Here is a 115,343-nt window from a genome sequence, read left to right as displayed (position 1 = left end):
GCCCATCGCCGTGGCGCTCTGCCTGGTGGCGGGCGCGGCGGCGGGCGCGCTCCAAGGGTTCTTCATCGCCTATCTCGGCATACCGTCGTTCATCGTCACCCTCTCCGGCATGCTGACCTTCCGCGGTGTGACGGAGATCCTGCTGGAGGGCCAGACCCTCGGTCCCTTCCCGGAGGGCCTGCAGAAGATCGGCAACGGCTTCCTTCCGGAGACCGGCCCGGAGACCAACTACCACAACCTCACGCTGCTCCTCGGCATCGTCCTGATCGCCTTCGTGGTCCTTCAGGAGGTCCGGGACAGGAAGCGTCAGCAGGAGTTCTCGCTCGACACGCTGCCGACCAACATCTTCCTGCTGAAGCTCGTCGCGATCGTCTCCGCGCTGCTCGTCGTCACCATGCTGCTCGCCAGCTACAAGGGTGCGCCGATCGTGCTGATCATCCTCGGCGTGCTGGTGGTCGGCTACGGCTACGTCATGCGCAACTCCATCTTCGGCCGCCACATCTACGCCATCGGCGGCAACCTGCCGGCGGCCAAGCTGTCCGGCGTGAAGGACAAGAAGGTCACCTTCTACGTCTTCCTGAACATGGGCGTGCTCGCGGCCCTGGCGGGTCTGGTGATCGCCGCCCGCCTCAACGCGGCGAACCCGAAGGCGGGCCTGAGCTACGAACTCGAGGCGATCGCCTCGGCGTTCATCGGCGGCGCGTCCATGAGCGGCGGTGTCGGTACCGTCCTCGGCGCGATCATCGGCGGTGTCGTCCTCGGTGTGCTGAACAACGGCATGAACCTCCTCAGTGTCGGCTCCGACTGGCAGCAGGTCATCAAGGGCCTGGCCCTGCTGGCGGCGGTCGGGTTCGACGTGTGGAACAAGCGCAAGTCCGGTTCGTAAGCAGGTATTTCGAGCAAGTCGTCGGGTCCCGCGTGCCACGAGCGCGCGGGACCCCTCGGCTGTTCCACGAGAGGCAGGAAGCCGGTGAAGGAACTCTTCGGCAAGCTCGCCGACGGCACCGAGATCCACCGCTGGTCGCTGGAGAACGGCGGCACACGCCTGAAGGTCCTGTCGTACGGCGGGATCGTGCAGTCCCTGGAGATCCCGGACCGCGAGGGCGGGTACGCCAATGTGTCCCTGGGCTTCGACACGATCGAGCCCTACGTCACCGAGTCCCCGTACTTCGGGGCCCTGATCGGCCGGTACGGCAACCGCGTCGGCCAGGGCCGGTTCACGCTGGACGGCTCGGCGTACCGGCTGTCGGTCAACGACGGCGGGAACAGTCTGCACGGCGGCGACCAGGGCTTCGACAAGGTCGTCTGGGACGTCGAGCCGTTCGAGGCCGGCCCGGACGTGGGCCTGCGACTGTCGTACACCAGCGCCGACGGCGAACAGGGCTACCCCGGCACGCTCGACGTGCGGGTCACCTACACGCTCACCGAGCGGGGCGAGTGGCGCATCGACTACGAGGCCACCACCGACAAGGCCACCGTCGTCAACCTCACCAACCACGTCTACTGGAACCTCGCGGGCGAGGGCAGCGGCTCGGTCCACGACCACGAACTGGAGATCGCCGCCGCCCGATACACCCCCGTCGACGCGGGCCTCATCCCCGCCGGTGCGCCGGCCGAGGTCGCGGGCACGCCCTTCGACTTCCGCCGCGCCAAGACGGTCGGCGAGGACCTCCGCGCGGCCGACCGGCAGTTGCTGTACGCCAAGGGCTTCGACCACAACTGGGTGCTCGACAAGGGCAGGACCGACACCCCAGAGTGGATCGCCACGCTCCGGGACCCCTCGTCCGGCCGTACGCTCAAGGTCGCGACGACCGAACCCGGGCTGCAGTTCTACTCCGGGAACTTCCTGGACGGCACGCTCGTCGGCCCCACCGGGAGGATCTACCGGCAGGGGGACGCGCTGTGCCTGGAGACACAGCACTTCCCCGACTCGCCGAACCGGCCGGACTTCCCGTCGACGGTGCTGCGACCGGGTGAGACATACCGGTCGACGACGGTCCACGCGTTCGAGTAGTCCGACTCGTTCGACGCGTGCGGATCGGTACCGGAAAACGCCGGTGACCAGGGTGAACGCCGGGCGGCACGGCCACGTATTCACAGTTGGCACACAACTTCCCAGCGAATTCTCAGAGGTTGAACAGTGCCGCCCCGGTCTCCGTATGTAAGGGCGGCCCGCGCTCCCCCGCGCGGGCCGCCCTTAGTCGTCGGGCCCGGTCGTCCCCACGGGCCCGCCCCCTACGGAGGTTCCATGGCCGACAACGTCACCTCGCTGTTCCGCAGCACCTCAGCGCACAGCCCCTCGATGGCGGCGCTGACGCGTGAGGGCGGCGACGGGGCGGGCCCGGTGGACTTCTGTATCCCGTGCAACCCCTATTTCCCCACCCCGGCCATGTTCGACGAGATGGCGAGCAAGCTGCGGGACATCATCACGTACTACCCGAGCAGCGCGGACACCATCACGGCCGAGCTGTGCAATCTGCTCCAACTTCCGCCGCAGTGCGTGGCGATGGGCAACGGCTCGACCGAACTCATCACCTGGCTCGACCATCTGATGGTCCGTGAGTCCCTCGCCGTCCCCGTCCCCACCTTCGGCCGCTGGACCGACCAGCCCATGGAGACCGGCAAGCGGGTCGACATGTTCCCGTTGCAGGAGTCCAGCGGCTTCGCCCTGGACCTCGCGCAGTACGCCGAGTTCATCCGGGCCCGCGGCACCCGCGTGGCCGTCATCTGCAACCCGAACAACCCCGACGGCGGCTTTCTGCACCGGCACGCGCTGGTGCAGTTCATGGACGCGATGGCGGACCTGGACCTGATCGTCATCGACGAGTCGTTCCTGGAGTTCGCCGACGCCGAGTCCGAGCCGAGCACGGTCGCGGACGCCGTGATGCGGCCCAACGTCGTGGTCCTGCGCAGCCTCGGCAAGAACTTCGGTCTGCACGGCATCCGCTTCGGCTACCTGGTCGCCAACCCGGCACTGGCCGGGAAGGTCCGCTCCATGCTGCCGAAGTGGAACCTCAACTCCTTTGCCGAGCACGTGGTGTTCATGCTCAAGGAGCACGGCGCCGAGTACATGGAGAGCCTGCACATGGTCCGCCGGGACCGCCTGGACATGGCCCGCCAGCTCTCCGCCCTCCCCGGGCTGACGGTGTACCCGTCGCAGGGGAACTTCCTCTTCGTGCGCCTTCCCGTCGGCGCCGAGGGCACCGTGGTCCGGGACCGGCTGCTCACCGAGCACCGGATCCTGGTCCGCGAGTGCGGCAACAAGGTCGGCTCGTCCAGTCGCTTCCTGCGACTCGTGGTGCGGCCCCAGGTCGACGTGCGTCGCCTGGTGTCCGGCCTGGAGTCGGTTCTCTACGGGTCCAGGAGGGGATCCGCCGTACCTGAGCTGGGCACCGGGACCAGCTACAGCTCGGGTACGGCGGCCGTGGACCGGCTGATGAGCGAGACCAACGGCGCGGGTATGCCGGGCCTGGCCGCGCAGGCGACCGGGATGGGGATGCCGGGCATGGCCCCGGCCCCGGCCCCCGCCCCGATGCCGATGCCCGCGCCTGCTCCGGCCCCGATGCCGGCTGCGGCCGCCGCGGCGATGCCCCAGACACCTTCGATGCCTTCCATGCCCTCGATGCCGTCGATGCCTTCCATGCCCTCGACGCCGTCCATGCCGTCCATGCCGTCCATACCCTCGACGCCGTCCATGCCTTCGATGCCGAACGTGGCTTCCATGCCGAACGTGGCTTCCATGCCCGGTATGGCGCCCGCTGCGGCCACCGGGCTGCAGCCGGTCGCGCAGACGGGCATGCCGGGTATGGCCGCCGCCGCCAACCGCCGTGCGATGGGCGCCGCCCAGGGCCTCACGGCCGCCCAGGTCCGCGGCCGCACGGCCCCGGAGGAGGGCCAGCCGGAGCCGCTGGGCTGGCCGGCGGCCGGGGCGGTTTTCAACCAGGTGGGGTGAGCCCGCCCTCGTAGAACACGAACTCGAAGCGCCCCCGAACAGGTCCAGTACTGCTGGCTGTCGGGGGCGCTCGTTGTTGTCGTCGGCGTGCCGCCGCTACGGCTCGTCGTCCCGGTCGGGCACGATGGCCGTACCGGCGAGCCGGTCCCGCCGCAGGATCGCGTATCCGACCGCGTCATGGACCGTCCTCCCGTCCTCCCGTCCTCCCCGGGTCACGCGTCGCGGTAGTGGGCCTCCTTGACATACCCGTGCCGCTGAAGGGCAGGCGCATCGCCGCGTTGTCCTGACGCGTGGTGGCCTCGATACGCCGGATCCCCGGGAGCTCCTCGAACAGATACGCCGTCAGCCAGACCACGGCCCGGCCACCGAAGCCGCGCCCCCGGTACGGCGACCGGATCCGTAGATCGAAGAGCGGTGTGTCGCCCCTCGGAGATCCACCCCCGGGCCTGGTCCGGCCCGACCACGACGGAACTGTGGAACGGCCATCGGTCGCCGCCGAGGAAAGAGGACAGCCACCGCCGGCGTGAGGAGCAGGGACGCCAGGAGGTGGTTTTCATGAAGGCACCGACAGTGGGACCGGGCACCAAGCAGCCCCACAGCGATCGCGGAGGCCCAGGAGCCGGTGTCCGCCCGGGAGTTGCTGGAGGCCGCGGACCGCACCATCGAGGTCCTCCACAAGAGTGTGCAGCGGCGTGAACCACGAGCCTGTCCGATCCGTACCTCCTGTCGTACACAGACCTCCCCCGGTCACTTCCGTCACAGCCTTGGAATGAAAACGCAACGCCCATGGCCTCGCTCGCACAAGTGACCGGCCTACGATCAAGCTCTTCGCATACGCGCGGTGACGCCTGTGCTCCCGTGTGTCGGGTTCGGCTGGAAGTGGGTGGACCGTGCGCCATAGGGCCCGGACGGTGGTGGCGGTCGCGGCCGCGTGGGGGATGGTCGGGCTTGCCGGGTGTGGTGAGACCACGGATTCGGGGGCGGGGGACGTCACCCTGACCGTCGTCGCGACGAACTACGGCGACAGCGTGCACAAGAACTCCGAGGGGTTCTGGGACCGGGTCGTCCTCGCCTTCGGCACCGACAACCCGGGCATCGACGTGGATGTGAAGGTCTACGACCCGGACGAGATCGACGAGAAGGTCGCCGAGCTGGTCGAGAAGGGCGACGCGCCGGACATCGTGCAGTCGGACGGCTACTCCGAGTACGCCGCGAAGGGCCTCCTCTACAGCGCGGAGGACATCCTGTCGATCCCGGTCCAGGCGTCCTTCATACCGAGCCTCGCGGAGGCCGGGGAGATGGACCGGGAGGAGTACGGGCTGCCGTTCACCGCGAGTACCCGGCTGATGTACTACAACAAGGATCTCTTTGCCCGGGCCGGTCTGAAGCCCCCGAAGTCCTGGGCGGAACTCCTCGTCGCCGCACGGGTGTTGAAGGCCCAGGGCGTGAAGTATCCGATCGCGCTGCCGCTCGGCCCGGAGGAGGCGGAGGCCGAGACGCTGATGTGGCTGCTGGCCGGCGAGGGCGGTTACACCGACTCCACGAACTCGTACGACCTCGCCTCCGCCGCCAATGTGAGGACGCTGACCTGGCTGAAGGAGAACCTGGTCGGGGAGGGGCTCACGGGCCCGGTGGCGCCCGGCGAGCTCAACCGGAGCGACGCGGTCAAGGCCTTTCTCGACGGTGACGCGGCCATGGTGAACGGCCCGCTCTCACTGATCCGGCAGATCGACGACTCCTCCGAGTCCGTGCCCTACGGCTCGATCCCGCTGCCCAGCCGCACCGGCCAGGAGACCCCGACCATGGGCACCGCCGACTGGGTCGTCGCCTTCAAGAACGACGACCACCGCAAGGCGATCGGCCAGTTCCTGAACTTCCTCTACGGCGACAAGTACGTGACCGAGCAGGCCAACGAGTACGAACTGCTCCCCGTCACCACCCCGGTCGCCGACCAGATGCGCGCCGACAAGGACCAACGCTCCCAGTGGAGCGGCCTGGACACCCTGCAGAATCTGCAGCTCTACCCGGTGGCCGAGACCAACTGGTCCGAGGTCGCCGCGGCGATCCGCAAGCAGATCGGCAAGGCGGTCGCCCCGAACGGCAACCCGAAGACGGTTCTCGAGTCGATCGCCCAGGCGACCCAGTGACCACCACCCCTCAACGGGTGGTTCAACGCTGCTTCAACTTGCCTGTCTCGCAAGAGACTTGACGTTCCGTCACTTTACGTCTCTGACAGCCGATCAACAGATTCCGCTTCTAGCATGCCATGCTCATGACAGACAACACGGAAGCTCAAGAAGGCAGTTCGATAGGGCGTCGCACGGTGCTGATCGCCACCGGCGCCACCGCAGCCACCCTGGCCGTGGGGGCCGCCGCCACGACCGAGGCCCCGACTGCCGACGCGACGGCCCCCGTGGCCGCCGCGGCCGTCTGCACTCTCACCAAGGAGATGACCGAAGGCCCCTACTACCTCGACGGACAGCTCGTCCGCACCAACATCGCCGAGGACAAGACCGGCTTCCCGCTCCGGCTCGCCCTCACCGTCGTCGACGACGACACCTGCGCCCCGATCCCGAACGCCCTGGTGGAGATCTGGCACGCCGACGCGCTCGGCGAGTACTCCGGGTTCGTCGGCAACAACGGCCACAGCGAACCCGACAACGGCACCTTCCTGCGCGGCGGCGTCCTCACCAACTCCAGCGGCGTCGCGAACATCACCTCGGTCTACCCAGGCTGGTACCGGGGCCGCTGCGTGCACATCCACGTCAAGGTGCACACCGGCGTCACACTCACCTCCGACGGCTCGTTCACCGGCGGCCAGGAGCTCCACACCGGCCAGCTGTTCTTCAACGAGACGATCACGGCGAGGGTCGGCGCCCTGTCCCCGTACTCGGCGAACACGGTCACCCGCACCACCCTCGCCCAGGACTCCATCTACGACGAGGGAGGCGCCGCGTCCGGCCTCCTGACGCTCACCGCGCTGGGCAGTTCCCCCTCCGCGGGCTACACCGGAACGCTGACGCTCGGCATCGAGCAGGGCTGACGACTCCCGGGAAACCCCTCTGAGCGTTTCCTGGGCACTGCCGAGCACCTCCCGGCACCGCCCGGCACGTCCAGGCACCTCCGGCCCGGCTGATCGGAGCACGAAAACCGATCAGCCGAGGTCGGCCGGAAACGGTCACCATTCGGTCGGCTTCATACGGTTTCGACCAGGTGCGATGTCCTCTCGATCGCGCGGGTACACATGCGGCGAGCACGGCTAGCGTGGACGATGTGCGGCAGTTCGCCTTTGACGCCCAGCGCCCCGCGCCCGGGCCCATCGACCCCGAGCGAGAGGAGGCGACTGCGATGCCGGGCGGGGAGACGGACGGCAGGAGCGGCGGGACAATCCTGCTGCAACGGCACTTCACCAGAGAGAACCTGCCCCAGCTGCGCGCCCAGGTCGAGGACACCGCGGCCTCGGCGGGACTGGGCGGGGTCCGGCTGGGCGAGTTCACGCTCGCCGTCAGCGAGATCGCCGCCAACGCCGTGGAGCACGCCGGCGGCCACGGCCGGCTGGAGCTGCGGCAGCTCCAGGACGAGCTGGAGTGCCGTATCACCGACAAGGGCCCCGGCTTCGTCCCCGCCATCCCCGAACTCCTCCCCGGCCTCACGGAGGACTGCCCCGGCCGCGGCCTGTGGCTCGCCCGGCTGGTCACCGACCGACTGACCGTCACCACGCACGACGCGGGCGCGGGGGCCGAGGTGACCCTGGCGATGCGACTGCACTGAGACGCCCCGGCGAACGCGTCCCGTGCCCGGCGACACACGGAGTGTGTCCCAACTCGCGTGTAATCAGCGCCAGTTGATACCTACATCAGCAGTGTCTGCGTCCTGAACGCCGAGGTCACCGAAGGCCCGTACTCCCTCGAAGGCGCCCTCGTCCGCGAGGACATCCGGGAGGACCGGTGGAGCTGGAGGAACCGGAGTCGGAGGAGGCGGACCCGGTCTCGTCGGTGGTGGTGTCGGCGGAGGCGAGCCCGGCGGCCACCAGGCCGCCCGCCGCGGCGACACCGGCTCCGCCGATCAGGACTCGGCGGCGCTGGACGGCCTTGCTCCGGCGGTGTTTGCCACCGGTCTCGCCGTCGTTGTCGTCGGCTGCCTGCTGGGGCGTGGTGTTCTCTGTCATGACGGAGAAGTTAGAAACGCATCTGAAGAAATCCTTGATGCGGCGCTGTGAACGCGCTGGGGTCACACGGCGACCGCGACGAGGAAGTCGCCGTGACCTACGGGTTCTCCCAGGCCGCCGGCTCCGCCGCCAGTTCCTTCACCGGCTCGGGGAGGGCGCCGGCCGCGATGTCCGCGATCGTGACGCCCTCCAGGATGCGACGGACGTTGGCGCGCAGGGCGATCCACAGCGGCAGCAGCGGCTCGGCGGAGCCGGAGTAGGTCAGGCCGGTGGGGCGCTCTCCGCGCACCGACACGATGGGCCCGTCGACCGCCCGGATGACATCGGCGACGGAGATCGCGCCAGGGTCCCGGGCGAGCTGGTAGCCACCGCTGCCGCCCCGTCGGCTGGTGACGAGCCCGCCACGCCTGAGGTCGCCGAGGATCCCCTCCAAAAACTTGTGCGGAATCTCCTGCTCAGCCGCGATGGCCTCCGCCTTCACCGGCCCACTGCCCTGCCGTACGGCCAGCTCAAGCACTGCCCGCACGGCGTAATCCGCCCGCGCCGAGATCCTCATGACAAACATTGTCGACCACCCGCGCCCCGTCAGGGGCGCGGGGCTGTGTCGATACGCGGCTCCGCCGCCCGGGCGCGAGCAACCCGCACACGGCTGCCGACAGCCGAACCCGAGCTCTCAGCCGAGCCGGATCACGTTCCAGGACAGCGGCTCCAGTACGGCGGTCAGGACGCCGTCCCGGAGCGCGGTGCCCTCGGCCGCGTGCGGGGCGACCCGCTCGGGCTCGTCGAGGGTGTTGCGGGCGTCCGGGTCGGCGTCCGCCAGCACGCAGTGCTCGACGACCGACGTCAGGTCCAGCCCGCCGAGGGCGACTTCGAGCGGCAGTGCCTCGGTCCGGCTTCGGTTGACCGCGAAGACGGTGACCGAGCCGTCCTCGGCGCGCACGGCGGTGGCGTGCAGCAGGTCCGCCTCGCCGTACTTCTTCGTCTCGTACGTCGGCGAGTCGACCCGGACGTCGAGGACCTGGCCGCGGCCGTAGCGGGAGGCCTGGGCGAACGGGAAGAACGTCGTCTGGCGCCACGCCGGGCCGCCCGGCTCGGTCATGATCGGGGCGATCACGTTGACCAACTGGGCGAGACAGGCGACGGTGACGCGGTCGGCGTGCCGCAGCAGGGCGATGAGGAGCGAGCCGAAGACGACGGCGTCGGTGACGCTGTAATTGTCCTCCAGCAGGCGGGGGGCCTCCGCCCAGTCCCGCGCGCCGGAGTTCTCGATCGCGTGCCACTCCGAGATGTACCAGACGTTCCACTCGTCGAAGGAGAGGTTGATCTTCTTCTTGGACTTCAGCCTGGCGCCCACGTGATCACAGGTGGCGACCACGTTCTCGATGAAGGACTCCATGTCGACGGCGGAGGCCAGGAAGGAGTCGACGTCGCCGTCCTCGGGCTGGTAGTAGGCGTGCAGGGAGATGTAGTCGACGAGGTCGTACGTCTCCGCCAGGACCGTCGCCTCCCACTCGGCGAAGGTCGGCATGGACTGGCTGGAGGAGCCGCAGGCGACGAGTTCGATGCCCGGGTCGATCTGGCGCATCGCGCGGGCCGTCTCGGCGGCGATCCGGCCGTACTCCTGGGCGGTCTTGTGCCCCGTCTGCCAGGGGCCGTCCATCTCGTTGCCCAGGCACCAGAGGTTGATGCCGAAGGGGTCCTTGTCGCCGCGGGCGGCACGGAGGTCGGACAGGGCGGTGCCGGCGGGGTGGTTGGCGTACTCCTGGAGTTCGAGGGCCTCGGCGACGCCCCGGGTGCCGAGGTTGAGGGCCATCATGGGCTCGGCCTGGGGGCCGATCTTCTTCAGGAAGGCGATGTACTCGGAGAGGCCGAAGCGGTTGGTCTCGGTGGAGCGCCAGGCGAGGTCGAGGCGGCGGGGGCGGTCCTCGACGGGGCCGACGGAGTCCTCCCACTTGTAGCCGGAGACGAAGTTGCCGCCTGGGTAGCGGATCGTGGTGACGCCCAGTTCGCGGACGAGGTCCAGCACATCGGTGCGCAGGCCCGCCTCGTCGGCCGTGGGATGGCCAGGCTCGAACACCCCCGTGTAGACACAGCGTCCGAGGTGCTCGACGAAGGAGCCGAAGAGTCGGGGGTTGACCTCGCCGATGGTGAAGGCAGGGTCGAGCGTGAACCTGGCGGTGCGGGACATGGGGCCCTTTCGTGCGTTCGAGATACCGGATACCGATCGCATAATCGAACGAAACGCTATGGTCGTCGCACCTGCCCGTCAAGGCGACCGGCGTTCGCTCGTGGGGGCCTCCAGCTCGCTCGCGGGGCCCCTCCGTCCGTCCGCCGGGGCCCCTCCGTCCGTCCGCCCGGGGGGCCGGCGATCGTGCGCCGGGGCCGACGAGCAGCGGTTCTCTTTGGCGTGGATTCCCTTGGTGCGGGCGCGATCCGCCCCGTAAAGTCGGCCCGTGCCGCCGCTCCCGGACCCCCTCGCCGAGACCGTCGAAGACCGCCCGGAACGGACCGGCCGGCTGCCGTTCGCCCGCGTACGGCGGGCCGTGGGGCGCGCCCGGCGGCTGTGGTCGCCCCTGTTGCCCTCGCGGGCCGACGGCGAGATGCGCAGACTGACCGGTGCGCTGGTGAAGGCGTTACGGGCGACGGTCGACGCGCCCGTGGACGTACGGGAGTTGGGGACGGCGTTGTGCGCGCAGATGAGTGCGCGGCGGGGCGGGCGCCCCGTGGAGCTGCGGTTCGAGCGGTTTCCCGACGGTGTCGACGTGACGGGTCTGTGGATGGAGTTCCAGGACTTCGACCTCGTCGTGGTGGAGGAGCGGGCCGAGGCCGTACAGCAACTGGTCATCCTGGGCCACGAGTTGTGGCACATGCACGCCGGGCACTGTCACCACCAGCTGCCGGACGCGGCGGCCGCCGCGCGCGCCCTGTCCGGTGATCCGGGCCTGCGCGGGTCGGCGCTCGCGGTGTCCGCGCGCAACGGCTCGCACGCGCTGGACGAGCGGGAGGCCGAGGACTTCGGGCATCGCCTCGCCACCGCCCTGCGTTCCTGGGTGGAGGGCGGACAGGACGGTCCCGCCGACCCGGTCGGGAAGGCCATCCAGGCATCGCTGGGATACCGCAGGTCGCAGGGATGAGGACGGCCATGAGCCTCGCCGACTTCTTCGGCGGTCTGTACATCTCGTTATGGATCCCGGCGGCCGTGCTGACCGCCGCCCTGGTGATCAAACTGCCCAGCATCGTCATGCTGTGGAAGGACGCGCTGCTGCGCGCGGTCGGCGGTCTGCTGCTGCTCGCCTGCTGTGTGTTCGTCTGCGCGGAACCGTCGTCCATCGCGTGGATCAACCGGGTCACGGGTGTGCCGAACATCGCCGCGCCCTGGGTGTACTCGCTGCTCACCGCGTTCTGCGCGTCCTGCCTGCTGATGATCATCGCCTGGCGGGGCGGCCCGTCGGACCGCTCGGCCGCGACCCGGCGGGCCATGCGCCGGGTCGTCTCGGTCTACTCGGGGGTGATCGTCGCCCTGTGGGTGCTGTTCGCGCTGGCGGACGTGCCCGAGGAGCGGCCGCGGGACCTGGACACGTACTACGCCACGACGCCCTTCATGCGCGAGGAGATCGTCCTCTATCTCGGCGCGCACACGGTGGCCTGTCTGATCACCTACCGGCTGATCCGGAACTGGGTCCGCACGGACGGCCTCGACGCCTGGCTGCGCGGTGGTCTGAAGGCCCTGGGGGTCGGCTACGCGCTCAATCTGGTGTACGACGCCTCGAAGCTCGGGGCCGTCGCGGCCCGCTGGGCCGGGCGCGATCTGGACTGGCTGAGCACGGACGTGGCGCCGCCGGTCGCCTCCGTCTCGGCGATCCTCATCGCGGTCGGCTTCATCCTTCCGCACGCCGGCCAGTATCTGCACGACCGCTGGCGGACACGGCTCGGCCACTGGCGGCTGCGGCCCCTGTATCTGCTGGCCCGGAGCGCGGGCGACGGCCCCGGCAGCCGCTTCGTGCTGCGGGCCTCGCCCGAACTGCGGCTCACCCGCCGCGAGACGTTCATCCGCGACGTCCTGCTGCAACTGGTCCGCCACTTCGACGAGGACCTGCGCCGACGCGCGTACGACGCCGCCCTCGGCCTCGGTCACGCGCCGGGCCGGGCGAAGGCGCTCGCCGCCGCCGTGACCATCCAGGAGGCGGTCACGGCCCGGCGGGCGGCGGCGGGCCCTTCGGCCGAGGGTCCCGGTGCGAAGGAGGGCGGGGAGGACGGCGGGGAGGCTCCCCCGGCCTTCCCCGACCCCACGGACCTCCTCCAGGACATCGAGACCGTCTCCCGGGTCCTGCGCCGCACCGCCGAGATCGAGGCGGTACGCGCCCGGGCGGCCGCCGTGTCGCCCGCCGACCGACAGCCGTGACGTGGTGCGGTGTGGTCCGGCGCGCTGTGGTTCAGCCCGCGAAGGCGGGCTGAACGAGTCCCTTACCGGCGCCCGGCACCACCAGCAGGGAACCCGACAGGGGGTGCGGGGAGTCCGTGCCGATGCGGGCCGTGCTGATGTAGAGGTCGGTGAGGTCGGCACCGCCGAAGGCACAGGCCGTGGGGCGGGGCGTCGGCAGTTCGATCACCCGGTCCAGCTCGCCGGAGGGGGTGTAGCGGCGGACGGCGCCGCCCTCCCACAGGGCGACCCAGACACAGCCCTCGGCGTCGACGGTGAGCCCGTCGGGGAAGCCGGCGCCCTCCTCGATGGTGGCGAACGGCCGCCGTTCGGTGGGCAGTTCACCGGTCTCGTGGTCGAAGACGTCGATCCGGCGCGTCGGGCTGTCGATGTAGTACATCAGGCGGCCGTCGGGGCTCCAGCCCGTGCCGTTGCTGACGGCCACGTCGTCGAGGACGGTCTCCACGGTGCCGTCGGCGGTGAAGCGGGCGAGGGTGCCGCCGCCCGGGGCCTCGTCGTAGCGCATGGTGCCGGCGTAGAGGGAGCCGTCGGCGGCCACGGCGGCGTCGTTGGCGCGGCGGCCGGGGACCGGCTCGTGGTGCAGCCAGCGGAATGTGCCGTCGGGGTCGCGCAGGCCGACGCCGTCGCGGAGGTTGAGGACGAGTCCGCCGCCGACGCGGGGCTTGGCGGCGCCGACGTGCTGCTCGGTGACGAGGGCCGTGCGGCGGCCGGAGGCCGGGTCGAAGGTGAAGACCCTCGATCCGAGGATGTCGATCCAGATCAGCCGCTGGGCGTCGGCGTCCCAGGTGGGGCCCTCGCCGAGCGTCGCGTACTCGCGGACGGCCACTTCGTAGGTGCTCATGCCACGCTCCGGTGACCGAGGCGCTCGGACAGCTCCGCCGCGCCCTTGACGGCGAGCTGCTCCAGCTCGACGCGGCGCTCGTCGCTCCAGCGGATCATGGGGACGGAGATGGAGAGCGCGGCGACGACCTGGCCCGTGCGGTCACGGACCGGGGCGGCGACGCAGGACACGTCCGGGTTGGACTCGCGGCTCTCCACGGCGAGACCCCGCTCACGAATCCTGGCCAGGGCCTCGCGCAGGGCGGCCGGGTCGGTGATGCTGTTGGGCGTCATCCTGATCAGGTTCGCGTCGTCCGGCACCCGGGCGCTGAGCTCGTGCTCGGGAAGGGAGGCGAGGAGCATCTTGCCGACGGAGGTGCAGTGCGCGGGCAGCCTGCGCCCGGCGGCGGAGACCATGCGGACGGCGTGCGTGGAGTCCACCTTGGCGATGTAGATGACGTCCGTGTACTCCAGGATCGCCACGTGCACCGTCTCGTCGCAGGTCTCGGCGACGGTACGGGCGACCTGCTGGCCCTCGGCGGCCAGATCCAGCTGCTCGGCGTAGCGGCTGCCGAGCTGGTACGGGCGTACGCCGAGGCGGTACCGTCCCGGCTGGCCCTGGACCGCCACGATGTATCCCCGGGCGGCGAGCGTGGTGACCAGCTCGTGCACGGTGGTGCGGGGCAGCTGGAGCTTGCGCACGATGTCGGGGGCGGAGAGCGTGCCGTCCCCATCGAGGAAGAGCTCCAATATGTCGAGCGCCCGGGTCACGGCAGGTACGAGGCGTCCCACGGTCGGCCCCCTCCCTTTAGGTCTGTGGTGACTGTGTTCGAAATTTCAACAGTCGATCGGCATAACGAACACAGGCTAGTCATAGTGCCCCTGAGCGGGCAATGGCCGGGAACACCCTGTGTTTCCGGCGGCCGGTGCACGGGCAGTGCCCTTCCACGTGGTGAGGGGAACGGGGGCGTACGGTGACGGAAGCTACCAGAGGGACGCAACTCGGTCTCGTCGGGCTGGCCGGTCTGCTGGTGGGGGCGGCCCTGATCGGCGGGGCCTGGCTGCTGACCGGGGACGAGGAGAAGACAGCCTCCCCGGGCGCGCCGGGGGCGGCCGCCCCCGGCGGGGACCTCTCGGCGCCGGAGCGGCTCGGCGGGTTCGTCCACCAGGACAAGGTCGCGCTGGACCTGGACGACGGCGGCAAGAGCGGGCAGGAGACGGCGGAGCGGGTCCGCACCTGGGACAGCAAGAGCGGCAAGCGGCTGTCCGACGCGTACGACGGCGCACCGGCCGTCGTCCGGTCCTTCGCCAATTCCTCCTTCGACTCCCTCTTCCAGCTGGCGATCGTGCGCGGGTCCTCCCCGCGACCGTATGTGCCGTACGAGGACCCCGTGGCCCTGGGCCTTGAGGTGGCCACCAACCAGATGGTGAACTTCAAAGAGGTGGACTGCGTCCTCTACAACCAGCCCACCAACGCCGGCAACGAACCGGACTCCGACGCCGTGTCGGTGGTGTCCTGCCAGCGTGCGGACGCCGGGCTGACCGTGCAGATCCGGAATCTGTCGGGCGACATCGCCCATGAGCCGAGCCAGGTGGCGCGGCTGGTGGACGAGGTCTGGGCCGAGCTGACGTAGGCGGTCGACGGCGACTGTGTCACCAAGGCCGCAGGTGGAGGCGGTCCTGTTCCTCCCGGATCCCGGACGGGCGCCGCCGCGCCCCCGCCGGGGACCGGGACCGTGTACGACCATGGGCGCCATGTCCTCCGCGAAGCACCCCGGTCCCTCTGGCCCCTTCCGCCCCTTCACTCCCCTGGACTTCCAGCTCGTCCTGCTGCGGCGGATGGCCGACCACAACCCCGACCTCGTCGACGACGCCCGGCGCACGCTGGGCGTCTCGCTGGCGGAGATGCGGGAGGCCAACAAGCGCTGGCAGGCGATGGTCCGCTCACCCCGGGCACGCGGGGCGGCCTCCCGGTACCGCTCGGTCCTCGGCGAGCCCGAGTCCGTCACCCCCCGCAGGATCGGCGACCTGGACTGCGAGGCCCTGCTCTGGCCGGTCCCCCTCTGGCCCGACCTCCGCTTCGAGGTGCTCCGGGCGGCGAACGGGGCGGTGTGGAACGAGTGGCTCGTACGGGCCCCGGGCGCCTCCGGCCCCGAGCCGACGACACTGGCGGACCTGACGCCCTGGTCCTGCACGGTCGACGAGGTGGCGCGGGCGTTCGCACCGGCACGGCCGCTGGAGGGGACGGCGCCCACGCGGTGGGGGTTGGCGTTCGTCGCGTCCGACGCGGAGGGGCTGCGGCGGGAGTGTGTCGCGGAGTTCACGTGGGGGTTGTTGCAGCGGGTGAGTGCCTGAGCCGGTCACGCCGAATGTCCGTGGTCGTACGCAGTCGAGTTACCGATCCGATCAATCACCCTTGGTCAATTTGCGACCACTCGCCATATCTCCCTCCCTATAGCCTTACCGTCCGCTTATGACCGACACGACCGAGCACCCAGCGGAGCGAACCGTGGCTGCCGAGCGGCTGCGGCTGGGGGATCATGCCTGTCTGGGGCCGGGGGGTACGGGTGACGGGGATTCGCCGTGGCGGGTGTTCACCGCCTACACCCGGACCAGTCTGGCCCGGCGGGAGAAGGTCCTGCTGGTCATGGACCCGGACGATCTGAGCAACGACGAGGTGGTCGCCCTGCTCGACCAGGGCAGCGGCCAGGCGGTACGGGCCCGGCAGAGCGGCCAGCTCTCGCTCAGGCGGAACACGGAGATGTACGTACCGGACGGCCGGTTCCACGAAGAGCGCACGATCGAGGCGTACACCGACGAGGTCAACCGCGCCTACGACGAGGGCTGGTCGGGGCTGAGCATCACCGCCGACATGGGCTGGGCGCCACGGGTGAACCTCGACCAGGACCGGCTGCTGGAGTACGAGGCGTCGGTGGCGCCACTCTTCGCGGACCCGCTGTTCACCGCGATCTGCTGGTACGACCGCAAGCGGTTCGGCGACGAGTTCCTGGCCGGGATGGGCCGGGTCCATCCGCTTCGGGTGAAGGCCCGGACGGACGAGGTGGACGTCCGCGAGGGCCCCGAAGGCGAAGTGGTCGCCGACGTCGCCGAGTCGGGTCCGCGTACGGAGTTCGAGGTGCTGCGCGAGGCGCTGGCCCGCCGCGAGAGCGCCGGCCCCAGCCGCCTCGTCCTCGACCTGCGGGACCTGTGCTTCATGGAGGCACACTGCGCCTGGCAACTGATCAGCCTCGCCGCGTCCCTCCCCCCGGGCAGCCAGGTCACCGTCCGCTGCGGGGAACTGCTCGGCCTGGTCCTACGGCAGCTGGGCGCCGACGAGGTGCCGCAGCTGGCACTCAGCGTGGAGGACGAGCCGGGGGTGTCGGAGGGGGCCGAGCACTGAGATCCGGTCCTCGTCCCTACCGTCCGCCTTCAGCGGCCGGTAGGCGTCGTGCGGGCGGATCCGCAGCCCGGTTCCGCGACAGGGTCCGGAGCCCGCAGGCGCCTTGAGCCGTCCCGCCCCTGCGCCCGAACCCCGGTGGATCACCGCTCGTCGTCCGGGGAAGCGTGCGTGCCAGGCGGCGAGTGCCCGGCCTGCGTTCGGGCACCGGCGCTGAACCAGGCCGCCACCTGGCTCCGGCTGTGGAAGCCCAGCTTGGCGAGGATGCGTTCGACATGGCCCTCGGCGGTTCGCTGGGCGATGACGAGGGTGTCGGCGATCTGTCGGTTGGTGCGGCCCTCGGCGACGAGGGCGGCGACCTGCGCCTCGCGTGGTGTCAACGCCACCTCCTCGAGGACAGGTGCGGGTACGGGGGCGGGGGCGGGGGTGGGTTCCGGGGGGTTGGGGGTGCTCTCCGGTGTCTCTCCTGCTGCCTCCCCGCTTGTCTCCCCGCTTGTCTCCCTCAGGGCGTACGCGACGGCCTCGTCCGGGGTGAGTGCCGCGCCTCGGCGGTGGGCCCGCTCGTAGGCGTGGTCGCCGAGGGCGAGCCTGGCGTGGCGTTCGGGGGCCCGTAGGCGTCCCGGCCGCCGGTACTCCATCGGGTTGCCGCCGATGTCGTGCCAGATCCGGTCGACGGCTCCGCGCAGTACGCCGGCCCGCTCGGCCTCACCCGCCAGGGCCTCGGCGGCGCCGAGCAGGTCCAGGGTGCGGGCGAGGCTCTGCCGCTGGCGCCCGGTGTACGGCAGCCGCAGACAGGCACGGGCCTGCTCGGCGGCCGGCGCGTACTCCCCCATCGCCCAGTGCGCGAGGGCCAGCGTGCGCAAGGCCCAGGAGCGCGCCCACTGCTCGCCGTGCGCCTCGCACAGCGCGACGGCCTCGGCGCACAACGGCACCGCCTCCGCCGCCCGGCCCCGGCAGACGAGCGTGCAGGCCAGTTCGACCCGGGTGAGGACGACGAAGCAGGCCGTGGGCGTCCGCCCCTGGACCAGGGGGCCGGGCGGTACGCGTGGCGGCGCGGGGACCGGCAGTTCCGCGTCGGCGTCCCTGTAGGCCTGTCCGTGGCCCACACCTTCGTCCGCTTCGTCGGCCTCCGTGCCGGCGTTCGTCGCGCTGTGCGCGGGGTCGAGGGCGGCCAGGACCGCTGCGGAGCGGCTGTGCACCAGGGACATCAGCGCGCCCGCCCATAACGCCCGGGTCAGCGCCACGTCCGGACCCGCTCCGGCCCGCAGCGCGCCGTCCATCCAGTGCCGACCCTCGCCCCACATACCGGACGCGACCCAGTGGAACCACAGCCGGGAGGCGAGCCGCAGCCCGTGCCTGGCCTCGCCGGGGGTGGTGAGACAGAAGTGCAGCGCGGCCCGGAAGTCGTTCAGGTCCATACGGAGCCGGTCGGTGATCTCCGCCTGGTCGGGCCCGAACCACGCCCGCTCGTACTCGGCGGCCAGCCGCGCGAAGTGATCCCGGTGCCGCCGCCGCGCCCCGACGACCTCACCCAGGTCCTGCAGCCTCTCCAGCCCGTACTCGCGCAACGAGACCAACAGCCGGTAACGCACCTGCCCGCCGTACTCCTCCCGCACGAGCACGGACTTGTCCACGAGCCCGGCGACGGCGTCGAGGACGTCCGCGGAGTCGAGACCATCGGCAGTGCCGAGGGAGTCCGCGGAGGCGGGGGCGTCGGAGGAGCCTCGTGCTCCGGAAGAGCCGGGGGCAGCGGAGGCGTCGCCGCTCGCTCCGGACGAGCCGACGGGATCAGTGGCGCCCCGTTCGTCGGAAGGGCCGACGACACCGGAGGGGCCGTCGTCGGCAGAGGGGCCGTCGTCGGCGGAGGAACCTCGTGAGCCGGAGACGTCGGCCGCGTCCGAGGAGCCACCGCCGAGCGAAGACCCACGCACACCGGCAGAGCCGGCGGCACCGGACAGGCCACGCGCTGGCTGGGCACCGACGACATCGGAGGAGCCGAGCGGGCCGAGCGGGTGGCCCACGGATTCGGCAGAGTCTGCAGAGCCGCCGGCCCCTGCAGACTCAGGTAGCACGGCGGACTCAGACAGCCCGGTGGACCCGGTGGATCCGGCGGATCCACCGGATCCGGCGGACTCAGACAGCCCGGCAGCCTCGGCAGACCCCACAGCCTCAAGTCCCCTGGCGGTATCAGCCGCCCCGGCACCCCCGCCCCCGCACACCGCCTCCGCCGCCGCCAAGTCGAAGCCGCCCACGAACACCGACAGCCTCGCCCACACCAACTGTTCCTGTGCGGTGCACAGTTCATGGCTCCAGTCGACCGCCGAGCGGAGCGTCCGGTGGCGGGGGGCCGAAGCGGGGCTGCCGCCGGTGAGCAGGCGGTATCGGTCGTCGAGGCGTTCGACCAGCTGGTCCACGCCCAGCGCGCGCACCCGGACCGCCGCCAGTTCGATGGCGAGCGGCAGCCCGTCGAGGCGGTGGCACAGCCGGGCCACGGCCTGCTGGTTGCCCTCGCCGAGCGTGAAGCCGGGGACCACGGCCGCCGCCCGGTCGGCGAAGAGCCTCAGCGCGGGGTACGTCTCGGCGGCGGCCGTGCTCAGCTCCTCCGGCGCGGGCGCGGACAGCGGCGGCACCTCGAAGAGCCGCTCCCCGGCCAGCCCGAGCCGGTGCCTACTGGTGGCGAGGATCCGTACACCCTCGGTCCCGGCCAGCACCGCGCCCGCGAGCACGGCACAACTGCCCAGTACGTGCTCGCAGTTGTCGAGCAGGAGCAGCAGTCGCCGTCCCCTGAGATGCTCGACCAGGACGTCCAGCGGCGGCCGTACCGTCTCGGTGCGCACGCCGAGCGTGTCGATCACGGCGTGCGGGACGAACGCCTCGTCCCGCAGCGCGGCCAGCGGCACCAGCCACACGCCGTCCGGGAAGGACCGCGCGACCTGCCCGGCCACATGCCCGGCGAGCCGGGTCTTGCCCACTCCGCCGGGCCCGGTCAGAGTCAGCAGTCTGCCCGTCGTCAGCAACCTTCTGACGTCCGCCGCCTCGTCCCGGCGCCCCACGAAGCTCGTCGGCTCCGCCGGGAAACCGGAAGTGCCCCGCGCCGCCCATTCGCCCACGATCCCCGTCACGCCCTTAACTAGGGTTCCCGTACGCGCTGTTGTAACCCCGAAGGGTGGGCAGCGGGCACGGGTGGACGTCCGGTTCGTGGATTTGCCGCCTCTTCGGGTGAGAGGCGGCAGCACGCGCGACCTCAGGCGGGGTCCCCGTCGGTGGCCGCCTCCAGGATCGCCTGGACCACGCGCGGCAGCGAAACCGTGTGCAGCCACAGGAACAGGTTGGGCTCGACGAGTTCCAGCTCCATGACGCACGGGTGTCCGTCGTCCCCGTCGACGAGGTCGACCCGCGCGTACAGCAACTCCGGCACCCCCGGTACGGCGGCCAACGCCCGCTCGGCGACGGCGAGTTCGGCCTCGGTCGGGGTCCAGGGCTCCAGGTCGGGGTGGGCGACCTTCTCCGCGTCGTACGGGGTGCCGGGCGCGAGCACGGCCCCCTTGCGGCTGGCGTGCAGCAGCCGTCCGCCGAAGAACTGCAGGGCCCGCTCCCCGGCGGTGTCGATGCTCGCCACGAAAGGCTGCACCATCGCGGTGAGCCCCTCGGCGTGCATCCGCTCGATGTGCCGTACGGCGGTCTCCCGCCGGTCCGGGGTGTAGCGGGCGGCGAACCGGGCGCCCGCGCCGGAGGTGGGCTTCACGACGTACTCGTGCGTGTCGGGCACCTCGACGGGGTCACCGGGGGCGAGATAGCTCGTCGGCACGACGGGCACGCCGGCCCGGGCGAGATCGCCGATGTACCGCTTGTCGGTGTTCCAGCGCACGACGTCCGCCGGGTTGGCGATCCTCGTCACCTTCCCGCACTTCTCCGCCCAGGCCACGAACTCGGCCGCCCGCCAGCTGTAGTCCCAGGTGGAGCGGATCACGACGAGGTCGAACGCCGCCCAGTCGGCTCCGGGGTCGTCCCAGTACACGGACTCCGCATCGGCCCCGGCCTCCCGCAGCGCCGTCACCAGCACCGGCAGATCGCGGTCCAGGCTCTCCTCCGGCCGGGGGTCGTAGGTGGCGATGGCTATACGGGGGGTCTGCGCCACGGGTGCTCCATACTCGTGCGGGTGATTTCGTAAGGGGGAGGCAGGCCCAAGGGCCCTAGGCGGGCGAGTCGTCCGGCTCCCAGTCCAGCAGGCGGACCTTCGCGACCGTACGGACGTGGCGGCGCATGGCCGTGGCCGCCTGCCTCGGGCGGCCTGCGGCGATCGCGTCGAGGATGGCCTGGTGCTGGGCGAGGGAGCGGGTGGGGCGGCCGGGCTGGCGGAGGGACTCGGTGCGGCTCTCGGCGATCTGGTCGGCGATGGAGCGCATGAACTCGGCGAGCAGGCTGCTGTGGGCTGCCGCGGTCACCGCCGAGTGGAAGAGCCGGTCGCCCTCGATGCCGTGGCCGTCCCGCTCGATCTCCTCGGCCATGTGGGTGAGCGCCGACCGCATCGCGGCCAGGTCGTCCTCCGTACGGCGCTCGGCGGCCAGTTCGGCGAGCTTCGTCTCCAGGGCCTCGCGGGCCTCCAGGACGTCGGGCAGACGCCGGCGGCGCTCGACCATCCTCTCGACCGGTTCGACGTCGAGGCTGTCGCGGACCAGGTACGTGCCGCCGCCGTGCCGTGCCTCCACCAGGCCCTGGACCTCCAGGACCACGATCGCCTGCTTCACGGAGGCGCGGCTGACGCCGAGCCGCTGGGCCAGATCGCGTTCGGGCGGCAGCCGGTCGCCGGCGCGCAGGCCGCCCTCGGCGACGTACTGGCGCAGCCGGTCGAGCACCTGTTCGTAGAGGCGCTGTTTCGTCATGGGGCGCAGGGCGTCGGTCACGGGGTCCCCCTCTCCTCGGGAGCGTAACCCACCGTCCGCCGGGCGGGCAGGTGGCCGAGTGGCTGAGCCAATTCTCGCGCGACCTCTTGACGCGACGGGCGTACGCGCTCAGGCTGACCACCCGTAAGTGGCTGAGCCACTCGGCCATTCCCGGTCACCCTTCCGGCCTCCCCCCACCCCCACCCCCACTCCCACTCCCAGCCGCTCCGGGACCCAACGACGGGAGCCCGTATGTCCCCCGAACTCGTCTCGATCCTCGTCCTCGCCGTGGTGTTCGTCATCGCCACCACCCGCTCCGTCAACATGGGCGCGCTCGCCTTCGCGGCCGCCTTCGGGGTCGGCACGCTCGTCGCCGACCTCGACGCGGACGGCATCTTCGCCGGCTTCCCCGGCGACCTGTTCGTCGTCCTCGTCGGCGTCACGTATCTCTTCGCGATCGCCCGGGCCAACGGCACCACCGACTGGCTGGTGCACGCCTCGATCCGGCTCGTCCGCGGGCGGGTGGCGCTGATCCCCTGGGTGATGTTCGCGATCACCGGCGCGCTCACGGCGATCGGCGCGGTCAGCCCGGCCGCCGTCGCGATCGTCGCGCCGATCGCGCTCAGCTTCGCCGCCCGCTACGGGATCAGTCCGCTGCTGATGGGCGCGATGGTCGTGCACGGCGCCCAGGGCGGCGGTTTCTCGCCGATCAGCATCTACGGTTCGATCGTCAACGGCATCGTGGAGCGCGAGAAGCTGCCGGGGAACGAGATCGCGCTGTTCCTCGCGTCGCTGATCGTGAACGTCGTCATCGCCGGGGTCGTGTTCGTGCTCTTCGGCGGGCTGAAGCTGTGGGCTCAGGGGTCGGTGGAGACCGGTGACGGGAAGGGCAAGGAACTGCCGCCGGAGGGCGGGACAGCCACCGGTACCGACACAGGCACAGTTACTGGCACCGGCACCGGCACCGGGGGTTCCGGGGGTGTCGCGACCACCGTCGCCACCCGCACCGACGCCCCCGACACCACCCGTCTCACCCCCGCCCGCGTCGCCACCCTCACCGCCCTGGTCGCGCTCGTCGTCGCCGTACTCGCCCTCGACCTCGACGCGGGCCTGACCGCGATCACCCTCGCCGTCGTACTGAGCACCGTGTGGCCGACGGACAGCCGCAAGGCGGTCGGGGAGATCGCCTGGTCGACGGTTCTGCTGATCTGCGGTGTCCTCACCTATGTCGGCGTGCTGGACGAGATGGGCACCATCACCTGGGCGGGCGAGGGCGTCGGCGGCATCGGCGTACCGCTGCTGGCGGCCGTACTGCTCTGCTACATCGGCGCGATCGTGTCGGCCTTCGCCTCCTCGGTGGGGATCATGGGCGCGCTGATCCCGCTTGCGGTGCCGTTCCTGGCGCAGGGCGAGATCGGGGCCGTGGGGATGGTGGCGGCCCTGGCCGTGTCGGCGACGGTCGTGGACGTGAGCCCGTTCTCCACGAACGGCGCGCTGGTGCTGGCCGCGGCACCGGACGTCGACCGTGAGCGCTTCTTCCGGCAGCTGATGATGTACGGAGGGATCGTGGTGGCGGCGGTACCGGCGGTGGTGTGGCTGGTACTGGTCGTGCCGGGCTGGGGGTAGACACCCGGGCGAACATGGCAGCAGCGGTAGAACAGCAGAACGACGGCAACAGCTAAGGAGTACGACCGTGTCCCCTCTCTTCCCGGCCCTGACCGGCGACGCCCCGGCGGACCGGCCCGCCCTGCGGTTCGGTGACCGTGCCTTGACGTACGCGGAGCTGGCCGCCGCGACCGGCGCTCTGGCGGACCGGATCAGAGGGGGCGGCCGGGTGGCCGTGTGGGCGACCCCGGCGCTGGAGACCGCCGTGGCCGTCGTCGCGGCACTCCGGGCGGGCGTGGCGGCCGTACCGCTGAACCCGAAGTCCGGGGAGAAGGAGCTGGGCCACATCCTGGCCGACAGCGCGCCGACGCTGGTGCTGGCCGCGCCGGGTGACGAACTCCCTTCCCCGTTGGGTGACTTGGCGCGCGTGGACGTCGACGTGTACGCCACCGGGGACCCGGCTCCCGCAGAGGACGCGGGCGACGAGGACCCCGCCCTCGTCGTCTACACCTCCGGCACCACCGGCCCGCCCAAGGGTGCCGTCATCCCCCGCCGGGCCCTCGCCACCACCCTGGACGCGCTCGCCGACGCATGGCAGTGGACGGGGGACGACGTACTGGTCCACGGTCTGCCGCTGTTCCATGTGCACGGGCTGGTGCTGGGCATCCTGGGCCCGCTGCGGCGCGGCGGCTCCGTACGCCATCTGGGCCGGTTCTCGACGGAGGGCGTGGCGCGCGAACTGGCGGGCGGCGCGACGATGCTGTTCGGGGTGCCGACGATGTACCACCGGATCGCCGAGTCCCTGCCCGAGGACCCGGAGCTGGCGAAGGCGCTGGGCCGGGCGCGGCTGCTGGTCTCGGGGTCGGCCGCGCTGCCGGTGCACGACCACGAGCGGATCGCGGCGGCGACCGGGCGGCGGGTCATCGAGCGGTACGGCATGACGGAGACGCTGATGAACACGAGCGTCCGAGCGGACGGCGAACCACGCGCCGGAACGGTCGGCGTACCGCTGCCGGGCGTGGAGCTGCGGCTGGTCGAGGAGGACGGGACGCCGGTGGCGTCGTACGACGGCGAGACGGTCGGCGAGATCCAGGTGCGCGGCCCGAACCTGTTCTCCGAGTATCTGAACCGCCCGGACGCGACGGCGGCCGCGTTCACGGCGGACGGCTGGTTCCGCACCGGCGACATGGCGGTCCGCGACCCCGACGGCTATGTCCGCATCGTCGGCCGCAAGGCCACCGACCTGATCAAGAGCGGCGGCTACAAGATCGGGGCGGGCGAGATCGAGAACGCGCTGCTCGAACACCCGGGGGTGCGCGAGGCGGCGGTCACCGGGGAACCGGACGCCGACCTGGGCGAACGCGTGGTGGCCTGGATCGTGCCGAGCGACCCTCAATCACCGCCGGACACCGAGGAGTTGGCCGACCACGTGGCCGCCCGTCTGGCCCCGCACAAGCGCCCCCGGACCGTACGCTTCCTCGACGCGCTCCCCCGCAACGACATGGGGAAGATCATGAAGCGGGCTCTGAAGCATGACTGACCCGGCGGGGCGACGGCTCTCGGCCCGCGAGGCCGTGGCGGTGGTGACGGCGGGTGAGGGATTCACCGAACTCTCGGTCCCCGCACGGGAGTACGCGCCCGACGGCCCCCTCGCCTGGCCCGGCTACGACGACTCCCGCGCACGTGCCGCCGAGCGCACCGGCGAGGAGGAGTCGGTGGTGTGCGGCACCGCTCGGGTCGAGGGTACGCAGGCGGTGCTGATCGCCTTCGAGTTCGGCTTCCTCGGCGGCTCGCTCGGCGAACGCACCGGTGACCGCCTGGAGTCGGCGTACGCGTACGCGCGCGAGCACCGGCTGCCCGTCGTCTCGCTCGTCGCGACGGGCGGCAGCCGGATGCAGGAGGGTATGCGCGCCCTCACCCAACTCCAGCGGGTGGCCCGGCAGTCGGCGCTGACGAGGGAGGCGGGGCTGCCCCAGATCGCGGTCCTGCGCGACCCGACCACGGGCGGCGGCTGGGCGACGCTGGGCGCGGGCGCCGACGTCGTCCTCGCCCTCCCCGCCGCCCAGGTCGGCTTCGCCGGCTCCCGGGTCCGCCCGTCCGACGCGGACCCGACGGCGTACACGGCGGAGTCACAGGTGGCGGCGGGCGCGGCGGACGCGGTGGTTCCGCCGGCGGAGCTGCGGCCGGTCCTGGGCCGGTGGCTTCGCCTCCTGACGAACCCGTCGAAGGAACCGGCCCCGACACCGGCCCACCTGCCCACGCCCCACGCACCCGAAGCGGCGCGAGCGACCACGAACGACCCCCAGCCGCTCCCCACCACCGGCTGGGAGGCGGTGGAACGCGCCCGCTCCCCCCGACGCCCCCGCGCCGAGGCCTACCTGGACACCTACTTCACCCACCGCACACCCATCCGCGGGGACCGCTCCGGCGGAACCGACCCCGGCATGCTCTGCGGCTTCGGCGAGCGCGCCGGACGGACGGTCGCCTACGCGGCGCAGTGCGGCACGGCCACCCGCCCCGCCGGCTACCGCACCGCCACCCGTCTGATCCGCCTCGCCGACCGCCTCGGCATCCCCGTACTCACCCTGGTGGACACCCCCGGCGCCGCGAACGACGCGGAGGCGGAGCGGCAGGGTGCGGGCGCGGCCATCGCGGACCTGTTCACCACGGTCGCCACCGCCCGCACCCCGATCACCACCCTCCTCATCGGCGAGGGCGGCTCGGGCGGCGCCCTCGCGCTGGCCGCCCCCGGCAACACCTGGGCCACCCCCGACAGCTACTTCTCGGTGATCGCCCCGGAACTGGCGGCGGCGATCCTGAAGCGCCCGGAGGAGCGGGTGCGGGCCACGGCCGACGATCTGCGGGTGCGGCCGCAGGATCTGGTGGAGCTGGGGGTCGTACGAGGCATCGTGCGGGCCGCCACCGGCACGTAGGAGGTCCTCCGCCCCCGTCCTGACCCCCCATCAAAGTTCCACCCGTCCAGCCGCACCCCGCCCGGCCCAGCCGAACAGGCACCCCGTCGTCTCTCCCCGCACGATGCAAGGGGACCACCGAACCGACGGCGGCCCCCACGCAAGGAACCGCCGACGACCAACGGCGGCCCCACGGTCTGTGCTCTCGGGAGGATCTGCCATGGCCGTCAACAACGCCAGTACCCCCAGCCTGGAGCAGCTGCGGCGCTGCCACTTCGGGGTCGATCTGGGCGCGGCCCGGACCCGCGTGTATGTGAAGGGCGCGGGGCTGGTCGTGGACCAGCCGAGCGTGGCCGCCGTGAACACGCGGACGGGCGCGCTGATCGCGGTCGGGGAGTTCGCGGAGAAGATGACGGGCCGTACGCCCGACTACATCCGGGTCGTGCGGCCGGTCTCCGGCGGCACGGTCGTCGACATCGAGATGGCCCAGCGCATGCTGCACCACCTGCTGGGCGACAAGATCCGCCGTACGCTGCGCCGCAAGCCGGTGCTCCGCGCCGCCGCCTGCACCCCGCACGACGCCGACCCGCTCGCCCAGCGCGCCACCATCGAGACCCTCGTCGGCCTCGGCGCCCGCCGGGTGGAGCTGGTCGACACGCTGATCGCGGCGGCGGTCGGCTGCGGGCTGCCCGTCGAGCAGCCGGAAGCGACCATGATCATGGTGTGCGGCGCCGCCGCCACCCAGCTCGCCGTGCTCTCCCTCGGCTCGATCGTCACCGCCGACCGCGTGCCCGTCGGCGGCGAGGCCATCGACCACGCGATCGTGCAGCATCTGCGGCTGCGGCACGAGCTGACCCTGCCCAGCCAGTCCGTACGGCCGCTCCAGCTCGCCCTGTCCGGCAACGGCCTCACCCCGCACGGCCCGGCCTCCACCGAGATCCACGGTCTGGACGTGGCGACGGGGCTCGCCCGTTCCGTGCAGGTGGACACGGCCGCCGTGCGCGACGCCATCCAGACCCCGCTCACCGCGGTCGTCGACGGCATCGGCAACGTGCTGCGCGACTGCCCGCCGGACCTCGTGGCCGACCTCGCCGACCGGGGGATCATGATGGTCGGCGGCAGCGCCCTGCTGCCCGGCTTCGACCAGATGCTCCGCCACGCGACCGGCATGCCCGTCCACATCGCCGAACGGCCCGATGTCTGCGCGGCCCTCGGCGTGGGCGCCATGCTGGAGGGCCGCATCGAGCCGCTCGCCCTCGACCCGGTGGGCGACTGAGCCGGTGGGCGACTGGCCCGGGGGGCGACTGAGCCGGTGAGCGGCTGAACCAGCACTGAGCCGTACCGCCCTGCCATCGGGCCGAAAACGCCACCGTACCGGCCCTCGGAACGGCCCGATCGGCCCGAACGCCCACGCGTCATTTCCGTGCAAGTCCCCCGGCGATAGGGTGAGTTAGACGACCGCGGCCACGGAGGTGAGCGCACGGATGCCAGGGCCCGTGACCCGGATCGGTATCACCGGACACCGACAGATTCCCGATGCCGCCCTGTCCGTGGTCCGCTCGGGCATCCGCGCGGAGCTGCTGGCCGCCGTGTCGCCGTGGGCGCTGAGCAGTCTCGCCGCCGGCGCCGATCAGGTGTTCGCGGAGATCGCCCTGGAGTGCGGCGCTCCGCTGACCGCCGTGATCCCCGGCATGGACTACGAGACCCATCTCGGCGACGACGACGTACGGACGTCGTACCGCCGCATCCTCAAGTGCTGCGCCGAGCGGGTGGAACTGCCGTACGAGCGCACGCACGAGGAGGCGTACGACGCGGCCGGCCGGTACATCGTCGACCGGGCCGACCGCATGATCGCCGTGTGGGACGGCGCCCCGTCCCGGGGCCTCGGCGGCACGGCCGACATCGTGGCGTACGCGCGCCGCGCGGGGGTGCCGGTGACGGTCCTGTGGAACCCGGGCGTACGGCGCCCCTGAGGCTCCCCTCACACTTCGCGCGTCGTCAGGATCCGAACCGTACGAGCCAGTCCGTGTGCTGCGGTGAGACCAGCCGCTCCGCCTCCGCGACCGTGTCCGGCCAGGCCTCCTCGGTGACGGTGGTGCTCATGGCGATGCGCAGGGTGTCGAGGTCCTGTTCGACGAGTTTGTGGGCGTAGGTGAGCGGGCGGTGGCGGCGGACCTCCTGCCAGGCCACACCGGCCGCGGCGGCGGCACTGAGGAGGCCGGTCGGGTCCCAGCCGTCGATGACGCCGAAGGCGCGCAGTACGGCGGCGAGCAGGGCCAGCGAGGTCAGCGCGGCCGTCAGGCCGGACCAGCGGGCGGAGGCCTCGTGGGCCTGCCCGGCACTGTTGCCGTACCAGATGAGCTGTTCCAGCACGCGGTCGCGGAGGTAGATCTCCCGGCGGGCCGCGAACGGCTTGGCTCGTACGGCCCGCATGGCGGGGGTGATCTGGGCGACGCCCATGTCGGCGGGGTCCTCGCGCACGTCCTCCCAGCCGACCTTGCGCAGTTCGCTGAGGCGTTCCTCCAGGCGTTGGGCGAACAGGGCGTCGGGGTGGGCGAGCCGGGAGTGGAAGGGGCCGCCGTGGGCCATGTACTGCCAGGCCAGGGACTTGACGACCTCGGCGGCGGCGCGGTGGGCCTGCCAGTGGACGCGGGCGCGGCGGCGGGAGACGCGGACGCCGATCCCGATGGTCAGGGCGTAGAGGACGGCGGCGACCGTCGAGGGGATGTGGCTGTCGACGCGCTCGGCCAGGGAGGCGGTGCCGGTGGCGAGCAGCAGGACGACCAGTTGGGTGCGGACGACCCGGAAGGACTCGCCCTGATGGGCCAGCGCCTGCTCGTCGCAGAGGCGGAACAGCGGAGGCAGGTCACGGTCACTCACCGTGGTGCTCGGGCCGGGCGTCGCAGCCATGGAGACCTCGCACGGGCACTGGAAGCCGAGGGGAACAGGACGGTCATGCTCTCGTCAATCATGGAAAAGTGCCACCCCGCCTCCGCGGGGGAGCGGATGGGGGTGCGTTGTCGGGTGCGGGTGGGTGGGGGGTGGTCACGCGGTTCCCCGCGCCCTTGAGAAGCCGGGGCTGCGCCCCTGATCTTTCAGGTCCGCAGGGCCTGTGCCTTCAAGGGGCGCGGGGAACCACGCGAGCAACCACGACGACCCGTACCCGACCCGCCCACGGCCGGCGGCACCGCATGGCTCGAAGTCGACCCGCGCTCAGCCCTGGTACGCATTGCCCACCCCGGCGGGGGCCTGCGAAAATGAGCGTGCGGCCTTGCTCTTGTCGCACTTCGTCCTGCGCCACCCCTGACTCCAGTGCCGGAGTTTTCGCCGCCCCGCGGTCGAGGCCCGGCCCCCGAATCCAAGGTGAAGCAAACAAACATGGACTCGCCGAGCAAGAAAAACACCAGCCACCCGGTCACCACCCGCCCGGGACGCCCCACGGCGATCGGCGCGCGCGGCACCGGAAGCGCCCGGTCCACCGATCGCGTCACCGCCGTCCGCGGACGGCGCACGCTGCCGGTCTCCTTCAACTCGTCCCTCTGACCCCAGGTGCGCGAGCACTCCAACTCTTGTGCGCCATCCGGAGGTTCGGTGGCCCTCGACAGGGGACCCGCCGCAGCCGGGAGGCGCGAGCCGCAAGGAGTGGGGGTGACGCACATGCCGATCCAGCAACTGGTCCTCAAGGTGCACAGCAGATGCGACCTCGCCTGCGACCACTGTTACGTGTACGAACACGCGGACCAGAGCTGGCGGAACCGGCCCGTCCTCATCTCCGAGGAGACGCTCCGTCAGGTGGCCCGCCGGCTCGCCCAGTACGCCCGAGCGCAGCGGCTCGACTCGGTCGCCGTCGTCCTGCACGGCGGTGAACCCCTCCTCGCCGGCCCGGCCCGGCTGCGCCGTATCTGTGCGGAACTGACCCGGGCCATGCCCCCGTCCACCACCCTCGACCTCCACATCCACACCAACGGCGTGCGCCTGACCCGAGCGCATCTGGAGGTCTTCAAGGAGTTCGACGTCAAGGTCGGCGTCTCCCTCGACGGCGACCGCGTCGCCAACGACCGCCATCGGCGCGACCACCGCGGCCGCAGCAGCCACGACCGGGTCCTGCGCGGGCTGGAACTCCTGCGCCTCCCGGAGTACCGGCACCTCTACCAGGGGCTGCTGTGCACCGTCGACGTGGCCAACGACCCGGTGGCGGTGCACGACGCGCTGAGCGCCCTCGACCCGCCCCGCATCGACTACCTCCTGCCGCACGCCACCTGGGAGACCCCGCCGCCGGGCCGCTCGAACCCGGGCACCCCGTACGCGGACTGGCTGCTCGCCGTCTTCGACCGCTGGGAGCGACAGGGCCGCCCCATGCCGGTGCGGGTCTTCGCCTCGGTGCTCAGCACCCTGCGCGGCGGCCCCTCCCTGACCGAGGCGATGGGGCTCGCCCCGGCGGACCTCGCGGTCGTGGAGACCGACGGCATGTTCGAACAGGCCGACTCGCTGAAGACGGCGTACGAGGGCGCCCCGGCCACCGGCTACGACGTCTTCCGGCACGGCTTCGAGGAGTTCGCCGCGCATCCCGGGGTCCGGGCCCGCCGGTCGGGCATCGGCGGCGTCAGCGAGACCTGCCGACGCTGTCCCGTCGTCGAGTCCTGCGGCGGAGGGCTGTACGCCCACCGGTACAGCTCCCGCAACGGCTTCGACAACCCGTCCGTCTACTGCGTGGACCTGCGGGCGTTCGTCGAGGGGGTCGCCGAGCGGATCACCGAGCGCCCGCTGGCTCCGGCGGTCACCGGCGCCGACGAACTGTGGCTCGCCCAGCGGGAGTTGGACCGCGACCTGCTGGCCGAGCTGAACGACCGCCACGCCGGGTCCCCCGACTGGGACGCGGTCTGGCGACTGCTGGTCCGCCTGGACTCCGACGACACGACCGGCCCGCACCTCGACGCGGTCCTCGCCCATCCGTATCTCCGGCCGGCCCTGCTCCGCTCCCGTGAGGACCGCTTGGACCTCCCCCGCTTCATGGCGATCGCGACGGCCGCCGCGGTATGCGCCCGGGTGACGGCGACCCTCGCCTGGGAACAGCCGGTTCCGGACATATATCTGCCGACGCTGGGGACCGTACGACTGTCACGGCCCGGCCGCGTCGAGATCACGGTGGACGGCGACGGCTTCCGGGTGAACGGCACCGATCCCCTGCGGGACGAGACGCGGTGGCGGCCGCTCACGCACCTGGACCTCCCGCACGGTCCGGTCGTCCTGCTCGACGACGCCGACCCGTACCGCGACTGCTACCCGGAGCCCGCCGCCGAGCCCCTGGGCGCCTTCGCCCTCGGCGCCTTCCGGGAGCGACTGAGGACGGCGTACGCGCTCCTGGACTCGCGCGACCCCGCCTGGTGGCAGGGCGTCAACGCGCCCGCCACCACCACGATCACCCCGCTCGCGGCCGGTTCCGGGCTGCGGCTGGGGGCCGGTGGCCTCGGCGCGCTCGGCGTGGCCGTCGACTTCACACCGGAGGCGTTCGCCCGCCGGCTGCCGCCGCTGGCCCGCCGGGCGCGGCTGACCGCGCTGCGCCAGGTCGCCGATCTGAACGTGCCGGGCACCCGGGCCGGTCAACTCCTGGAGATCGCCAGTGAACACATCGGCAGAGCGGTAGCGTCGTCGTCCCGGGCCCCCGAGGCCCGGGCCCGCGCAGGTCTCGCACTGGCCGAACTGGCCGCCCGCCCGGAGTCCGAACTCACCGAGAGCGGCGCCCACTTGGCCAACGAACTACGGATGGAGTGGTCGGCTCTCCATGTCTGAACCCACCCTGCTCCGCCCCGGTCTGGAACGACTGGGCGTCAGACGCGGCGGCGTCCTCATGGTGCACGCCTCACTCAGCGGCAGCGGCCTCGCCCCCGCCGCCGTGTGCGACACCCTGCTGGACGTCCTCGGCCCCGACGGCACCCTCGTCGTGCCCGCCTTCACCCCGGAGAACTCCGACTCCTCCCGCGCCTACCGCGACCACACCGCCGGCATGACCGAGGCGGAGAAGGCGGTGTTCCGCGCTTCCATGCCGCCGTTCGAGCCGGACGCCACGCCCTGCAGCCCGACCGTGGGCGCGCTCGCCGAACACGTACGCACGACCCCCGGCGCGGTCCGCAGCCTCCACCCGCAGACCTCGTTCGCCGCGCTCGGGCCCCGGGCCGCCGAACTGCTCGCCGACCACGACCCGCACTGCCACCTCGGCGAACGCTCCCCCCTGGCCCGGCTGTACGCGGCGGACGCCCAGATCCTCCTCCTCCGCGTGGGCTTCGACGTGTGCACCGCGTTCCACCTCGCCGAGTACCGGACGACACCGCCACCGGCGCTGCGGACGTACCGCTGTGTGGTGGGCACGAAGGGCAACTGGATCTCGTACGAGGACGCCGTGCTGGACGACAGCGACTTCGCCGCGCTCGGGGCGCGGCTGCCCGACTCTCACGTGTCGACCGGAGAATTCGCGGGAAGGCCGTTGATTCTCTGCGCGATGCGAGAGACTGTGGACATCATCCAAGTCGAGATGTCCAGGAATCGCCGGAGTTGAGGACGTCAGCGGACAGGGGGACAACGGGTGACTCCTGAGCGGGGATGGGCCGCGGCCGACCAGCGGCCCTATTTCTATCTGAGTTACGCCCGCTCGCCTGCCTCGGAGCCGGGCGCCGGCGACCCGGACCACTGGGTGCACACCCTCTTCAAGGACCTCTGCGAGCATGTCCAGGCGCTGACGGACTGCGACGGCGCCACCGCCGGCTTCATGGACCGCGCGTCACCCACCGGCGAGGGCCAAAAGCAGCGGATCGCCACCAACCTGGCGCACTGCCGGGTGTTCGTGCCGCTGTACTCCCCGCGCTACTTCGCCAGCGAGACCTGCGGCCGCGAGTGGTTCGCCTTCAACGCGCGCGTACTCCGGGCCAGTGCCGCCGGCGCCGGGCACATACGGCCCGTCGTCCCCGTGCTGTGGAGCCGGGTCGACCTCGACCGGCTGCCCGACCCCTTACGGCACGTCCCGGTCGAGCCGACGACCGGGGAGCGCTATCGGACCCAGGGCATCTACGGGTTGATCAAGCTCAGGCGATTACGGGACGAGTACGAGGAGACCGTGTTCGCGCTGGCCCAGCGGATCGTGCGGACCGCCCGGGAGACGCCGCTGCCGCCCGGCGAACCCCGGCCCCTCGCCGCCACCCCGAGCGCCTTCCGGACACCGGGCGACGGACCGCGCCGCGTCCACCTCAGCGTGGCCGCGCCCACCCGCCGCACCGTCGACGGACATCGCGGCACCCAGCCGTACGGCGAGAGCGCCCTCACGTGGAACCCGTACCACAACGAGACGACGCGCCCGCTGCCCGAGCTGGCCGAGGAGTTGATCCGGTCGTTGGACTACCGGATCACGGTGTCGGACTTCGACGACGACCTCGCCATGGGCGAGGCCGACACCCGTACGGACAAGCCCTCGTCCGGCCACCCGGCTCTCCTGCTCGTCGACTGCTGGGCGGTCCTCGACGAGGAACGTCGGCGCAGGCTCAAGGCGTTCGACGCGAACTCCCGGCCCTGGGTCGCCGCCGTGATCCCCTGGAACCGCGCGGACGTGCTCTGCGAAGGCGAGGAGGGACGCCGGATCAAGGCAGAATTGGAGCGCACCCTCCCCCTGATCCTGGAGCGCGGCCGCCGCACCGACTCCCGGATCGCGGTCAACGGCGTACCCACGCTGAAGGCGTTCACCGATGTGCTGCCGGCGGTCATGGCGCACCTGACCCAGCAGTACCTCAAGCACGCCGACGCACATCCACCCGAAGGCCTGCGGCACGAGAGGCCCCGTCTCAGGGGCCCCATCCACCCGCACCATCCCGACCACCGAGGAGAAGCATGACGACCGGGCGCGACGGACGGATCATCACCTTCTACTCGTACAAGGGCGGTACGGGTCGCACGATGGCCCTGGCCAACACGGCCTGGATCCTCGCCGCCAACGGCAAACGGGTGCTGGCCGTCGACTGGGACCTGGAGGCGCCGGGTCTGCACCGCTTCTTCGAGCCGTTCCTCGACCTCGGCGCGCTCGCCGCCACCTCGGGCGTGATCGACGTGATCACCGAATACTGCTGGGCAGCGACCTCGGACCGCCCCCGCTCCGGTCCGTGGCACCGGGACTACGCCCACGTCGAGGCGCACGCCATCTCGCTCGACCCCGAACCGTTCGGCCTGTCCTTCCCGGAGGGCGGCTCACTCGACTTCCTGTCCGCGGGAAGGCAGAACCGCGAGTACTCGGCGACGGTGTCGACCTTCGAGTGGGACAACTTCTACGAGCGGCTGGGCGGCGGCCTGTTCCTGGACGCGCTGCGCGACGACATGAAGGCGTCGTACGACTACGTCCTCATCGACAGCCGGACAGGCCTGTCCGACAACGCGGACATCTGCACGCTCCACCTGCCCGACCTCCTCGTCGCCTGCTTCACCCTCAGCGGCCAGGCACTGGACGGCGCCGCCGCCGTGGCGCACCAGGTGGGCGACGGGTACCGCAGACGGCAGATCAGGGTGCTGCCGGTGCCGATGCGCATCGACGAGGGCGAGAAGGAGAAGGCCGACGCGGGGCGGGCGCTGGCCCGGCTGAAGTTCGACGGACTGCCCAAGGGGCCCGGCGGGGAGGAGCTGAGCCCCGAGGAGCTGGCCAGGTACTGGGGCGCGGTCGAGATCCCGTACAAGCCGTACTACGCGTACGAGGAGACCCTCGCGACCGTCGGCGACCAGAGCGGCAACGCGAACACCCTGCTGTCCGCCTTCGAACGGCTCACGGCGAGACTCTCCGACGGCGAGGTCACCCAGCTGCCGCCGGTGCCCGAGCCGGTGCGGCTGCGCTGTCTGGAGGCGTTCACCCGGCAGCCTCCGGCGAAGACCGTGGTGGACGTCCTGGTGTTGTACGCGGCGGAGAACCGCATGTGGGCGGAGTGGGCCGAGGACGTGCTGAAGCGCTCCGGCGGCCGGGTCACCCTGCACGACGTGGCCGCCGGGCCGCCGGAGCGGCCCGCCCCGGAGACCCGCGTCCTCTCCCTGGTGTCGCAGGCCTTCCTGAAGTCACGCAACGCGGAGGCGGTCCGCCAGGTCCTCGCCGAGGCCGTCAAGAACGCGCCGACCGCCGTGTGGGCCCAGGCACGGGTCGAGGAGGTCCGGCCGACCGGCCGCGCCACCGATCTGCTGGACCTGCACCGGCTGGACGAGGCGGGGGGTATCAGCGGTCTCCTCGACGCCCTGCGGCTGCCGGCCCAGACCGTGGCCCCCAGCACGTCGGCCCTCCGCTTCCCGGGCCGGACACCGGACATCTGGAACGCGCCCCAGCGCAACATGACCTTCACCGGCCGGGGCGTGATCCTCGACCAGCTGCGCGAGCAGCTCCGCAGCGGTGTGTCCGTCGTGCTGCCGCGTCCGCAGGCCCTGTTCGGGCTCGGTGGCGTCGGCAAGACGCAGGTGGCCCTGGAGTACGTGCACCGGTTCGTCGCCGACTACGACCTGGTGTGGTGGATCGACGCCGAGCGCATCGAGAACGTCATGGCCACGCTCGCCGAGCTCGGCTCCAGGATCGGTGTGCCCGGCGGCGACGACATGGCTCTGGCCAGCGACGAGACCGTGCGGATGCTCGCCCGGGGAACGCCGACCACCCGATGGCTCCTGATCTTCGACAACGCCGACGACCCCAAGAGGTTGACCCGTTTCTTCCCGCAGAGCGGCGGCGGGCACATCCTGGTCACCTCTCGCAACCAGACCTGGACGCAGCACGGTGCCTCACTGCCCGTCGACGTGTTCCTGCGCCAGGAGAGCGTCGAACACCTCTCGCTGCGGGCGCCCGGCCTGACCCCGGAGGAGGCCGACAAGGTCGCGGAGGCCGTGGGCGATCTGCCGCTGGCCGTGGAGCAGGCGGCGGCCTGGCTCGCGGAGACCGCCACCCCGGTCGAGGAGTACCTGGATCTGCTCGCCGAGCAGACCACCCAGGTACTGGCCCTCAACACACCCCCCGGATATCCGGAGACGGTGGCCGCGACCTGGAACATCTCCATCGCCCAGCTGAAAGAGCGGTCTCCGGCTTCGGTACGGCTGCTCCAACTGTGCGCGTTCATGGCGGCCGAGCCGATCTCCTCGCGTCTGCTCTACAGCAAGGAGATGCGCGACGAGCTGCGGAAGGTGGACCCGAAGCTTCAGGACAGCCTGATGCTGGGCCGGGTCATCCGTGAGATCGCCAACTTCGCGCTGGCCAATGTCGACCAGGTCGGCAAGAGCATGCAGATCCACCGGCTGGTCCAGGCCGTGATCCGCTCCCAGCTCAGCGAGGAGGAGCAGGAGCACGCCCGGCACGTCGTCCACTCCGTCCTCGCGGCCGCCCGGCCCGACGACGACGAACCCACCGACGACCCCTACACCTGGCCGATTTTCGCGGCCATCTGGCCTCACCTGGGAGCCTCGCTCATCCGCGACTGCGCGGAGAGCGAACCCCGCCGCCTGCTCATCGACCGGGTCCGCTACCTGTGGAAGCGGGGAGCCTTCCCGGACGCACAGCGTCTGGCCGAGAGCCTGCTGGAGCACTGGAAGCCCGTGCTCGGCGAGGACGACCGGCAGTACCTGTATCTGCGCTGCCAGCTCGCCAACGTGCTGCGCTCCCAAGGACGTTATGTGGAGGCCAGGGCGGTCGACCAGGAGCTGTTGGACCGTCAGCGGCGGGTCTTCGGCCTCTACGACGCCCACACCTTGATCACCACGTCCTCCCTCGCCGCCGACTGCGCGGCCCTCGGCGATTACAACAGCGCGGTCGAGCTGGCCCAGGAGGCGTATCAGGGGCTCAGCCGGACCTTCCACGAGTCGCACCCGCGGACGCTCAACGCGGCGAACAACCTGGCGTTGGCCCTGCGCATGCTCGGCCGCTACGGCGACGCCGTGGACGTCGACCAGGAAACCTACAACCGCCGCGTGGAAGTGCTCGGCCCCGACCACCCCTACACCCTGTCCTCGATCACGAGCCTCGGCCGCGACCTGCGCGAGGTGGGCCGGTACACCGAGTCGGTGGCGCTGCTGTCGGATGCGTACGAGACCCACAAGCGGGTGCTCGGCAAGGACTTCCCCGGCACACTCAGCTGCGCGAAGTCGCTGGCCGTGTCGCTGCGCCGGGCGGGCAGGTTCGAGGACGCGCACCGCCTGACGGCGGCGACCCGTGAGCAGTACCGCGCCCAGTACGACGCGAACAACCCCGATCTGCTCGCCTGCAACCTGAACCTGGCGGCCGACCTGTACGCCGCCGACCAGCGGGAGGAGGCCCGGCAGCTGGCTCAGGAGGTGCTGGCCGAGTACATGAGGGTGCCGGGACAGGACCACCCGTACACCCAGGCCGCGCTCAACAACCTGGGCATCTACCACTGGGCCTGCGAGGACGTCGACAAGGCGGAGGCGGCGTTCCGGCAGGTGATGACCCGTATGGCGCAACAGCTGAGCGACAAGCATCCCCAGGCGCTCTTCTGCCGTGCCAACTACGCGAACGTCCTGGCCGAACAGGGCCGGCTGGAGGAGGCCTGGGCCCTGGAGAAGCTCGCCCGGGACACCCTTGAGGAGGTGCTCGGCTCGACGCATCCCGAGTACCTGGCTGTGGCCGCCAACTCCACTCTGACGCTGCGCGCGCTCGGACAGGCCGAGGAGGCGGACCGGCTGCGCGCGAAGGTCGTCGGCGAACTCTCCCGACAGGCGAGGCAGTTGGGCGAGGCGAACGGCATCTCGAATCTGGTGGGCCAGGAACGCCGGGTGTACCGGGATCTGGAGCCGCTGGCCATCTGAGAGGGAGACGGGGGTGGTGCGAGCACCGGCGAACGGCGTGTCCGGCGTCCGCCGGGGGTGGTGCGGGTCAGGCGAACGGCGTGTCCGGCGTCCGCCTGTCGGCCAGCAGCCAGTCCAGCACCCCCGGCAGCGCGCGCAACGCGGCGAAGTGGGCCGCGCCCGGTTCCACCACAGAAATGGCTTGAGGAATGCGATCGGCGAGCCAGTTCGAGTGGGAGACCGGGGAGAAGACGTCCTCCTTGCCGTGCCACAGCATCACCGGCACCTTGATCCCGGCCGGGTCGAACCCCCAGGGGCCGGTCAGCGCGATCGCGTCGTCGATCCAGCCGTACGGTGAGGTGCGCAGCGCCTCGTAGTAGTTGCGCATCAGCATGGAGCGGATGCCGTCGTCGGAGACGATCCGGCGGTCGTCGGGGGTCAGGTCCCGCCGCAGTTCCTCCAGCAGCTGGGCCGGGGCGGAGCGGATCGCGGCGGAGCGCGGGATCAGCCGGGAGGCGAAGAGCTGGGGGTTGTGGAGCGCCGTCTCGAACTCCTCTACGTTGGAGGGCGCCATCCCCTTGAACCAGTCGAGGCCCTGCGCGTCGCGGGGCGCGAGGGTGACGAGGGCGGCCGCGCGGGTGACCCGGCCGGGCAGCAGAGCCGCGCAGGCCAGGGCGTGCGGGGCGCCGCCGGAGCGGCCGACGACGGCGAACCGGCCCACCCCCAGGGCGTCGGCGACCGCGGTCACGTCCTCCACGCCGTCCACGACGCGGCGGCCGGGGTTGCGGTCGGAGCCGCCGTACCCGGGGCGGTCGAAGCTGATCAGGCGCACGCCTCTGTGGTACAGGACCATGGGGCGGGGTCTGGGGCCCACCCGGCTGCCGGGCATGCCGTGCAGCAGGAAGACGGGGCGCCCGTGGGGGTCTCCCGAGCACTCGACGCGCAGTTGCCGCCCGTCCGCCGCCCGGACGCGGTCCCGCGTCGGCACCAGGTCCTGCACAGCGCTTCCCCTCTCCTGGCCCGCGGACCGGGACCCTCGCTGCCGGAACACGTCCCCTGCGGCCGGACAACGCCACCTTTCCCTGCCAACCTAGCTCAAGATCAAGTGAGTTGGGCGTTCATCGGACATCGAGGCCCCGCTGACGCGAGGCCCTGCGCGACGAAGGCGTTGGATGGGGCGACAGGGGGCGGGGGACCCAGAACGCCCAACGAAACGCGACGACGGTGATGTCATACCCCGAGCGCCGCCACATGCCCAACGAGCCGCGCCGGGAGCCGTACGGCCGCGCGTGTCGATGCCCAGCTGTATCGACGAGCAGCTGTATCGACGACCAGCACGGCGCATACGGGGCACGCCATGGGAGTGGCGGGAGAGGCGAGCGTCTTGGTCCGGACCGCCCACACGTCTTGACTTCACCTTTTCTTCACGCCACATTCGAGACTCCGCACCGCACATCGCACCACATCGCACCACAACCCGGGACGCGAGCCCCCGCCTCCCGGGGAACAGCACGCCTTCCACTCCTTCACCAGGCTGGAGCGACCTGCGATGCCCGAGAGCGCGGAACCTGTCAGACGTACGTCCTGGGTGGCGGGCCCTTCTCGCCGTCGGGTCATCGGCAGCACGGCCGGAGCCGGTCTCGGCCTCGCCGCCGGCGCGTTGCCCCAGGTCGCCCATGCCGCCGCTCCGCCCCTCCTCGGCACGTACGACATCGTCGTCATCGGGTCCGGGGCCGCCGGTATGACCGCCGCGCTGACCGCCGCCAAGCAGGGGCTGAGCTGTGTCGTCGTGGAGAAGGCGGGGACCTTCGGGGGGTCGGCGGCGCGGTCGGGGGCGGGGATCTGGATACCCAACAACTCCGTGATCCTCGCGGCGGGCGTGCCCGACACCCCGGCCAAGGCGGCCGCCTATCTCGCGGCGGTGGTGGGGAACGACGTGCCCGCCGACCGGCAGAAGGCGTTCCTGGACCACGGGCCCGCCATGCTGTCGTTCGTCATGGCCAACAGTCCGCTGCGGTTCCGGTGGATGGAGGGGTACAGCGACTACTACCCCGACCTGCCCGGCGGTCTGCCGGGCGGCCGGTCCATCGAGCCCGACCAGCTCGACGGGAACATCCTGGGCGCGGAACTGGCCCGGCTCAACCCCGCGTATCTGTCGACCCCCGCCGGGATGGTCGTCTTCAGCGCCGACTACAAGTGGCTCGCGCTGACGGCCGTGAGCGCGAAGGGGCTCGCCGTGGCCACCGAATGTCTCGCGCGGGGCACGAAGGCCGCGCTGCTCGGGCAGAAGCCGCTCACCATGGGGCAGTCGCTGGCGGCCGGGCTGCGCGCCGGGCTCCTCGCCGCGGACGTGCCCGTGTGGCTCGGCACCCCCTTGACCGAGCTGTACGTGGAGGGCGGGGCCGTCACCGGGGCGGTGGTCACGAAGAACGGCTCTCCCGGTCTCGTCCGCGCCCGGCGCGGTGTGATCGTCGGCTCCGGCGGCTTCGAGCACAACGCGGCGATGCGGGGGCAGTACCAGGAGGCGCCGATCGGGACCGCGTGGACCGTGGGAGCGAAGGAGAACACGGGGGACGGGATACGGGCCGGTCAAGTCGTCGGCGGTGCGCTGGGGCTGATGGACGACGCCTGGTGGGGGCCCGCGATTCCGCTGCCCGACCAGCCGTGGTTCTGTCTCGCCGAACGCACCCTGCCCGGCGGCCTGTTCGTCAACGCGGCGGGGGCGCGGTTCGTGAACGAGGCGGCGCCCTACAGCGATGTCGTCCACACGATGTACGAGCGGGACACCCCGGGTGCCTCGCACATCCCGGCCTGGCTGATCGTCGACCAGAACTATCGCAACCGGTATCTCTTCAAGGATGTCGCGCCGACGTTGCCCTTCCCGCAGGCGTGGTACGACTCCGGGGCCGTTCACAAGGCGTGGACGCTGGATGCCCTCGCCGGGTCGATCGGTGTGCCGGCGGGGGCGCTGCGCACGACCGTCGATCGTTTCAACTCCCTTGCGCGGCAGGGGGACGACGTCGATTTCGGGCGTGGGGACAGTGCGTACGACCACTACTACACGGATCCGTCGATCCAGCCGAACTCCTGTCTGGCTCCGTTGTGGCTGCCTCCGTACTACGCGTTCCGGATCGTGCCGGGGGATCTCGGTACGAAGGGCGGGCTGGTCACCGATGCGAAGGGGAGGGTGTTGCGGGGGGACGGCTCGGTGATCCGGGGGTTGTACGCGGCGGGGAACGCGAGTGCGGCGGTGATGGGGCGGAGTTACGCGGGCGCCGGGTCGACGATCGGGCCTGCGATGACGTTCGGGTATGTGGCGGCGATGCATGTGGCGGGGCGCCTTTGACCGTCCACCTTGGAGCTCGGTGGGTGGGGTTGTGTGGCGGGTGGGGTTGTGTGGCGGGTGGGGTTGCGTGGGGGGGTGGGGTTGTGTGGGGGGTGCGGGAGCGTCGTGGTTGCTCGGGCCGTTGCTTTTGGGGGCGCGGGGAACTGCGCGAGCAACCCCCCACCCGCCCGCAGCCGACAAACGGCCCAGCCACCCGGGCTCGTGGCCATCCCCACCCGCCCCGGGAACTTGTCGGGGCCACAGGGGCGGAGCCCCTGGGGATGGGACGGGTAGGGGCGGCGGGGGCGGAGAGCGCGGGCCCGCGCTCAGTCGCACAGGCTCGCCACCACCAGGCTGTCGAACGCCAGGCGCCCGGACTGCCAGGCGGTGACCCGGACGGCGGCGTCCTCGCTCGCGTCCTGCGCGGGGAGCCGCGTGGCGGAGATGTGGCAGGGGGCGGACAGGGTGAGGGGGAAGTGGAAGGCGCTGCGCAGTTCCACGGGGAGTACGCGGTACGGGGCGCAGGCCGCCTGGACGGCCTGGCGGGCGGCCTCCACCAGGACCATGCCGGGGATCTCGTCGGTGGGGTGGTCGAAGAGCACCGGGTGACCGGGGTCGATCCGCAGGTCCCAGACCAGCCCCCGGCGGGCACCGGCGGAGGCGGGGACACCGAGGACGACATCGCGTTCGTCGAGACGGCCCACGATCGCCGGCGGGACAGGGTCGGGCAGGGGCGGGTACCCGCCGCCCTCCCCTGCGGCGGGGTCGCGGGGAGGCGTCGCGTGCAGGGTCAGCCGTCCGGCACCGGCGAAGTCGCCGCCGCGCAGGAGGTCGGCCTCCAGAGTGAGCGCGGTCGGGGTGCCGTGCCGACGCCGTACGTCCGTGGCGGCGACCTCGAGGCGCACCTCGGCGGGGCGGGTGCCGAGCAGGATGGCACCCGGCACGACCTCGAACTCCAGTTCGGCTATGGTGAAGTGATGTTCCGCCGGGACCCCGTAGTACGTCTGCCCGACCAGGACGGACGCCTGCCGCAGTGACTCCGCGGCGAGCAGGGGGTCGTACCAGGCGCCGGCGATGGGCGCGTAGAAGTGGTGCCCCCGCGGCCACTGCGCGCCCAGCCGGAACGTGTCGGGGCCCAGCCGCCGCCAGTCCGTGATCAGTACCTCGGCCACCGCGCTGCGGTCGACGAGATGGCGTGGGGCGGTCCGCACGAAGTGGAGGTCGGCCTCGTCCCTGGCATCCGGCGGCAGGGGCATGGTGAGTGTGGGATCGGTGAGGGACACGCAGGTTGCCTTTCTCGTGGGCGTCGACGCGGGGCACGAACCGGATCCGGTGCGGGTGCCGGTGCCCTGCCGGGCGGGCCGGTCCAGTCCGGTGCGGGCCGGTCCAGTCCGGTGCGGGCCGGTCCGGTGCGGTCCGGGCTGGTCCGGTCCGGTCCGGTGCGGGCCGAGGACGCCGGTGGCCTCGGCCCGGCGGACGGGAGGAGTCGGGCGATGCCGGGCGGCCACCGGCTGGGCCGGCACCGAACCCGATCGCCGGACACCGCTGGACTGCTGGACCGTCGGCCCGAGACCGGGGCCGCACGGGACCGTCGGGCCGCACCGGACCGTCGGGCCGGGGGGGGCCGGGGAGCCGATGCCCGAGCTGGGCCCCGGGCCTGAGCCGGGAGAGCCGGGCCTCGGTCGGGGGCCGACACCAGGACAGGGGCCGAGGCAGACCGAGGCCGGAGCCGCCGCCCCACCGGACCGGGAGCCGAACCGACCCGGGCCGGGCCGGGAGCCGACCAACCCAGGTAGGGAGCCGGACCGATCGAGCCACCGAACCGGAACCCGGAGTCCGGAGTCCGGAGTCCGGAGTCCGAGCTGGACCAGGACCTGAGCCACGTCCAGGGCCGACCGCCAGGCCACCGAACCGGGAGCCGGACGGAACCAGGCCGCCGAACCGGAAGCCAGGAGTCGGGAGCCGGAACCGACCGGGGCGCCAAGCCCGGAGCCGGAAACCGGAACTGGAGCCGGAATCGGAACCAGAGCCGGAACTGGAACTGGAACTGGAGCCGGAACTGGAGCCGGACCAGGGTGCCGAGCCGAGGCCCTGGGCCCGGCCGGGCCACGTCGGGGTCCGGCTCAGGCCGCCGCCAGCGCCGTGAAGCGGCCGGCGTGGAACACCAGGGGGTCCGCCTGTTCGGTCAGGGCACCCCCCAGGGCTTCGGCGATGACCAACTCGTGGTCGCCCGCCGGATGGACCGTGGTGATGCGGCAGTCCAGCCAGCCGAGGCCGTCGGCGGGGATGGGGTGGCCGGCGCGGGTGGTCGACCAGTCACCGGCGGCGAAGCGGTCGGCGCCCTTCGTGCTGAACAGGCGGCAGAGTTCCGCGTGCCGGTCGCCGAGGATCGTGACCGCGAAGGAGCCGGCGGCGCGGATGGCCGGCCAGGTCGAGGAGGTGTCCGCGGCGCACAGGGCGACCAGCGGCGGGGTCAGCGAGACGGAGGTGAAGGAGTTGACCGCCATGCCCTTGGGGCCCTCGGCCGTGTCTGCGGTGACCAGTACCACTCCCGTGGTGAACCGGCCGAGTATGTCGCGGAACGAGCGTTGCTCCAGCATGAGTTCTTTCCGATCGCGTGGGTCGGGTGGGACGCCCTGCCGGGCCGACGAACGGCCCGGCGTGGCGAGAAGGCCTCTTCGGGGCTCCGCCTACTTCTTGCGGCTCGCGATCGCGAAGTCCACCGCCTCCTGCGGGCGCGCCGCCGAGCCGGTGATGCGCGGCGCGACGTAGCGAGCCAGCAGTTCCATGCTGCGGTTGGTCTTCTCCCAGGACGTCCAGTCGGCGACGTAGACGAGGAGCGTGCCGAAGCCGCCGGTGATCTCGTGGAGCCGTTCGATGCCGGCGACCACGTCGTCCACCGAGCCGACGAGCGCGCCGCCCGCCTCGACCCGGGCCTCCAGCGCCTTCTCGCGCGGCACGTCGGGGCTGAGGACGTCACGCCCGGCCGCCTTGCCGAAGTACTCGAACAGCCAGCGGTCGTAGCCCTCGCGGACGTCCGCGTACGCCTCCTCGCGGGTCTCCGCCACATGCACCGGCAGCGCGATCCGCCACTTGTCGCGGTCCAGGGTCTGGCCGTGCTCGGCGGCGGACTCCTCCGCGTACTTCCACTGGTGGGCGAGGTTGATGTGCGCGGGCGCGCCCGGTGTGAGGAGGGCGAAGGGGAGCGCGAACGACGTCATGCTCAGGCCGTACTGGCCGATCAGGCGCGGGCTGGACTGCGAGGTTCCGGACGTGGCGACGGCGACCTCGATGCCCTGCGGGCTGAAGCGGGGCAGCTGGAGCTTGGCGTCGCGCAGGTCGAACCAGTCCGTCTGCTGGGTGATCCGCTCGTCGCCGTTGACGAGTTCGAGGACCGTCGGCAGGGCCTCCTCCAGGCGGCGGCGCTGCACCGGCTGCTCCAGGCCGAACATCTTCGCGTCGAAGGGCACGCCCGGGCCGACGCCCAGGATGTAACGGCCGCGCGTGAGGTGGTCGAGGTGGACGGCCCGGCTCGCCACGTGGAAGGGGTGGTGGCCGGAGAGCGGTACGACACCGTGGGCCAGCTTGATCTGGGTCGTGCGCTGCGAAGCGGCGGCTATCAGCGTCTCGGGCGCCCCGACCAGACCCCAGCCCAGCGTGTGGTGCTCACCGAACCACGCCTCGTCGAAGTTGAGGTCGTCGACGTACTCGACGAGGTCCAGGTTCCGGCGGATCGCCAGGTGCGGGTCCTGGCCGGTCTCGTGGACGGGGGACAGGAAGAGACCGATACGGCTGTGCATGACAGATGCCTCCGAGGATGTAAGTACCGAAAGAAGAAGGGAAGTTGATGGAGGGTCAGGCGACGCGGTACACCGCGTCCTTCAGGGAGCGGACCTTCTCGTAGTCGGCCGTCAGGGTCGTGTCGTCCGGTGCGGTGAGGAACACGCGCAGGGAGCTGGTCAGCAGGTCGACCGTGGGCTTGATGCGGGCGCCGGGGCCGAACTTGACCGCCGCGAAGAACACGCTCTCCAGACCGCGGATCTCCGCGACGGCCGTCTCGTCGACGGACTCCACCACGCCGTCCAGCTCGGTCGGGGTGTTGTAGACGACGGCCGGTTGCAGCCGGGCGTACGTCCGGCCGGCGTACTCGGCGCGGAACTCCTCGGGCCGGGTGTACGCCCGCGCGGTGAGCGCCGCCTGGTTGTGGCCGAGGCACACGTCGTGGAAGGGCGCGTTGATGTTGCCGTTGAGGCGGGTGCCGATCTCGACCAGGACGGGGCCCTCGTCGGTGACGATGACCTCGGCGTGGGCCGGTCCCCAGGCGACGCCGAGCGCGGCGAGGACCTCGTCGACGTACGAGGTGAGCGCGGCGACCACGGGGTTGTCGTCCGGGTCGGCGAGGAGGTCGCGGTTGTAGATGTTCTTGCCGGACGGCAGCAGCGTCTTCTCGTACTCCCAGACCCCGCAGACGTACCGCTCGCCGCCGCAGCTGACGGTGTCGACGATGTACTCGGTGCCCTTGAGGTAGGACTGCACGAGGATCTCGGTGTTGGCGAGGCCGAACATGTTCGGGGCGTCGAGGACGGTCCGGGCGGCGGCGCGCACCGCGTCGGGGCCGTCGCAGACGAAGACGCCGTCGGAGGCCGCCGAGCTGAGCGGCTTGACGACGACCGGGTAACTGCCGTGGTCGTCGGCCCAGTCGACCGCCGCGTCCGGGTCGTCGGTCTTGAACTGCCGTGCGCAGCGCACCCCGGCCCGGCGCAGCGTCTCGATCATCTCGTACTTGTCGCGGCGGGCCGACGACAGCGCGGAACCGTTCGAGGGGACGCCGACCGCCTCGCTCAGCCGGTCGGCGAGCGGCACGGACGACTCCTGCCCGGCGATCACGCACACGGGCCCGAGGGCGCGCAACCGCTCGACCAGGGCGGCCTCGTCGCCGTGGCCGACGATGTTCTCCCGGTATGCGGTGAGGTCCGGCGGCGCCATCGCCGGGATCAGCTCCGGGGTGGACTGGACGTGGACGACGTCCGTGCCGTAGGCGGCGAAGGCGGCGGGGTAGAAGTTGCCGGCGGAGTAGCCGTCGACGACGACGGCGACGGGGCGGGTGGGGTTGTTGCTCATGATGTGGCCTCCGGGGTGGACGTGGACTCGTCCTCGATGAAGCGGGCCAGGCGGGCGATGCCCTCGCGGATCGCGGCGGGGGTGAGGTTGCTGAAGCCGAGGCGCAGGGCGCGTTCGCCGCCGCCTTCGAGGTGGAACATGCTCATCGGCGCCCAGCTGACGGCGTAGTCGCGGGCGGAGCGTTCCATGGCGACGAGGTCGGCCTCGAAGGGCACCTCGACGACCAGGAAGAAGCCGCCGCGCGGCCGGTTCCAGCGCACGCCGTGCTCGGCGTACCGCTCGGGCGGGAAGTGCTCGGCGAGGGCGTCGAGGGTGGCGGCGAGCCGTTCCTGGTAGACGGCGGCCAGATCGCGGGTGGCGGAGCGCAGGTCGTGGCCGGCGTCGACGAGGATGCCGCCGATCGCCGCCTGGGAGAGCGAGGACGAGCCGACCGTGAACATCGCCTTGGCCTTGGAGAGCTCCTGCGCGAGGGTGCGCCGCGCCCCGTCCTCGCCGACCACCTCACGGTCACCGACCAGATAGCCGAGCCGGGCACCGGGGAACGCGGACTTGGCGAAGGAACCGAGGTAGACGACGTCACCCCGCGTGTCCAGCGACTTCAGCGTCGGCAGCCGCTCCTCGTCGCTCGCGAACAGCCCGTACGGGTTGTCCTCCAGGATGGTGAACCCCTCCTCGGCGGCCAGCGCGAGCAGCCGGCGCCGGGCCTCGAGCGGTACGACCGTGCCGGACGGGTTGGAGAAGTCGGGGACCAGGTAGAGCGCGGCGGGCCGCTTGCCCTCGGCACGTACGGCACGCACGGCGGCGGCCACGGCCTCCGGTTCGAGCCCGGCCGGCCCCTCGGTGATGCCCTTGACGGGGATGTCCAGCATGCGCGCGGCCCCACGGATACCGACATACGCCGGGGACACGGACAGCAACACGTCGTCGGGCGAGCGGAACAGCCCTCGCAGGGCGACGAGCGCAGCCTCCTGGAAGCCGTGCGTGATCATGATCGCCTCGGGCGCGACATCGATGTCCTCGTCCTTGGCGAGCATCCGCGCCACTTCCTCCTGGATGAACCCGTTGACGGGTCCGTACTGGAAGTGCAGCCGGGTGATGCGCTGTTCGGGCACCCCCTTCTCCCGCAGATGCGCGATGTACCGGTCGACGTGGTACGAGAGCTTCGCGAGGTCGTGGGTGCCGTCGTGGGGCGCCCCCGACGAGAACGACAACGCTTCGGGAAACCTCATCGCGGTCTCGCTGAGCAGGCGCATCGAGTCCATACCCGGATCGACGATGCCGGCGTGCAGCGCTTCGCGGCGCAGGGGGTTGGCGGTGGTCTGCTGAACTGGCGTCAGGAGCACGTCAGTCGGTCCTTTCGGGAGGCTTGCTCGAGGCTTGCTTGGTCAGCCCGTCCGGCGCTTGAGTACGAGGCCGTTCGGGCCGAGAGCAGGGGGCTGGGGCGAGGGGGCTGGGGCGGGAGGGCTGAGGGCGGGGGCTGAGGGCCGGGGGGCTGAGAGCGAGGGCTGGGAGCGCAGCCCCCAGGGATGGGACGGGTTGGGGGGCGGCGGAGAGGGCGGCGGAGGGGGCGGCGGGGGCGAGAAACCCGTCGGGCTCAGGCCACTGCCTGACGTCGCGCCGCAACCCACGTCCCCTTGCCGGGCGCCCACTGCCGGATACGGATGTGGCAGACGATGCCGCCCGTGACGTAGGGCTCGGCGTCCAGGATCCGCTGCAACGCGTCGCCGTCCTCGGCCTCGTAGACCAGCAGACCCCCGTTGGTGTCCACCAGCGGCCCGGCGAGCAGCAGTACACCGCTCTCGGTGAGGGCCCGCAGATAGTCGGTGTGGGCGGGGTGCAGATGCTCCCGGCCCGCACGGTCGACGTTGTACTCGAACTCGACGACGAACTTCGCCATGGAAATCTCCGGTGTCACGATGTGGGGGCGGGCGGGGGCGGGACTCACATGTAGAGGCCGCCGTTGATGTCGATGACGGACCCGGTCGAGTAGCCGGCGCTCTCGGAGCAGAGGTGGAGCACGCTGCCGACCGCCTCGGCGACGGTGCCGTAGCGGCCCGTCGGCAGCTTGGCCAGGACGGCCGCCCGCTGTGCCGGATCACGCCGCTCGAACGCGCCGGCGACCCGCTCGGTGGCGATGGGCCCGTGGGCGACGACGTTGACGACGACCCCGGTCGGGGCGAGCTCGTAGGCCATCTGCTTGGTCATACCGATGACGGCGGCCTTGGCCCCGACGTAGGCGGCGTTGTTGAAGTGGCTGTACGTACGGCCGCCCGCCGAGGCGAAGTTGACGATGCGGCCGTAGCCGTCGGCGGCCATGCGCGGGGCGCACACCTTGATCGCGATCCAGCTGCTGACCACGTTCTCCAGGAACGACTGGTCGAAGTGGTCGGTGGTGAGGTCGGCGTAGCCGATGACCCGGGTGTCGCCGCCGACACCGTTGACGAGGATCGACGGGGCGAACCGGTCGACGATGTCGGCGAGTTGGCGTTCCGCCGCCGGGATGTCGGTGATGTCACCGACGACGGCCTCGACCTTCGTGAGCTGCCCCAGCTCCTCGGCGAGCCGGCCCACGGCCTCCGCGTCCCGGTCGAACAGGACGAGCGTGTGGCCCTCCTCGGCGAGCTTGCGCGAGACCTCCTTGAGAATGCCGCCGGCGGCTCCGACGAGGAGTGCGGTGCGGGGGGTGGGTGCGGACATGTGGGATCACCTTGTCTCTGTGGTCAGGGTTTCTTCGGGGGTGGTCGCCCGGGGGACGGCTTGGGGCTCGGGGACCGCGTCGGGCCCGAGGCCGGGCTCTGAGCCGGGCTCTGAGCCGGGCTCGGAGCCGGGCTCGGAGCCGGGCTCGGAGCCGGGCTCGGAGCCGGGCTCGGAGCCGGGCTCGGAGCCGGGCTTCGTCGCGAACCCGGTCAGCCTCGGCAGCAGGGCGAAGCCGAGCGTCACGACCAGGCCGAGGCCCAGGACCGACAGCCACAGCGATCCGTAGCCGTGGGCGTGGGCGAGGGCGAGGCCGGCGGGGCTGCCGACGACGAACGCGGCGTTCCAGGCGAAGAAGTACGAGCCCTGGTAGGTACTGCTGCGTCCGGCGGGGGCGCGGTCGGCGATGAACGTCGCGGACATCGGGGCCCACAGCACCTCGCCGAGCGTCCAGACGACGGTGGCGAGCGTGAAGGTGACCATGTCGTCGGCGAGGGCGTTGCCGCCGAAGCCGAGGGCCATGAACCCGGCGGCCAGGATCAGCGGGACGTGGGCACGCATCCCCCCGACGAGGCGGGGCACGAGCGGCAGCAGCAGCACGGACAGTACGGCGTTGACGGCGAGCACGAACCCGATGTCCCCGGCGGACAGCCCGCTGCCCCGCATGTCCAGCGGCAGCGCGGAGTTGACCTGGAGGTAGATGCAGGCCAACAGGAAGGTCAGCAGGAGGAAGGCGACCAGGACGGGGGTGCGGAAGGGTTCGGCGATACCGCGCGCGGCCGACTTGAGTGCGGCCGAGGCCCCGGCGGGCCGGTCGGCGTCCCGCACGGGCGGCGGATCGGCGGGCACCGCGAACACCAGGGCCGCGTAGAGGAGGCTGGAGACCGCCCAGACCACGAACAGGGCGCCGGGGCTGACTTCGAGCAGGAACCCGGAGAGGACCGGGCTCAGCGACATGCCGATGTTGAAGCCGACGAGGAAGAGGCTGTACGCCTTCGAGAACTGCTCCTGCGGAACGATCGCGGAGATCAGCCCGGCCCCGGCCGGCCGGTCCACGGCCGACAGGAACCCGGTGATCAGTGCCAGCGCGCAGAGGGCGACGACATGGTCGGCGACGGCGAACAGCAGGGCCATCGCGGCGGTCACCGGCTGGGCGGCGACGATGGTCCGGCGCGGCCCGATCAGATCGGCGACCGCCCCTCCCACCAGCCCGGACAACACGACACCGGCGCCGAAGAGTCCGACGACGAGCGGGGTGGTGCCGGGGGCGACGAGGCCGTCCTGCTCCAGGTAGAGGACGAGGAAGGCGGGGGCGAGCGTCCCGAGCCGGCTGACGGTCTGCCCGAACCACAGCAGCCAGAACGCTTTGGGAAGGGCCATCAGGAACATCCCGTTCGTGTCGGAGAGGTGAGGGGTCGCGAGGGTGGGGTCGCGGGGGTTGGTGAGGAGGGTGGGGAGGAGGGGGAGGACAGCCAGGATTTGGGTGTGGAGTACCGGGCCGGGGGTGCCGGGTGGGTGGCCGGGGGTGCCTGGTGCCCGGCCGGGGAAACCGAAGGCTGCGGGGATGGCGTCGAGGGCTGCGGAGGCCGCGTCGAAGCCGCCGGGATGCGCGCCGAGGCTGCGGGAGGCCGCGTCGAGGACTGCGGAGGCCGCGTCGAAGCCGCCGGGAAGCGCGCCGAGGCTGCGGGAGGCCGCGTCGAGGACTGCGGAGGCCGCGTCGAGACCACGGGAGGCCGTGTCGGGGACGTGGACGCCCGCGCAGGAGTCGTCGAGCCCCGCCCCGGAGCTCCGGCACTCCGCGTCGGTGCCGCGACGCCTCGCGCCCCGCGCGGGGGTCGGCCCGCCCTCGGTCCCCGTGAGGCCCGGGCCGGGTTGCCCGGCCCGGTGGCGGAGCCGAGGGTGCCGTAGGCGAAGGCGGCGGAGACCAGTGTCATGTGGTGGTGCCAGCCGGGGTACGAACGCCCCTCGAAGGCACGCAGCCCGAAGTCCTCGGCCAGCCGCTCCACCGTGTCGGCGGCCCCCGTGTACAGCCGGGCCAGCGCCAGGACCTCACGCGCCGGCCGGTCCACCAGATCGGTGAGCCACACCCGCACGCCGCCGGAGCCACCGGCACCGGCGCCCCCCTCCCCCCACCGTTCGCAGACCAGCCGGAGGGCGACGGGGTTGCCGGGGAGGCGGACCACCCCCGTCGCCACGGCCACCGGTCCCGGCGGGAGTGCCGGGTCCGGCTCGGCCGCCGCCGGGGGGTGGAGTGGCGGCCGGGCGTGCTGGGCTGCGAGAAGGTTCCCGGCGGTCACGGCACCGGCACCGGCGCCGGCCCGCGCCACGGCCGTACCGGCCCCGGCACGGCCGTACGCACCGAGCACGACGCGCCCGGCCACACCACCCGCCGCCCGGTCCGGAAGCACGACGAGATCCCCGGGCACCGCCACCACGAACCGCCGTCGCCGGGCGATCAGCCCGCCCACCAGCGCACCGGCGTCCGCGAAGCCGACCAGGTCGGCCACGACCGGAACGCCGTGCGGGTCCGGGTCCGGCAGGCCCCGGCCGACCGCGTCGACCAGGTCCAACGCCTGCGCCTCGGCCGAGCCCCGGTCGCCGGAGACGGTCTCGGGGACGCGGGCCCGGCCGCGTATCTCCGGGTCCTCGGACCAGGCGCCGGGCAGCAGCAGACGCCAGTCGACGGGGACCGTCGCGTCGTCCGTGGCAAGGAAGGCGCCCAGGCCGACCTGGCAGTTGACGGTACGTCCGTCCTGCGGGACGAAGCGGCGGTGCACTCCGCAGGAGCGGTCGCCGCGCTTGGGCAGCACCGCCGAGCCGAGGAGCAGGGCGCGGGGCCGGGACCGCCGTACGACCCAGTCGGCCAGGCGGGCGCGGACCGGCGACCAGTCCCAGGGGCTGGCGTTGACGAACTGGTGCAGGGCCTGGGCGGCCGTGGTCGAGTCGGACACGGAGGCCGCGAGCCGCCGAACCGTCTTGCGACCCGGCGTCACCAGCAGGCCACGTGTGTAGACATGGGCCCATCTGCGCTGGTCGGCGCGGGGCAACCGTTCGAAGATCTCCGCGACGAATGCGTCGAGGGCGGGGCGGTTCGCCAACGTCGTCCCCATCACGCGTCCCCTTCCTCTCGACTGCTCGATCGCTCGGCTGTTCGCACTGGGCGGGCCTCGCCGGTTCGAGGCCCGCACTAAAAAAATAGAGAACGAACTCTTTGTTTTCAATCGAGAGGACCACCCCCGGCTACGACTTTGAGGAGTCCGCACCTCCACAAGGCTCCTACCTGCGCTTTTACACAGGCAGCAGAGCGGAACGCAGCAGCGCCGCCTCGGTCAGCTCCCGCTCGGCGACCGCCGCCCAGGGCCCGGCAACGGCGAGAGCCACCGTCAACGCCCCCTTGAACGACGACAGATGCAGGGTGCCGCCGAGCCGCGTCCCCCCGTGTGCCGCGACGGTCCGGAACCCCGTGACCCTTCCGGCATGCGGGCCGAGCGCGGTGTCCACCGAACCGGCGTCGACGACCCGCAGCTCCGCCGCGCCCTCCTCCGCCGCCGCCCGCTCCACGGCCCGGCGGACAGCGGCGTGCGCCCGCCGCTCCGGACGCCACGCACGCCCCGCCGCGCACAGCGCCGCCGCGTTCGCCCGGGCCCCGCCCACCGGATCGCCGGCCGGGCCCGCCCGCAACGCCGCCCGCACCACGCCCAGCACACAGCCCGGTTCGGTGATCAACGCCCGCTCGGCGTAGCTCCGCCGCAGGGACACCGCCGTGGCGACCGTGACCTCGGTGCGTCCGCTCTCCCGGGCGAGCGCGTCGGCCAGCACGGTCGCCAGGAGCCCGCGCACCGTCAACTGCCGCGCCCCGCACCAGTCGCGCAGCCGCCTGCTCGCGTACGGGCTCAGGGCGAGGGTCACGGCATCGCCCGTACGGCCCCGCTCCTCGACCTCCCCGTCAGGGCCTCCCCCGTACGACGTCACGGCCCGCCTGACCCGCCGCGGCGACCCGGAAGGCATGCACACCCCGCACACGCACGCGCCCCCGCCCTCATAGGTGAGCCCGTCGATGTCGGGAGGCAGCTCCTGCTCCCCGGAACGGGCACCCGGCGCGGCGAACAGGGCGTCCAGCAACGGCCGTACGAGGCGGCCGACGGAGAAACCGTCACAGATCGCGGGGTGGAGGGTGAGGGAGAAACGGGTCGCACCCGCCGGGGTCCGCCCGACGCTCAGCTCCCACAGCCGCTCCCCGTCCGCCTCCCTCCAGGCGCCCCGCGTCCCCTTCCGGAACCACAGCCCGTCGCCCCCGGTGTCCTCGATCCGCAGCGACAGCAGGGGCAGCCCTCGTACCCACTGCTCCACGGCCTGCTCCACCCGCTCCGGGGCGAGGACGCCGTTGACCGTGAAGGTGGTGGTGAGCCGGCCGCTGCCGTGCGGGAGCGCGTGGGCGTAGGCGAACGCGGCCTCCGTGTCGCTGAGCCTGCGCACCCTCTCGCCCCGGCTCACGAGACCTCGTGCGCGGCGGCCACGAGCGCCGGCGACGCACACCGCACGGTGTTGGAGAGGGTGACGCCGTGGCTCGTGAAGTCCAGCGTGACGCGGTCGCCGTCGGCCATGCGGTGGCCGTCGTGGAAGCTGCTGCGGTCGGCGCCGATGTAGACGTAGTGGACGCGGCCGGGGGTGAGCAGGGCGTCGTAGGAGAACAGTTCGGACATGATGTCGTCGAGCCCGTAGTGCAGGGCCTTGGTGCCGGTGGTGAACTCGCCCCGCCAGCACGGCTCGCCGTCCCGTTCGATCGTGACGTGCCCGGTGACGTGGCGCGGCGGCTCGTCGAGGAACAGCCAGGGTGCCACGGCCGCGTCGCACAGCTTCGCGTAGGAGAGGTGGCCGCGGTGGCGGCGGAAGCGGCCGATGTCGGTGAGGTCGTTGCCGAAGGTGTGGCCGACGTAGCGGGGCCGGTGGTCGTCGTCGGTGACGTAGACGAGGACGATCTCCGCCTCCTCGGTGAGGGCGACCGACCCGACGGGTGCGCGCAGGTCCTCCCCGGAGGTCTTCAGTACCTCGCCGAGCCCCTTGAGGAACCAGTTCGGCTGGCTCGGGGTGTCCGCGTCCACCTTGACGTTGTGGGTCTGCATGAAGCCGCCGACCATGGCGTCACCGGGGTGGTCGGGCAGCAGGGGCGGCCGGAAGGACACGGCGTCGTGTTCGCTCGCGGGAACGGTCACCGTCTCGGCGGCGGCGAGCAGCACGGCGACGTCACCGCCCTCGACGAGGAGCTTGCCCAGGTCCAGGTTCCCGAGCGGGGTGAGACGCAACGGCTCCCCGTCCTCGGGCAGTCCGAGGCCGAAGTAGCGGTCGCCCCGGTAGGTGCATTCGAACAGTACGGTCATGATGGCTCCGCCTTTCGGGCATGGGTGTGCGGTGTGTGTGATGTGCGAGTGGGAAGAGATGGCAGGCCCAGGAGCGAGGGGCGTGCTCAGAGATCCCGTACCGCCCAGCGCTCCGCGCTCGCGGCGAGGTCCATGCCCCAGCCGGTGCCGCCGGCCGGTGACAGGGTGTTGGTGTCGCGGTCGACGGCCGGGGGCGGGGCGACGATCATCTCCGGGAAGAAACGGTCGGACTGTCCGGCCTCGACGGTGAGCGCGTCGGGGTGGCCGAAGGCCAGCGCCCGGCCCGAGTTGATGAGCGGGCCGACCTCGGCGACCTGGACCCCGAACTGGAAGCGGACCCCGTTCTCCCGGGCGTATTCGACGAGCCCGGCGGCCGGCAGCGGCCCTCCGTTCTTCGACACCCGGATGTTGAACGCGTCGCAGGCCTCGGACTCCACCGCCGTGCGGGCGTCCCGGGCCGTGCACACCGACTCGTCCAGCATGATCCGCACCCCGCCGTCGCGCCGCAACACGCGCAGGGCTTCCCAGGAGCCCTTGGGCAGCGGTTCCTCCACGTAGTCGACGCCGGCCTCGCGCAGCCGACGCGCGTGGTCGACCGCGTTCGCGGGTGTCCAGCACATATTGGCGTCGACCATGACCGGTACGTCGTCGCCGAGCTTGTCGCGGATCGTGCGGACGGTACGGGCGTCGTGCTCGATGTCGTCCGACGCCTTGATCTTGACGAAGTGGAAGGGCCCCCGGGTGGCGAGGAACTCCTCGGCGTCCAGGCTGAGATCGAGCACCTGGGAGACGGGCAAGGAGTCGGGCGTCCGGGAGACGGGCAAGGACGGTGACGTTCCGCCTTCTCCCCCTGGCAGCAGCTCGCGCGCGCCCCGCCCCAGCCGCCGCCCCAGCCAGTCGAGCACGGCCGTCTCCAGTAGGCAGAGCAGATTGTTGCCGCCGTCGATCCCGAAGGTCCGCGCGAAGCCGTCCCGGTGCAGCAGGCCGAGCAGTTCCTCCGGATCGCGGCCGGTCAGCAGCGCGAACAGCGCGGCGAAGTCGACCTGTTCGAGCGCGGTGCGCACACTCGCGGTGGTCTCGCCGGTGACGTACGAGCGGGGCGCGCACTCCCCGATGCCGTCCACGCCGTCGGCCGAGAGCTTCAGGACCAGGCTGTCGGACGTACGGCGCCGGGCGGCGGGATGGTCGAACGGCGTCCGCATGGGCAGCTCTACGTGGTACAGCCGGGCCCGTCCTCCGGATCTCCCGGGCTCAGGCGCCACGGTTCACCCCTTGGAGCAGGGTGTACGTCGACGTCCAGTCGACCAGGTCGCCGCTGACGTCGGTGTAGAAGAGATAGTGCTTGTCCGTGGGGAACTTCATGATCGAGCCGCGCCCGGAGACCAGGTCCTGGAAGACGGAGTGAGCCGCGTCGAGGTCGACGATCGGGTCGGTCATCCCGGAGACGAAGGTGGCGGCGGGCACCCGGGCCGTCGTACGCCCGCGCGTCAGATACAGCCGCTCCAGCTCCAGCAGCACGGCCCGCGACCGCCGTGTCAACTGCCGTACGGCCAGGTCGTCGTGGTCGATGAAGTGCTGGTACTTGATCTCGTCGGTGAAGTCGGCGGCCCGCAGCCCCGCGTCCCACGGCTCCTCGCTCGTGTCCGCCGCGATGGCCTCGCGCGTGTCCGCGTCGAGCGTGGCGTGCATCCGGCCGAGCCAGGACGAGCAGAACACGGCCGCGTCGTACGAGGTGGTGAACCCCTCGTAGCTCATCAGGGCCGCCATGAAGGAGCCGCCGAGGCAGTGCCCGAACAGGGACAGGGGTACGGTGTCGCCGATCATCCCCCGGACGAACGCGACGGCCTTCGCGTAGTCGCCGAGGACGGTGTCGACGTCCGGTATCTCGCTCCGCTCCCCCGGGCTGATACCGCTGCCGCGCCGGTCCAGGACGAAGAACGCGATGTCGTTGTCGGCGAACTGCGGGCCCACTTCCCACAGCCACCCGGCGTGGCTCTGCAGTCCGTGGAAGTAGAAGACGGCTCCCTTGATCTGCTCCGGCCGCCATACGTGCAGGGCGAGCCGGGTGCCGTCGTCGCACCGGACGTCGACGATCTCTCGGCGGGTGTTCTGCGGGGGCCTGAGGGTTTCCAGCATGGTCAGCTCTCCTTGTTCGGTAACCGGTTAAAGCGGTTAGGTCAGTGGGGGACGACGGCGTCGACGAAGTCGATGTCCTTCTGGAACGGCTTGTACTTGTACTGAGTGGCGTTGCCCTGCTGCCGCCGCGACTCGACGTACGCGGCGATCGCGCCCTGCGCCACGGTCCGCACCCGGAGGCCGGCGAGCCGGCCGCTGTCCCGCTTCGAGGCGTACTCGATGTTGATGACGGACAGCTCGCGGTCGATGGCGGCGGACAGTTCCCGGTCCAACTCGGCGCCGGGGGCCGGGACTTCGACGACGACGGTGTAGGACGGCGGCTCGTCCCAGCGCGGCCCGCACATGTAGAGGCCGGTGTCGAGGCCGCTGCCTTCGAGGCCCTGCCGGATGGCCTGGGTGACCTGGCCCTCGGTGATCTTCTCGCCGGTGAAGGAGTGGTAGACGCCGTCGCGATGGGTGAAGTGGACCCAGGGCGTGCCGTCGACGATCCGGTCGACGCGGTAGATGTCGCCGGTCCACAGTCGGTACAGGCCGTTCCCCTGGGACATGATCAGGTGGTAGTCGCGGCCCGCCTCGACCTCGTCGTACAGCAGGGTCTCGACCGTCTCGCCGGCGTCGAGGAGCCGGCCGAGCGGTACGTCGGCGGGGACGAACTCGAAGTACGCCTGGCTGATGGCGAGCGGCTGGCTCTCCAGGGTGTCGTCCACGGGGATGGTGGTGACGCCCTCGGTGCCGCAGCTCATGAACGGCAGCTTGGCGACACCGGGCAGTACGGCGTCCAGGCGCGGCCGGTACAGCTCGGCGGAGGCGGACAGCCAGCAGCTGTAGAGGGTGAGTGACGGCCAGACGTCGACGAGGCTGAACTCGCCCTTGGCCAGGGCATGTTCGAGGTGCAGCGCGGCCTTCTCGTCGGGCTCGGTCCATGGCCTGCCTCGGAGGGTGCCCTCGCGCAGGTCGCGCACCAGCTCGGCACCGTGCTCGGCGATCAGGTCGCGCAGTGAGACGAGGGTGCTGGGGTTGATCGCCGAGATGTAGTGCAGGTCCTTGCCGACGAGGTGCCGTACGCGGTGGTACATCCGCCCGGCGTGGCTGGTGGGCGTGTCGGGGCCGAACCACGGGGACTCGTACCACGGCGGGTTCCAGTCCCGGCTGTTGATCTGCGGATGCCGGTTGCTGATCGCCTGGTGCTCGACACCGTGCACGAAGTCGTACACGTCCTCGCGGACGGTCTGGGTGTCGAGCGTGGCCCAGGGGTGGGCGAGGATCTCCGGGTGGTGCTCCAGGTAGGTGCCCCACATGGCCTTCATCGCCGGGATCCGGTACTTCAGCAGCCAGTGCAGCGTGTACGGGACGCGCTTGGGGGTGCCCGTCGTCCCGCTGGTCTTGAGCCAGCGCAGTACGGGGCTGCACGAGAGGATGCCGCCCTTGGTGCGGGTCTCCCGGTCGATCTGCTCGACGAAGTCGTTGTAGCGCATGATCGGCAGCACGGAACGGAAGGTGCCCGGGTCGGCGGCGATGACGTCGTACCCCTCCTCCTTCCAGTGCAGCGAGCTGGCGCCGATGTCGATGAGGTCGTCCAGGACGCGGGCCTGTGCGGCGGCCGGGTCCTTCAGATCGGCGAGCAGGCTCTCGCGGGCCCGGAAGCACTCCTCGACGAAGGGGTCGCGGCGGGCCTGCCAGTGCTGCTGCCACTGGGCTGCCTCGGGTGCGTCCTGGGCGGTCGCGCGGGGTGTCTGGGGTGTCTGGGGTGTCTCCACTGTGGTCTCTCCTCAGGTGCCGCCCGTGTTCGGGCATGCGAAAGCACCGCGCGGCGGGGCCGAACGGTGCTGTGGGTGTGGGGTGTTACGGGATGCCGGGTGCTGTTACGTCGTGCCGGACGCTGTTACGTGGCGCTCTCGCCGGCCGCGAGCGCGGTCAGCTCGTTCAGGTCGTACAGGGCCTGGCGCTTGGTGCCGTACCGGGTGATCTTGCCTCGGCGGGCCCACTGGCGGATCGTGCCCTCGCGGACGCCGAGGGCGAGGGCGGCGAGCGAGGTGGGGACGCGCTTGCCGCGCGGGGTGTGCACGTCGTTGTTCATGCCGACTCCTGGATTGTCGCTGCTGATTGACGCTGGTTCAGAAGAAGCCACTGGCGTGGCGTGAGTACGTGTCCCGCGCCGCACATCGGTCCGCGCAGCACCAGGTCGTCGCCGCCGCGCCCGGGCAGCGACACCTCGGCGTCGCAGCCGGGCTCCACGCACCGGCCGAGCGGTACCAGTTCGGGCTTGGGCGGCGACACGACGAGCCGCAGGGCGGTGGCCACCTGGGCGATCTCGTCGGCCGCCGGGCCCGCGGCGGGGTGGGCGGCCAGGAAGCCGACGTGCCGGTGGAGGAAGGCGGCCAGTTCGGGGACCGTACGGCCGGGCGGTGCCCCGGTGGCCGCGTCCGCGCTCTCGTCCAGCACGAGCCGGGCCCAGGAGGCCAGGCGTACGACGGCGTCGTGGCGGGCCTCCAGCGCCGCGTCGCTCACGGGCGGCGCGTCCGGGCGGTGGCCCGTGACCCGGGCGAGGCCCGCCTGGCGTGCGGGGAGTACGAGTTGCTGCTCGCTCTCGTGGTGGAGTGCGGGCAGCGCCGCCAGGTCGGCCGCGAGGGCGCGCCCGCACGATCCGCAGAGCCGGGAGCCGGGCGCGGCGGGCCTGCGCCGCAGCGCCTCGGAACGGGCCGCCCGGCGACAGCGGTGGGACGCGCACCGTTCCGGGCGGGACTGTGAGGGGGTCGGGTCGGCCATGGTCGCCTCACCTTCGTGGGAAACAAAAAAAGCGCCGCTCGATGGCGACGCGACGGCAGTGCGAGGGCCCTTGAGGGAAAACCTGGAGCTCTTGGAGCTCTTCGAAGGGTTCCTGGAAGTGGGCAGACTGCCTCGCGAAAGAGTGTTACACGTCTGCCGCGTGGGCCGCAAGGGGGCGGGGGAAATTACCCAACCACCTTGTGGAGAGCGGTAGTTGGAGGCGTCAGTGGCCCTCGTCGGGGACAGACGACAGGTGCCGCCCGCCCCGGTACTCGCGGGGCGGGCGGCACCTGTCGCCGGGGCTCGGTCACCGGGGCGCGGGCACACCGAGCACTCGATCGCGAAGGGCGGGGAACTCGGCGCGGGTCTTCGCGACGAGGGTCGGATCGAGGTCGACGACGAGGGTCTCCTCCCCCGGGCCGGCCTCGGCGAGGACTTCACCCCACGGGTCGACGACGACGCTGTGCCCGGCCTGTTCGACCCCGGCGTGTGTGCCGGCCGTACCGCAGGCGAGGACGTACGCCTGGGACTCGACGGCTCGGGCGCGGGCCAGCAGTGACCAGTGGGCGCGGCGGGCGGCGGGCCAGCCTGCCGGGACGAGGAACAGTTCGGCACCGGCGTCCACCAGCAGCCGGAACTGCTCGGGGAAGCGCAGGTCGTAGCAGGTGGCGAGCCCGGCGGTGAGTCCGGCGGTGGGTCCGGCGGTGGGTCCGGCGGTGGGTCCGGCGGTGGGTCCGGCCGTCCCGGGGACGTCGAGCACGGCGGTGACCGTCTCGTCCCCCCTGGCCAGCAGGGTCGCCTCGCCGCGGTCGAAGCCGAAGCGGTGGATCTTCCGGTACGTCCGGTGCGGGGTGCCGTCGGGGGCGAACACCAGGGAGGTGTTGTACAGGGTGTCGCCCGGGCCGCGCTCGATGATCGAGCCCGCGTGCAGCCAGACCCGCGCGGCGGCCGCGGCCTCGCCCATGGCCCGTGCCGTGGGCCCGTCGAGAGGCTCGGCCTGCTCGCGGAACGTGTCGAAGGCGAACGCGCCGACCGTCCAGAGTTCCGGCAACAGCACGAGGTCGGCGGTGTGCTGCGCGCGGACGAGGCCGGCCACGCGGGTGCGTCGCTCGGCGACGGGTTCGTCCGGTCGTACGGCGATCTGCAGAAGCGCGGCGCGCACGGTGTCTCCGTTCATAGGTGGTCGGGAGGTGAGGGTCAGCGCAGGTGGGAGGCGCCGTTGACGTCGATCACGGTGCCGCTGCACCACTCGGCCCCGACGCTGCTCAGCCAGGCCACGGCGGCCGCGACGTCCGAGGGCACGGCGATCCTGCCGAGCGGGCTCTGCCGGCGTACGTCCTCCTCGGCGGGCCCGACGAGCATGGGTTCCGTGAGGTCGGTGCGGACGAATCCCGGGGCGACGGCGGTCACCGCGATGCCGAGCGGGCCCAGCGACTGGGCGAGCGACTGGGTCAGCGCGTGCAGGGCGGCCTTGGTCGCGCCGTAGGCCGGGGCGTCGGGTTCGCCGCGGTAGGCGCCGCGTGAGCCGACGTTGACGATGCGCGCGCCCTGGGGGCCCTGAAGTCGGTGGCGGAGGTGGTCGACGTGGTGCCAGATGAGATCGGCGGGGCCGAGGAGGTTGACGTCGACCAGGCGCCGCCAGTCGGCCCGCCAGTCCTCGTACGAGGTGGTGGCGACGGGCTGTTCGGTGTGGACGCCGGCGTTGTTGACGAGGACGTCGACCGTGCCCAGCTGTTCGACCGCGGAGTCGATGATCTCCCGGGCCGCGCCGGGTGCGCCGACATCACCGGTGACGAAGGCGTGGCCGGTGCCGGGCAGGGTGTCCAGCACGGCCTTCGCGGCGGCGGAGTCGGCACGGCAGTGCACGGCCACGCGGTGCCCGGTGGCGGCGAGTTCGGTCGCGATGGCGGCACCGATGCCCCGGGAACCGCCGGTGACGAGCGCGCAGCGTCGAGTCATGGAGTGAGCCTTTTCGAAGCGATCGAGGAAGAGGAGAAGGGTGCGGGCGTGGGCGTGGGTGAGGGAGGGGCGCCGACCGGACACGGGTTGTCGGCGCCCGTCGGACACTCGCCCGCACCCGGTGGACACGCCTCGGCGGTGATCGACGGCCCGGGATCGAGCACCAGCGCCCACAGGCACTCCAGGTCGGTCCGGACCTCCTTGCCGGTGCGGCCCGCGCGCAGGGCCGCTTCGGCGCCCGCGGTGAGGTAGACCGCGAGCAGTTCCAGTTCTTCGGGCTCGGGTCCGGGGCGGGGCCGTTCGCGGGCCGGGGCCACGGACTCCCGTAACGCGGCGCGCCAGACCGTGCGCCAGCGGGAGGGGACGGCCTGCTCCTGGGTGAGCCGGGCCGCGGCGCGGACGGTGACCTCCTCGTCCAGCAGCCGGGCCACGGCGAAGGTGACCTCGGCGACCGGGGGGAGGGCACTCGCCGGGGCGAGTCGTGCGAGCGCCCGACGGGTGACGTCCTCGGCCTCGTGGCAGACGGCGGTGGCCAGGTCCGCCTTGGCGGGGAAGTGGAAGGTGAGCGCTCCCATCGTCACCCCGCAGGCCCGATGCACGGCGGACAGCGACGTACCGGCGTACCCCTGCCGGTCGAACTCGATGGCCGCCGCCGCGATCAGCGCCTGCCGGGTGCGTTCCGCTCTCACCTGCTTCACCATGGGCTTGACCTCGGTATCCGTCACGGGAACTGGCTCCCACGGGACACCGGACGGCGATGCGTGCTCCGGGCACCGGGGGTGGGGACCCGTCGTCGCGCTCCCGCCCGCCGTTCTTTCGTTCACGGGACGAGAGGGCCCGGCCCCCAGTCCTGCGAACGTACCGCCGCTTGCCCGCACGGACACCCCGCATGCCCAACTCGGCAACCACTTGGCCAAGTTGGGCGTGTCGGGGTGACAGCGCCGCCCCTCCTCCGCTCAGACTCGCGTGCCGAGGAACAGGCCGCCGCTCGCGTCGATGACCTGCCCGGTGGTCCAGCGCGCCGTGTCGGAGGCGAGGAACGCGACCACGTCCGCGACGTCGTCGGGCCCGCCCGGCCGAGCGAGCGCCGTCGTGCCGGCGATGAGTTCGGCGAGTCCCGGCGCCTCGAAGGCTGCCCCGTTGGTCACCGTCCGGGTGGCTCCCTGGGCAACCGCGTTCACTGTGATTCCCCGGGCCCCGAGCTGGTTGGCCAGGGTCATGCTCATCGTTCAGCGAGCGCGGTTACGACGCGACGACCGTGACCGACGTCGCCCAAGGCCGCGGCGACCGTGACCGACGTCGCCCAAGGCCGCGGGTGTGTCGCCCATGACCGTGTACCGGCACTTCCCCCACCCCCACCCCAACTGCGGGCAATCGTGCCGCCAGGGGCGGCACGGGTGGGCGCAGCGGCACCCCGTGAGCGCCGGGCCGCGCGACCCACCCCCGCCCAGCCGAAGCCGCCGGGTGCCGCACAACCGAGCCTCAGCCGCAACCGGGCGGCAGCCGCGGGGGCGCGCCCCCGCCGGGAAGCCCCGGCACCGACCCACAGCCCGGCAGCCCCACAGCCCGGCAACCCGGCAACCCGGCAACCCGGCAACCCGCATCCTCATCCGCCCCCGAGCCACCCCCGATACCACCCCGCCGCCCCACCCAACCGCTCCAGCGGCCCCGGCCCGGGTGTGCAGCCCGTCAGCCGCCAGATCTCCTCGCTCTCGTACCAGTGATCGCGGGCCAGCAGCTCGAACTGTCGTTCACTGATGCGGCCCGGGGTCTCCCGCAGGCGCGCCAGGCACTGGTCCCACGGCAGGTCACCGGTCGCCGACGGCAGTACGTCCAGCTCCGCGAGCCGGGCCATCAGGTCGCGGTTGCGTACCGGCACCGGATGGCTGGCGTGATACACCCCGGAGGGCACGTCGTCCGGCATCGACACAAGGGCGCTGACCAGCCGGGCCAGGTCCCCGACGTCCACCGCGGACACCTGCCCCCGCCCGCCGTCCCAGGCCGTCGGCACCCGCCGCAGCAGTTCACCGAGCGCGGGCACGACCCAACGGTCCCCGGCCCCGAGCACGAGACCGGGCCGTAGCACCACCCCGCCCGCGTCGAGCGCGAGCCGCTCCGCCGCCAACCGGGTACGGCTGGCCGCGGACACCGGCGCCGGCGTGACCCCGTCGACGGGTATGCCCCGGTGCGGCCCGGGCCCGTACACCGCCGCCGTGGACAGCTGGACGACGCGCCCCACCCCGGCCCGCCGCGCCTCGGCGACGATCGCCCGGGTGCCGCCGACGTTCGTCCGCTCGCACTCCTCGGCGTCGCCGTCGACCCGGCAGGCGAGATGCACGAGGACATCCGCGCCGCTCGCCACACCGTCGAGCGACGCCGGGTCCGACAGATCCGCCCGCACCCACTCCACGCCCGCCGACACCCCGGCGTCGGCGGGGACCGTACGGACCACGGCACGCACCTCGACGTCCCGCCCGCCCTCGACGTCCCGTCCGCCCGCGCCCCCTTCGCGCAGCAGAGCGCCGAGCACCGCCCGCCCCACGAACCCGGTCGAGCCCGTCAGCACCACCCGGACAGAGCTCATGGAGTCGTTTCCCCGCCGTTCCCGGGGAACTCCAGCGTGGCGACGACCTCCGCCGGCGCGACGGCCGGCAGCAGACATCGCAGCATGTTCTCTATGCGTTCGGGCAGGTCGGCCCGGTTGGTGGCGAGCCGCGACATGATCTGCGTCCCGGTGTACGCGGCGACGAGCACCTGCGGGAACGCACCCTCGTCGACATCGGGATGCAGCTGCCCGAGCTCACGCGCCTCCGCCAGATGCGCACCGAACTGCTCGGCCCACCAGTCGTAGATCGAGTAGTCGAGGAGGTTCACCTCGCTCTGCTCGACGGCCAGCCGTACGCCCGCCCGGAACAGCACGTTCGAGCGCATCTCCACGGCCAGGTACTGGCACACGTCGATCAGCTGTTGCAGACCCTTCTTGTCGCGGGGCCACTGCAACTCGGCGGCCTGGTCGACGATGACCGCGCGGGCCAGCTCCTCCTTCGACTTGAAGTGGAAGTACATGGCTCCGGTCGTGATGCCCGCCCGCTGCAGGATCGCGTTCAGACCCGCGCCGTGGTATCCGGCCTGGTCGAACACCTCCGCAGCCGCGTGGATGAGCGCGGCCCGCGTCCGCTCCGCACGTTCCTGCCGTTGTCGCGCCATCAGCGGACTCCCTCATACCCGTAGACAAACAAAAAGAACGACCTCTATTTTATTCACGTCGGCGCCGCCCTGTCACTGCGAGCGCCTTCGCTTCACCTGCGCGTGCCCATCGGAGAGTCACCGCATCAGGGGGGAACAACCATGTCCATCAGCCTTGCCCAGCCCACGCTTGAAAACCGTTTTGAGACGGTTTCGACCGCTTTCACCCACAAGTCGAACCAGGACGAAGTACTGCTGCGTGACTGGCGGCAGACCGCGCCCGACGCCTTCACCGTCACCGCCGCCTGGCCCGCCACGCACCCGTTCTACGTCAACCTCCTGGGTCTGCACGACCCGCTTCTGCTCAGCGAGACGGTACGCCAGACGCTGCCGCTGCTGTCCCACGGCGCCTACCAGGTGCCGTTCGGCCATCAGCTGCTGTGGAAGGACTTCGGCTGGAGCCTCGACCCGGCGGCCGCGTACGCCGACGGCGACCCGGCCGAGCTGGAACTGCACATCACCTGCCCCGAGGTGACGTACCGTCGCGAGCGCGCCGCCGCGATATCCCTGAGAGTAGACGTCGAGCGCGCCGGCCGGCACCTGGCCTCGGCACACTCCCGCTTCACCATCCAGGACCGCACGGTCTACAACCGGCTCCGCGGCCCGTACGCCGACGCGACCGCGGCCACCGCGCGCGCCGTGCCGCTGCCGCCGCCGGCCGGTCTCACGCCGTTCGGCCGTGACCGCTTCGAGGACGTGGTGCTCGCCGCCACCGACCGCCCCGACCGCTGGCAACTGCGGGTCGACACCACGCACCCCATCCTCTTCGACCACCTCGTGGACCACGCCCCGGGCATGCTGCTTCTTGAGGCCGCCCGCCAGGCGGCCCTGGCCACGGCACACCCCGACACGGTGACGGTCACCGGCATGGACTCCGACTTCGTCCGCTACGCCGAGATGGACGTCCCCTGCTGGGTGGAGGCCGAGCAGCTGGCGGACCCCGGCCAGGTGCGGATCAGCGCCCGGCAGAACGGCAAGGAGATCTTCGCCAGCGTGGTGACCCTGACCGCCGTAGCGGCCCCCCGGGGCGCCTGACATGCGTCCCTTACGCCCGCACCGCAGACCCGCGCACCGGAGACCCGCGCACGGCAGACCCGCGCACCGCAGGCCCGCGCCTCGCAGGTCAGTGCCCCGCAGGTCAGTGCCCCCGCGGGCCGGGGTCAGTCCGCCCGGGGCTCATCGGGCGGGTCGGCCGTGGCGGCCGCGTCCCGCAGCGCGTCCAACAGGCCGCGCAGAGCGGGTTGTTCGAGGGCGGTCACCCGTGCGGCGGCCGAGATCACCCGGACCGGCTCGGGGTTGCGGACCGGACGTACGACGACGCCGGGGTGCCGGCCCCGCAGCCCGAGCCGCGGCATCAGACCGACCCCGAGACCGGCCGCGACGAAGCCCTGGGCGGTGGCGTAGTCCTCGCTCTGGATGACGAAGTCGGGGCTGAAGCCGGCCGCCGCGCAGGAGTCGATGACGGGTTCGAGGCAGGGGCCGGGGGGCTCGCTGCCGACCCACTGCTCGCCGGACAGCTCGTGCAGGTCGATCACGGCCTTGGCGGCGAGCGGATGACCGAGGGGCAGTACGGCCGCGTACGGGTCGTCGAGGAGGTGGACGAGCCGGAAGCCGTCGCCGACGCCGTCCCGTGCCTGGACCACCACGGCGAGGTCGGCCCGGCCCCTGGCCACCTCCTGGAACGGGTCCTCCGGGTCGGTGAGTTCGAGGTCGACGCGGACGCCGGGATGCTCGGCGCGGAGTCTGGCCAGGGCGGGCGCCACCAGCGTGGAGCCGGCCGTGGCGAAGTAGCGGACCGACAGCCGGCCGGTGCGTCCGGCGCGGAGGTCGGCGAGCGCGGTCTCCGCCTGGGCCACCGCCGAGCTGATCAGCGCCGCGTGCTCGGTGAGCAGCAGCCCCGCCGCCGTGGGGCGCACCCCGCGGCCGACCCGTTCGAGCAGCGCCGTACCGGCCTGTTTCTCCAGCGCCGCCACCTGCTGGCTGACGGCGGACGGGGTGTAGCCCAGGTGCGCCGCGGCGGCGGTGACCGTGCCGCTGGTGACCACCGCGCGCAGGACCTGCAGTCGCCTCACATCAAGCATGTAGCTGAGCTTAACAGTATGAGTAGAACCATTTGCTTGTCCTCAAAGCTCGACTGAGGCACCTTCGTAGGACAGGGACGAGAACAACCACCGAACCACCGGACGAATGAATGAGGGAGGCACCATGAGCGACAGCGGCGGTACGCGGAGTCTGTGGGGCGGATTACGGGTGGCCGTGCTCGCCCTGCTGTGGGGCTCGACCTTCCTCTGGATCGAGCTGGCGCTGCGCGGGCTCTCCCCGCTCCAGGTCACGTTCGCGCGCTGTGTCCTCGGCGCGCTCGTCCTCGTCGTCGCCTGCTACGCGACGGGGCACCGGATGCCGAGGGGCGTCGCCGTCTGGCGGCACATCGTCGTCGCGGCCTTCTTCTGCAACGCCCTGCCGTTCGCCCTGTTCAGCGTGGGCCAGCAGACCGTCGACTCCGGGCTCGCGGGCGTCCTGAACGCCACCACCCCGCTCTGGTCGATCGCCCTCGGTCTCGCCCTCGGCTCGGAGCGCGGGCTGCGGCCCGTACGGCTGGCGGGTCTCCTGCTCGGCTTCACCGGCACGATCGTCATCTTCGCGCCCTGGCAGACGACCGGGGCCACCGGCTGGGGCGCCCTCGCGATCCTGGGCGCGGCCGCCAGTTACGCCGTCGCGTTCACGTACATGGGCCGCACCCTGGTCCGCAGGGGCACTCCCACGATCTCGCTCTCCGCCGCCCAACTCGTCGCCGCCGGCGGACTGACCGCCCTCGCGATGCCGATCGGCGGCCTGGAGTCGATCGACCCCGGGCCCACGGTCGTGGTCGCGGCCGTCGTCCTCAGCGTCTTCTGCACGGCGATCACCTTCCATCTCACGTACCGGATCATCAACGACGAGGGCGCGACCAACGCCGCCGTCGTCGGTTATCTGCTGCCGGTGGTGTCCGTGCTGCTGGGGGCGGTCGTGCTGGGCGAGGACCTGAGTATGCGGGTGGTGCTGGGGATGGCCGTCGTGCTGGTGGGTGTGGGGTTGACCCGGAGGCAGGGGGCGGTGACCGCCAAGGAGGCGACCACCCCCGAGCCCGTACGGGAGGACTCCCCGCGCCCCCTCCTGGAGAACACCCGGTGACCTCGATCGTGCCCGAGCCCCGGCTGTGGTCGGCGTACCGCGCGCTGACCGGGAAGGCGGTCTTCACGGACCTCACCCATGCCTTCCGGCCGGGGCAGCCGCACTTCCCCGGCTTCGGCGACGAGCGGCGCGAGACGCCCTTCGACCTCGACCGGGGCGACGGTTTCACGGTGCACCGCTACACCCTGGTCGGCCAGTGGGGCACCCATGTCGACCCGCCCGCGCACTTCGTCGCCGGGGCCCGCACTCTGGACCGGATCCCGGTCGAGGAGATGGTCCTGCCGCTGGTGGTGCTCGACATCGCCGCCCGGGTCGGGACGGACCCCGACGCCACCCCCACCCTGGACGACGTGGCGAGCTGGGAGCGGCGCAACGGCCCTGTCCCGTCCGGTTCGTTCGTGGCCCTGCGCACCGGCTGGAGCCGCCGCTGGCCCGACCCGGTGGCGATGGCCAACCGCGACGAGGCGGGTGTCGGCCACACACCGGGCTGGTCTGCCGAGGTCCTGCGGTATCTGTTCGAGGAGGCGGGTGTCACCGCCGTCGGCCACGAGCAGTCCGACACCGACCCGGGGCTCGCCGTCTCCGCCGGCGACCACAGCCTGGAGGCGTACGTCCTGCGCCGCGACCGCTGGCAGCTGGAACTCCTGACGAACCTCGACCGGGTCCCCGAGGCAGGCGCCCTGATCGTCGCCACCTGGCCGAAGCCGCAGGGTGGTTCGGGCTTCCCGGCCCGGGTGTTCGCCGTGCACGAACCCACCCGCCCCAGGGCCGGAGCCCCTGTGGGGCGGGACGGGTAGGGCGGCGGGGGCGAGAAAAGTCGGCCGCCCCCGCGACTCGCCCCCCGGGGCGCCCGCCAGGGCGCACGGGGGCGTGCCGAGAAGCATCGCGTGTTCATGGTGGACCGCGCGGCGCGCCGGTGGCTTGGATGAGGGGGACGACCCGACCCCGCCCCGGAGACGAGCTGCCATGGTGACGACCGACCGGTACGGCAACCGCCTGTACGAGTGCACCGCCGAGGGGGCGGAGCGGTTGGACCGGGCCGTGGAGGCCCTCCTCTTCTTCCGCCCCGAACTGCCCGACGCGGTCACGGACGCCGTCACGGCCGCCCCGGCCTCACCGCTGGCCCAGGCGTTCGCGGCATACCTGGGCGTCCTCGGCACCGAGGCACGCGACGCCGCCGAGGCACGCCGCGCCTTCGCCGACTTCGCCGCGGGCCTGGACCACACCGCGCTCCCCCGCCGCGAACGCCTGCACATGGCGGCGGCGGGCGCCTGGCTCGACGGGGACCTGCGCGGCGCCTCCCGCCGTCTGGCGGAACTCCTCGTGGAGTGCCCCCGCGACCCGCTGGCGCTGGCGGTGGGCCACCAGCTCGACTTCTTCACCGGTGACGCGACGCTGCTGCGGGACAGGATCGGCGGGGCCCTGCCCGCCTGGCCGGACGACGAGCCCCATCGCGGCCCGCTGATGGGCATGTACGCGTTCGGCCTGGAGGAGTCGGGGCACTACGACCGCGCCCAGGAGATGGCGCTGTCCGCCGTCGAACAGAACCCCCACGACGTGTGGTCGATCCACGCGGTGGTGCACGTCCACGAGATGCGGGGCCGCTTCGCCGAGGGTGTCGACTTCCTCGACGCCCGCCTCGACGACTGGTCCAGCGGCAATCTGCTGACCGTGCACAACTGGTGGCACTACGCCCTGTACGCCCTGGAGGCGGACGTCCCCGACACGGCCACCCGGATCTACGACGCCGTGCTCCACCACAAGGACTCGACCGGCTTCGTCATGGAACTGCTGGACGCCGCCTCCCTGTTGTGGCGTTTCCTCCTCGCCGACCGGGACCAGGACGCCCGCTGGCAGCCGCTGGCCGACGCGTGGGCCGCCCGCCAGGACCCGCCGTTCTACGCCTTCAACGACGTCCACGCGGTGATGGCGTACGCGGGCGCGGGCCGCTTCCGGGAGGCGGAGGCGCTCATCGCCGACCGCCGCCGCTGGCTGACGGAGGCCACCGGGCCCTGGACCACCAACCACACCATGACGGCCAAGGTCGGCCTGCCCGTCTGCGAGGCGCTCCTGGCCTACGCCCAGGGCGACCACACGACCGTGGTGGACCTCCTCTGGCCGATCCGCCGCGAGGTCCACACCTTCGGCGGCAGCCACGCCCAGCGGGACGCCGTCCAGCGCACCCTGCTGGAGTCGACTCTGCGCGCGCCCCGCCCCGACCTGACCCGCCTCCTCCTCGGCGAACGCACCGGCCTGAGCCCGCACAGCCCCTACAACTGGCTGGCCCACTCCCGCCTGGCCGACACCCTGGGCCAGGCGGGCCGCGCGGCCGCGTCCCGCGCCACGGCCGCCGAACTGTCGGCCCCGGCGGCGGCCAGACTGAACCGGCAGACACACACCCCCTACCTCACGGGCCGCTCGTGACCGGGGCCGACAGCGCCTGTTCAGGGGCGCGCGGGCCGGGCGGCGGACGGCTGAGTGGGGTGGGAGAGGAGGTTTGATCCATGGATCGGCGGTCCCTGTCTGGTCCCCGGAACCGCCGCGGTGACCCTCAGCCCTTGACCGCGGAGCTGGCCACCCCCTGGACGAACCACCGCTGGAAGAAGACGAAGACGATCAGTACGGGCAGGACGAGGAGCACGCCGAAGGCGAGGGTCTGGCCGTAGTCCGGGGGCAGTTGGGCCTGGAAGACGCTCATCTCCAGCGGGAGCGGGCGGACCGACGGGTCGGAGACCATCAGGACCGGCCACAGGAACGAACCCCACTGGGTGAGGAAGGTCAGGATCGCCACGGACGCGAAGGCCGGCTTCGACATGGGGACGATGATCGCGAAGAAGGTGCGCCAGGGCCCCGCGCCGTCCAGCCGGGCGGCTTCCTCGATGCTCGGCGGGATCGAGCGGAAGAAGGTGTGGAACTGGTAGACCGAGAAGGCGTTGGCGATGAACGGGAGCGCCAGGATGAACAGGGTGTTGCGCTGGTCGTTGAACAGGTAGAAGAGCGGGACCGCCACCGACTCGAACGGGATCAGCATCAGCAGCAGGACGAGGGTGAAGACGGCGTTGCGGCCCCGCCACTTCAGGCGTGACAGCCCGTACGCCGCCATCGAGTTGACGAACAGGCCGCCGGTGACGACGACGAACGCCAGCAGCAGCGAGATGCCCATGAAGCGCCAGAAGTAGCCGGTGCTGTCGGAGTTCAGGCTGTCGAGGACGGCGGTGTAGTTGTCGAAGGACAGGTTCGTGGGGAGGAAGCCGGAGAGGCCGTCCAGTACTTCGTCCGACGGCTTGAGGCTGCCGATGAACAGATAGATGGCGGGCAGCGCGAAGACGAAGGCCAGGACGGACAGGACGGCGTAGTCGAGGAAGCGGCGCATGGGTGTGCGGGTCAGGCCGCCCGTGTTCGTGCTCATGGTCAGTCCTCGTTGTCGGGCCGGACGACGCGGCGCTGGACGACGGTCAGGGCGACGACGATCAGGAAGAAGACGACGGTGATCGCCGCTGCCTGGCCGATGTTGTTCTGGTCGAAGGCGGTGGTGACCGCCTGGTACATCACGGTGCGGGTGGCGTCCTCGTCGAGGCCGCCGCCGCGGATCAGGACGTAGACCTGGTCGAAGACGCGGAAGGAGAGCACCGAGGTGAGCATGGCGACGAAGACGAGCGTGCCGCGGATGCCGGGCAGGGTGACGTGCCGGAACTGCTGCCAGCGGGAGGCACGGTCGAGTTCGGCGGCTTCGTAGAGCTCGCCGGGGATCTGCTGGAGGCCGGCGAGGAGGATGACCATCTGGAAGCCGACGCCCTGCCACACCGACAGCACGATGACCGAGGCCATGGCGGTGAGCCCGTCGCCGAGCCAGTCGAACGCGCCCCAGTTGCCGAAACTCACCGCGTCCAGCGCCGAGTTGAGCATGCCCTGGTCGCTGCGGGCGAGGATGAGGCGCCAGATCACGGCGACCAGGGCCATGGGGAAGACGACCGGCATGAAGAAGAAGGAGCGGAACAGGCCGATCCCCTTGAGCTTGCGGTTGAGCAGGATCGCGAGGCCCAGGGCGAGACCGGTCTGGAGGGGTACGACGACCACGGCGAAGGTCAGGTTGTTCAGCAGGGACCTGAGGAACGGGCCGGACAGGTCGGGGTCGGTGAACAGCCGCCGGTACTGCTCCAGGCCGAAGAAGGTGGGCTCCAGCGGGGAGCCGAGGCGCACGTTGTAGAAGGAGAGGACGACGGCGTAGCAGAAGGGTATGCCGACGAAGGCGATGAGGCCGGCGACTGCGGGCGTGGACATGAGCAGTCCGTGCAGCCAGTCGCGGTTCCTGCGCACGGGGCGCACGGGGCGCGCCGGACGCGCGGGCTTGGCGGAGGTCACGGGTGGGGCCTTCTCCCGGGCTTCGGGCGCGGCGGACGCGGGCTTCACGGATGTCACGGGGGGTCCTGTTCCCGGCGGGGCGGGCGTGGCGTGCGCCGCGCCCGCCCCGGCCGAATGGGTCCTACGGGATCTCGTAGCCGGCGTTGTCGGAGAAGTCCTGGTCGATGGCTCGGGCGGCCTTCGACAGGGCGCTCTTGGGGTCGGTGCCGCCGTAGATCGAGTTGAGGGCCTCACCGAACTTCGCGGTGACGGTGGGGTATCCGGCGGTCACGGGGCGGGTGACGGCGACGCAGGAGGAGGTGATGTCGCTGTCGCCACAGGGCTTCGCGAGCTGGTCGGCGAAGAGCTGGAGCGGGCCGCCCTGCTTGTACAGGTCGCTCGCGGCGAGTGCCGTCCTGGTGGCGGGCGGGGCGCCGTTGGCCTTCGTCATCGCGGCGACGTTGGTGTCGCCCAGCAGGTAGTCCATGAAGGCGCCGGCGGCCTTGGCGTTCTTGGTGTCGGCGCCGATGCCCCAGGCCCACGAGCCCTGGCCGGTCTTGGGGCCGTTGCCGAAGTCGGGCAGTGGCAGTACGACGAGGTCGTCGCCGAGGGCCTCGCTGTAGGCGGGGTACATCCAGTGGCCGACCCAGCTGAGCGCCACGCGGCCCTTGGCGAAGGCGTTGCCGTCGGTGTTGGGGTCGACGTACGTCTTCCAGGACTGGAAGGTCTTCATGGCCGACACGGCCTTCGGCGAGTCGAGGGCGCCCTCGGCCTTGCCGTCCTTGAGCAGGGCGCCGCCGGCCGACCAGACGATGGGGGCGAAGCCGTAGGTGCCCCACTCGGTGGCGAAGCCGTTGCCCTCCTGGACGTCGAGGGTCTTGCCGTCGGAGTCCTTGGCCTTGAGCGCCTTGAGCGCGGCCGTGAACTCGTCAGCCGTCCAGGCGTCGTCCACGCTCGTCGGGTACTTCACCCCGGCCGCGTCCAGCAGCTTCTTGCTGCCGTAGATGCCGAGTCCGGAGTCGTACATGCCGAGGCCGTAGTGCTTGCCGCCTATCTCGCCCTGGGACTTGCTCGCGTCGGTGGCGTTGTCCAGCGTCTTGGCGGAGACGTAGTCGTCGATCGGGGCGAGCTTCTTGTTGTAGACGAAGTTCGCCATGGTCGGGCCGTCGAACTCCATGACGTCCGGCAGCTCGGAGGGGTCGGTCGCGGTGATCGTCTTGGTGTAGTCGTTGCCGGGCAGCAGCTTCAGCTCGACCTTGATCTTGCTCTGTGAGGAGTTGAACGACTTCACCGCGGCCTGCAGCGCGGCGTCCTCGCTCTTCTGGCCCTGGTGGGCCCAGACGCTGATGGTGCCCTTGCCGCTGCCCGCCTCCGCGGAGGCGTCGCTGCCGCCGCCCCCGCCACAGGCGGCCAGCGCAGCCAGGGGCAGGGCGAGAGCCAGTCCCGTACAAGCTGTGCGGCGGTACTTTCTGCTGGTCGAGCTCATTGTTGTGCCTCCGTGCCGTGGCGAGGGTTCGGGGTGCGGGGGTGCTGTCGAGGCGTGGGGGTGGTGGGGCTCAAGGGGATGGGGTGGGGCTCAAGGGGATGGGGGCTCAAGGGGATGGGGGTCACTGCGGTCCGCGCGGACGGGGTGGGGCGGTGGTCTCGCGCAGGACGAGGCGGATGGGCATCCGGACATGCCCCGGGGGTTCGGCGCCGGGCTCGTCCAACTGGCTCAGCAGCAGCCGGGCGGCCTCCGCGCCCTGGTCGGCGACCGGCTGGGCGACGGTGGTCAGGCCCAGCACATCGGCCAGCTCGTGGTCGTCGAAACCGACGACCGACACATCGTCCGGCACCTTCAGCCGGTGCCGGCGCAGGGCGCGCAGCGCGCCCATCGCCATCTCGTCGGACTGCGCGAACACGGCGGTCGGCGGCCGGGAGACGGCCAGCAACCGCGTCATGGCCCGCTCGCCGCCCTCGACGGTGTAGTCACCGTCCGCCTCCAGCGCCGGGTCGTGCTCGATCCCGGCCTCGGCCAGAACGCCCAGGTAGGCGTTGCGACGCTCGATGGGGGTGGTCCAGTGCAGCGGTCCGCTGGCCCCCGAGATCATGCCGATGCGGCGGTGGCCGAGGTTCACCAGATGCCGTACGGCGCTCTCGGCGCCGGCCCGGTCGTCGATGCCGACGACGGTGAACCCGGGCCGGGCCCCGCCGACCGTGGTGGCCAGCGGCACCCCCAGTGAGCGCAGCGCGGCGGACTCGTCGTCGTCGGGGATGAGGAGGGACAGCACCGCGTCGACGCGCTTGCGCACCGGCAGCCTGGCGAAGAAGCGCTTGCGTGTCTCCGGCGAGCCCAGGTTGTACAGCAGCACGTCGTACCCGGCGGCGCTGAGCACCTTCTCGGCGGAGTCGAGCACGGTGCCGAAGAACCAGCGGCCCACATAGGGGACCAGTACACCGATGGTGTGCGTACGGCCGCTGGCCAGGCTGGAGGCGGAGCGGGAGGCGGTGTAGCCGAGCCGGTCGGCGACGGCCCTGATCTGGTCCCGCACCCCGTCGGACACGCCCGGTCGGCCGCGCAGGGCGCGGGACACGGTGGACGCGGAGACGCCGGCGGCGCGGGCGACGTCGTTGATGCTGGCCGTCACGGGTCGGTTCCTCCCGTTGATTTCACGTCGGTGTGATCTGTGAGTGACGTGACCGTAAACCCGACCACCTTGTTGCGCAAGCGTTTGCGTTCATATTTACTTGGGCCGATTCTCAGGAGATTCCGTTTTCATCGATGGTCAGCGCATGCGTTTGAGCGCTGTGGAGCCGACAGGAACTGCGCATGCGATACGCCCCGCCCGGCCTGTGCGTGAACGACTTCGCCCTGCTCCGGGACGAGGACGGCACATACGCGGTGCTGCACCTGCAGGGCCCCTGGACGGCCGAGTTCGACCACCTGCGGATGGAGACCTCCTACGGCCGGGCCACCTCGACCGACCTCGTCGACTGGCAGTCGCAGGGCACCGCCTTCGGGGTCGGCCTGCCCGGCCGCTTCGACCAGCAGGCGGTGTGGACCATGCACCCGTTCCGGCACGGCGCCGGGATGGCGATGTTCTACACCGGGGTGAGCGGGCTGACGCCGGGCGGCTGGCCGCTGCAGTCCGTCGGCCTCGCGCACTCCGACCGCACGGACGGCACGGGCTGGCGGCGCCACGGCACGTCACCCGTCGTGGAGGCGGCCCCCCGCTGGTACCGCACCGGCGAGCGGATGGGCTGGCGTGACCCCTTCGTCGTACGCGACGACGAGTCCGACGGCTGGGTGATGGTGATCTGCGCCAGCGACGCCTCGCTCCCGGTCGAGGTCGGCGGCTGCGTGGCCTGGGCCACCTCCACCGACCTGGAGCACTGGACCGTCCACCCGCCGCTCGTCTCACCCGGCGACGTGGACGAGCTGGAGTGCCCGGTCCTGGAACGCCTCGACGACGGCACCTGGCTGCTGCTCGGCTCCATCGGCGCCACCCGGGGCTTCGAGTCGTGGACGGCACCGACGCTGAGGGGCCCCTGGACCCGGCGCGGCCCGCTCGGCCCGACCGGCTCCTACGCCCCCCGCGTCATCGCCGCGCCCGACGGCTCCCGGGTGGTCCTGCACACCACCCCCCGTCAGGTCGGCCTGACCGACACCGGCGAACGCTGCCGGGGCATGCTCGCCCAGCCCAAGTCCCTTGTCGTGGAGGAGGGTTCGGCTCCCCGGCTCGCCTGGTGGCCCGGTCTGGACCCCTGGCTCGGCGAGGCGACCGACCGCGCCGCCCCGCACGCGGTCGGTGACATCGACATCACCGGCCCCGTCGAGATCACCCTGCGCACCGACACCCCGGACGGCAGCCGCCCCGCCCTCGCCGTCGGCTGCGACGGCAAGAACCTCTGGATCACCGGCCCCGACGGCACCAGGCTCGCCGAGACCGTCCTGGCCGCGCCCGCCGCCACCCTGCGCATCCTCACCATCGGCGAATACGTCGAGGTCTACGCCGACGACGTCTTCGTCCTCACGACGCTGAGCTACACCGGCCACCCCGCCCCGTGGACAGCCGTCGCCGAAGGGCACAGCCGTACGATCCCGGCCCGCCCGATCCGGCTGCCGGACCCCCACCGCGACGACGCCTCGGCGATCTGGCCCGGCCCCTGAGCCCTGTCGGGCGACGTGGCGGAGGGATGCGCGGGGCTGACAGGGGCACCCGGCGGCAATGCGAACAATGTCCTACGAAGCGGCGGCGTCGAGTTCCCTGTTCGGTGTGCTGGCCGTCCTCATCGGCGGTCTGGTCGTCACCGGCGTACTCATCTGGGCCGTACGTTTCGGCACCCAGGTACGAAGGCGCGAACAACGGCCTCCCCGGCCCTCCGAGCAGCCCACCCGGCCATGGTCGGGCTCCGCCCACGAGGAGCGGGAGATGCGGGAACCGGACGAGGTGCCCCGCGCCGCCGCCGGCGACGGCCTCACCCCCCATGACCTCGGCTCCTCCGGCACCAAGCGCAGCGAGGACCAGACCCGGCCGCGCTGGAAGCGGGGCTCCGGCGGATCGTTCGGCAGCGGCGGCCAGGGCGCTCCCTGAGCGGTTTCCGGCAGGTCGGATGTCCCGCTTTCCAGCGGGTGCACGGGCGAGGGGCCGGGCGGAGCGGTCTCCATCCGTCGGGATGTGTGTGGATCACGGGTTCCTGGGCACCCAGTGGGGTGACACAGGGAGCAATTCCCACCATTCGCGACAAATGGCCACACGCGCTGCACCACAGCTGGTGACCGGGAGACGCGGGCCACCCTCCCACCAGAACAGCCGACGAGCGGAGATCCCCCATGACGACGGTGGAAACGGTGGCACCCGCGCTGCCCCCGCTCTTCCTCACCCCGCCCGGCGTGTACACACCGCAGTGGGACACCGGGCTGCTGATCCGTGCCCTGGGCCGGGAGGTCATCGGCTCAGCGACCGAGGTACTGGACCTCGGTACCGGCAGCGGCGCGCTCGCCGTACAGGCCGCGCGTCTGGGCGCCAGGGTGACGGCCGTCGACATCTCCTGGCGGGCCGTGGCGACCGCACGGGTCAACGCGCTGCTGGCCGGCCGGCGGGTCCGGGTCCGGCACGGGGATCTCGTCGACGCGGTGTCGGGCCACTCGTACGACCTGGTGGTCAGCAATCCGCCCTACGTGCCGTCGCCTGCTCGGCTGCCGCGTCGCGGCCCGGCCCGGGAGTGGGAGGCCGGCGAGGACGGGCGGGTGTTTGTGGACCGGATCTGCGACGCGGCGCCCGCCTTCCTGCGCCCGCGCGGCGTCCTGCTGATCGTGCACTCAGGCCTGTGCGGCATCCGGGCCACGCTGTGGCGGCTCGCGTGTGCCGGGCTGCGCGCCTCGGTCACCGACCGCGCCGTGGTGCCCTACGGTCCGGTGCTGCGCACCCGGCACGAGTGGCTGGTCCGCCAGGGCCTGGTGGACGACGGCGAAGGCCGAGAGGAACTGGTGGTCATCCGTGCCCAGCGCATCTGAGCGCCCGCGCCGCGTCACGATCGATCCCGGCGGCCCCCTGCTCGTCGAGGGCCCCGTCGAGGTGGTCCGCGACGACGGCACGGTGGTCACCTCACGGCGCTTCGTGGTCGCCGTCTGCACATGCCGCCGCAGCCGTACCTACCCCTGGTGCGACACCAGCCACCGCGACCGGGGCCCGCGCGGCGAGGACCCGTCGTGAACGGCCCGCGACTGCCCGCCGCCCGCGGCGAGTTGTCCGCGCACGTCGTCGCCGCGCTCCTCGACGGACAGCGCCTCGACGGACAACGCCACGAGGAACACTTCCACGACGAGCAGTTCCTCGACGAGCAGCTCCTCCACGCACCTCCGCGTGCCCGCCTCCCGGACGCCACGGATCCGTACGGCGACGACCTTCAGCTCGCCCTGTACCTCCTCTACGAACTCCACTACCAGGGCTTCGAGGGCGTGCCCGACGACCGCGAGTGGGACCCCGGTCTGCTGGCCGTCCGCCGCGCCCTGGAACGGCGTTTCCTCGGGGCGCTGCGCCGCGATGTGCCGCCGCACGGCGATGCCGGCCGGGCGCTGGCGGCGCTGCTGGTGGAGCCCGTCGGCCATGACGACACCAGCGTCAGCCACCATCTGCGGCGCGACGGTGAACTCTGGCAGTTCAGGGAGTACGCGGCCCTGCGCTCGCTGTACCACCTCAAGGAGGCGGACCCGCACGCCTGGGTCATCCCCCGGTTGCGCGGACGGGCCAAGGCCGCCATGGTCGCCGTCGAGTTCGACGAGTTCGGTGCCGGACGCGCGGACGAGATCCACGCCGTCCTCTACGCCGGCCTGATGCGCGATCTGGGGCTGGAGACGGCGTACGGCCACTATCTCGAAGCGGCCCCCGCCGAGGCGCTGGCCACCGTGAACCTCATGTCCCTGTTCGGCCTGCACCGTGCCCTGCGCGGCGCCCTGGTCGGGCACTTCGCGACCGTGGAGGTGACCTCCTCCCCCGCCTCACGCCGACTGGCCGCGGCCCTGCGCCGGGTCGGCGCGGGGGCTGCCGCGCAGCGGTTCTACGACGAGCACGTGGAGGCGGACGCCGTGCACGAGCAGGTCGTACGGCGCGAGGTGATCGGTGGGCTCCTGCAGAGCGAGCCGCACCTCGAACCCGATGTCGCCTTCGGTGTCCACGCCACCGGCTTCCTGGAGGACCGGCTCGGCGCCCGACTGCTCAAGGCCTGGCGGCAGCGGCGCAGCGCCCTGCGTGTCCCGCTGAGCGACGACGAAGAAGGGAAGCGACCATGGCCGAAGGCCCCACGCGCGAGCACCCCCGGCGGGCAGCGGCCTGCTGAAGGGCCGCAAGGCGGTGGTGACCGGCGCCGACTCCGGGGTCGGCCGGGCCGTGGCGGATGAGGTTCCAGGTGATGAGCAGCACCGACGTGGCCGCGGCCGCCGCACCCCGTGTGGCGCGATAAAGGCACTGGACCTCACCCCGCCACGCACCTCCGGCATGTGGCCTGGCTCACACGGGACCGCCCTGCCGGTGGCAACGGCGCGACTTGCCCGGCCGCCCAGCAGTGACAGCAGACTGCGACCGAGTATCAGGAGGCGTGTGGGACGAGCCCCGTCGCGGCGAAGGCGGCCTTGTCGCGGGACGTCGTGCCGTCGGTGATCCACCAGTGCGTGGGGTCCTCGCCGTACGTGCCGAACAGCTGGCCGTAGGCCCAGTTGAGGATCAGCTCGTCCTTGCCGTCGCCGTCGAAGTCGGCGGCTCCCGCGGGCCGGGTGTGCCGCCATTTCGCGGGCCCCTTCCGCACGTTGCGCTGGACCGGGGTGCGCTTGTCGCCGTCGATGAGGGTGGCACCCTCGTACGTGGCGACCAGGATGCCGTCGCGGCCGTCGCCGTCCGGGTCGGCGGCCACGAAGCCGCCGGGCCCGTAGTCGGTGCCCGCCCCTTCAGGAACCTCGGGCAGCGGGTACTTGACCGGCTCGCCGCCACTGCCGGGGTACACATCCAGCGAGCCGACGACCTCGGGCGACGTGGTGTCGGAGTCGGGCTCGTCGTTGTGGCCGCCGTCGTCTCCGACGGCCACGTCGCGCAGCCCGTCGCCGTCGAAGTCACCGAACGCGTGGGAATTGCCGGCGCGCAGCTGCTTGCCGTTCGCGGACAGGCCGGAGCCGGGGCGGGCCGGGTAGAGGATGTTGCCTGACTGCTCGCCGTCGTTCAATTCGTGGAGCAGCAGAGAGGTCGCGCGCGGCTTGCCCGACGGGTCGAGGGCGTCCACGACGAGCTCGCCGTCCTCCGGCAACCGCAGGCCGGTGTCGGTGCGCGCGGGCACTCCGGAGCGTGTGAACGGGCCGTACAGCACCACCAGGGGCGTCTCGTCACCCAGGGTCAACTCGGTCCGCGCGAGCCCCGCGAGGTCGTGGTGCCCGTCCCCGTCGAAGTCGCCGCGCACCACGTACGAAAGGCCCAGCCTGGATGCGCCGGCCGGCAGCCGCACCGCGCTCGCACCGCCCTTCGCCGTGGGCCCGCCGGGTCCTCCCCAGGTCACATACGGGGCGGTGCGATAGTCCGCGTCGCTCCGGGTCTTCACGTACTTGTCCCCGGCCGTCGTGACGAAGTCCGGGAAGCCGTCGCCGTCCAGATCGGCGACCGTGTCCGGCGCGGCACCCCCGCCCGCGTCCGAACCCTTCGGCGGATCCGGCAGGCCCAGGTCGCGGCGCCTGTACACGGTGCGGGTCGAGGGGTCGAGTCCCTTCGCCGAGCCGTAGAGCACAGCCATGTGTTCACCCCCGGGGACGGAGACCATGAAGTCGCGATACCCGTCGCCGTTGATGTCGTCAGGGCCCTTCGATCCCTTCCCGGCAGCCGGCGCCCGACTCCCGGCGGGCGCGCCGGGCACCGGGACGGGAACCTCCCGTACAGGGGCGTTCGACGTCTTCCCGGCGGTCGACGTCCCGCTCTCAGTGGGCGCGCCGGACGGCGGGACTTCATGGTCCGTTCCGCCACCACCACCGCATCCGGCGAGCGAAGCGAGCACAACGGAGACGGCGCAGACAGCGAAGGCCGGCAAGGCGGTACGAGACTTCATGCGCCTCACCCTCGCATTCGGCGCCGTTCCGACTCCAGGGAGGGGCGACGGTCGCGCGCACCGGCGACCGGGCAAACGAACGGGCGGACTTCCGCGACATCACCGAGGGGCACCACCGGGTCGGCGGGAAGTCGGCCGTCCAGCGGACTGTCGGATCCATGGGCGACGTGTCGGTGGCCGCACGCGGACGCTGCCACGGGGTCACCGGTTCACGGGGTCACGGGGTCACTGCGCTCACGGTGCGAGCAGCAGGCTGTCGCCGCGCTCCTTGGCCGCGGTGTAACGCCGGGCCACGTCCTGCCAGTTGACGACGGCCCACATGGCGTCGATGAAGCCGACCTTCTGGTTCTTGTACTGGAGGTAGAAGGCGTGCTCCCAGGCGTCGAAGACCAGGATCGGGGTCGAGCCCTGGCCGACGTCGCCCTGGTGGTCGTAGACCTGCTCGACGATCGGCCGCCCGCTGAGCGGCTCGTAGGCGAGGACGCCCCAGCCGGAACCCTGGGTGGTGGCCGACGCCTTCGTCAACTGCGCCTTGAAGCCCGCGAAGGAGCCGAACGACTCGGCGATGGCGTCCGCCAGCTCGCCCACGCCGTCCTTGTCCAGCGGCTCGCCACCGCCGTCACCCGTCATGTTGTGCCAGTAGATGGAGTGCAGGATGTGCCCGGAGAGGGCGCCGGATGGTGCGTGTCCGGGCCCCGGCCGTCGGTCGGCCTGCGCTCGGCACTAACCTCGGCGGATGATTCCTGCACGGCCTACGAAGGTCATCACGCGCCACCGCGACGGGTTGATCCACGCCTACGTGATGGACGCCGGCGCCTTCGGAACGCTGGAGCCCGCCGCGGTGTTCCAGCCTCGGGCCGGCGACGAGGTGGTGGCGTCGGCGGTCCGGCCCGATCTGGAGCGAGTCGTGTACACGACGCTGAACGGGGTCGTCTGCCTCACGCGCGCCGGTGACCCGGTGTGGGCGTCGGCCTTCGAGCCGCACTCCGACGTGCGCCATGGCCACCGGCCTGGCTGTGCGCTGTCCCTGGACGGCCGAACCGTGTGGGTCTACCGGCCGGACGCGATGGCGAAACGCGGTAACGGAGACCAGTGGGTCGTGTACGACGCCGACAGCGGGGTGGTCCTCGCCCGCCGGGAGCTGGAGACGGTCGGGCACGGCGCCGGCCACCACGTGCATCCCGTCGACGGCAGTGTCTACCTCGACATCGGTGAGGGCCAGGACGGCTCCGTCATTCTCCGGGGTACGGCCGTGCCCGGCGGCGAGCCGGAGTTCGTGACGTTGCCATGGTGGGACCGCTGTCTGATCGACCTGGCGCCGGACGGGCAGCAGTTCATGACCGTCGACCACGGGCAGGCGGACGTCTCCTTCCACCGCCACCCCAGCGGGGACGTGCTCTTCACTCTCCCCGTCGAGGCCTTCGGGTACGACCCGGAGGAATCCTTCATGGAATGGGGCGGCGGCTACCTGACCCCGGACACGGCCGTCGTCACCCTGGGCGGTGAGAGCGAGGACGAGGAGGAGTGGTTCCGCCACCACCTGGTCGACGTGCGCACGGGCACGGTCAGCGGCGGGTTCGCCGTCGAGGTGACCAGCCCGTACGAACTGGAGCCCCTGGGCGACGGCTCCTGGCTCACCGACGACCCCGACGGCAACCCCGTCCGCTGGTCCCGCGCTCCGCTGCCCTCCGCACCGCCGCACCCGGCAGGTTGACGGGCGGTCACCGGCCTGGGACCGGTCGAGGCCGACACGATCCAGCGAAGGAATCGCGGTTGCGGCGGTTCCCCCGGCAGCCTCCGCACCCTCAGGACCGCACCGCCGCGTGTTCCTCGACGGTCAGTCCCGCAGGGGCTGTCACCGACTCGACCCGGCCGCCGGAGTCGATGCTGATGTCGAGCCGTTCTCCCGCGACGGTGAACCCGGCGATGCCGAGTGCGCCGACGGGGAGCGGACCTGTCGGCCGGAAGTGGAGGCGGCCCGCGGGTACGTCGGGCTCCAGTCCGGTCATCGCGGTCATGAGGGCGATGGCTGATGCCGCCGACCAGGCCTGTGGCCGGCAGGCGGCCGGGTAGGGGACCGGTGCGGGAGTGTCCGGGCGTGCGTCGCCGCCCCAGAGTTCCGGCAGCCGGTAGTCGAAGGCCGGTGCCGCGGCGAGGATGCCCTCGATGAGACGGGCGGCGGCGTCGGGGTGGCCGCTGCGGGCGAGGCCGGTGACGGCGATGGCGGTGTCGTGCGGCCAGACGGTGCCGCAGTGGTAGCGCAGTGGGCCGTAGCCGCCGGACTTCGACGACATCGTCCGCAGCCCGTAGGCGTCGGACATGTCGGGGGCGGCGAGCCGTGCGGCGACGGCGGCGGTCTCGTCGGCGTTGAGGATGCCGGTGGCCAGGAGGTGGCCCATGTTGCTCGTGACGGAGTCGACGGGGCGGCCCGAACCGTCAAGAGCCATGGCCGGGTAGGGCCCTTGCTGGTCGGAGACCCAGAACCGGGCGCGGAAGCGGGCGGCGAGGTCGGACGCGAAGGTCCGCCAGCGTTCGCCGTCCGGCAGTCCGAAGGCGTCGAGGAGTGCCGCTCCTGCGAGGGCAGCCTCGTAGGCGTAGCCCTGTACTTCGGAGAGAGCCAGGGGTGCTTCGGCGAGGCGGCCGTCGGCGAACCGGGCGGCGTCGGCGGAGTCTTTCCAGCCTTGGTTCGCCAGGCCGGTGCCGCTGCGGTCGATGTAGGAGAGGAACCCGCCTCCGGCCCGGGCGGCGGTGTCGATCCAGCCGAGCGCGGCCTTGAGCGCGGGCAGCAGCGGCTCGATGTCTTCGGCGGGCAGGCCCCAGCGCCATGCGTCGTGGAGCAGGCAGATCCACAGGGGGGTCGCGTCGACCGTGCCGTAGTAGACCGGCGGCAGGACAAGGCCCATGCCGTCGTCGAAGACGCCGCGCCGCACCTCGTGGAGGATCTTGCCCGGCTCTTCCTCCGACGCCGGATCGGTGCGGGTGCCCTGCTGGGCGGCCAGGGTGCGCAGGGTGCCCAGGGCGAGGTCGGTGCCCAGTGGCAGGAGCATCCGCGCGGCCCACAGGCTGTCCCTGCCGAAGAGCGTGAAGAACCAGGGCACACCTGCGGCGAGGAAGGTGTCACCCGGTGATGCGGCGGTGGCCATGCGCAGCGATTGGAGGTCGTCCAGACTCTGCGCGACGAGGGCGGGCAGGCGGTGGTCGTCGGCGGTGACGTCCGGGCGCTGCCAGGTGGGCCGGGGGTCGGCGGCCGTGACCACCGCGTCGGGTTCCGTGATCTCGACGGCCAGGTGCAGGTCGACGCGCTCGCCGGGCTCGACGGTGAGGGTCCAGGTCAGCGTGGAGTGCTCCGCGTCGGGCGTCGCGCCGGGGGCGCTGACGGCGACGGTGACCGTGTCGTCGCCCCAGCTCAACTGGCCGGTGCCGGACGACAGTTCGCCCGTCGGCTTGAGCGGAGGCCGGGCTGCCAGGCCCGCTTTCGCGTGCTCCAGCGGCGCGAGGTCGCCGGCGATCTCGACCCGGACGGCGAGACGCACCGGCGTCGTCGCGGTGGAGCGGACGGTCAGCTGTTCGGTGAGCAGGCCGGGGTTGAGGATGCGCCGCCGGTCGACCCGGACGGTCGGGTCGGGAACGGCGTCGCCGAGCGCCTGGGCCAGGCCGACGAAACGGCTGCGGCCGGGTCCGTCCGTCGCGGTCATGACCGCGACGACAGGCAGCCAGCCGCCCTCGGCGTCGCTCCCGCCCCCGCCCTCGCCCTCGCCGCCGACCGCCGGAGGCGCCTTCCCGGCGTGCTCGCCGGACGGGGCGCCGACAGGGCGCAGTGTCACGCGCAGCAGACTCACCGCGCGCACATCGGCGTGGAAGAGCCCCTGCACGCCCGCCCCGGGAGCGGCGGCGTCCAGGTTTCCGTCCGGCTCGGACAGCACGACGGTCGGGGCGGCGAGGGTGACCGTGAGGTCGTGCAGGAGCGGCTGCCGCTGGGGTGAAGTCATGGAAGCTCCGTCCGGTGCCCTCGTGTCTCGTGGGCGGTTTGGGAGGGCGGTTTGTGATTGCGCCGACTCTTGACAGTCCGGGCGCCGATCGCCACAGTAACCGATTGGAACGCTAAATTTAACGTTCAAATCCAAGCGCGACGGCGTTACGATGCGGCACCGCAGACGGCGATACGCTGCGGCGCAGTGAACTTTGTGGAGGTGGCTTCGCGATGGCGCGAGTAACACTCGAAAGCGTGGCGCGGCATGCCTCCGTGTCGATGCAGACGGTCTCCAACGTCATCAACGCGCCGCATCGGGTGCGGCCGGAGACCCTGGCCCGCGTGCAGGCCGCCATCAAGGAACTCAACTACCGCCCGAACCAGGCATCCCGGACGCTGCGGACCCGGCGTTCACAACTGATCGGCGCACGTATCGAGCCGCCGCGCGACGGCGTCAACGGCGCCGTCCTCGCCCACTTCCTCCAGTCGCTGACCTCCCGCACCCAGGAGGCCGGCTACCGGATCGTGGTGTTCACGGCCACCGACGACGACCACGAATGCTCCCTGTACGAACAGCTTCTCGACGACCACGACCTCGACGCCTTCGTCCTGCACGCCACCCACGCCGGCGACCGCCGGACGGCATGGCTCACCGAGCGCCGGGTGCCGTTCGTGACCTTCGGCCGCCCCTGGGGAGCTGAACCCGAGACCCCCGAGCCGCACGGCTGGGTCGATGTCGACGGCGCGCAAGGGACCCTTGCCGCGACCCGGCACCTCGTCGAGGCCGGCCACCGCAGGATCGCCTTCCTCGGCTGGCCGGACGGTTTAGAGGTCGGCGACGACCGGCGCCGCGGCTGGTCCTCCTTCCTCGCCGTGTCCGGAATCGACGTCCCCGTCGGCTACGACATGGGTGTCCCCGACGGGCTCGACACCGGTCGCGAGGCCGCCGCGGCGATGCTCGACCTGCCCACCCCGCCGACCGCGATCGTCTGCGCGAGCGACTCGCTGGCCCTCGGGGCCTGGACCGAGATCACCGCGCGTGGACTGCGCCCCGGGGCCGATGTCGCGGTGGTCGGCTTCGACGACTCCCCGACCGCGGCGGTCGTCGGACTGAGCAGCGTGGCGCAGCCGTACGACGAGGCCGCCGCCGCCTGCCTGCGGATGCTCCAGGAACTGCTGGCCGCTCCCAAGACGCCGCCCATCCTGCCCGAACCGGTCCTGCTGCCGCCCCGGCTCGTCGTGCGCACGAGCGGCTGAACCGCTCCGCCACGCTCTTTCTCCTGTTGAGCGGCTCCCTAGGGCTGCTCGACCAACACCCGCGATCCCGTTCGTAGCCACAGTGCGCCAACGGGATGCGGTCCCCTCTGCCACCGGCTCGTCAGGTCGGCCCTGCACAAGGAGATTTATCATGAGAAATCCGCGTACGCGCTGGGCCGTTGGTGCCGACGCGCTGCTGTCTCTCGGCTGGGAGCCGACCCGGGCCCGACGATCCCTGGCGCATTCGCTTGGGCGGCGCGGGCCTGGGGCCTCTCCCCCGGCGGCCGGTGTTTCAGGCTGTGGTCTCCGGCTGGGACTCGCGGCCTTGTGCGCGTAGTTGCTCGTTGATGCGCTGGGCTTCTTCCAGTTGGTCTTCGAGGATGATGATGCGGCAGGCGGCCTCGATGGGGGTGCCCTGGTCGACGAGTTCACGGGTGCGGGCGGCGATGCGCAGCTGATAGCGGGAGTAGCGGCGATGGCCGCCTTCGGAGCGCAGCGGGGTGATCAGGCGGTGTTCGCCGAGGGCGCGGAGGAAGGCGGGGGTGGTGCCGAGCATCTCAGCGGCCCGGCCCATGGTGTAGGCGGGGTAGTCGTCATCGTCGAAATTGTCGACGGGACGGGAACTGGCAGGGGGCATAGACCTCTTCTTCCGGGGACGCGTCGGGGGGCCCGGGTGCCATATGGCACCCGGGCCCCGAGCTTTCAACACCATCTACCGGCGAACTGCGCCGGCTTTCTTTGTCCGCAGGTCCGCCTGGGAGGGCGGGGCTGCGGGGATCGCGGATGCGTGACCGGGGACCACCTTCCATTCCGGGGCCTGCGGTACCCGGGCGGATTCTTACTCGCCCGGGCGATCCTGATGGCGTCTGCTCCTTTACCTTCGGTTACTCGTGGGTACTGCTGGATACCGCGGGTACTGCCCACGGCCCGTGGGGCCGTGTCCTGCTTGACCTGCATGCACGGCAGTTCGTGTCTGCCGTGCCCTCATCGATTTCCTGAGTACAAGAGAAACAGTAACTCTGCGATGAGCCAATGTCTACTGCGGCCGTGACAGATTTTCTTCAGAGTCGGTGCGTGGAGTCGGACAGGGCCGCGTTCAGGCCGCGAGTCGGTCGAGGGCGTCGTCCAGCGTCGTCGCGGCCATGATGAGGGAGAGATGGGTGAAGGCCTGGGGGAAGTTGCCCAGCTGCTCGCCGCTGGGGCCGATCTCCTCGGCGAACAGGCCGACGTGGTTGGCGTACGTCTGCATCTTCTCGAAGGTGTAGCGGGCCTGCGGGAGGCGCCCCGCGCGGGCGAGGGCGTCGACGTACAGGAACGTGCACAGGCTGAATGTCCCTTCGGAGCCGCGCAGTCCGTCCGGGGAGGCCTCGGGGTCGTAGCGGTAGACGAGGCTGTCGGAGACCAGGACGCGCTCCATGGCGTCGAGGGTGTTGAGCCAGCCGGGGCTGCGGGGTGACAGGAACCCGACCCGGGGGGCGAGCAGCAGGGAGGCGTCCAGGACGTCGCCGCCGTAGTGCTGGACCAGGGCCTCCTCCTTCTCGTTCCAGCCGCGCTCCATGACCTGTTCGAGGATGGTGTCCCGGGCCCGGGTCCAGCGGACGGTGTCGGCCGGTCTGCTGAACTCGGCCGCCAGCTTCAGACCACGGTCGAAGGCGGCCCAGCACATCACCCGGCTGTAGGTGAAGTCCTTGCGACCTCCCCGGGTCTCCCAGATGCCCTCGTCGGGCCGGTCCCAGGAGTCGGCGAGCCAGTCCAGGGTCGCGGCCAGGCCCTTCCATCCGTGGTAGCCCGCCTGCTCGCCGACCTCACGGCCCTCGGCCAGGGCGTAGAGGGCCTCGCCGTAGATGTCGAGCTGCAGCTGGTCGGAGGCGGCGTTGCCGGCCCGGACCGGGTAGGAACCGCGGTAGCCCTCGAAGTGATCAAGGATCTCCTCGGCCAGATGGGGGTCGCCGTCGACCCGGTACATGATCTGGAGGGGTTCGTCGTCCGGTCCTTCGTGGGCGCCCAGGCGGTCGCCGAGCCAGCGGGTGAAGCGTGTCGCCTCCTCCACGAAGCCGAGGTCGAGCAGGGCCCGCACCGACAGGGAGCCGTCCCGCACCCAGGTGTAGCGGTAGTCCCAGTTGCGCTCACCGCCGACCTGCTCGGGCAGTCCCATGGTGGCGGCGGCGACCGGCGCGCCCGTCGGGGCATAGGTGAGGAGTTTGAGGGTGATGGCCGAGCGGTGCACCGTCTCCGTCCAGCGGCCGTGGTAGCGCGAGGTGCGCACCCACTTCTGCCAGAAGTCGATGTTCGCCCAGACCTCTTCGGTGATCCGCTCGGTGGTGGGCGGCGGTGGCGCCTCCCCGCCCGGCGCGCACACCGTGAACACCATGGCCGCCGACTCCCCGTCGTTGAGGGTGATGCCGCCCCGGACGTCCTGTCCGTCCCGTTCGAGCGGGATGCTGCCCTGAAGGTAGGCGGTCGTTCCCGGGGCCCGGAACGTCGCCGTGTCGGGCGTCAGGTCGAGTTGGTGAGGGGTCCGCGCGTAGTCGAACCGCGGGCGGCATTCGAGGCTGAACCGCACGGTGCCGCGCACGGCCCGTACGACACGCACCAGGCTGTGCCGGTCGGTCGCCGTCGGGCCCGGTAGGACCGGCATGTGGTCGACGATCTCGCCGACTCCGTCGGGTGACATGAATCGGGTCACCACGACGGCCGTGTCCGGGTAGTAGAGCTGCTTCCAGGACCCTTCGGGATGCTCGGGCGCGAGGAGGAAATAGCCGCCGCCGTCGTGGTCGAGCAGCGCGGCGAAGACACTGGGTGAGTCGAAGCGCGGCGCCGCGAACCAGTCGATCACGCCCCGGGACGACACAAGAGCTGCTGTCTGCAGGTCCCCGACGAGCCCGTGGTCGGCGATGGGCGGGTAGCGGTCCATGCCAGTCTCCCTCTCAGGCTGCCGCAGCCGCCACCCGCCCGGTACGGACGGCGTCGACGAGTGCCTGGTGGTCCTTCTCGTTCTGGTCGGCGTAGAGCTCCGCGAACGTCACCAGCGCCCGGTCGAACACGTCGCCTTTGCCCAGGTAGGCGGCGATGGCGATCCGGTCACCCGACCTCGCGTGCGCGCGGGCCAGGGTGGCACCGCACAGTTCACCGAAGGCCCGCATTCCGGCCGGCGTCATCGCCTCGGGTTCGGCGATGCCCTTCCAGTCCCGCAGTTGCCGTATGTAGAAGTCCCGTCGGCGGCCGTCGATGCCGTCGACCCGTTCCCAGCCGAGGAAGATGTCGCTGGTGGCCTGCATGAGCCGCTGGCCGGAGACCACGCGCTCGCCCTGTGTCCGGTAGCCGCTGGCGCCGGCGAAGGGTGCCAGCACCGACTCGTCGGCCTCCTTGGCCTGCAGGAACAGTGGATCCGAGTCGTCCCGGCCGAGCAGGAGCACGATCCAGCAGCGGGTGCCCACGCTGCCGACCCCGACCACTTTTCGGGCCACGTCGGCCACCCGGTACTGCTCCAGCAGGAAGCGTCGGTCCGACTGCAGGGTCTGACCGTAACGTTCGACCAGCCGGTGGATCTCCTTCTCCAGCGCGCCGCGTTCGACATCCGGAAGCAGGTCCTGGAGCGGCATGATCAGGGGCGGATCCGCGGCGATGCGGACCTTCCCGTCGACGACGTGGGTGAGTTTGCCGAAGGCCTGGAGGCTGTCCCGGGTACGTGCCTTCGCCACCGCCCGCGACCAGCGGTCGCGGGTCCTCGCGCTCAGCTCCGGGGCGAACTGCGCCCGCACCCACTCCTCGTCGAGCCGGGCGTACCACACGGGCAGATTGCCCATGCCGGCGTAACTCCGCATCCACTCGCGGTAGGACCGCACCGTCGTCCGCACGATACGGGCCCGCTGCTTGGCGCTGAAGCCGTTCGCCCGGCCCGCGATGACGAAACTGGCGGACAGCCGCTTGACGTCCCACTCGAACGGTCCGGGCAGCGTCTCGTCGAAGTCGTTGATGTCGAACATCATGCGGCGCTCGGGCGAGGCCAGCAGCCGGAAGTTCAGCAGGTGAGCGTCACCGCACAACTGCGCCCTGATCCCGGACCGGGGGGTGTCGGCGAGGTCGCCGGCCATGATGGCGGCGGCTCCCCGGTAGAAGCGGAACGGCGACTCGGTCATACGGCCGTAGCGGATCGGTACGAGCTCGGGCACCCGCTTCGCCGACTGCCCCTCGATGATGTCCACGGGGTCGGGTCGCTTCGGCGTGGGGTCGAACTCGGCGTGGCTGGAGCGGGGCGCGGAGGACCGGGTGGCCTTTCCGAGTGCGGCTCGCTCCTGCGGGGTGCGGTTCCTGGTGTCGCCGCCGGCCAGGTGGTTGGAGGTCATTGCAGTCGCTCCGTGAGGTGGTCGCCGACGCGCAGGGCGTTGGCGATGGCGGTCAGGGACGGGTTGACCGCTCCGATGCTCGGGAAGAAGCTCGTGTCGACGACGTAGAGGTTGTCGAGGTCGTGGGCCTTGCAGTTGACGTCGAGGGCGGAGCTCGCGGGGTCATGGCCGAAGCGGACCGTGCCCGCCTGATGCGCGGTGGCGCCGATGGGCATGCCCTTGTGCAGATAGATGCTGTGCGGCAGGAGACGGTGTTCGTGCATGCCCAGGTGGCCGAGCATGTCCTGCAGTTTGTGCCGCAGTCGTTTCAGCCCGGCGATGTTGTTCTTCTCGTCGAGGGCCAGGTGGATGCCGCCCTCCCGGTCCAGGGTGACGCGGCTGTCGGCGAGGGGCAGGTCCTCTCCGCACAGCCAGAAGTCGACCGCGTGGTGGGCTAGTACCTCGAACGGCATGTCGGGGGCGACGGCTCCGGCCCAGCGGGGCGCTTCTCCGTGGATCTGCTCGGAGTCCGACTTGCCGAGCATCTGGATGCCGCCGAGGGGGTAATCCCAGTCGTCGGATCCCAGGTACCAGTCGTGCAGCGCCAGGGTCTTCTGGAACCTGGTGTCGTTCGGTTCCCTGGACACGGCCATCAGGGCCAGGTTGTTGTGCCGCATGTAGTGCCGGCCCACCACGTCCGAGCTGTTGGCCAGGCCCCGCGGATGCCGGTCGTTGGCCGAACGCAGCAGCAGGACGGCGGAGTTGACGGCTCCGCAGGCGACGATCACGATGTCGGCGCTGAACTGCACGGTTGAGGCGTCCCCGTCCCCCACTGTCGCGACGACCGCGGTGACACTGCGGCCGGTCGCGTCCGTGTCGAGACGCCGGACGTCCGCATGGGTGAGCATCTCGACGTTGGCGTGTTCGAGGGCCGGGTCGACGCAGATGACCTGCGCGTCGGACTTCGCGCCGACCAGGCAGGGGAATCCGTCGACGCGGTCGCAGCGTATGCAGGCGCTGGTGTGGGTGGCCCGGCCCCGGTCGTCCTGGGTGAGGTTCACCCCGATGGGGAGGTGGAAGGGGTGCAGGCCCTGCTTCTCCAGGTCGTGGCTGAGTTGCTGGATGCGCGGCTCGTGCTGGACCGGCGGGTGGACGTACTGGGCGCTGGTGGGGCCCTCGGTCGGATCCTCGCCGTGCCGGCCGTGGACGAGGTAGAGGTGTTCGGCCTGCGTGTAGTAGGGCTCCAGTTCCTCGTAGCTCAGTGGCCAGGCCGGGGACACGCCGTCGTGGTGGCGCAGTTCGCCGAAGTCCTCGGGGCGCATGCGGAAGAGCGCGGCGCCGTAGAACTTGGTGTTGCCGCCCACGTAGTAATTGACCTCGGGCGGGAACTGGTTTCCGTCTTTGTCGTACCAGAACTCCGGGGCGCGGTATTTCCCCTTGACGAAGACCGCGGTGGAATCCCAGTTGTCGCGTTCGCGGGGCAGATAGTCACCGCGTTCGAGAATGAGGATCCGTTTTCCGGTGGGTGCCAGCCGGTGGGCGATGGTGCCACCGCCCGCACCGGTGCCGATGATGATGACGTCGTAGTAGTGCGCGTCGGTCATGCCGGCCACCGTCCTCGGAACGTGCTCCGGTCCTGCCCGTGACAAAAGGGGCCATCCAACTCGACCACCAACGTATCCCCGGGGGGTGGTTCCGGCGAGTTGGGCTGTTCGGGTGAGCAGAGGCGCCGGGACACGGCGGGTCGCGCACAGCTTGGCGATCACCGTAGGTGCGGTCATGGCCGCCCAGGGAGAGCCGTGTGACCGCCTGGCCGGGGCCGGTCGGCCGTCACAGGATCGCGAGGGGATTGACGGGGGAGCCGGTCGCCGTGGGCAGCCGGAGCGGGGCGATCACGCAGAGGAACGACCAGCGGCCTTCCTGTGCGCAGATCGGCGTGAGGTCCTCGAACCGCAGGTGGTCGAGCAGATGCAGTCCCATGGCGTGCACGGCGAGCACATGCACCGGGAACGCGACCCCTCGCACCGCGCTGGGAGCCGTGTCGTTGTTCCCGTCGCCGCCCAGCACGGCCACCTCCCGTTCGGCCAGGAACTCCAAGGCGGTCGGATGGAGTCCGGCACGCGCGTCGGCGACGTCCCAGGGGCCCAGCTCCTCCCGCCGTCGGCGGTGTCCGACCCGTACGAGGAGGATGTCGCCCCGGCCGACCCGGACCCCCTGCCGGGCCTCGGCGGCAGCGAGGTCCTCGGCCCGCACGTGCACTCCGGGTTCGAGCCAGGGGACGCCGTGCAGCCGGGGGATGTCGAGGAGGACCCCGCGTCCGGCGATGCCGTCGCGGGCCAGGTCGACGGACAGGGCGCTCGCTCCGTCCGGCGACAGCACGTCCGCCGCCGGTACGCCGCCGTGCAGGGTTCCGTCGTAGACGACGTGGCACAGCGCGTCGAGGTGGCTGTCCACATCGCCGTGGATGTTCATGGCGAAACGGTCCCGGGCGAATTCCAGGCCGCTCTCGCCGGGTTTTCCGCCGGCCGGAGCGGTGAGCCGGTGCTGGGCCGGATCGGCGTTGTCCGGGCCGGTACGGGTGTCCACAGGAGCGGCGAGCGACACCGTACGTCCCGTCCGCACCTCGCGAACGGCTGCCAGGACGTGTTCCTCGGTGATCGTGTCCAGGGCGCCCCGGCGTGAGGCGCCGCCGGGGGCCCTGGCGCGCAGATGTCGGTGGAGGAGCCGGAACTCGGCCTCGCTCAGCTCGCTGGGCGACCACATGCCCCCACCCTGCGGCAGGTATCGGGTCCTCGCACGTCGAGTTGCCGGGTTCAGGGACCGCCACGTCAATGGATGGGCGACTGTCGGGGCGCCCAGTCGGCGCACCGCACCGATCCGCGGAGGTCCGGATGGACATGATCCATGTACGAGCGGTGTGCCCACCGGACCTCACGGAACGCACCATGGCCCTGCTGAGCGCCGAGCCGTGCGTCCTGAACCTGTTCCTGCAGACGGGCAGCGTACGCAGTCCCGACGGTGACGCCATCGCGTGCGACGTCCTGACCGGAGCCGCGAACGAGGTGCTGCGCGGTCTGCGGGACCTCGGACTGGAGCACCGTGGCTCCATCGTCCTCGATCCGGTGGACACGGTGTTCTCCGAACCCGCGGCCAGGGCCGGGGCCGAGGAGCTCGGCGCCCAGTTGCGCGCGCCCGTGTGGGAACAGGTGGAGGCCCGGATCCGGGCCGAGGGCAGATACGCCCCGAGCTTCTATCTCTTCCTCGTCATCGCCGGAGTCATCGGTGCCGTGGGCATCATCACCAACTCCCAGATCCTCATCGTCGCGGCCATGGTGGTCGGACCCGAGTACGGGGCCATCACCAGCATCGCGCTCGGCATCGACCACCGCTCCCGGCGGAGAATCGAACAGGGCCTCATGGCGCTGCTCGTGGGCTTCCTGCTGGTCGTTGCCGCGACCTTCCTCTTCGCTCTCCTCGTGCGGGGCTTCGGGCTGCAGCCGAAGGCCTTCGAACTGGGGCTGAGACCCGTCTCGAATCTGATCGACACCCCCAACTTCTTCTCGGCCGTGGTGGCGGTGCTGGCCGGGATCGTCGGCATCGTCTCGCTGGCCGAGGCCCGGACGAGCTCACTGCTCGGCGTCTTCATCTCGGTGACGACCATTCCGGCGGCGGCCGACATCGGGGTCTCCTCGGCCTATGCCGGCTGGGACGAGGCGTGGGGTTCGTTGCTCCAGCTGCTGCTCAACATCGTCGTACTGATCGTGGTCGGCACCGGCACGCTCAAGTGCCAGCGGGCGATCTGGCGCCGGGTGGGCGCACGTCGGCACGAGCGCGCCGTCAGGCGGCGGGCGTAGCGGCGGACGGCGTGTCAGGAGTGCCGCTGTCCAGGAATTCACGGATCGCGAAGGCGATCAACACGATCACCAGCGTCCACAGCACGACCGCCACGGTCGGGTAGTTCCAGGTGAACAGGACGATCGCGGCGACCGCCAGGATCACGCCGCCGATCCACTGCTTGTAGCGGTGGACGAACCGGCCGACCGCCCCCAGCGGGAGCCCCGCCGACACGGAGACGTCCCGGAGTGCGCCGATGGCCTTGCGGCAGCCCGTACGGGTGAGGACGGCGACCCGGGACGGGCCCACGAGGAAGGCACCGATGGCCGTCACCAGGGCGACCGCGCCGACCGCCCGCACGCCGGCCCGCAGGAACTTGACCAGCGCGTCGAACACCGCGCCGGCTGCGGCCTCGGACGCCCCGGCGGGCAGATGGTCGAGGTAGACGGCTCGTAGGACGGTGAGCGTGATGCCGAGCAGCAGCATGGCGGCGAACACCCCCAGCGCGGCCCCGATCAGGGCCCGGCGGCGGTGCACGGCCAGGTAGACGCCCGCGGCGGCGATCAGTACGACGATGACGGGGAGCCAGCTGCCGATGATCTCCAGCACCCTCAGATACCACTTGATCTCGTCGACGTCTTCCGACGCGAACACCACGAACTCCGTGTGGACGGCCGGAATACGAGCGGCCGGCTTGAGGCCGGCGCTGACCAGCCGGTCCTTGACCTGGGCCACGATCGGTCCCACGTCGATGGCGACCTGACCGTTCTTGATCGACACCGCGGAGTCGGACTCACCCGTGAGGGCCTTGTCGAGCGCGCTGTGGGCCCTGCGGTTCGCGTTCACCCAGACGGTGTCGAAGGCGCTGCTGGAGACCACCCGTTCCACGACGTCACTGACCAGGCTCTTCAGGCCGCTGGTGATCGGGCCCTTCAAATCGCCGAGCAGCTCGGCCGCCTTCGGCGGGGCGCCCTTCTGTGTCGCCGCCTGCTCCAGCTCCTTGACCAGTGCCTCCACGTCGATCTGCGCCAGGACCACTGAGGTGACCCGGTTGGTGATCGCCTTCTGGACATCCGGATTGCTCGCCAGCGGCCCGACGGTGGCGACGTAGCGGTCCGTGTCCCGCACGATGCTGTTCGCCCAGACCGCGACGACGGCCAGCAGCGACAACAGCGAGGCGAGGAGAATCAGCAGGACCGATCCCGTCGACCGGAACCAGTGGTGCCGCTTGGCCGCCGACCGCTCGGTGCTCTCCAGGGCCCTCACCCTGCGCCGCAGCTCGTCCAGCTCGTCGCGTCCCCGCGCCGAGGACCGCTGGTCGCCGGAGGGGCCCGCGGGGGGCTCGTCCGGTTCCGGTGGAGGCGTGCTGCTCGTCATGGTCACAGGAGACCCGTACTGATCCGGCCCCGCGACCTGGACGGGTCCGGCGGGCTGAATACGGCACTGAGGTGCGGCGGCCTCCGTCCGGTGTTGCGATGGAATTCGCAGGGCGGGGGAATTCTCCATGTCATGACGCCCGGGAGTGAAGCCATGAACGATGAATTCGCCGAAATGGGACCGATCGACTATGTGGTCGTCGAATTTCCCGGCAACCGAATGACGGGTGAGGGCTTTCCGCTCCTGGTCGACCTGGTGGATCGCGGCCTCATTCGGATCCTCGACCTGCTGTTCGTCAGAAAGGAGGAGGACGGATCCGTGGTCGGCCTGGAAATCGCCGACCTCACCGGCGACGGGGATCTGGACCTGGCCGTCTTCGAGGGCGCCTCCTCCGGCATGCTGGGCCAGGACGACATGGAGGAGGCAGGGGCCGCCCTGCAACCCGGCAACTCCGCGGGGATCCTGGTCTACGAGAACCTGTGGGCAGCGCCCTTCGCCACCGCGCTGCGACGCGGCGGTGCGCAGCTGGTCGCCTCCGGGCGGATCCCGGTGCCGGACGTCATGGCCGCGCTGGACGCCACCGATCCCGGTCGGCCGCCTACGTAGCCGCTCCGCCACCGCGGGCCACGGGGCCGGGCCCGCGCAGGTGTCCTCAGGAGAGTCAGGGCGTCATCGCCGGGCCGACTGCGCGCCGAAGCGGCCGATGGCGGCCCGCACGCGGGTGAGCTGCGCCGGAAGGTCGGCTGTGGCGTCCATGGTCATGCCCGGCTCGTCCCGTTCCAGCGGCTCCAGCGTCTCGAACTGCGAGTCGACCAGCCGGGCGGGCATGAAGTGACCGGTGCGCCGTGACACCCGGTCCCATGCCGCGTCCCGGTCCAGGGCGAGGTACAGGCACCACAGCCGTGCGCCCGCGGCCGCACGAAGCCCGTCGCGGTAGGCGCGTTTGAGGGCCGAACAGGCGAGGACCAGCCCCTCGCCGGCCTCGACTGAGTGGCGGATGCGGTCGGCGAGGGCACGCAACCAGGGCTCGCGGTCGGCGTCGTCCAGTGCGTGGCCGGCGCTCATCTTGGCGACATTCGCGGCGGGATGGAAGTCGTCGCCCTCGACGAACGGCAGTCCGAGCATTTCGGCGGCCGCCTTGCCGACGGTGGTCTTCCCGGAGCCGGACACACCCATGACCAGCACGATCGGCGGTCCTTGGCCGGTCCTGGCCCCGGTCACGGGTTCTCGGGTTCCCTGCCGGTCGCCGTCCGCCGCAGATCCGCCTCGGTGAGGGGCTGGAGGATCCCGCGGGTGTCCAGCCGGTAGAGCAGGACCAAGGGCGGTCCGACGAGCACCACCGCGATGACGGTGACCAGCATCAGCCAGCGCAGCGTCGTCGACGCGCCGGCCGCCTGGGAGACCGTCAGCGAGGTGGGGATGAGGTAGGGCCGCTGGGCAAGCCCCCACGCCACGACGACGAGAGCCACGCTGCCGACCGCGGTGATCCTCGCCCATCCCGTCGCCGCCCGATACAGCAGCCCGGCGGTGGCCAACGCGCAGACGACGGAGACCAGGACGAGAGCGAGACCGATGCCGCTGGTCAGCCCGTCGTGGACGTAAGGCGCGTCGTCGTGGGTCACGACGAGACCGATGACCGCCAGTACGGCGATGCCGACGAGGCTGCACCAGGCCCGCAGCCGGAAGTAGCCGACGAGATCGGCGGCACCGAAGCGGCGGGCGTCGGCGGTGAGGAACACCGCTCCGAGGAACGCGGTCGCGGCGATGGTCAGCAGCCCGACGATCACGGAGGTCCCGTTGGACCAGGCGTCGGCGGACGCCTTCGTGCCGGGAGCCACCCGGCCCGTGGCGAGCCCCCCGACCGCCGCTCCGAGGAAGAAGGGCGTCAGCAGCGAGGAGACGGCGAACACGGCGCCGTAGACCCTGCGCCGGGCGAGTCTGCGCGTGGGCTTGCGCAGGGCGAAGCCTGCGCCGCGCAGGACGAGTCCCACGGCCGCGAGCGCCAGCGGGAGCCACATGGCCGAGAAGATCGTCTGGAACAGGACCGGGAATCCGGTCCACATGATGACCAGGACGAAGATGAGCCAGACGTTGTTGGTCTCCCACACCGGTGCCATGGCGTGGTCGATGAGCCACCGGGGTCGCTTGCCGCGTTCGGCTCCGCCCGCGAGAAGGTCCCAGAATCCGGCGCCGTAGTCCGTGCCGCCGGCGCACGCGTAGGCGGCCACCGCGGCCAGCAGCACCCAGGCGACGACGTCCTGGATCATTCCTCCCCCCTGTCCCTGCCTCCGGTCGTGGACAACGGGCGGGGCCCGTAGGGGGTGTCGCCCTCCAGGTCCTCGGCGGCGGCTCCCGTGAGAGCTTCCTCGTCGGCCCGCCGCCATCGGCCGCTCATCTTCAGCAGGATGGTCAGGAAGGAACCGACGATGAGTACGTAGACCACCACGACGATGCCGAACATCGTCCACAGGGACGCCGCACGGGTGTCCGTGACCGCCTCCGAGACCCGCATGTTCCGGTAGACGATCCAGGGCTGCCGGCCCACTTCGGTGGTGATCCAGCCGCACTCCACGGTCAGCAGGCAGGCGGCACCGGCGAGAGCCGCGCACCGGAAGAACCACGGCGATCCGGGCAGGTCACGGCGGCGCAGCCAGCACCAGCCGTACCAGAGCGCGAGCAGGATGAGCAGGCTTCCGATGGTCACCATGATGTCGAACGCCCAATGGGCGATGGTGGCCTGAGTCGCCGTCGGGCGGTCGCTCGCGGGGACCGACGACAGGCCCGTCACCTTGGTGTCCGGACTGAATCCCGCCAGGATCGAGTCCAGTTGGGGAATCCTGATCCCGCCGGAGATCGATCCGCCGGGGTGCAGGCGCCCGAACATGTACTCCGGCACGTGAGTGTCGGTCTTCCAGACGATCTCGGTGGCCGCGAACTTGATCGGCTGCTTGTGAAAGACGGAGCGGGCGATCGAGTCACCGAGGACGAACTGCACGGGCGTGAGAATCGCCGCGACCGAGAACGGCACGGTGAAGCCGAGCCGGTGGTAGCGGTCCCTGCGGCCCCGCAGCCAGCCGACCGCGTACACCCCGGCGACGACGTACCCGGCGGTCAGGATCACGCCGACCACGAAGTGCCAGTACTCGGGTCCGAACATCGGCGTGAAGATCGCCTTCCGCACGTCGACGTTCACGGGGTTGCCGGACGGGTCGAGGGTGAAGCCGCGCGGGGTGTTCATCCAGGCGTTCGCGGCCACGATGCCGAACGCCCCCATCAGTGCGGCCAGCGGCAGGGGCAGACCGAGCCAGAAGTGCGTCCACGGCTTGAGTCGGCGCCAGCCGTACAGGTAGATCGCGAGGAGGATCGCCTCGAGGAAGAACGCCCACGCCTCGACACCGAAGCCGAGGCCGAAGACATCGCCCCACCGGCCCATCAGGCCCGGCCACAGCAGACCGAACTCGAAGGAGAGCACCGTTCCGGTGACGATCCCGATGGCGAACTGGACGGCCATGACCGCCGACCAGCGCCGCGCGAGCAGGAGGGCGACGGCGTCGCCCTTGCGCAGCCCGCGGTAGTGCATCAGAAGGGTGATGGCGGGCAGGGCCACGCCGAAGGGCACGAGCAGGATGTGGGTGCCCAGGGTGAAGGCCATCAGCTCCCGGGCCGGCAACAGCTGTGGGGGGCCGTCCGCCAGAAGGTGGTGGATCGCGCTGTTCACATGGGCCTCGGGGGCTCGTACCGGATGGCTGAGGGAAGGGAGGGCTCAGCCACCCGTGGCGAAACCGGGGAACAGCGTCATTCCGCCGTCCACGTAGAGCGTGGTCCCCACGACGTAGTCGAAGAGGTCGGAGGCCAGCGCGGCCACCGCGTTCGCGATGTCGTCCGGGTCGCCGACACGGCGGTAGGGCACGAGTCGGAGAAGGTCGGCCTCGGCCTCGGGGGTGTCCCAGGCACTGCGGTTGATGGGGGTGCGAATCGCTCCCGGAGCGACGGCGTTGACGCGGATCCCGTGCGGCGCGAGTTCCTGCGCGAGGGTCGTCATGAGCATCTGCACCCCGCCCTTGGATGCCGCGTAGTTCACGTGGCCCGACCAGGGAATGATCTGGTGGACCGAACTCATGCAGATGATCTTCCCGGCGGAACGGGACACCTCCGGGACGACACCGCGCCGCTTGAACTCCTTGGCCGCTTCGCGGGCACACAGGAACTGTCCGGTCAGATTGACGTCCAGGACCTTCTGCCACTGGCCCAGGGTCATCTCGGTGACGGCGGCATCGCGCTGGAGCCCCGCGTTCGCCACCATGACGTCGATGGTCCCGAACTCCTTGACCATGCGGGACACCATGTCGACGACCTGGTCCTCCTGCGACACGTCCGCCTCGTGTGCGTAGGCACGGACGCCGAAGCCCTCGATCTCGCGCACCACCTCTTCCGCGGCGTCCCGCCCTGCCACGTAATTCACCACCACATCGGCGCCCACCCGCCCCAGAGCGATCGCGGTGGCCTTGCCGATTCCGGAATTCGCGCCCGTTACCAGCGCCTTCTGTCCTTTGAGGAGCGGGAAGGCAGGGGGATGGCGACCGTCACTGCCACTGGTTTCCACTCGCGCTCTCCCTGTGAGTGCCGATGCGGACATCGAGGAAATCCGCCCGACCACGAGAACACGGGGGAGTCAATACGGCCCGGCGACGCGTCTCGTGTCATCCGCTCGGGGTGCTGTCCCGCACCGAACGGCGCAATGCCCGCTCGGCGGATTGCTCGCGGCACAGTCGACTCGCAAACGGATCGCGGTCGACTCGCAATCGGATCGCGGTCGACTAGACGGTGCGAGCCCCCTGGCCCGCTTCCCGCCCCTTTCCGACGCACAGCGCCCAGATGACGAAGGCATCCACGGCGATCAGCACGATGGCCCAGACGGGCTGGTACGGAAGCCACATGAAGTTCGCCAACATCGCCAGGCCGGCCAGGGCGATCCCGACCACACGGGCCCACGTCTCTCCACGGAACACGGCGGCGCCCGCGAGTACCACCAGGACGCCGAGGACGAGGTGGATCCAGCCCCAACTCGTCAGATTGAAGTTGTAGACGTAGTTGCGGGTGGCGACAAAGACGTCGTCCTCGGCAATGGCGGCAATGCCTTGGAATATCGCCATCAACCCGCCGAAGATCATCATGACCCCCGCGAAACCGGTCCAGCCGGCCACCCACGCCCCTTCGCCGCTACTCCTGGTCCCGTGGTGGTGCATTCCAGTCGTGGTCATTTCGGGCTCCTCCCGCTTAGGCCTCGCCACTGCGGTTCGGCCGCGGCCGACGGGCCACACATCAGCTTGCCATGAGAATCACAGACCGGCAGCACGCCGACATTTACGCAGGGCAGAGCCGATGCCGAGGTGCGGGGGAATTCATACGGTGATCCAATGGAAGGGCCCGGTGCGCCGATAATCGCGCGTCGGCCGGTGTGCGCAGGCCGGTGAAGTGCGTTTGTGTCCGAGAGCCGTTTGTGCCGGAGAGTTGTACGTGCCGGAGAGTTGTTTGTTTCGCATACCTCCTGCGAGAAAGGAACCCGCCGTGCCAGGTCTCCTCCGCGGGGTCGCCCGCACAGCCGTAGTGGCCGGTACCGCGACCGCCGTGTCGAACCGTGTGTCACGCCGCCAGCAGGGGCGATGGGCCCAGCAGGACTATCAGCAGGCCCCGCCGCAGCCTGTGGCATCCGCCGAGCCGCCTCCCGCCCCGCCGACCGTCGATATGAGCAGCAAGATCGATCAGCTGAAGCAACTCGGGGAGCTCAAGGCTCAGGGCGTCCTCACCGAGGCCGAATTCGAGGACCAGAAGCGCAGGCTCCTCGACTCCTGAGCGATTACCGCACGGTGACCGGTTGCAGCGTTGCAGGAGGCGTTCGTGGAGCAGGGCGCCTTCCCGTACTGCTACTGCGCTCCCGGCCTCAGCCGGCCGCCTTCTTGACGAGCGCGCTGATGCGCTGTTCGTCGGCTGCGGTCAACTCCTTCAGGGCGTAGGCGGTCGGCCACATGGCGCCCTCGTCGAGCGCCGCCTGGTCGCTGAATCCGAGCGTGGCATACCTCGACTTGAACTTCTGCGCGCTCTGGAAGTGGCAGACGACCTTGCCGTCCCTGGCGTAGGCGGGCATCCCGTACCAGAGCTTGGGCGTGAGGTCCGGAGCGGTGGCCTTGACGATGGCGTGGATCCGCTCGGCGAGGACCCGGTCCGCCTCCGACATCGCGGCGATCTTCGCAAGCACCTCCCGCTCCGCTGCCGCCTCCTTCTCCGCCCGCGAACCGCGCCGTGCCGCCGCCTGCTTCTGCCCCTGCGCGTGCTCCTTCATCGCGGCCCGCTCTTCGGCGGTGAATCCGGTGTACTCCTCGGCGGCCGTGCCGGAGTTCCCGGCGGACGACTTCGTGTGCTGCATGGCAGTTTCCTCTCGTACGGGGATGAGGCAGGTCGGGGCGGGAGCTCAGGGCCCGGGAGTCAGGGGAGCGCCAGAGGCCGTGGACGGCGCGGGGGCGAGCGAGGTGGCGGCCTCCCCCATCACGCCAGGGGCTGCTCGCAGGCCGGGGCTTCTCGATTCCTGACCGGTCTTGTCACCTGCTTCGCCACACACGCCGGCATCCCCTCCACCGTGACCGCGAGCCCCGCGTCACCGGCCGTACCTGTGGCGTCGGCACGGTCGGCCGCCGCATCCGCCGCGCGGCGCCGGAAGGCCCCGGGCGGCATGCCGACCAGCTCGGTGAAGCGGGTGGTGAACGTGCCCAGCGACGCGCAGCCGACCGCGAAGCAGACCTCGGTGACGCTGAGGTCGCCGCGCCTCAGCAGCGCTGTCGCGCGCTCGATGCGGCGCGTCATCAGGTACGCGTAGGGCGACTCGCCGTACGCGGCCCGGAACTGCCGGCTGAGGTGCCCGGCGGACATGTTCACACCGCGGGCGAGCGCCTCCACGTTCAGCGGCTGCGCGTACTCCCTGTCAATCCGGTCGCGGACGCGGCGCAACCGCGCGAGATCGGCCAGGCGCTGCGCCTCGACACGTGCACGCCGCCACTCGGGCTGACACATAGGAGCACTCCCCCTTCTTTCCTCTTCTCTTTCCTCTTCCATCGACGCCTACGAGCGCCTGAAGTACCTGCTGGGACAAGGCACCCCGGACCCTCCCATCGTTGCCCGCACGGCTCAGCGAAGCTCCTGGATGCGGACCAGGTTGCCCGCGGGGTCGCGGAAGGCGCAGTCACGGATGCCGTACGGCTGCTCGATCGGCTCCTGGACGACCTCGGTGTCACCGGCCTGCACCTTCTCGAACGTGGCGTCGAGGTCCGGGGTGGCCAGCAGGATCCAGCCGTAGGTGCCCTTGGCCATCATCTCGGTGATGGTGCGGCGCTCGTCCTCGGTGACTCCCGGGTCGGCGGCCGGCGGCGCAAGGAGGAGGGACGTGTTGGGCTGACCGGGCGGGCCGACCGTGATCCAGCGCATCCTGCCCTGCCCGACGTCGCTGCGGACCTCGAAGCCGAGGACGTCGCGGTAGAAGGCGAGCGACGCGTCCGGGTCGTCGTGCGGCAGGAAACTCGTGTGAATGGTGATGTCCATGACGAGCAGGCTAGAACCGGCTCCCTGCCCCGCGCTTCTCGATTCCTGATCGATCCGGCCCATGGCGCCGGCCTGGATCGCGCCGCCGCGGGCAGGTACGTCGGTGCCATCGCGCGCCGGGGTGCGTCCGGCCACACGTCGCGGGCGGTCCGGTGCCTCGTCCGGACGTGTGGTGCGTGCGTGGTACGCCGCGGCCCGAGAACCCCGACATCGCCGGTTCCCGTGGGCCGAGGGATGGAAGACCGGGCCGCGGCGACGTCACACGGGTGACAGCAGGCGGGCGACGAGGCCGGCGACGAGGGCCGCCCGGCGGGGCAATTCGGCGATGACGGCATATTCGCCTTCGGCGTGCGGGTGTGCGCCGACCGCGCCGAGGCCGTCGAGGGTGGGGATGCCGATCCCGGCGGTGAAGTTGCCGTCGGACGCGCCTCCGACACTGACCGCGCGGATGTCTCCGAGACCGAGGTCCCTGGCGGTGGCGCGCGCGAGGTCCAGCAGGTGCTGGGCCTGGCCCGCTTCCATCGGCGGACGGTTGGGGCCGCCGTCGACGGCGACCAGGGCACTGGGCAGCACCGGGGACAGCGCGGCCATCCGGGCATGCAGCGCGTCCTGTTCGGCGCGGGTGGTGGCGCGGGCGTCGACATGGAAGTGGGCCTCGGCCGGGACGGTGTTGGTCGTGGTGCCGGCGGCGGCGAGCGTGGGGGTGACCGTGAGCCCGCCGGAGCCGAACGAGGCGACGATGCGCGCCTGTTCGGCCAGCTCCAGGAACGCGTTCACGCCCTTCTCGGGTTCCAGGCCGGCATGCGCGGCCCGCCCCGAGACCCGTACCACGTACCGGCTGACGCCCTTGCGGCCGGTCTTGAGTGCGCCGTCCGCACTGGCCTCGAGTACCAGCACCGCCCCGGCACGGGCGGCGGCCTTTTCGATCAGCGGTCGGGAGACGGGTGAGCCGATCTCCTCATCGGTGGTCAGCAGCATGCCGCAGCCCGCAGGGGAACCGAGCGCCGCCATCGCGTACAGGCCCTGCACGACCCCGGCCTTCATGTCGAAGACACCGGGGCAGCTGAGGGTGGTCCGGGTGCGCAACGGCTTCGGCCAGCGGGCCAGGGTGCCGATCGGCCACACCGTGTCGAGGTGGCCGAGCAGCAGCACGCCACCCGGCGCCGGCTCCCAGTACAGCGCCGGCCGGTCCTGCTCGGTGATCCACTCGGGCGCGCGGCCGAGCAGGCGGGTGCCCAGCTCGGCGGTGTGCTCCGCGACCTCGGCCAGTCGGCCGAAATCCTCGGACGGCGACTCCACCAGGCACAGGTCGAGGGTCACCCGGGCCATCTCCTCGGTGCGCGCGGTCAGTTCGTCGAGGAGGGTCACGGCTTGAGCACCTCTGTGGAGACGGTGAGTTCCGCCAGCACCTCGGGGATCGGGGCGACGCCGATGCCGGGCCCGGTCGGGATTTCGATGCGGCCGTCCTCGGTCATCGTGATCGGCTCGGTCAGGTCCTGCTTGAAGTAGCGGTCGGAGGCCGAGATGTCCGAGGGCAGAGTGAAGTTGGGCAGGCCGCCCAGGGCGAGGTTGGCCGCCCGGCCGATGCCGGTCTCCAGCATGCCGCCCGCCCAGACGGGGATCCCGGCTGCCGCGCAGACGTCGTGCACGCGCCGCGCTTCGAGGTAGCCGCCGACCCGGCCGGGCTTGATGTTGACGATCGTGCAGGCGCCGGTGCGGATCGCCTCGTACGCGGCCTGGGCGGAGACGACCGACTCGTCGAGACAGATCGGGGTCCGCACGACGCGGGCGAGCTCGGCGTGGCCGGCTATGTCCTCTTCGTCGAGTGGCTGCTCGATCAGGAGGAGCCCGAACGCGTCGAGGCGCGCGAGGTGGCGGGCGTCGGAGCGGGTGTAGGCGGAGTTGGCGTCCACCTGGAGGAGCACGTCGTCGCCGAAGCGTTCCCGCACCGCGGCGACCGGCTCGATGTCCCAGCCCGGCTCGATCTTGAGCTTGATCCGCCGGTATCCGGCGTCCAGGTAGCCCGCCACCGCGTCGAGCAGCTCCGGTACGGCGTCGTAGATGCTCACCGACACACCGGAGTCGACATGCGTCGCGGTCGCCCCCAGGTGGCGGCTCAGCGGAACTCCGGCGGCCTTCAGCTGGGCGTCGAGCACGGCCGTCTCCACCGCCGCCTTGGCCATCCGGTGCCCGCGTACCGGCTCCAGCAGCGGGGCCACCAGATCGGCGTTGAGCCGGTCGGCGGCGAACAGACGGGGCAGCAGATGGTCCGCGACGATCCGGTGCGCACCGTCGGTGAACTCGCTGGAGTACAGCGGGTCGGCGATCGCGACGCACTCGGCCCAGCCCTCGGCCTGGTCGGTGATCACCCGCACCAGCAGCACATCGCGCTCGGTCTGGGTGCTGAACGAGGTACGGAACGGGGACGCCAGCGGGATGGCGACCCGCCGCAGTTCGACAGCTTCGATGTTCGTGTTCATCGGTTCCTCGGGTTCAGTGGGTTCAGCGAGTTCGTCGGGTTCAGCGAGTTCGTCGGGTTCGTCAGGTTCATCAAGTTCGTCGGGATCTTTCGATCCATCGGGATCTTTGGATTTATCAGGACCTTTGGATTCATCGGGACCTTTGGATTCATCGGGACCTTTGAGTCGAGGGGAGAGGATCAAGGGGAGCGGTGAGGACGTATGTGCCGTTCCGGTCGGCTCCCGTCCATCGGTATCCGGACCGCAGCAGCGGCTGCATCGCCTCGCGCAGGGCGAGGCGCCAGTCCAGGACCAGGGAGACGTCGTCAGGCGGCAGTGCCGGAACGCGCAGCCGCACCTCCTCGCCGGGCAGGGGGCCCACGGCGCGGCGCACCGGTCCTCCCGCCTCGCCGATATCCAGCAGGGGGCTGTCGGGCGGGGCCGGAGCGGGCGAGCGGCCGGGCCCGGCGGCCGCCAGATCCCAGTGCACCAGGACCCGGTCCGTCGGTATCCCGCGGTTGAAGGCATCGTTCATCCGCCCGTAGAAGTCCGCGTGGTACGAGACGCCCATGGCGCCGAGTCCGGCCAGATTGAAGCAGGCGTTGGCCCTCCGCAGCGGATCGAAGGTCCAGGCCATCCGCTTGATGCCGCGCTCCAGGCACCAGTCGCGCTGGCCGAGCTTGATCGCCCGGCCCACACCCGCGCTCCGCCACTCCTCACGGACGCCGACCACATGCGAGTGCAGCAGGGTCCCGTCCGGGTCGGAGCCGAGGAAGCCCACCGCCACACCGGCGAGCCGCCCGTCGACGAAGCCGCCGAGCACCTGTGCCCCGGCTTGGCTGAGCGCCCGCATGAAGGGAAACGGCACCGGCGGAATCTCCGCCTGCCACACCTCGGTGATCAGGTCGGTCGCCGCCAGCAGCTCCTCGACGCCGGTCAGCTCCCGTACCTCCGTGTTCACGACCATGAGCCGTAGCCTGCCGGACCATGCCCCTCCAGCTTTTGTGCTGAGCATCAAACTTGGGGTCATCAGGTAGGTGTTTACAACAATCCGGCTAGGGTGGCGCCATGGAGCGCGCCCTCACCCTGCACCGCCTCGTCCAGGACATCGGCGAGCCCCTGCTGCGGCTCGCCGTCGATCCGGGCGGCGCGGACCAGCCCCTCGCCGGGGTGGCCATTCACGACCCGGCCGACGCGGATGGAATGGAGGCGGGGTGCCTGGTGCTGTGCGTGGGTGTGGCCTGGGGGGCGGAGCTGCTCGCCCTCGGCAGCGCCGCGCAGCGCGCCGGTGCGCGGGGGCTCGCGGTGAAGGGACCGGTCCCCGCCGAGGCCGCCGACTGCCCGGTGCCGGTCGTCGAGGTCAACCCGGACGCCTCCTGGATGCACGTCGCGACGACCCTGCGGCAGCGCCTGCTGGACCACTCGCGGGCGCAGTGGGAGCCCGCGGGCGCCACCAGCGACCTGTTCGCGCTGGCCAACACCATCAGCGCGATGATCCAGGCCCCCGTCACCATCGAGGACGCGGTCTCGGCGGTGCTGGCATGGTCGGCGGGACAGGACGACGTGGACGAATCGAGGGTGGAGACGATCCTGGGCCGCGCGGTGCATCCGAGCCGGCTGCACAAGCTCACGGAGCAGGGCGCCTTCGACCGGCTGCACTCCTCCACCGCGCCGGTGTACGTCGAATCGTACGAACCGGGCCTTCTGCCCCGAGTGGCGATCGCCGTACGCGCCAACTCCGAAGTCCTCGGCTACGTCTGGGCAGTCGTCACCGCCCCGCTGCCGGAGGAACACACCCGGTGGCTCGAACTGTTCGCCCCGGTCGTCGCCCTGCACCTGGCCAACACCCGCTCCGACGGCTCGGCCTGGGCCCGGCAGCGGCGCCACGAACTGGCCGCGGCGGTGCTCGCCGGGGGCCCGGCCGGGGAGGACGCGGCCCGTGAGCTGCAACTGCACACCGGGGCGCTGTGCCTGATCGCCTTCGGTTTGCGCCCGCGGGGCGCCGCCTCGGACGTTGCCTCCGACACCGCCCCCGCGGAGGCCGCTGTCGCAGCCGCCGGTCTTCGCCGGCTCGAAGACGCCCTGACGCTCTACCTCACCGCGGTGCGCCCCTCGGCGGTGACCGTGCGCGGTGATCGTGCGGTGTACGTGCTGGCGGTCTGGCCGCAGCCGTCCAGGGACGAGATTCTGGCCGGGGCCCGCTCGTTGGCCGCGGACTTCGTCGCCCGGTCGCCGGGAGGGCCCGGCGGGGACTATCTGGCCGCGGTCGCCGGGCCCGCCGCCGAGCCCGGTCGTGTGCCCGCCGTCCGGGCCCAGGCCGACGCCGTGCTGCGCGCCCTGCACGGCGCCGGGAGCTCGGCGCCCGCCGTGGCCACCCTCGACGAGACGGCGCTCCAGGTGCTGCTCGATCGCCTGGGCGACGTCGCCCAGTCGCTCGGCATGCCGCCGGCCACCGGCCCGCTGCGCCGCCTCGTCGAGCACGACGGCCCCGACGGCGTCCTCACCGAGACCCTCGCCGCCTACCTGGCTGCGGGATGCCTGGCCGAGGAAGCCGCCGCACGACTGCGGGTGCACGTCAATACCTTGCGATACCGGCTGCGCCGGATCAGGGAGGTGTCGGGTCTGGACTTCCATGACGCCGATCAGATGCTGCTGGCCCAACTGCAGCTGCGGCTGGGCGAGACGACGGCCCTTTTTCACCCGGACGACAGGACTCGGCATTCGTCGTCCTGATTGGTCGTCACCTGCGCGCCCACAGGAGCGACAAGGCGCGATCGATCCCGCGGTGAGGCGGGCGGCGGAGAAGCAACGGCGGTGCTTCCTCACGTCTCCCGTCGGAGGACAGTCTCAGTGGTCCAACGGCCGGTCACGCCGTAACGGGGCCGGGCCGCTGCTCTCCCGTACGATCAGCTCCGGCTCGGCCCACAGGGGCAGGGCCGGAGCGGTGTCGGGCTCGAGGAGCCGGTGGAGCAGGCCGAAGCAGCCCCGGCCGAGGCCTTCGAAGTCGAGGCGGACGGTGGTCAGGGCGGGGTGTGCGTAGGCGGAATGGGGGGCGTCGTCGAAGCTCACCACGCTCAGGTCGCCCGGCACGTCACGGCCCGCCTCCCTGGCCGCGCGGAGTACGCCGAGTGCCAGGTCGTCGTTGCCGCAGAGCACGGCCGTGACCGAAGGGTCGACCAGCAGCGAGCGGGCGGCGAGGTAGCCGGAGCGAGGGCTCCAGCCGGCGTCGAGCGGTTCCGTTAGGGGCTTACCGGCCGCCCGCAGGGCGTCACGCCACCCCTCGGTGCGCTGGCCGATGCGGGTGGTGGAGGACGGGATCGCCAGGTAGTGCACGGTCTCGTGGCCGAGGCCGAGGAGATAGCGGGTGGCCTGAGCTGCGGCCGCCCGGTCGTCCAGCCAGAGCTGGGGCCGGTCGCCGGGACGGCCGTCCTCGGGCCGTTCCACCGCCGCCGCGGCCGGGAACCCGGTCGGCAGTGCCTGCCATGCCCGTACGCCCGCCGCGTCGAAGGCGATCACCAGCACCGCCTCCCCCGGCCGGCTGACCCGGGCCGCGACATCCGCGGGCTGCTGGGCCGAGCCGGCGTCGAGCACGCTGATCCCGACCGCGAAGCCGGCCGCCCTCGCCGCCTCCTCTATGCCCTTCAGGGTCGCCGAGGCGCCGTACAGAGAGGTGTCGGAGGTCAGCACGGTCACCGAGCGCACCGCACCGCCGGCCAGTGCCCGGGCCATCCGGTTTGGCGTGTAGCCCATCTCTGCGATGACGTCCAGGACCCGGGCCCGGGTCGACTCCTTGACCTTGGGGTGGCCGTTGACCACCCGGGAGACCGTCTGGTGGGACACGCCCGCCTCCTTGGCGACGTCCCGGATGCTGACGGTCCTCGGAGCCTGCGGTCCCCCGCCGGAGCGGGGTGCGGGGGTCGCTTCCTGCATGGTGGGGACGGCTCCTCGTCGGTACTGGCCAGGCGGTGACGGCTGCGTTGGACCAGGTGTTCGCCTTGTCCGCGGCCTCCTTCAAGTTCGGTCGGCCGAACCAGACCTGGTCGAAGGGGTCGAGCACCTTCACCGGGCCACGAAGTCACCGTTCAGAGTCGGGATCGACGGCCATACCGTACCCGCAGCGGTGACGGTCTTCTTCGACCACTCAGAGCCGAGCCGCTCGACCAGCCCTCGGCCTCCTTCGATCCCATGCTCCACGGCGTGCGGCACACCGCTGAGACCCCCGTTGTCCACCGCCTCCAGGCCACCGCCGGCGCGCCCTGGAAGCTTCCCGACCGCCCTCGCCTGACGGGACGCCAAGAGAAAGTTCCACGCGGAGTATTGCGGGCGGCAAATGTTACCGTTCACACTCTCTCTGCGTCGCAGACGTGTCAACGCCCGATGCCGGGGGCGCGCAGGGGTCCACTTACCGGACTCCGTCTCGCAGTTACTCCAGGCGCAGGCCCCTGCTGCAGCTTCCCTGTCACATCATCTGTCGCCGAGCCCTATGGAGCCCAAAAAAGTGAACGGTAACATTCCTCGGCCATAGGCGGCGCCCCAGACCTCACCGCCCGGCACCTGTTCCGTCCAGCCTGATGGCCGAACCGCCGAACACAAGGAGTCGGCTCCGTGCGGGCGCGGGGCACATGCGGCCCTGACCTGACCCGAGGACGGCGGCATCCGCCATCGGGCGAACTTCGCATTCTCATTTGTTCAACCTCTTGGCGCACATCTGAACCAGTTTCTGCCCATACGTTCACATCTGCTGTCTTTTGTTCGCATCAGGAAAGGTTGATTCCATGACTTCAGGGAGAACCGCCGTGACCCACTGGACAAGACGTATCGGCGTCCAGGCGCTGCTCCTCAGCCTGGCTCTCGCCGGACTGGTGACCATGGGCGGTGGGCGGACTCCGTCGGCGGACCTCGGCCGGACCGAGCCCGTCGCGGTGACCACCAACCAGGTCGCGGTTCCGTCGGCACCGATGGGCTGGGCCTCGTGGAACAGCTTCGCCAGCAGCATCGATTACAACACCATCAAGGCCCAGGCCGACGCACTCGTCTCGTCCGGCATGGCCGCCGCCGGCTACAAGTACGTCAACATCGACGACGGCTGGTGGCAGGGCGCCCGTGACGGCAACGGCAAGATCGTCACCGACGAGAGCCTGTTCCCCGGCGGTATGAAGGCCATGGCCGACTACATCCACAGCAAGGGCCTGAAGGCGGGCATCTACACCGACGCGGGCAAGCAGGGTTGCGGCTATTACTTCCCCACCACCAGGCCCGCGGCGCCCAACACCGGCAGTGAGGGCCACTACCAGCAGGACATGCAGACCTTCCAGGAGTGGGGCTTCGACTTCGTCAAGATCGACTGGTGCGGCGGCAACGCCGAGGGCCTCGACCAGGAGACCACGTACAAGGCGATCAGCGCCGCCAACGACACCGCGGCCGCGATCACCGGCCGCAAGCTGGTCCTGTCGTTCTGCGAGTGGGGCACCGGCAACCCCTGGAACTGGGGCGCGGGAACGGCCCCGATGTGGCGCACCAGCACCGACATCATCTTCTGGGGCAACAGCCCGTCCACGGCCAACATGCTGGCCAACTTCGACAAGACGCTGCACCCGTCGTCCCAGCACACCGGGTACTACAACGACCCCGACATGCTGATGGTCGGCATGAACGGCTTCACCGCCGCCCAGAACCGCACGCACATGAGCCTGTGGGCGATCTCCGGCGCCCCGCTGCTGGCCGGCAACAACCTCGCCACCATGAGCTCCACCACCGCGTCGATCCTCAAGAACTCCGAGGTCATCGCCATCGACCAGGACGCCCGCGGCCTCCAGGGCGTCAAGGTCGCCGAGGACACCAAGGGGCTGCAGGTCTACAGCAAGGTCCTGTCGGGCAGCGGCAAGCGTGCCGTGCTGCTGCTCAACCGCACCTCCTCCGCCGCCCCCATCACGGCCCGCTGGACCGACCTGGGCCTGACCGCGGCCTCCGCCTCCGTGCGCGACGTATGGACCGCGACGAACGCGGGCAGCGCCGCGACGAGCTTCACCGCCGGCGTCCCGGCCGGCGAAGCGGTGCTGCTCACCGTCTCCGGCACGGAGGCCTCCGGCACGACCTACGAGGCGGAGTCCTCCTCCAACACCCTGGCCGGCACCGCCGCCAACGCCACCTGCGCGAACTGCTCGGGCGGCTCGCTGGTCGGCTGGATCGGCAACGGCTCCGCCAACACCCTGACGTTCAACGGCGTCAACGCCTCGGCCTCCGGCGTGAAGCTCGCCACCATCGCCTACGTCAACGGCGACGCCACCGCCCGTACGGCGACGCTCCAGGTCAACGGCCAGCAGTCCACGGTGGTCTCGTTCCCGCCGACGGGCTCCTGGACCACCCCCGGCACCGTCTCCGTACTGGTCGGTCTGGCCAAGGGCACCAACACCATGAAGTTCTCCAACAGCGGCGGCTGGTCGCCCAACCTCGACGCCGTCCTCCTTCAGGACATCGCGGGCACCAACGGCAACGCGATCAACGGGGTCGGCTCCAACCGCTGCCTCGACATCGCCAAGAACTCGATCACCAACGGCACCCAGCTCGCCCTCTGGGACTGCAACGGCGGACACAACCAGACCTTCACCTCCACGTCACGCGGCGAGCTCGTGGTCTACGGCAACAAGTGCCTCGACGCCGACAACAACGGCACCACCAACGGCACGAAGGTCATCATCTGGGACTGCACCGGCGGCACCAACCAGAAGTGGACCGTCAACTCCAACGGCACCATCACCAACAACCAGTCCGGCCTCTGCCTCGACGCCGTCAGCAACGGCACCGCCAACGGGACCAAGATCGACCTGTGGACGTGCAACAGCGGGGCCAACCAGAAGTGGACGCTCAACTGACGGATTGACGCCGCCATTCGTCCCGGTCGGCGGACGGACTGGATTCTCCGGTCCGTCCGCCGACCCACTTGCGCGACATCACATGCTCTCCATCCCAGCTACACCCCTGGGGGGTAGACCAACAACCACCCAGGGAGTCTGCGGGATGAGTCGGAGATTCTCGGATATCCCGGAGATTTTCGGCGTGTGATCAGCGGTGGGGCATGGGGCGGACAGTGAGGATCTGCTGTGCGTGTCCGACCGGGCCGTCAGATCGTGCAGGACGGTGCTATGCGTGTCCGGCATCACTCGCGAACCCGGCCAGCACGAGCGCGATCGCGGCGTCCACTTCTGCCGTGAACGCCCCGTGCGGCGCAGCGTCCTGGGAGAGCCTTCGCATGAGTGCGCCCTGGAAGACGTCGTAGAGCACGTCTACGGTCAGGGCGGGATCGGCAGCGGGCGCCGGTCCGTTGCCCGGCCGTTCCCGTAGACATTCACGCAGCCAGTCGCGCAGTTCCACGGAAAGCTGCGAGCGGTGGGGCGGTACGCCGTGTCCGCGCAGCAGTCCGGTCGTCATCTGCCGGGTCTCGTCCCAGTCCCGCTCCGCCATCAGGGCCAGCTCGTGGAAATACGCCCGCACCCGGTCCGCGGCAGAGGTGATGTGGTCGACGTCGCGAACCAGGGCGAAGACCGACTCCCCGCCTCGCACTGCCCACTCAGTGGCGATGTCCGACTTGGCGGGGAAGTGATTGAACGCGGTCCGCCGTGCCACCCCGGCTTCTGCCGCGATCTCGTCCATCGTGGCGGCGTCGTAGCCGCGCGAAGTGAACACCTTGATCGCTGCCGCATAGACGCGCTCCCGGTTGGCCTGGGCATTGCGCGTCCTCCCGTCCTGCTTCTCGCCCTCCGTCTGCCTCATGTGGACATTATTGCACTCAGGTGCAACCATCAAGCTTGTTGCACTTGAGTGCAACTTGATTCGAGGGAGAACTCATCATGGACAAGCTCAACGGCTGGGTGGACATCCACGCGCATTTCACCCCACCGACCACGGCGGAGGAGCGTGAGGCCCAGTGGCGTCAGCTGAGGAACGCGCACCTCCTGGCGCCCGAGCCCTACCACTGGCAACCCGAGACGATGCTCGCCACCATGGATCGCCTGGGCATCGCCACGCAGATGCTCAGCCCGGTACCCGTCGATCCCCCACTGCCGCAACTGCGCGCCTGGAACGACTACGGCGCCCAGCTCGTCGCCGACCACCCCGGCCGCTTCGGCCTGCTCGCCGGCCTGCCCACCGACGACCCGGACGCGGCCTTGGCCGAGATCGCGCGCGGCGACACGGAAACACACCCTGACGGCTATCTGCTGACCACCCGCCGGTCGGGTGTCCCGCTCGGGGACCCGCGTCTGGCGCCGGTGTGGGAGGAACTCGACCGGCGCTCGGCCGTGCTGTTCATCCACCCGAGCGCCGTACCGCCCGCGTTCCGTCAGACCGCCGTCCTGGTCGAATTGCCGTTCGAGACCACCCGGACCGTCGTGGACCTGCTCTACGCAGGATTCTTCCGCCGGTACCCCCGTCTCACGGTCGTCCTCGCCCACTGCGGCGGCGCCCTGCCCGCGCTCTCCGGCCGCCTCGGGCTGCTCGGGGCGGAGGAGTACGTGTTCAACCCGCTGGGCCTGACCGCCGACGACATCCGCACCGACCTGGCGAAGCTCCATCTCGACACCGCCGCGGCCGGCACGGACGCCAACCTCGCCGCAGCAGTCACGATGGTGCCCCGTGACCACCTCGTCTACGGCGCCGACGCCGGAGTCCCCTGCTCGAACGAGAACAACATGAAACGCAACGTCGACGCGCTCCGGAACTCCCACGTCCTCACACCGCAAGAAGTCGACGCACTCGGCCGCCGCGCCTTCGACCTCTTCCCCGCAGCCGCGCAACGCCACCGCGACGCCCTCGCAGCAGCAGCCTGAGAGGCCGAGGATGCGCGGTTCAACGAGCTCGCCGGTGAGCCCCTCGCGAAGGTTCGCAAGTTCCGCACCTGGTGGGACACCCACCGCGTCACCCAGTGCGCCCACGGCGTCCAGCACTTCCCCGTGCCCGACCGCAGACCCTCCGGGCCCTTGCGGTACGAGCCGGCAGGGTGCGGCGATCCACCCTCCATAACGGATACAATGACACCGAAAAAGGATTTCTGGCCCACACATCGACACATCGGCCGCTGAAAGGTGACCGTTTCATGGCTTCGGCGACAACACCCGTCCCTGGCAGTCCTGACTGGTGGGCGAGCCGGCCGCCGGCTCCCACCTATCGGCGCGGGCGCCCCCCGATGGACGTCGACCGGATCATCGAGACGGCCTTGAAACTCATCGATGAGGTCGGAGCTCAGGAGCTGACACTGCGGATGCTCGCCGACGCCCTGAGCTCGGGCACGGCGACGCTCTATCGGCACTTCAACGGCAAGGACGAACTTCTCGCTCTGGTCGCCGACAGAATCCTGGGCGAGGTCCGCGTCGCGCCCGAGGAGTCGGCGGGCAAGTCCTGGCGGGAGGCCGCGACGGTCGCCGCGGAGGCTTTCCACGACACCCTGTGCCGACACCCCCGTGCTGTGCCCCTGCTGGCGGCTCAGGTTCCTGTCGGCCCCAACGGTCTGCGCGCCAGGGAGCGGCTCCTCACGCTGTTCCTCAGCCACGGGTTCTCGGTCCGCCTGGCTGCCCGCGCCTACACCGCGCTCGGACACTATGTGACGGGCTTCGCCATCCAGCAGTACGGTCCCGGCACACCCCGTCCCGAAGACCAGGTGCAGCTGCGGGGCTACTACCGTTCCCTGGACCCGGCCGCCTACCCGGCCACGACGGCCGCAGCCGACGATCTCACCTCCGTACCGCTCCAAGAGGAGTTCCGGTTCGGCCTGGAGCTGCTCCTCGACGGTCTGGAGCAGGCCAGGCTCAGAGAGTCCCAGATGTGCGGCGATGCCGTCGGGCACTGATCCTGGCAGATCACGCGGCACACC

At 71.3% G+C, this 115,343-nt stretch carries 97 protein-coding genes and 3 pseudogenes (1 of these 100 running past the window's edge); 40 read left to right on the top strand and 60 right to left on the bottom strand.

The annotated features are described in order from the left end of the window. The 3 genes from mmsB to SGFS_RS39245 all read left to right on the top strand — a co-directional run. Positions 1-886 carry the 3' portion of a multiple monosaccharide ABC transporter permease gene (gene mmsB, locus SGFS_RS39255; RefSeq protein WP_286256978.1) on the top strand. 359 nt of this gene lie to the left of the window's left edge, so only the last 886 of its 1,245 coding nucleotides appear in the window; the start codon falls outside the window, past its left edge; its stop codon occupies positions 884-886. 6 nt (positions 887-892) lie between these two features. Next, complete coding sequence (locus tag SGFS_RS39250) at positions 893-2,014, top strand: aldose epimerase family protein (RefSeq protein ID WP_461852316.1); 1,122 nt, start codon at positions 893-895, stop codon at positions 2,012-2,014. A 234-nt stretch (positions 2,015-2,248) separates the two neighbouring features. Next, complete coding sequence (locus SGFS_RS39245) at positions 2,249-3,952, top strand: pyridoxal phosphate-dependent aminotransferase (RefSeq protein ID WP_286256976.1); 1,704 nt, start codon at positions 2,249-2,251, stop codon at positions 3,950-3,952. 175 nt (positions 3,953-4,127) lie between these two features. On the opposite strand, the gene SGFS_RS39240 is transcribed toward SGFS_RS39245, so the two are convergent. Next, complete coding sequence (locus tag SGFS_RS39240) at positions 4,128-4,349, bottom strand: GNAT family N-acetyltransferase (RefSeq protein WP_286260291.1); 222 nt, start codon at positions 4,347-4,349, stop codon at positions 4,128-4,130. 493 nt (positions 4,350-4,842) lie between these two features. On the opposite strand from SGFS_RS39240, the gene SGFS_RS39235 reads away from it, so the two are divergent. The 3 genes from SGFS_RS39235 (at position 4,843) to SGFS_RS39225 (ending at position 7,723) form a co-directional block, all read left to right on the top strand. Continuing rightward, positions 4,843-6,099, top strand: a complete 1,257-nt coding sequence (locus SGFS_RS39235; RefSeq protein WP_286256975.1) for an extracellular solute-binding protein — start codon at positions 4,843-4,845, stop codon at positions 6,097-6,099. A gap of 125 nt (positions 6,100-6,224) precedes the next feature. Further along, a complete protein-coding gene (locus tag SGFS_RS39230; RefSeq protein ID WP_286256974.1) occupies positions 6,225-6,995 on the top strand; it encodes an intradiol ring-cleavage dioxygenase in 771 nt (256 codons plus the stop codon). 305 nt (positions 6,996-7,300) lie between these two features. Continuing rightward, the gene (locus tag SGFS_RS39225; protein WP_286260290.1) at positions 7,301-7,723 is read left to right on the top strand and encodes an ATP-binding protein; all 423 of its coding nucleotides are present in this window, start codon (positions 7,301-7,303) and stop codon (positions 7,721-7,723) included. A 115-nt stretch (positions 7,724-7,838) separates the two neighbouring features. Here SGFS_RS39225 and SGFS_RS39220 read toward each other — a convergent pair whose 3' ends face one another. The 3 genes from SGFS_RS39220 to arfA form a co-directional block, all read right to left on the bottom strand. After that, a complete protein-coding gene (locus tag SGFS_RS39220; protein WP_286256973.1) occupies positions 7,839-8,120 on the bottom strand; it encodes a hypothetical protein in 282 nt (93 codons plus the stop codon). 97 nt (positions 8,121-8,217) lie between these two features. Continuing rightward, positions 8,218-8,676: an RrF2 family transcriptional regulator gene (locus SGFS_RS39215; RefSeq protein ID WP_286256972.1), complete on the bottom strand. Its 459-nt coding sequence runs from the start codon at positions 8,674-8,676 to the stop codon at positions 8,218-8,220. A 117-nt stretch (positions 8,677-8,793) separates the two neighbouring features. Then, positions 8,794-10,308: an arabinosylfuranosidase ArfA gene (arfA, locus tag SGFS_RS39210; protein WP_286256971.1), complete on the bottom strand. Its 1,515-nt coding sequence runs from the start codon at positions 10,306-10,308 to the stop codon at positions 8,794-8,796. A 355-nt stretch (positions 10,309-10,663) separates the two neighbouring features. Here arfA and SGFS_RS39205 point away from each other — a divergent pair, with 355 nt between their 5' ends. Next, positions 10,664-11,254 (top strand): toxin-antitoxin system, toxin component, encoded by a 591-nt coding sequence (locus SGFS_RS39205; RefSeq protein ID WP_434028236.1) that lies wholly within the window; start codon positions 10,664-10,666, stop codon positions 11,252-11,254. A gap of 8 nt (positions 11,255-11,262) precedes the next feature. Further along, a complete protein-coding gene (locus tag SGFS_RS39200; RefSeq protein ID WP_286256970.1) occupies positions 11,263-12,522 on the top strand; it encodes an MAB_1171c family putative transporter in 1,260 nt (419 codons plus the stop codon). Between the two features lie 31 nt (positions 12,523-12,553). On the opposite strand, the gene SGFS_RS39195 is transcribed toward SGFS_RS39200, so the two are convergent. Together SGFS_RS39195 and SGFS_RS39190 are read right to left on the bottom strand one after the other, a co-directional pair. Continuing rightward, a complete protein-coding gene (locus SGFS_RS39195) occupies positions 12,554-13,402 on the bottom strand; it encodes an SMP-30/gluconolactonase/LRE family protein (RefSeq protein WP_286256969.1) in 849 nt (282 codons plus the stop codon). Next, positions 13,399-14,172: an IclR family transcriptional regulator gene (locus SGFS_RS39190; RefSeq protein ID WP_286256968.1), complete on the bottom strand. Its 774-nt coding sequence runs from the start codon at positions 14,170-14,172 to the stop codon at positions 13,399-13,401. The genes SGFS_RS39195 and SGFS_RS39190 overlap by 4 nt, the downstream gene beginning before the upstream one ends. Before the next feature lie 182 nt (positions 14,173-14,354). On the opposite strand from SGFS_RS39190, the gene SGFS_RS39185 reads away from it, so the two are divergent. The 3 genes from SGFS_RS39185 to SGFS_RS39175 all read left to right on the top strand — a co-directional run bounded on the left by SGFS_RS39185 (position 14,355) and on the right by SGFS_RS39175 (position 16,780). Further along, positions 14,355-15,014, top strand: coding sequence for a hypothetical protein (locus SGFS_RS39185; protein WP_286256967.1), 660 nt, complete (start codon positions 14,355-14,357; stop codon positions 15,012-15,014). A 112-nt stretch (positions 15,015-15,126) separates the two neighbouring features. Next, positions 15,127-15,735: a hypothetical protein gene (locus SGFS_RS39180; RefSeq protein ID WP_286256966.1), complete on the top strand. Its 609-nt coding sequence runs from the start codon at positions 15,127-15,129 to the stop codon at positions 15,733-15,735. A 118-nt stretch (positions 15,736-15,853) separates the two neighbouring features. Then, positions 15,854-16,780 (top strand): MEDS domain-containing protein, encoded by a 927-nt coding sequence (locus SGFS_RS39175; protein ID WP_286256965.1) that lies wholly within the window; start codon positions 15,854-15,856, stop codon positions 16,778-16,780. Between the two features lie 140 nt (positions 16,781-16,920). Here SGFS_RS39175 and SGFS_RS39170 read toward each other — a convergent pair whose 3' ends face one another. From SGFS_RS39170 to SGFS_RS39160, 3 genes are all read right to left on the bottom strand, one after another. Then, positions 16,921-19,899, bottom strand: coding sequence for a LuxR C-terminal-related transcriptional regulator (locus tag SGFS_RS39170; RefSeq protein WP_286256963.1), 2,979 nt, complete (start codon positions 19,897-19,899; stop codon positions 16,921-16,923). A 122-nt stretch (positions 19,900-20,021) separates the two neighbouring features. Then, positions 20,022-20,915 carry an ATP-grasp domain-containing protein gene (locus SGFS_RS39165; protein ID WP_286256961.1) on the bottom strand — a complete coding sequence of 298 codons (894 nt, stop codon included), beginning with the start codon at positions 20,913-20,915 and terminating at the stop codon, positions 20,022-20,024. Positions 20,916-20,970: 55 nt separating this feature from the next. After that, positions 20,971-21,681, bottom strand: coding sequence for a FadR/GntR family transcriptional regulator (locus tag SGFS_RS39160; RefSeq protein WP_286256960.1), 711 nt, complete (start codon positions 21,679-21,681; stop codon positions 20,971-20,973). A 231-nt stretch (positions 21,682-21,912) separates the two neighbouring features. On the opposite strand from SGFS_RS39160, the gene SGFS_RS39155 reads away from it, so the two are divergent. The 5 genes from SGFS_RS39155 (at position 21,913) to SGFS_RS39135 (ending at position 28,150) form a co-directional block, all read left to right on the top strand. After that, positions 21,913-23,286 (top strand): SLC13 family permease, encoded by a 1,374-nt coding sequence (locus tag SGFS_RS39155; RefSeq protein ID WP_286256959.1) that lies wholly within the window; start codon positions 21,913-21,915, stop codon positions 23,284-23,286. A 67-nt stretch (positions 23,287-23,353) separates the two neighbouring features. After that, entirely contained in the window at positions 23,354-24,805 is a 1,452-nt protein-coding gene (locus SGFS_RS39150; RefSeq protein ID WP_286256958.1) for an acyl-CoA synthetase, read from the top strand. Further along, positions 24,798-26,198 (top strand): carboxyl transferase domain-containing protein, encoded by a 1,401-nt coding sequence (locus SGFS_RS39145; protein WP_286256957.1) that lies wholly within the window; start codon positions 24,798-24,800, stop codon positions 26,196-26,198. Before SGFS_RS39150 ends, SGFS_RS39145 begins: the two co-directional genes overlap by 8 nt. Positions 26,199-26,397: 199 nt before the next feature. Beyond that, on the top strand, positions 26,398-27,453 hold the full coding sequence (locus SGFS_RS39140; protein ID WP_286256956.1) for a rod shape-determining protein: 1,056 nt from the start codon (positions 26,398-26,400) through the stop codon (positions 27,451-27,453). A gap of 208 nt (positions 27,454-27,661) precedes the next feature. After that, positions 27,662-28,150, top strand: a complete 489-nt coding sequence (locus SGFS_RS39135; protein ID WP_286256955.1) for a hypothetical protein — start codon at positions 27,662-27,664, stop codon at positions 28,148-28,150. Positions 28,151-28,175: 25 nt separating this feature from the next. On the opposite strand, the gene SGFS_RS39130 is transcribed toward SGFS_RS39135, so the two are convergent. Continuing rightward, on the bottom strand, positions 28,176-29,087 hold the full coding sequence (locus SGFS_RS39130; protein ID WP_286256954.1) for a DUF4231 domain-containing protein: 912 nt from the start codon (positions 29,085-29,087) through the stop codon (positions 28,176-28,178). Positions 29,088-29,555: 468 nt separating this feature from the next. On the opposite strand from SGFS_RS39130, the gene SGFS_RS39125 reads away from it, so the two are divergent. From SGFS_RS39125 to fxsT, 5 genes are all read left to right on the top strand, one after another. Then, on the top strand, positions 29,556-29,720 hold the full coding sequence (locus tag SGFS_RS39125; protein ID WP_286256952.1) for a hypothetical protein: 165 nt from the start codon (positions 29,556-29,558) through the stop codon (positions 29,718-29,720). A 114-nt stretch (positions 29,721-29,834) separates the two neighbouring features. After that, positions 29,835-31,967: a radical SAM/SPASM protein FxsBH, inactivated beta-hydroxylase extension form gene (gene fxsBH, locus SGFS_RS39120; RefSeq protein WP_286260288.1), complete on the top strand. Its 2,133-nt coding sequence runs from the start codon at positions 29,835-29,837 to the stop codon at positions 31,965-31,967. After that, positions 31,960-32,730, top strand: coding sequence for an AAC(3) family N-acetyltransferase (locus tag SGFS_RS39115; protein WP_286256951.1), 771 nt, complete (start codon positions 31,960-31,962; stop codon positions 32,728-32,730). Before fxsBH ends, SGFS_RS39115 begins: the two co-directional genes overlap by 8 nt. Before the next feature lie 27 nt (positions 32,731-32,757). Further along, positions 32,758-34,053 carry a TIR-like protein FxsC gene (locus SGFS_RS39110; protein ID WP_286256950.1) on the top strand — a complete coding sequence of 432 codons (1,296 nt, stop codon included), beginning with the start codon at positions 32,758-32,760 and terminating at the stop codon, positions 34,051-34,053. Further along, positions 34,050-37,988, top strand: coding sequence for an FxSxx-COOH system tetratricopeptide repeat protein (gene fxsT, locus SGFS_RS39105; protein ID WP_286256948.1), 3,939 nt, complete (start codon positions 34,050-34,052; stop codon positions 37,986-37,988). The genes SGFS_RS39110 and fxsT overlap by 4 nt, the downstream gene beginning before the upstream one ends. Positions 37,989-38,055: 67 nt before the next feature. Here the strand turns inward: fxsT and SGFS_RS39100 are convergent, their stop codons facing one another. Then, complete coding sequence (locus tag SGFS_RS39100) at positions 38,056-38,967, bottom strand: alpha/beta fold hydrolase (protein WP_286256947.1); 912 nt, start codon at positions 38,965-38,967, stop codon at positions 38,056-38,058. 549 nt (positions 38,968-39,516) lie between these two features. On the opposite strand from SGFS_RS39100, the gene kstD reads away from it, so the two are divergent. Next, positions 39,517-41,313: a 3-oxosteroid 1-dehydrogenase gene (gene kstD, locus SGFS_RS39095; protein ID WP_286256946.1), complete on the top strand. Its 1,797-nt coding sequence runs from the start codon at positions 39,517-39,519 to the stop codon at positions 41,311-41,313. 305 nt (positions 41,314-41,618) lie between these two features. Here the strand turns inward: kstD and SGFS_RS39090 are convergent, their stop codons facing one another. From SGFS_RS39090 to SGFS_RS38985, 22 genes and pseudogenes are all read right to left on the bottom strand, one after another. Further along, a complete protein-coding gene (locus SGFS_RS39090; RefSeq protein WP_286256945.1) occupies positions 41,619-42,575 on the bottom strand; it encodes a ScbA/BarX family gamma-butyrolactone biosynthesis protein in 957 nt (318 codons plus the stop codon). Positions 42,576-43,415: 840 nt separating this feature from the next. Continuing rightward, positions 43,416-43,892 (bottom strand): flavin reductase family protein, encoded by a 477-nt coding sequence (locus tag SGFS_RS39085; RefSeq protein ID WP_286256944.1) that lies wholly within the window; start codon positions 43,890-43,892, stop codon positions 43,416-43,418. Between the two features lie 90 nt (positions 43,893-43,982). Next, complete coding sequence (locus tag SGFS_RS39080) at positions 43,983-45,092, bottom strand: LLM class flavin-dependent oxidoreductase (protein WP_286256943.1); 1,110 nt, start codon at positions 45,090-45,092, stop codon at positions 43,983-43,985. A gap of 55 nt (positions 45,093-45,147) precedes the next feature. Then, the gene (locus tag SGFS_RS39075) at positions 45,148-46,413 is read right to left on the bottom strand and encodes an ATP-grasp domain-containing protein (protein ID WP_286256942.1); all 1,266 of its coding nucleotides are present in this window, start codon (positions 46,411-46,413) and stop codon (positions 45,148-45,150) included. Further along, positions 46,410-47,756 carry an aminotransferase-like domain-containing protein gene (locus SGFS_RS39070; protein ID WP_286256941.1) on the bottom strand — a complete coding sequence of 449 codons (1,347 nt, stop codon included), beginning with the start codon at positions 47,754-47,756 and terminating at the stop codon, positions 46,410-46,412. The genes SGFS_RS39075 and SGFS_RS39070 overlap by 4 nt, the downstream gene beginning before the upstream one ends. 251 nt (positions 47,757-48,007) lie before the next feature. Then, complete coding sequence (locus SGFS_RS39065; protein WP_286256940.1) at positions 48,008-48,310, bottom strand: YciI family protein; 303 nt, start codon at positions 48,308-48,310, stop codon at positions 48,008-48,010. A gap of 44 nt (positions 48,311-48,354) precedes the next feature. After that, the gene (locus SGFS_RS39060; RefSeq protein WP_286256939.1) at positions 48,355-49,110 is read right to left on the bottom strand and encodes an SDR family NAD(P)-dependent oxidoreductase; all 756 of its coding nucleotides are present in this window, start codon (positions 49,108-49,110) and stop codon (positions 48,355-48,357) included. 6 nt (positions 49,111-49,116) lie between these two features. Beyond that, positions 49,117-50,487: an MFS transporter gene (locus tag SGFS_RS39055; RefSeq protein ID WP_286256938.1), complete on the bottom strand. Its 1,371-nt coding sequence runs from the start codon at positions 50,485-50,487 to the stop codon at positions 49,117-49,119. A 482-nt stretch (positions 50,488-50,969) separates the two neighbouring features. Further along, positions 50,970-52,217: pseudogene (locus tag SGFS_RS39050) on the bottom strand (IS701 family transposase); the annotation flags it as partial. Between the two features lie 178 nt (positions 52,218-52,395). Beyond that, positions 52,396-53,601, bottom strand: coding sequence for a condensation domain-containing protein (locus SGFS_RS39045; RefSeq protein ID WP_286256936.1), 1,206 nt, complete (start codon positions 53,599-53,601; stop codon positions 52,396-52,398). Continuing rightward, positions 53,598-54,485, bottom strand: a complete 888-nt coding sequence (locus tag SGFS_RS39040; RefSeq protein WP_286256935.1) for an FAH family protein — start codon at positions 54,483-54,485, stop codon at positions 53,598-53,600. The genes SGFS_RS39045 and SGFS_RS39040 overlap by 4 nt, the downstream gene beginning before the upstream one ends. Before the next feature lie 86 nt (positions 54,486-54,571). Continuing rightward, positions 54,572-55,687, bottom strand: a complete 1,116-nt coding sequence (locus tag SGFS_RS39035) for an enolase C-terminal domain-like protein (RefSeq protein ID WP_286256934.1) — start codon at positions 55,685-55,687, stop codon at positions 54,572-54,574. 49 nt (positions 55,688-55,736) lie between these two features. Continuing rightward, on the bottom strand, positions 55,737-56,621 hold the full coding sequence (locus SGFS_RS39030) for an alpha/beta hydrolase (RefSeq protein ID WP_286256933.1): 885 nt from the start codon (positions 56,619-56,621) through the stop codon (positions 55,737-55,739). Positions 56,622-56,662: 41 nt separating this feature from the next. Beyond that, positions 56,663-58,378 carry a GH3 family acyl-acid amido synthetase gene (locus tag SGFS_RS39025; RefSeq protein ID WP_286256932.1) on the bottom strand — a complete coding sequence of 572 codons (1,716 nt, stop codon included), beginning with the start codon at positions 58,376-58,378 and terminating at the stop codon, positions 56,663-56,665. A 125-nt stretch (positions 58,379-58,503) separates the two neighbouring features. After that, positions 58,504-58,698 carry a MerR family transcriptional regulator gene (locus tag SGFS_RS39020; RefSeq protein ID WP_286256931.1) on the bottom strand — a complete coding sequence of 65 codons (195 nt, stop codon included), beginning with the start codon at positions 58,696-58,698 and terminating at the stop codon, positions 58,504-58,506. Continuing rightward, complete coding sequence (locus SGFS_RS39015; RefSeq protein ID WP_286256930.1) at positions 58,695-59,387, bottom strand: hypothetical protein; 693 nt, start codon at positions 59,385-59,387, stop codon at positions 58,695-58,697. Before SGFS_RS39015 ends, SGFS_RS39020 begins: the two co-directional genes overlap by 4 nt. A 307-nt stretch (positions 59,388-59,694) precedes the next feature. After that, positions 59,695-60,549, bottom strand: a complete 855-nt coding sequence (locus SGFS_RS39010) for a carbon-nitrogen family hydrolase (RefSeq protein ID WP_286256929.1) — start codon at positions 60,547-60,549, stop codon at positions 59,695-59,697. A gap of 35 nt (positions 60,550-60,584) precedes the next feature. Continuing rightward, positions 60,585-61,346: an SDR family NAD(P)-dependent oxidoreductase gene (locus SGFS_RS39005; protein WP_286256928.1), complete on the bottom strand. Its 762-nt coding sequence runs from the start codon at positions 61,344-61,346 to the stop codon at positions 60,585-60,587. Further along, on the bottom strand, positions 61,343-62,071 hold the full coding sequence (locus tag SGFS_RS39000; RefSeq protein ID WP_286256927.1) for a TetR family transcriptional regulator: 729 nt from the start codon (positions 62,069-62,071) through the stop codon (positions 61,343-61,345). Before SGFS_RS39000 ends, SGFS_RS39005 begins: the two co-directional genes overlap by 4 nt. 231 nt (positions 62,072-62,302) lie before the next feature. Beyond that, positions 62,303-62,575 (bottom strand): annotated as a pseudogene (locus tag SGFS_RS38995) (SDR family oxidoreductase); the annotation flags it as partial. Between the two features lie 377 nt (positions 62,576-62,952). After that, positions 62,953-63,930 carry an NAD-dependent epimerase/dehydratase family protein gene (locus SGFS_RS38990; protein ID WP_286256926.1) on the bottom strand — a complete coding sequence of 326 codons (978 nt, stop codon included), beginning with the start codon at positions 63,928-63,930 and terminating at the stop codon, positions 62,953-62,955. Beyond that, positions 63,927-64,553 (bottom strand): ScbR family autoregulator-binding transcription factor, encoded by a 627-nt coding sequence (locus SGFS_RS38985; protein WP_286256925.1) that lies wholly within the window; start codon positions 64,551-64,553, stop codon positions 63,927-63,929. Before SGFS_RS38985 ends, SGFS_RS38990 begins: the two co-directional genes overlap by 4 nt. A 141-nt stretch (positions 64,554-64,694) precedes the next feature. Between SGFS_RS38985 and SGFS_RS38980 the strand changes: the two genes are divergently transcribed. Further along, a complete protein-coding gene (locus tag SGFS_RS38980) occupies positions 64,695-65,627 on the top strand; it encodes a ScbA/BarX family gamma-butyrolactone biosynthesis protein (protein WP_286256924.1) in 933 nt (310 codons plus the stop codon). A 125-nt stretch (positions 65,628-65,752) separates the two neighbouring features. Here the strand turns inward: SGFS_RS38980 and SGFS_RS38975 are convergent, their stop codons facing one another. Then, the gene (locus tag SGFS_RS38975) at positions 65,753-66,673 is read right to left on the bottom strand and encodes a LysR family transcriptional regulator (RefSeq protein WP_286256923.1); all 921 of its coding nucleotides are present in this window, start codon (positions 66,671-66,673) and stop codon (positions 65,753-65,755) included. A gap of 124 nt (positions 66,674-66,797) precedes the next feature. On the opposite strand from SGFS_RS38975, the gene SGFS_RS38970 reads away from it, so the two are divergent. The 3 genes from SGFS_RS38970 (at position 66,798) to SGFS_RS38960 (ending at position 70,187) form a co-directional block, all read left to right on the top strand. Beyond that, positions 66,798-67,763, top strand: coding sequence for a DMT family transporter (locus tag SGFS_RS38970; RefSeq protein WP_286256922.1), 966 nt, complete (start codon positions 66,798-66,800; stop codon positions 67,761-67,763). Further along, entirely contained in the window at positions 67,760-68,560 is an 801-nt protein-coding gene (locus tag SGFS_RS38965; RefSeq protein WP_286256921.1) for a cyclase family protein, read from the top strand. Before SGFS_RS38970 ends, SGFS_RS38965 begins: the two co-directional genes overlap by 4 nt. 169 nt (positions 68,561-68,729) lie before the next feature. Beyond that, a complete protein-coding gene (locus tag SGFS_RS38960; protein WP_434028126.1) occupies positions 68,730-70,187 on the top strand; it encodes a tetratricopeptide repeat protein in 1,458 nt (485 codons plus the stop codon). Between the two features lie 127 nt (positions 70,188-70,314). Here the strand turns inward: SGFS_RS38960 and SGFS_RS38955 are convergent, their stop codons facing one another. The 4 genes from SGFS_RS38955 to SGFS_RS38940 form a co-directional block, all read right to left on the bottom strand. Beyond that, positions 70,315-71,172, bottom strand: coding sequence for a carbohydrate ABC transporter permease (locus SGFS_RS38955; RefSeq protein ID WP_286256919.1), 858 nt, complete (start codon positions 71,170-71,172; stop codon positions 70,315-70,317). Positions 71,173-71,174: 2 nt separating this feature from the next. Beyond that, positions 71,175-72,182, bottom strand: coding sequence for a carbohydrate ABC transporter permease (locus tag SGFS_RS38950; RefSeq protein ID WP_286256918.1), 1,008 nt, complete (start codon positions 72,180-72,182; stop codon positions 71,175-71,177). Between the two features lie 64 nt (positions 72,183-72,246). After that, the gene (locus tag SGFS_RS38945; protein WP_286256917.1) at positions 72,247-73,590 is read right to left on the bottom strand and encodes an ABC transporter substrate-binding protein; all 1,344 of its coding nucleotides are present in this window, start codon (positions 73,588-73,590) and stop codon (positions 72,247-72,249) included. A gap of 121 nt (positions 73,591-73,711) precedes the next feature. After that, positions 73,712-74,731: a LacI family DNA-binding transcriptional regulator gene (locus SGFS_RS38940; RefSeq protein WP_286256916.1), complete on the bottom strand. Its 1,020-nt coding sequence runs from the start codon at positions 74,729-74,731 to the stop codon at positions 73,712-73,714. A 182-nt stretch (positions 74,732-74,913) separates the two neighbouring features. Between SGFS_RS38940 and SGFS_RS38935 the strand changes: the two genes are divergently transcribed. The 5 genes from SGFS_RS38935 (at position 74,914) to SGFS_RS38915 (ending at position 78,984) form a co-directional block, all read left to right on the top strand. Further along, positions 74,914-76,254 (top strand): glycoside hydrolase family protein, encoded by a 1,341-nt coding sequence (locus SGFS_RS38935; protein ID WP_286256915.1) that lies wholly within the window; start codon positions 74,914-74,916, stop codon positions 76,252-76,254. A gap of 67 nt (positions 76,255-76,321) precedes the next feature. Further along, positions 76,322-76,678 (top strand): DUF6479 family protein, encoded by a 357-nt coding sequence (locus SGFS_RS38930; RefSeq protein WP_434028125.1) that lies wholly within the window; start codon positions 76,322-76,324, stop codon positions 76,676-76,678. 239 nt (positions 76,679-76,917) lie between these two features. Then, on the top strand, positions 76,918-77,601 hold the full coding sequence (locus SGFS_RS38925) for a HemK2/MTQ2 family protein methyltransferase (RefSeq protein ID WP_286256912.1): 684 nt from the start codon (positions 76,918-76,920) through the stop codon (positions 77,599-77,601). Next, positions 77,585-77,800 carry a CDGSH iron-sulfur domain-containing protein gene (locus SGFS_RS38920; RefSeq protein WP_286256911.1) on the top strand — a complete coding sequence of 72 codons (216 nt, stop codon included), beginning with the start codon at positions 77,585-77,587 and terminating at the stop codon, positions 77,798-77,800. The genes SGFS_RS38925 and SGFS_RS38920 overlap by 17 nt, the downstream gene beginning before the upstream one ends. Beyond that, a complete protein-coding gene (locus SGFS_RS38915) occupies positions 77,722-78,984 on the top strand; it encodes an iron-containing redox enzyme family protein (protein WP_434028124.1) in 1,263 nt (420 codons plus the stop codon). The genes SGFS_RS38920 and SGFS_RS38915 overlap by 79 nt, the downstream gene beginning before the upstream one ends. Positions 78,985-79,172: 188 nt before the next feature. On the opposite strand, the gene SGFS_RS38910 is transcribed toward SGFS_RS38915, so the two are convergent. Continuing rightward, positions 79,173-80,666: an FG-GAP repeat domain-containing protein gene (locus SGFS_RS38910; protein ID WP_286256909.1), complete on the bottom strand. Its 1,494-nt coding sequence runs from the start codon at positions 80,664-80,666 to the stop codon at positions 79,173-79,175. 234 nt (positions 80,667-80,900) lie between these two features. After that, a pseudogene (locus SGFS_RS38905) lies at positions 80,901-81,335 on the bottom strand (superoxide dismutase); the annotation flags it as partial. A 67-nt stretch (positions 81,336-81,402) separates the two neighbouring features. On the opposite strand from SGFS_RS38905, the gene SGFS_RS38900 reads away from it, so the two are divergent. Continuing rightward, on the top strand, positions 81,403-82,380 hold the full coding sequence (locus tag SGFS_RS38900) for a hypothetical protein (RefSeq protein ID WP_286256908.1): 978 nt from the start codon (positions 81,403-81,405) through the stop codon (positions 82,378-82,380). Positions 82,381-82,471: 91 nt separating this feature from the next. On the opposite strand, the gene SGFS_RS38895 is transcribed toward SGFS_RS38900, so the two are convergent. After that, positions 82,472-84,655, bottom strand: a complete 2,184-nt coding sequence (locus SGFS_RS38895) for a glycogen debranching N-terminal domain-containing protein (protein WP_286256907.1) — start codon at positions 84,653-84,655, stop codon at positions 82,472-82,474. 212 nt (positions 84,656-84,867) lie between these two features. On the opposite strand from SGFS_RS38895, the gene SGFS_RS38890 reads away from it, so the two are divergent. Then, positions 84,868-85,893, top strand: a complete 1,026-nt coding sequence (locus tag SGFS_RS38890) for a LacI family DNA-binding transcriptional regulator (protein WP_286256906.1) — start codon at positions 84,868-84,870, stop codon at positions 85,891-85,893. 292 nt (positions 85,894-86,185) lie between these two features. Here the strand turns inward: SGFS_RS38890 and SGFS_RS38885 are convergent, their stop codons facing one another. The 5 genes from SGFS_RS38885 to SGFS_RS38865 form a co-directional block, all read right to left on the bottom strand. Beyond that, positions 86,186-86,530, bottom strand: coding sequence for a MerR family transcriptional regulator (locus SGFS_RS38885; protein WP_286256905.1), 345 nt, complete (start codon positions 86,528-86,530; stop codon positions 86,186-86,188). Positions 86,531-86,989: 459 nt separating this feature from the next. Further along, entirely contained in the window at positions 86,990-88,807 is a 1,818-nt protein-coding gene (locus SGFS_RS38880; RefSeq protein ID WP_286256904.1) for a glycoside hydrolase family 15 protein, read from the bottom strand. Positions 88,808-88,820: 13 nt separating this feature from the next. After that, complete coding sequence (locus SGFS_RS38875; protein WP_286256903.1) at positions 88,821-90,239, bottom strand: DUF2252 domain-containing protein; 1,419 nt, start codon at positions 90,237-90,239, stop codon at positions 88,821-88,823. Next, positions 90,236-91,822 (bottom strand): GMC oxidoreductase, encoded by a 1,587-nt coding sequence (locus tag SGFS_RS38870; RefSeq protein WP_286256902.1) that lies wholly within the window; start codon positions 91,820-91,822, stop codon positions 90,236-90,238. Before SGFS_RS38870 ends, SGFS_RS38875 begins: the two co-directional genes overlap by 4 nt. A 226-nt stretch (positions 91,823-92,048) precedes the next feature. Then, a complete protein-coding gene (locus SGFS_RS38865; protein WP_286256901.1) occupies positions 92,049-92,981 on the bottom strand; it encodes a cyclase family protein in 933 nt (310 codons plus the stop codon). Between the two features lie 128 nt (positions 92,982-93,109). Between SGFS_RS38865 and SGFS_RS38860 the strand changes: the two genes are divergently transcribed. Further along, the gene (locus SGFS_RS38860; RefSeq protein ID WP_286256900.1) at positions 93,110-94,072 is read left to right on the top strand and encodes a DUF389 domain-containing protein; all 963 of its coding nucleotides are present in this window, start codon (positions 93,110-93,112) and stop codon (positions 94,070-94,072) included. Here the strand turns inward: SGFS_RS38860 and SGFS_RS38855 are convergent. Beyond that, a complete protein-coding gene (locus SGFS_RS38855; RefSeq protein ID WP_286256899.1) occupies positions 94,056-95,429 on the bottom strand; it encodes a hypothetical protein in 1,374 nt (457 codons plus the stop codon). The two genes, SGFS_RS38860 and SGFS_RS38855, sit on opposite strands and share 17 nt — an antisense overlap. Before the next feature lie 153 nt (positions 95,430-95,582). Between SGFS_RS38855 and SGFS_RS38850 the strand changes: the two genes are divergently transcribed. After that, on the top strand, positions 95,583-96,035 hold the full coding sequence (locus SGFS_RS38850; protein ID WP_286256898.1) for a DUF6325 family protein: 453 nt from the start codon (positions 95,583-95,585) through the stop codon (positions 96,033-96,035). A gap of 63 nt (positions 96,036-96,098) precedes the next feature. Here the strand turns inward: SGFS_RS38850 and SGFS_RS38845 are convergent, their stop codons facing one another. From SGFS_RS38845 to SGFS_RS38825, 5 genes are all read right to left on the bottom strand, one after another. After that, complete coding sequence (locus SGFS_RS38845) at positions 96,099-96,650, bottom strand: gluconokinase (RefSeq protein ID WP_434028123.1); 552 nt, start codon at positions 96,648-96,650, stop codon at positions 96,099-96,101. After that, positions 96,647-97,696, bottom strand: a complete 1,050-nt coding sequence (locus SGFS_RS38840) for a cytochrome d ubiquinol oxidase subunit II (protein ID WP_286256897.1) — start codon at positions 97,694-97,696, stop codon at positions 96,647-96,649. The genes SGFS_RS38845 and SGFS_RS38840 overlap by 4 nt, the downstream gene beginning before the upstream one ends. Then, positions 97,693-99,147, bottom strand: a complete 1,455-nt coding sequence (locus SGFS_RS38835) for a cytochrome ubiquinol oxidase subunit I (RefSeq protein ID WP_434028122.1) — start codon at positions 99,145-99,147, stop codon at positions 97,693-97,695. Before SGFS_RS38835 ends, SGFS_RS38840 begins: the two co-directional genes overlap by 4 nt. A 45-nt stretch (positions 99,148-99,192) precedes the next feature. Next, positions 99,193-100,032 carry an SDR family oxidoreductase gene (locus tag SGFS_RS38830; RefSeq protein ID WP_286256896.1) on the bottom strand — a complete coding sequence of 280 codons (840 nt, stop codon included), beginning with the start codon at positions 100,030-100,032 and terminating at the stop codon, positions 99,193-99,195. Between the two features lie 214 nt (positions 100,033-100,246). Further along, entirely contained in the window at positions 100,247-100,690 is a 444-nt protein-coding gene (locus SGFS_RS38825) for a DUF7144 family membrane protein (protein WP_286256895.1), read from the bottom strand. A 307-nt stretch (positions 100,691-100,997) separates the two neighbouring features. On the opposite strand from SGFS_RS38825, the gene SGFS_RS38820 reads away from it, so the two are divergent. Further along, positions 100,998-101,282, top strand: a complete 285-nt coding sequence (locus SGFS_RS38820) for an SHOCT domain-containing protein (protein WP_286256894.1) — start codon at positions 100,998-101,000, stop codon at positions 101,280-101,282. An 88-nt stretch (positions 101,283-101,370) separates the two neighbouring features. Here SGFS_RS38820 and SGFS_RS38815 read toward each other — a convergent pair whose 3' ends face one another. From SGFS_RS38815 to SGFS_RS38790, 6 genes are all read right to left on the bottom strand, one after another. Beyond that, a complete protein-coding gene (locus SGFS_RS38815) occupies positions 101,371-101,853 on the bottom strand; it encodes an iron chaperone (RefSeq protein WP_286256893.1) in 483 nt (160 codons plus the stop codon). A 119-nt stretch (positions 101,854-101,972) separates the two neighbouring features. After that, positions 101,973-102,494 carry a helix-turn-helix transcriptional regulator gene (locus SGFS_RS38810; protein WP_286256892.1) on the bottom strand — a complete coding sequence of 174 codons (522 nt, stop codon included), beginning with the start codon at positions 102,492-102,494 and terminating at the stop codon, positions 101,973-101,975. Between the two features lie 114 nt (positions 102,495-102,608). Then, the gene (locus SGFS_RS38805; protein ID WP_286256891.1) at positions 102,609-103,019 is read right to left on the bottom strand and encodes a VOC family protein; all 411 of its coding nucleotides are present in this window, start codon (positions 103,017-103,019) and stop codon (positions 102,609-102,611) included. A 258-nt stretch (positions 103,020-103,277) separates the two neighbouring features. After that, positions 103,278-104,387, bottom strand: coding sequence for a M20/M25/M40 family metallo-hydrolase (locus tag SGFS_RS38800; RefSeq protein ID WP_286256890.1), 1,110 nt, complete (start codon positions 104,385-104,387; stop codon positions 103,278-103,280). Further along, on the bottom strand, positions 104,384-105,499 hold the full coding sequence (gene menC / locus SGFS_RS38795) for an o-succinylbenzoate synthase (protein ID WP_286256889.1): 1,116 nt from the start codon (positions 105,497-105,499) through the stop codon (positions 104,384-104,386). The genes SGFS_RS38800 and menC overlap by 4 nt, the downstream gene beginning before the upstream one ends. Before the next feature lie 148 nt (positions 105,500-105,647). Then, positions 105,648-106,445: a GNAT family N-acetyltransferase gene (locus SGFS_RS38790; protein WP_286256888.1), complete on the bottom strand. Its 798-nt coding sequence runs from the start codon at positions 106,443-106,445 to the stop codon at positions 105,648-105,650. 101 nt (positions 106,446-106,546) lie between these two features. Here SGFS_RS38790 and SGFS_RS38785 point away from each other — a divergent pair, with 101 nt between their 5' ends. Next, entirely contained in the window at positions 106,547-108,211 is a 1,665-nt protein-coding gene (locus SGFS_RS38785) for a PucR family transcriptional regulator (protein ID WP_286256886.1), read from the top strand. 114 nt (positions 108,212-108,325) lie between these two features. On the opposite strand, the gene SGFS_RS38780 is transcribed toward SGFS_RS38785, so the two are convergent. After that, positions 108,326-109,408, bottom strand: a complete 1,083-nt coding sequence (locus tag SGFS_RS38780; protein WP_286256884.1) for a LacI family DNA-binding transcriptional regulator — start codon at positions 109,406-109,408, stop codon at positions 108,326-108,328. An 845-nt stretch (positions 109,409-110,253) separates the two neighbouring features. Between SGFS_RS38780 and SGFS_RS38775 the strand changes: the two genes are divergently transcribed. Continuing rightward, positions 110,254-112,350 (top strand): RICIN domain-containing protein, encoded by a 2,097-nt coding sequence (locus SGFS_RS38775; RefSeq protein WP_434028121.1) that lies wholly within the window; start codon positions 110,254-110,256, stop codon positions 112,348-112,350. A 268-nt stretch (positions 112,351-112,618) separates the two neighbouring features. Here SGFS_RS38775 and SGFS_RS38770 read toward each other — a convergent pair whose 3' ends face one another. Beyond that, positions 112,619-113,248, bottom strand: coding sequence for a TetR/AcrR family transcriptional regulator (locus SGFS_RS38770; protein WP_286256883.1), 630 nt, complete (start codon positions 113,246-113,248; stop codon positions 112,619-112,621). A 77-nt stretch (positions 113,249-113,325) separates the two neighbouring features. On the opposite strand from SGFS_RS38770, the gene SGFS_RS38765 reads away from it, so the two are divergent. Both SGFS_RS38765 and SGFS_RS38760 read left to right on the top strand, forming a co-directional pair. Continuing rightward, positions 113,326-114,303, top strand: coding sequence for an amidohydrolase family protein (locus tag SGFS_RS38765; RefSeq protein WP_286256882.1), 978 nt, complete (start codon positions 113,326-113,328; stop codon positions 114,301-114,303). Positions 114,304-114,569: 266 nt separating this feature from the next. Beyond that, positions 114,570-115,319 carry a TetR/AcrR family transcriptional regulator gene (locus tag SGFS_RS38760; protein ID WP_286256881.1) on the top strand — a complete coding sequence of 250 codons (750 nt, stop codon included), beginning with the start codon at positions 114,570-114,572 and terminating at the stop codon, positions 115,317-115,319. Positions 115,320-115,343: the final 24 nt, after the last annotated feature.

Origin of the sequence: Streptomyces graminofaciens (assembly GCF_030294945.1) — a bacterium.
Lineage (GTDB): Bacteria > Actinomycetota > Actinomycetes > Streptomycetales > Streptomycetaceae > Streptomyces > Streptomyces graminofaciens.
This window is presented reverse-complemented; position numbering and strand designations above follow the sequence as displayed.

Excerpts from the sequence above, each read along its gene's own strand:
- SGFS_RS39245 (WP_286256976.1), top strand. The coding sequence starts at position 2,249 with ATGGCCGACAACGTCACCTCGCTGTTCCGCAGCACCTCAGCGCACAGC.
- SGFS_RS39230 (WP_286256974.1), top strand. The coding sequence starts at position 6,225 with ATGACAGACAACACGGAAGCTCAAGAAGGCAGTTCGATAGGGCGTCGC.
- SGFS_RS39225 (WP_286260290.1), top strand. The coding sequence starts at position 7,301 with ATGCCGGGCGGGGAGACGGACGGCAGGAGCGGCGGGACAATCCTGCTG.
- SGFS_RS39220 (WP_286256973.1), bottom strand. The coding sequence starts at position 8,120 with ATGACAGAGAACACCACGCCCCAGCAGGCAGCCGACGACAACGACGGC.
- SGFS_RS39215 (WP_286256972.1), bottom strand. The coding sequence starts at position 8,676 with ATGAGGATCTCGGCGCGGGCGGATTACGCCGTGCGGGCAGTGCTTGAG.
- arfA (WP_286256971.1), bottom strand. The coding sequence starts at position 10,308 with ATGTCCCGCACCGCCAGGTTCACGCTCGACCCTGCCTTCACCATCGGC.
- SGFS_RS39200 (WP_286256970.1), top strand. The coding sequence starts at position 11,263 with ATGAGCCTCGCCGACTTCTTCGGCGGTCTGTACATCTCGTTATGGATC.
- SGFS_RS39195 (WP_286256969.1), bottom strand. The coding sequence starts at position 13,402 with ATGAGCACCTACGAAGTGGCCGTCCGCGAGTACGCGACGCTCGGCGAG.
- SGFS_RS39180 (WP_286256966.1), top strand. The coding sequence starts at position 15,127 with ATGGGCGCCATGTCCTCCGCGAAGCACCCCGGTCCCTCTGGCCCCTTC.
- SGFS_RS39175 (WP_286256965.1), top strand. The coding sequence starts at position 15,854 with ATGACCGACACGACCGAGCACCCAGCGGAGCGAACCGTGGCTGCCGAG.
- SGFS_RS39155 (WP_286256959.1), top strand. The coding sequence starts at position 21,913 with ATGTCCCCCGAACTCGTCTCGATCCTCGTCCTCGCCGTGGTGTTCGTC.
- SGFS_RS39145 (WP_286256957.1), top strand. The coding sequence starts at position 24,798 with ATGACTGACCCGGCGGGGCGACGGCTCTCGGCCCGCGAGGCCGTGGCG.
- SGFS_RS39140 (WP_286256956.1), top strand. The coding sequence starts at position 26,398 with ATGGCCGTCAACAACGCCAGTACCCCCAGCCTGGAGCAGCTGCGGCGC.
- SGFS_RS39135 (WP_286256955.1), top strand. The coding sequence starts at position 27,662 with ATGCCAGGGCCCGTGACCCGGATCGGTATCACCGGACACCGACAGATT.
- SGFS_RS39130 (WP_286256954.1), bottom strand. The coding sequence starts at position 29,087 with ATGGCTGCGACGCCCGGCCCGAGCACCACGGTGAGTGACCGTGACCTG.
- SGFS_RS39125 (WP_286256952.1), top strand. The coding sequence starts at position 29,556 with ATGGACTCGCCGAGCAAGAAAAACACCAGCCACCCGGTCACCACCCGC.
- fxsBH (WP_286260288.1), top strand. The coding sequence starts at position 29,835 with ATGCCGATCCAGCAACTGGTCCTCAAGGTGCACAGCAGATGCGACCTC.
- SGFS_RS39115 (WP_286256951.1), top strand. The coding sequence starts at position 31,960 with ATGTCTGAACCCACCCTGCTCCGCCCCGGTCTGGAACGACTGGGCGTC.
- fxsT (WP_286256948.1), top strand. The coding sequence starts at position 34,050 with ATGACGACCGGGCGCGACGGACGGATCATCACCTTCTACTCGTACAAG.
- kstD (WP_286256946.1), top strand. The coding sequence starts at position 39,517 with ATGCCCGAGAGCGCGGAACCTGTCAGACGTACGTCCTGGGTGGCGGGC.
- SGFS_RS39085 (WP_286256944.1), bottom strand. The coding sequence starts at position 43,892 with ATGCTGGAGCAACGCTCGTTCCGCGACATACTCGGCCGGTTCACCACG.
- SGFS_RS39080 (WP_286256943.1), bottom strand. The coding sequence starts at position 45,092 with ATGCACAGCCGTATCGGTCTCTTCCTGTCCCCCGTCCACGAGACCGGC.
- SGFS_RS39075 (WP_286256942.1), bottom strand. The coding sequence starts at position 46,413 with ATGAGCAACAACCCCACCCGCCCCGTCGCCGTCGTCGTCGACGGCTAC.
- SGFS_RS39065 (WP_286256940.1), bottom strand. The coding sequence starts at position 48,310 with ATGGCGAAGTTCGTCGTCGAGTTCGAGTACAACGTCGACCGTGCGGGC.
- SGFS_RS39060 (WP_286256939.1), bottom strand. The coding sequence starts at position 49,110 with ATGTCCGCACCCACCCCCCGCACCGCACTCCTCGTCGGAGCCGCCGGC.
- SGFS_RS39055 (WP_286256938.1), bottom strand. The coding sequence starts at position 50,487 with ATGGCCCTTCCCAAAGCGTTCTGGCTGCTGTGGTTCGGGCAGACCGTC.
- SGFS_RS39040 (WP_286256935.1), bottom strand. The coding sequence starts at position 54,485 with ATGACCGTACTGTTCGAATGCACCTACCGGGGCGACCGCTACTTCGGC.
- SGFS_RS39035 (WP_286256934.1), bottom strand. The coding sequence starts at position 55,687 with ATGCGGACGCCGTTCGACCATCCCGCCGCCCGGCGCCGTACGTCCGAC.
- SGFS_RS39030 (WP_286256933.1), bottom strand. The coding sequence starts at position 56,621 with ATGCTGGAAACCCTCAGGCCCCCGCAGAACACCCGCCGAGAGATCGTC.
- SGFS_RS39020 (WP_286256931.1), bottom strand. The coding sequence starts at position 58,698 with ATGAACAACGACGTGCACACCCCGCGCGGCAAGCGCGTCCCCACCTCG.
- SGFS_RS39015 (WP_286256930.1), bottom strand. The coding sequence starts at position 59,387 with ATGGCCGACCCGACCCCCTCACAGTCCCGCCCGGAACGGTGCGCGTCC.
- SGFS_RS39005 (WP_286256928.1), bottom strand. The coding sequence starts at position 61,346 with ATGACTCGACGCTGCGCGCTCGTCACCGGCGGTTCCCGGGGCATCGGT.
- SGFS_RS38990 (WP_286256926.1), bottom strand. The coding sequence starts at position 63,930 with ATGAGCTCTGTCCGGGTGGTGCTGACGGGCTCGACCGGGTTCGTGGGG.
- SGFS_RS38985 (WP_286256925.1), bottom strand. The coding sequence starts at position 64,553 with ATGGCGCGACAACGGCAGGAACGTGCGGAGCGGACGCGGGCCGCGCTC.
- SGFS_RS38980 (WP_286256924.1), top strand. The coding sequence starts at position 64,695 with ATGTCCATCAGCCTTGCCCAGCCCACGCTTGAAAACCGTTTTGAGACG.
- SGFS_RS38975 (WP_286256923.1), bottom strand. The coding sequence starts at position 66,673 with ATGCTTGATGTGAGGCGACTGCAGGTCCTGCGCGCGGTGGTCACCAGC.
- SGFS_RS38970 (WP_286256922.1), top strand. The coding sequence starts at position 66,798 with ATGAGCGACAGCGGCGGTACGCGGAGTCTGTGGGGCGGATTACGGGTG.
- SGFS_RS38960 (WP_434028126.1), top strand. The coding sequence starts at position 68,730 with ATGGTGACGACCGACCGGTACGGCAACCGCCTGTACGAGTGCACCGCC.
- SGFS_RS38955 (WP_286256919.1), bottom strand. The coding sequence starts at position 71,172 with ATGAGCACGAACACGGGCGGCCTGACCCGCACACCCATGCGCCGCTTC.
- SGFS_RS38945 (WP_286256917.1), bottom strand. The coding sequence starts at position 73,590 with ATGAGCTCGACCAGCAGAAAGTACCGCCGCACAGCTTGTACGGGACTG.
- SGFS_RS38935 (WP_286256915.1), top strand. The coding sequence starts at position 74,914 with ATGCGATACGCCCCGCCCGGCCTGTGCGTGAACGACTTCGCCCTGCTC.
- SGFS_RS38930 (WP_434028125.1), top strand. The coding sequence starts at position 76,322 with ATGTCCTACGAAGCGGCGGCGTCGAGTTCCCTGTTCGGTGTGCTGGCC.
- SGFS_RS38925 (WP_286256912.1), top strand. The coding sequence starts at position 76,918 with ATGACGACGGTGGAAACGGTGGCACCCGCGCTGCCCCCGCTCTTCCTC.
- SGFS_RS38915 (WP_434028124.1), top strand. The coding sequence starts at position 77,722 with ATGCCGCCGCAGCCGTACCTACCCCTGGTGCGACACCAGCCACCGCGA.
- SGFS_RS38910 (WP_286256909.1), bottom strand. The coding sequence starts at position 80,666 with ATGAAGTCTCGTACCGCCTTGCCGGCCTTCGCTGTCTGCGCCGTCTCC.
- SGFS_RS38900 (WP_286256908.1), top strand. The coding sequence starts at position 81,403 with ATGATTCCTGCACGGCCTACGAAGGTCATCACGCGCCACCGCGACGGG.
- SGFS_RS38895 (WP_286256907.1), bottom strand. The coding sequence starts at position 84,655 with ATGACTTCACCCCAGCGGCAGCCGCTCCTGCACGACCTCACGGTCACC.
- SGFS_RS38890 (WP_286256906.1), top strand. The coding sequence starts at position 84,868 with ATGGCGCGAGTAACACTCGAAAGCGTGGCGCGGCATGCCTCCGTGTCG.
- SGFS_RS38885 (WP_286256905.1), bottom strand. The coding sequence starts at position 86,530 with ATGCCCCCTGCCAGTTCCCGTCCCGTCGACAATTTCGACGATGACGAC.
- SGFS_RS38880 (WP_286256904.1), bottom strand. The coding sequence starts at position 88,807 with ATGGACCGCTACCCGCCCATCGCCGACCACGGGCTCGTCGGGGACCTG.
- SGFS_RS38875 (WP_286256903.1), bottom strand. The coding sequence starts at position 90,239 with ATGACCTCCAACCACCTGGCCGGCGGCGACACCAGGAACCGCACCCCG.
- SGFS_RS38870 (WP_286256902.1), bottom strand. The coding sequence starts at position 91,822 with ATGACCGACGCGCACTACTACGACGTCATCATCATCGGCACCGGTGCG.
- SGFS_RS38865 (WP_286256901.1), bottom strand. The coding sequence starts at position 92,981 with ATGTGGTCGCCCAGCGAGCTGAGCGAGGCCGAGTTCCGGCTCCTCCAC.
- SGFS_RS38860 (WP_286256900.1), top strand. The coding sequence starts at position 93,110 with ATGGACATGATCCATGTACGAGCGGTGTGCCCACCGGACCTCACGGAA.
- SGFS_RS38855 (WP_286256899.1), bottom strand. The coding sequence starts at position 95,429 with ATGACGAGCAGCACGCCTCCACCGGAACCGGACGAGCCCCCCGCGGGC.
- SGFS_RS38850 (WP_286256898.1), top strand. The coding sequence starts at position 95,583 with ATGAACGATGAATTCGCCGAAATGGGACCGATCGACTATGTGGTCGTC.
- SGFS_RS38840 (WP_286256897.1), bottom strand. The coding sequence starts at position 97,696 with ATGATCCAGGACGTCGTCGCCTGGGTGCTGCTGGCCGCGGTGGCCGCC.
- SGFS_RS38825 (WP_286256895.1), bottom strand. The coding sequence starts at position 100,690 with ATGACCACGACTGGAATGCACCACCACGGGACCAGGAGTAGCGGCGAA.
- SGFS_RS38815 (WP_286256893.1), bottom strand. The coding sequence starts at position 101,853 with ATGCAGCACACGAAGTCGTCCGCCGGGAACTCCGGCACGGCCGCCGAG.
- SGFS_RS38810 (WP_286256892.1), bottom strand. The coding sequence starts at position 102,494 with ATGTGTCAGCCCGAGTGGCGGCGTGCACGTGTCGAGGCGCAGCGCCTG.
- SGFS_RS38805 (WP_286256891.1), bottom strand. The coding sequence starts at position 103,019 with ATGGACATCACCATTCACACGAGTTTCCTGCCGCACGACGACCCGGAC.
- menC (WP_286256889.1), bottom strand. The coding sequence starts at position 105,499 with ATGAACACGAACATCGAAGCTGTCGAACTGCGGCGGGTCGCCATCCCG.
- SGFS_RS38790 (WP_286256888.1), bottom strand. The coding sequence starts at position 106,445 with ATGGTCGTGAACACGGAGGTACGGGAGCTGACCGGCGTCGAGGAGCTG.
- SGFS_RS38785 (WP_286256886.1), top strand. The coding sequence starts at position 106,547 with ATGGAGCGCGCCCTCACCCTGCACCGCCTCGTCCAGGACATCGGCGAG.
- SGFS_RS38780 (WP_286256884.1), bottom strand. The coding sequence starts at position 109,408 with ATGCAGGAAGCGACCCCCGCACCCCGCTCCGGCGGGGGACCGCAGGCT.
- SGFS_RS38775 (WP_434028121.1), top strand. The coding sequence starts at position 110,254 with ATGACTTCAGGGAGAACCGCCGTGACCCACTGGACAAGACGTATCGGC.
- SGFS_RS38770 (WP_286256883.1), bottom strand. The coding sequence starts at position 113,248 with ATGAGGCAGACGGAGGGCGAGAAGCAGGACGGGAGGACGCGCAATGCC.
- SGFS_RS38765 (WP_286256882.1), top strand. The coding sequence starts at position 113,326 with ATGGACAAGCTCAACGGCTGGGTGGACATCCACGCGCATTTCACCCCA.
- SGFS_RS38760 (WP_286256881.1), top strand. The coding sequence starts at position 114,570 with ATGGCTTCGGCGACAACACCCGTCCCTGGCAGTCCTGACTGGTGGGCG.